A 115,343-nucleotide genomic window follows, 5' to 3' on the forward strand; every position below is an offset into this window, starting at 1 on the left:
TGTGCAGTCACTCGCCGCTGGCGAAACCCTGACCCGCAACATCACAGTGACCAGCGCCGATGGCACGGCAACGCACACCGTCACCATCACCATCGTTGGCACCAATGACAGCCCAGTTATCACCAACAATGCCACCCAGTTAGTGGGCACTGTAGTGGAAGCCGGTGATTTGGATGACGGTACCGATGTCGCTGGCACACCTACCGCCACCGGTCAGCTCTCGGCCACCGATGTCGACAACGGCGCCACCCAAACCTGGAGTGTACAAGGCACGCCAGATACGACATATGGCAGCTTCAGCGTTGATGCCACTGGTAAGTGGACCTACACCTTAGACAACACCAAGGCCGCCACCCAAGCCTTAGCGGAAGGTCAGAGCCAACAGCTCACCTTCACCGTGCGCGTCACCGATGACAAGGGCGCCTGGGTTGATCAACTGGTGACCATCACTATCGTCGGCACCAATGATGCGCCTATCATCAGTAATCAAGAGTTTGGTTACTTCGAGAATCAGATTGCAGGTGCTGTTGTAGCTAATGTGGTGGCATCGGATATCGATGGCACAGTGACAGGCTTTAGCTTCAAGTGGACAGATGGCAGCTACCATGCCGTTAGTGAAGATGGTTACTTCTCCATTGACAATACAGGCAAAGTCACAATGACTGCCTCTGGCGCTGCCGCAGCAGTCAACGATTTTGAACAGGCACCAAACTCAGGTGTCTATGTAGTGACAGCCACTGACAACAATGGGGCGAATTCTGATGCTAATATCACTCTGTTTGAAAAAGATCTGGACGACACTCCACCAGCCTCACCAACGGTCTGGATCGTCGATGATGGTATGCCAGGTGATGGTCTACTGACCGCCAGCGAGATCGCTAGCGGCGGCGCAGACGTGCAGATAAGTGTGAGTATTGATGGTGCAGAATTTGTTGCCGGCGGTTATGTCACGCTCACCATTAATGGTGGTGCAGCAATTGAACTGAGCTTTACCGACTTCACTGATAATGGCAGTGGTACCCTTACCTTTGGTAACTTTACCTACGCTAACGGCGTTATCAGCTGGAGCGAAGCCGCGCCTACTGCAGGTCAAAGCATCACTGTGACTGCAACGCAAACCGACACTGTAGGTAACACCTCTGCACAAGACTCCGATACTGCGACTGTATATCAACCTAACTCTTGCAACGTAACAGTTAATGAAAGCAGTCTGCGCGATAATATTCCTGACACCTTCTCTAATACTATTAGCTTTACTGCAGGTAATCAGAATATTACACAGTTCCGTTTTAACGCTTCCTCAATCTCTGCGGCAACTAACCTAGCTGCAGGAGTAAGTATCGTTTGGGCGCTAGCCGCGAATGGTGCGTTAGTAGGAACCATCGATGGTATTGAAGTAATTAAAGTCACTCTGAGTGGTACTTCTGTGACGTCAGGGTTAGCAGCGGGCACTACGGATGCAGTTACTGTCAATGTTGAGTTATTAGACAACATCAAGCAAGTTAATGGATTAAGTGGCGAAAATCTCAGTTCACTGATTAATGGAATCGTCATTGAGGCTGTAGGTGCCGATAATAGCGTATTGACAGGCAATGTAAGCATTACCATCAATGATGACGTGATTAATATTGCCCCAAGTGCTGGCTCTGGAGTCAATAGTGCTACGGCAGTCGATATTGTTGGCACTCTTAATATCCTAGGCGCAGATGGTAATGACCATACCGCTACGGATAACTACAGCGTGAGTCTGAGTGCAAACGTGACAGGTTGGAACGGCACAAGCACAACCTTCGCCGACTCAGGCATTACTGCGGGCGGACTCACTGTCTATTACTATGTCGACCCAGCTCATCCAAATGTCCTGATCGCCTATACCGATACTAGCGGCACAACTTCCGCCTATACCCATGGTGCTAATCAGACATTAATCTTTACCCTAACGACCAATGCAACTACTGGTCAATACATTTTCGATATGAATCAGGGTATTGATAAGCTCGCAACCATACAAATCGCTGGACTTGTAGGAGGAAAAGGAGGCATTGGTGAAGCGGTATATGTCACTTATGATCCTGTAACCCATGGTTATGGTGTTTACAACGACATTACTAAGATTCCCGCAGACGCAGACATTGCCTTCACCCTGACTGCACGTGACGGCAATAATAACGTTGCTCAAGTAAACGGCACTAATAATGGTTTCGGTGTTGCAAATCCATTTGTGAATGGTGATGAAGTATTAATTGTGGATTACTCAGAAAATGCAGCGACTGCAAGCTTTAGCTTTACAGGGGCCACACAAATCCACTATAAGGCCTATGATGATCAAGGTAACTTGCTGCATGAAGGTAATATTACTAATGGTCAGCTCATCCAAAATGTGGGTTCTATCGCATACATTGAGCTATCAGCCCTAAGCGGAACTAGCTTCCAGTTTACGGGCACTACAGCACAAACCATTGTGAGCTCAAGCCAAAGTCTCGATTTGAGCTTTGTTGTAACCGCTACTGATAGTGATGGGGATAAATCATCTGGTAATCTGAATGTACATTTAGACCCACCAAGTACAACACCGCTAGTGCCAGTAGCACTGACACCTAATACTTTTGCAACCTTGAATGAAGCAGATCTACAGGCAGGAGCACCAGATTCAAGTGTCCAAACACTGAGCTTTAAGTCTGGTAGCAACTCAATTGGCAGCTTCCAGTTTGGCGATATTAGTAATATCTCTGTAGTGGGCATCAACGCTCAAATTCATTGGGCAGTTAATGATCAAGGTCAGTTAATTGGTACTGTGTATGGGCGTGAGGCCATTCGTTTAACTCTAGATTGGGATCGCATCAACGCAGGTGAGCAAGGTGATGTCACCGTTACCGCTCAGTTGTTAACGAATCTGCCACACAGCGTCAACACCAACAGCCTAACTGTTAATGGTATTCAGGTTATTGCCGTCGACGGTGTCGGCAATACCGCACATTCCAATGTGACCGTGACTGTCGCAGATGATGTTAACCTTGCCCAGAACGACACGGCTCAGCTTGATGTGGTGGTTGATTCCTTCAACTTCTCAGGCATTGTTGCCAACTGGACTGGTGTTGCTGGCGGAACCTATGTCAACACATACGATGGTCCTGATAACGATAACGGTAACGATCAACTCCGCTGGGGTTCTACCAATGGTAGTCAGTCAGGTTATGGTTTTGCTGATAATGACGCTGCACTAAATGGCTCCTTATCTTTAAACCAAGACATAGTGCTGGGTAAATTTACGCACTATAACTATTCTATTGACTCTGGTACTTCAATCACTGCAGCGACAATGAAAGTGACATTTAACGTAACTGATGCTTACGGCGTAGTCACTCCAGTCACATTGACGCTTAACTTTAGTCATAATGAAACACCAAATAGCAATGATCCTGTTTCATCACGCGATATAGTTACTGTTGGGCAAACCAGTGTCACCTTTAACTACGAAGGTCAGATGTATACAATGCAGGTTGTTGGATTTAAAGACACTAATGGCAACATTGTTACCTCTATCTACACCAATGAGGGTGCTGCTACTAGCTATGAGTTAGTCGTACGTATGGTGGCTGGAAATGGCTACACTCTGCCTCACACTGATGGAAATGTGCTCACCAATGATGTGGCTGGTGCCGATGGCGTGCTGACAGTAATTGGCGTCGCCACAGGAGACCACACAAATACTGGCGTTTCTGGTCAAGTTGGCACAACGATAATAGGAACCTACGGTAATCTAGTCCTTAATGCTGATGGTACTTACCAATACCAATTAACGGCGAGTGCGAACACCATTCCTGCTACGGGAGCAATCGAAACCTTCACCTACACCACCCAAGATGGCGACGGTGATAAAGCAAGTGCCACCTTGAAGATTGATGTTAATCCGGTCAATGCCAATGGTATCAATATTGCTGACGCTAACTTGATTTCAACTCAAGGCTCTAACTTAAATGACACAATCATTGTCGAGCATGGAGAAAGAGCAAACTCTGCAGGACAAAAAGTACTCAACGTCTCATTTGGTGGAGGTCAAAGCGGCATAATTACGAATAGCTCAAGTAAAGAAGTCGTTGCATCTGGCGCTAACAACAAGAGCTATACCACTAGTAGTGCTCAAGTGGTTAGTGGCGGTGACGGTAATGATCATATCGAAACAGGTAAGGGCGATGACGTTATATACGCTGGCAAAACTGGTGCAATTGGTTATGGAACTGATGACCAACTTGAGTTATCAGTGAATGCTCTATCAACTCACCATATAATGACAGGCACATTAAGCGGTACAAATAGCATCGTTGATAGCGATGGCTTGTTATTAACCAATGATGTTGCATCTCAAAGAGCTGACGTTGTGAACGGCGGTAGTGGTAACGATAGAATTTATGGTCAATCCGGCTCTGACATTCTCTATGGTCATACAGGAAATGATTATATTGACGGCGGCAGCCATAACGATGCGCTTCGCGGCGGTGAAGGCAACGATACCTTAATTGGTGGCCTTGGTGATGATGTACTACGTGGAGATAGCGGCGCAGATACCTTCGTATGGCGCTATGCTGATGCAGACAAAGGTACTGACCATATTATGGACTTTAAGGTCGGTGAAGATAAGCTCGATCTAAGCGACTTACTCCAAGGTAAAACGGCGAATACGTTAGAAAGCTATCTAAACTTTAGCTTAAACAATGGTTCAACCGTGATCGATATCGATGCAAACAAGGATGGCACGTTCGATCAACATATTGTGCTTGATGGAGTTAACCTCTATAGCCAATTTGGTGCAACGGATAATGCGGGTATTATTAATGGATTGCTCGGAAGCAATGGTAATGGCCCACTCATTATTGATACAGCGCCACCAGTAACACCTGATGCACCTCAAGGAGTGACACCACTGACCGATCCACACAACAATATCATTCCTTAATAAAAAATCAGTTCGGATGGCCTATAGAAATATAGGCCATCATGACCGATACTTCTGATAAGTAAATAAAAAATCAAAGGATAGATAATTAGGTGCCTGTTACAGCGTCTGAAAAAGTTGAGCAGTGGACGATATCCGCATCACAGCGGGTAATTGTTGACCCACTGCTAGATTGTTTAGTGCTTCTGACTGAACATTTTGGTAATCCATGCTCAAGTGAATCACTTGCGGCAGGCTTGCCTTTGTCTGGAGCGGTATTAACACCCGACCTGCTTCCTCAAGCAGCATCTCGTGCAGGGTTAGCAGCAAAATTATCTCGTAAGGGTTTAAATGAGATCTCGCCGATACTGCTACCCTGTATTTTATTATTAAAAGACAAGAAAGCCTGTATTCTGCGGGAATTAGACCTCGAATCAGATAGAGCAATCATCCAACTGCCAGAAACGGGCGGTGAAGAAAAACTCACCATTGAGTCACTTGAAACTTTGTATGTCGGCTATTTGTTCTTAGTCAAACAAGAATATCGTGGCGACATGGGGTTTGATGTCTATTTGCACGATAATAAAACCCACTGGTTAGTCCAAACCTTAAAAGACTCCGCGCCCATTTATCGAGATGCGTTAATCGCCTCGGTGTTGGTCAACATATTTGCCTTAGTTTCTCCCCTGTTTATTATGAATGTGTACGACAAAGTCGTACCTAATTTAGCTTTTGACTCCCTTTGGGTATTAGCGATTGGCGCATCAATTGCCTATTTATTCGACCTTGTTATGCGGCAACTTAGAAGCTACCTAATTGATGTGGCAGGTAAAAAAGTTGATATCATTGTCTCGTCGAAGCTATTTGCCAAAGCAATTGGTATTCCATTGGAAAAACGTTCCCCAAGCATTGGTGGTATGGCAAAACAACTGGGAGAATTTGACAATATTCGGGAAATTTTAACTTCAGCAACGATAACAACACTTGTCGATCTTCCTTTCGCACTCTTTTTCCTTATCGTGATTTATATTGTTGCAGGTGATTTAGCCGTAATCCCTGTCGTGGGAGGCTTGATCATTATCGGCTTTACACTTTATACCCAACCTAAATTAAAAGCGGCGATTGAGGAAGGTAATAAGTTTTCCAGCTTAAAACATGGGCATTTGATAGAAAGTCTTTCGGCGTTAGAGTCAATAAAAGCCAACGGCGCAGAAGGTATTGTCCAAAAAAGTTGGCAACAAATGATCGGCCATAGCGCTAACTGGCAATTAAGATCCAAAAAACTGTCTAACTCAGTCTCAAATTTCGCTAACTTTATTGTGCAATTTTCCGTTGTCTGTGTGGTGATTTTAGGTGTTTATCGTGTGTCTGATAACGCTATATCTATGGGGGGGATCATCGCTGCGGTGATGTTATCGAGCAGAGCAATAGCGCCAATGGCACAACTTGCAGGACTGATGACGCGCGCCAACCACACAGCCAGTGCACTGCGTCAACTCAATGAGCTCATGGTGCAGGAAGATGAGTTTGAAAATAAAGGCCACTTGGTGAGTAAGCAGCGTTTAATCGGGAAAATTAATGCTGACCATGTTGGATTTAGTTATCCTGGCTCAGAAAAGCCAGTGCTTCACCCGCTCTCATTAACCATCAACCCAGGTGAAAGGGTTGCAATTATCGGTCGTAATGGCTCAGGTAAAAGTACCTTGGCCAAACTTCTCGTTGGACTGTTCCAACCCACAACCGGTAGCCTACGCTACGATGGGGTCGATTCGGCGCAAATTCATCCTAGCGATCTGCGCCGTAACTTTGGTTACTTACCGCAGGACGTCACCCTCTTCCACGGTACCATAAGAGATAACATTCTCTTTGGTACTCGCCAAGTGACAGAGCATCAACTTATCCGTGCAGTACAGCTTTCAGGTGTCAGTCAGTTCACCCATTTGGAGGCTGAAGGCCTAGATCAACAAGTTGGCGAAGGCGGTATGTCTCTTAGTCGTGGACAAAGACAAACCGTTGCCCTCGCACGGGCGACTCTTAATGACCCGCCAGTATTGTTAATGGATGAGCCTACAGCGAGTTTAGATGCGAGAGCAGAACAACAGTTTATTCGCTCAATGCAAAATGTCAGCAAGGATCGAACCTTGCTATTAATTACTCATAAAATGCATTTATTACAATTAGTTGACCGTATTATTGTGCTTGAAAGGGGACATGTTGTTGCCGATGGTCCTAAAGCTGAAGTGTTAGAAAAACTCAATTTTGGCCTTGTAAATGGAGGCTCCAGACAATGAGTAAAAATCTAACGGCAAATGATTTAGACATGGTTGATGATGTTTACGGTGCCATGATGACCGATGCCCCAAGTGGACATAGGCTCATCATATGGGCATTAGCTGCCATGGTTGTGTGTTTTCTACTTTGGGCAGGTTTTGCCAAACTGGATAAGGTGACTACCGGGACAGGTAAAGTGATCCCTTCTTCTCAAGTTCAAGTCATTCAAAGTCTTGACGGCGGTATCATGCAAGAACTCTTTGTGAGAGAGGGTGATATTGTCACTAAAGGTCAGCCACTGGTACGGATTGATGATACCCGCTTTCGCTCCGATTTTGCCCAGCAAGAGCAAGAGGTCTTTGGCTTAAAAACCAATGCCATCCGTATGCGCGCAGAATTAGATAGCATTCTTATCTCTGATATGACTTCTGACTGGCGTGAACAAGTTAAAATTACCAAAAAAGCTTTAGTATTTCCCGATAGTATTCATGAGGCAGAACCTGCCCTAGTGAAAAGACAACAGGAAGAATATAACGGTCGCTTAGATAATCTGAGCAACCAATTAGAAATTCTGGTTCGTCAGATACAACAAAGGCAACAAGAAATCGATGACCTTGCCTCAAAAACGACGACCTTAACAACCAGTATGCAGTTGATTTCTAGGGAGTTAGAGCTTACGAGGCCTCTGGCTAAAAAAGGGATTGTGCCCGAAGTTGAATTACTTAAACTCGAACGCGCAGTGAACGATGCTCAGGGGGAATTAAACTCATTGAGACTGCTTAGACCGAAACTGAAAGCTGCATTAGATGAAGCAATATTAAAGCGCCGTGAAGCGGTATTTGTTTACGCTGCAGATCTTCGTGCGCAGCTTAACGAAACACAAACCCGTTTATCCAGAATGAACGAAGCACAGGTGGGAGCCCAAGATAAGGTTAGCAAAGCGATTATTACCTCCCCTGTAAACGGCACCATTAAGACAGTGCATATCAACACCTTAGGAGGCGTGGTTCAACCTGGAGTTGATATAGTCGAAATCGTGCCATCTGAAGACCAGTTACTTATAGAAACCAAGATCTTACCTAAGGATATTGCGTTTTTACATACCGGCTTACCTGCAGTAGTTAAGGTGACTGCCTATGACTTTACCCGTTACGGTGGTCTTAAAGGTACAGTAGAGCATATTAGTGCCGATACATCACAGGACGAAGAAGGAAATAGCTTCTACCTTATAAAGGTAAGAACCGAAGAATCGAGTTTAATAAAAGACGATGGCACAGAGATGCCAATTATACCGGGGATGTTAACTAGCGTTGACGTTATCACCGGACAAAGATCCATTCTTGAGTACATTTTAAATCCAATTTTAAGGGCTAAGGACACAGCGCTCAGAGAGCGTTAAGCCTGTTATAAACCGGGAGGTTTGCAATGAAGACTTTAGTAAGACGACAATTTCAATGTTCAAAAATAGCGGTTCTGCTGTCAGCTATCTTGCTTCCACTATCGGCTCAAAGCCAAACGCTTGAGCAAGCGGTTGCGCACACGCTCGATACCAACCCAGATCTACGAGTGGCGTTTAACCGATTCAAAGCGAGAGAAGAGCAAGTAAATCAGGCAATTGCTGGTTATATGCCAACAGTCGATCTCACTGGTGGCTATGGCTACGAGCAGACGGATAGCGTATCAACGCGTCGACGCAAAAATGTCGGTGATGTTGATAGCAATGGCGTCGCGGAACTCAACCGTGGTGAGTTTGGTATTAGCCTAAAACAAATGCTTTTTGATGGTTTTTATACCAGCAGTGAAGTTGACCGTTATAGCTTTGAAGCCAGTGCAGACCAGTGGGCCTTACTTGCTGCGGCTGAAGATATGGCATTGGATGTCAGCAAAGTCTATCTCAACTACCTTCGTACTGATGAAGTGTTGAAGCTGGCTGAAAAAAATCTTAACAGCCATAAAGAAATTTATGATCAAATCAAGCAACGTACTGATTCAGGTCTAGGCTCAACAGCCGATCTATCACAAATATCAGGACGTCTTGCAAGGGCAAATGCGAATGTGATTTCTGCCCGAAATAATTTGCTCGATGCTAAAGCGCAATTTATCCGAGTCGTGTCTGCCGACCCAGTTGACTTAATTCAACCCGTTCCAGATGCCGATATGTTACCAAAGGATTTAAACAGTAGCTTAGCAGACGCAGATAAAAATCATCCTATCCTTAAATCTGCAGCAAACGATATTCGTGCTGCTGAAAATGAGCGTTCATCCGCCCAAGCCAACTATTATCCGCAAGTTTCGTTAGAGCTAAACGGTAGCTGGAACAATGATGTGGGTGGCGAAGATGGCGTAAGTGCATTAGCGAGCCAAAATGTAGGTGGTTATAGCAATGACATCGTCGCCATGGTGCGAGTAAGATATAACCTCTTCGCTGGCGGCAAAGACCTCGCTCGTGAAAAAGAATCAGCTTACAAGCTGGGTGAAGCCAAAGAAATCCGTCAACGCGCTCAAAGAGAAGTCGTTGAGGGCGTCAATCTAGCTTGGAACGCCTACGAAATGTTAGCACCTCAAAAGCAATACATTCGTGACCATGTCATTGCAGCCAAAGATACTCAGTCCGCTTATGCGCAGCAATTTAACCTTGGTCAACGCAGCTTACTCGACTTACTTGATACTGAGAATGAATTGTTCGAAGCACGTAAGGACTACTTACAAGCTGAATATGATGAAATCATTGCTAAATATCGCGTGCTTAACGCGACAGGCCGCTTACTCGACTCACTGAAAGTGACGCGTCCGGAAGCATGGCGCGGAGAGCGTAGCTACGAAGGAGGAGCCAACCAATGAAAACCACTATCCTATTCCTTAGCGTGGCGCTTTTAGCAGGTTGTTCCATGCGTGATACAGTCAATATTGAAGATATGACAACAACTCAAGCATACGATCTTTCCGATAAGGATAGTGATGGAGTAGTTGAAGCCCGTGAACGCTGCAACGATACTGTTAAAGGTGCAGGCACGGATAACTACGGCTGTGGTCAGATCAAATCAATTAATGAGCGTAAGGAAATCAATGTATTATTTCCCAATAACTCAGCATACATTGCACCTGAGTATTACCCGCAAATTGAAGAGATCGCAATATTCTTACGTCAATACCCCACAACGAAGGTGACCATTGAAGGACACACAAGTCGTACGGGTACAGATGAAAGAAACTCGGTATTATCACAGGAACGTGCTGATGCCGTTACCGCCGTTCTTGCCGAACGTTTTGGTATCGACAGAAGCCGACTCACCGCCATAGGATATGGCTCAAGTCGTCCAGTCGTTTTAGAACAGACACCTGAAGCAGAAATTCGTAATCGCCGAGTCGTCGCTGAAGTGACGGGTGATGACACCGCTACAGATATGAAGTGGACGATTTATTCCGTCGATGACACCAAATAAGGGCTAACAGAGTAGGTTATGAACGGCAGGCCAAAGGATATAAACGCATTTTTTCGCGCCTGCCGCTCAAGCCTAATTGCGTCCGCGTTGGGGATTAGTTGCCTGTATGCGGCACCTACCCAAACACTCGATGAAGCAAAAATCACCTCAACGCTAGAAAAACGCTATGGTGAGCGAGCAGGAATGCGAGCAAGAGCTTGGTTTAAAGTATTAGCAGAGGCAAACACGGTTGACGAAAAAGAAAAGCTATTGAAAGTTAATAACTTTTTTAACTTATTTCGCTTCGTTGATGATATAAAATTATGGGGAGAATCAAACTATTGGGCCACTCCAATGGAGTTTATTGGAGTCAATGGTGGAGATTGTGAGGATTTTTCAATCGCCAAGTATTTTACACTGCTTCAATTAGGTGTGCCCGAGGATAAAATGCGGATCACCATGGTTAAAGCAACCAGTGTTAATCAGTATCATATGGTATTAGCTTACTATGATACCCCTTCCTCCATCCCTTTAGTGCTTGATAATCTTGATCATGTCATCAAACCCGCAACTCAACGTAAAGATCTTATACCCGTATACAGCTTTAACGGTAAACAGTTATGGCTTAACAAAGAACAGGGACGAGGCGTTTTAGCTGGCTCGTCAACACGACTCGAAAAATGGAATGACCTAAACCATAGGTTAGGGGTTGATCGCTTAAGACAGCCCAAATTAAAACTGGAGTAGCACCCAAGATGACACTGTTTAGACAGATTTATTCGCTGCTTTTTAGCCTATTCTTGTTAGTAGTAGCAAGTCTTGGCTATGTGCAATTTACTGAGACTCAAAGCTTTTTGACCAAGCAAATGGAATCGGATCTAAACAATGCCAGTACCTCGCTTGGATTAATGCTAACTCCCGCGCTTGAGGCGGGTGATACTGCAGCCGCAGAAACCTTAGTCAACGTTATTTTTGAAGGCGGCTATTATAAAAATATTAAACTGACGTGGATGGTTGACGGTAAACAGCAAGAATGGGCTAACCCTATTAAAATTGATGATGTACCTCAATGGTTTATCAATTTGAACCTATTTAAAACCATCAAAAAAGAAAGCACGATTACCTCTGGATGGTTACAGCTAGCTCAGCTTGAAATCACTGCGCACCCAGGATTTGGTTACCATGAATTATGGCGCATCATGTCCAATACTATTATCGCCTTTTCGTTGCTGTTTTTAGTCGCTATTTTTACCGCAAGATTAGGATTAACTTGGATTTTAAAACCACTACACGCTTTATCTGATCATGCTAAAAAGATTGCGGCTCGCCAGTTTGGGCCAGATATGCCTTTGCCTAAAACCACTGAACTCAAAGATCTCGTTACCGCGTTCAATAGCATGTCAGCTCAACTCAAACAGCTCTTCCAATCACTCGATGAGGAGGTAGGTACTTTACGCAAAAAGAATCTCACAGACCCCGCCTCAGGACTGCCTAACCGCCAATATGTGGTGAGCCGTCTCAATGGCTGGTTAAGCGAACCGAGCAGCGGCGCCCTGTTCTTAGCTAAGTTAGACTGGCTCGAAGAAGTTCACAGTAAATATGGCTATCAGGTTCGCGATGAAACCATTCGCCTATTGGCCGAAAAACTAGTCCAGCAATTAAATGAGATCACCCCCTCTGTGGTTGCGCGTATTGCCGCATTTGAGTTTGCCTTCCTAGTGACCGATGTAGAACATGATCAAATTAGCAAATATTTGCAAACGCTGATCCGCACAATCAATCAAGAAATATCAAAAGCAGGTTGTAAGCCCAATGAGAATTTTGCGATTGGGGTGGCTGAACGGATTGGCCAAATGAAGGTCTCCGATATTCTTGCCCAAGCAGACAACGCTCTGCAAAAAGCGCTCAAAGAGAATAAAACCTTCCATTGGTTCGAGACAACTGAACAACAACTTTTCACCCGAGAACAATGGCGTGACAATCTTAGCCACGCCATTAGCAACAAAAAGTTCAAGTTCCGTTGGCAACCTATCCAATTTTGTAATGGCGATGGCGTGAGCCAAAGAGAGCTCTATTGCCAACTCGAGCTGGGTGATAAGCTCGCTCATGCTGGCCAGTTTATGCCTTACATAGAGCTGCTGTCACTCGGCTCATTACTCGATAAATGCCTCATTGAGACTGTCTACGAGCAAAAACTGCTTGAGCGTCATTACGAGCCTTTAGCGATAAACTTAACGCATCAAAGTATTAGTGATACACAGTTCCACGACTGGCTTAATCACTTCCTCCGCACGGCTCAACAGGTTGAACGGATTTGCTTTGAGATCCCTGAAGCGGGGGTTTATAGCGACTTAGAATCCTGTTCTCGCCTTTGCAATATTATTAGGGACAATGGTGCTAAATTTGGTATTGACCATTTTGGTAGACAATTTGGCTCCATGTCTTACCTCCAAGAGCTAAGACCGAGTTACGTTAAACTTGACCAATCTTTCTCTTACTATGACGAAGCATCACATAATAGCGAGCTCTGCCGTGCGATTATCAATGTAGCTAGAGGATTAGATATTCAGGTGATAGTGACAGGAATTCAAGAAAAGGCTCAGCTAGAGCGCTTCAATGAGCTAAAAACGGATGCCTATCAGGGCTTCATTGTCCCGCCAGAAAATATCGACTAAATCGAATACCATTGCATTAAGGCTCCTTCGGGAGCCTTAATTATTTGAGATGTTGCTAACGGCCTTGAATCCTCGCAGCACCATGTCATGCAATCACAACGAGCCAGCAAGATACGAATAGCAAAACAGTACCAAGAGACAAATACAAAAAAGCCTCAGTACTTCTTTCGAAATTCTGAGGCTTCAGTGTAATTGGTCGGTGATAGAGGATTCGAACCTCTGACCCTCTGGTCCCAAACCAGATGCGCTACCGGACTGCGCTAATCACCGTAACTGTTAACTATTTGCTTGAAAACTCAAACGCGCTAGTTATGCGAAGAATGTGGTCGGTGATAGAGGATTCGAACCTCTGACCCTCTGGTCCCAAACCAGATGCGCTACCGGACTGCGCTAATCACCGAAATTTACTTTAGCTAAAGAGAGTAAAACCCTCTGGTCCGCTCTTATCCAAAAATCTGGATGCGCTATCGGACTGCGCTAATCACCGAGATGTTAAATGAAATGGGGTGACTGATGGGGCTCGAACCCACGACAACCGGAATCACAATCCGGGACTCTACCAACTGAGCTACAATCACCACTGAATTTCACTTTACTGCTAACCTCAAGCTCACAACTCATTCGGAGAGATGGTGCGCCCAAAAGGATTCGAACCTTCGGCCTCACCCTCCGGAGGGGTGCGCTCTATCCAGCTGAGCTATGGGCGCTCGCCTTGGTTAGCGCCGCATATAGTATGGACAAATAGCCTTTGAGTCTATAGCTGTTTTGCACTTTTTTTACTGACTGCTCAAGTTTTGATACATTAGCATGCTTTTTCAGCGAAAACACAGTTAAAATATGACTTGGATGTTACGGTATTTCGTGCTAATTATAACGTTTGGCAACAATTAACGCAGAACTGATTAGTGAGTATCATGTTTAAGGATGAAGATGAAACTACCCAACCTCGAGCTCCTGAGCTTGAACGCTTAAAAAAAAGACTTAATCGCCTTAAATATTTGGCGCATAAGTACAAGCGGGCGGAAGTCGTTCAAAATGCGTTACTCGAATTATCCCATATTGCCACTCAGGTTCCTTCCCTCGAAGAATTCTATTTAGGGGTTCACCACCACCTAAAAAAGCTTATTTCTGCTGATAATTTTTTTATCGCTACTCTCGATATCAATACCAACACTATTTCGGTTCCCTTCTTTGCCGATGAAAAAGATGCCCATCCTGCCCAGCTTTATCCCGAGCAATCCCTATCAACGCTGTTGCAACAAGGATTAACTGGTTACGTTTTTCGCACAGGAAAAACCCTACTATGCGATGAATCCAAGGTTGAAGAGCTGGTCGAAGCGCAGGAGATCGTCAATTTAGGTTCTCCTTGTCACCTTTGGCTTGGAGTGCCCATCAAGCATGAAGGCATAGTCACTGCCGTACTGGTAGTACAAACCTATGATACCAATGTCAGTTACGGCGATATCGAGGTCGAGTTAATGACCTTTATTTGTCACCATATTACTGGCGTGATGGAAAGACTTAAGCATCAAGAACAGCTAGAGCAAGCAATACAACAACGGACTAAAGAGCTTAGCCAAGCCTATGACAAGCTCAAGCAAGAAGTGTATGAAAGACGCAGAGCCGAGCGGCTGCAAAAATCCTTATTTGAAATAGCAGAACTAGCAAGCTCTAGTTCAGATAATCCTGAATTTTATGCACAGCTACATAATGTGATTCGGCACCTTATTCCTGCCAATAACTGTTACATCGCACTGCTAAATGAACAAAGTACCCACTTAACCTTCCCGTTTTACGTTTCCCAATTAGGTAACCAACACCCTGGGACTCGGCCATTACAGGATGGGCTGACGGAGTATGTGCTCAAACACAAACGTCCACTACTGCTAGACCAGAATGATATTCATGGTTTGATTGCCTCAAAAGAAATTTACGCTAAGGCCCCCGCACTTAATCACACTCAAACAATGCATCAATGGATAGGTATCCCACTGTTTATCCATGATGTAGTACGAGGTGCGCTAACCATTTATAGCTTTAGCATGACCCAAAACTACCAAACGAAAGACTTGGAGTTACTCACCTTTGTGTCACAACATATCGGTGCTGCTATCGAGAAAAAACTCGCTGCAGAGTCATTACGCCGCAGTTATGAAGAACTAGAGGAAAAGGTTGCAGCTCGTACAACTGCACTCGCTGAGCTCAATAAGGACCTAGAGAAAGAGATCCGTCAGCGCCGTAATATGGAAGCTAAACTCGTACATGATGCCAAACACGATGCGCTCACAGGATTACCCAATCGTGCGATGTTTATGGAACGTCTCAATCAGGCTATCAAACATGTTCGCCGCCATAGCCTAGAACAGTTTGCCCTGCTGTTTATCGACCTCGACCGTTTTAAGCAGATTAACGATACTATGGGGCATTTGGAGGGCGATAGATTCTTAATTGAAACCGCCACTCGCTTACGCGGCTGTATCCGTAGCAACGATACCTTGGCAAGACTCGGTGGCGATGAGTTTGTTATCCTGCTCGATACCATCAATGGCATCAACGATGCTCGTGATGTGGCCGAACGAGTCATTCAAAAAATCTCACAATCCTACAAATTAGGTGCTGTTGAATTCCATTCAGGAGCCAGTATTGGGATCACCATTAGCGGTAATAAGCTGGATACTAGTGAGTCCATGCTGCGTAATGCCGACACCGCAATGTACCAAGCCAAGGCGAATGGCAAAGGTTGTTATGTCATTTTTGACGATAGCGCGTCACAGCAAAAAATCCAGGATATTGCCTTCGAGAATGATTTTAAACAGGCGCTGCAAGCAGAGGAGTTACAACTCAATCTTCTCCCAATAGTTGATTTACAGACTCTACAACCCCATGCTTTTGAGTGTCGATTAATTTGGGAGCATCCCGTATGGGGAAGTATTCCGCACGAAGTTTTAAGCCAATTAGCTGAGCAAGCTAACCTCATGGTTGAGTTGGATAAGTATGCAATTAACTTACTGAATAAGCATTATCACCAGCTCGTTGTGAGCCATGGAGATAACCTTGATTTACACCTTATGCTTTCCAGTCAACATCTTAAACACAAGCATGTACTTCGTGGTCTTAAAAATGCGCTCAAACAAACTCAGCTTCCTCTCCCGCAGCTATGGTTATTTTTTAATGAAAAAGCCTTAGTTCAAGAAACAGAGAACCACATAAGCGGCTTTGAATTATTAAATAAGCAGGGGGTTAACTTAGGGATTAGCCACTACGGAAGCGGCCACAGTGCGTTAAACAGTTTGTTATTCCTCCCTGTAAAAGGCTTAAAGCTTGATGCGAATATCACGAAACAACTGCAAGATGAACAACACATAAAGCTGATGTCTGCCTATCAAAAGGCGGCCTCAACCTTAAACTTACAAACCTTTGTTGACGGACTTCAGTACCCTGAGCAAATCAATATATTCAATGCACTAGGTTATCGCTTCGGCCAGGGTAGTGCCATAGCCCACCCTTTTACCTTAGTGGAAACCCTGCAACAGGTTTGCGCCTAAAACTGCAATTACATGATTAATTAAGACTTCTTAAACATATCTCTTAAATTCGAGATATGGCTGCGCCCGGTCTGCATGCGCTCTTGCTCTGTTTGCTGCGGTTTGCGGTTTTCCCAAATAAGATCATCCTGCGGTAACTCATGCAGAAAACGGCTCGGCTCGCAGCGCATGGTCTCACCAAACTGGCGACGCTCACGGCAAAGAGTAAACCACAGCTCGCGCTGGGCGCGCGTAATCCCCACATACGCCAGACGACGCTCTTCGTCGACGTTATCTTCATCTATGCTGGTCTGATGGGGCAGAATGCGCTCCTCAACCCCCACCATAAACACATAGGGAAATTCCAGCCCTTTAGACGCATGCAGCGTCATTAATTGCACCTGATCGCCGCCTTCATCTTCGCTGTTACGCTCCATCATATCTCTAAGCGTTAGGCGGTTAACCACCTCAGGCAAGGTCATAGGTTCATCTAATTCATCCCCAGAGAGCATTTCCGTCACCCAGCGATACAGCTCGGAGATATTTTTCATCCGCATCTCGGCGGCCTTAGCACTGGTACTGGTCTCGTATAAATAGTCTTCGTAATTAATCTTACGGATCAACTGTTTTACGGCTTCAACCGGTTCGCCTCGTTCGGCGTGCTCACCCGTATCGACAATAAAGCGACCAAATTGATACAAGGCCGACATGGCATTAGGCGGTAAATGATGATTCAGATCAGGATCAAAAATCGCCTCGAACATGGAGATATGTTTCTCGTTGGCAAAGTTACCCAAACGCTCCAAGGTGGATGGACCTATACCCCGTTTAGGTAAGTTAACCACCCGCAAAAAGGCGTTATCATCATCGGGATTTACCACCAATTTAAGGTAGCCCATGATGTCTTTAATCTCGGCTCTGGCAAAAAACGAAGTGCCGCCGCTTAGCTTGTAAGGGATACGGTTCGTCATCAACGCCCGCTCAAGTAGGCGAGACTGGTGGTTACCGCGATACAGAATTGCGTAATCACCAAATTGGGTACGGCCGACAAATTTGTGGCGAATGATTTCGGCGACCACGCGCTCGGCTTCTTGTTCCTCATTGGCAGCAAACAGCACCCGCATCGGCTCGCCGTAGGCTAATTCACTAAATAGCGACTTATCGTACACATGGGGATTGTTGGCGATAAGAATGTTCGCCGCCCGCAAAATGCGTTGGCTAGAACGATAATTTTGCTCAAGTTTAATCAACTTAAGCTTTGGGAAGTCTTTGCCCAACAGCACTAAGTTCTGCGGCTTAGCACCACGCCACGAATAGATGGACTGGTCATCGTCCCCCACCACGGTAAAACGCGCGCGCTCGCCCACCAGTAGCTTGACCATTTCATATTGGGAAGTGTTGGTATCCTGATATTCGTCCACCAGCAGGTATTGGATCTTGGTTTGCCAGCGTGTACGCACTTCCTCGTGATGCCTTAGCAATAAGGTCGGCAGCAGAATTAAGTCATCAAAATCCAAAGCGTTGTAGGCTTTCATATGCTGGGCATAACGCTGATACAACAGGGCAAACAACTGCTGCTGTTCATCCTTTGCCAGCTTGCGCGCCTGGTCGGGAATAATCAGCCCGCCCTTCCAATTGGAGATGCTGCTTGCCAAGGCTTTGAGTAAATCTTTATCTTCCTGTAATTCTTTTTGAGTCAGCTCTTTAAGGAGCGCAAGCGTATCTTGATCATCGAATAACGAGAACCCAGGCTTTAAACCCAACACTTTATGCTCACGTTTTACAATCTCAAGACCTAAGGTATGGAAGGTCGAAATCCATAAACCTCTAGCCTCTTTACGCCCCATAGACTGTGCGACCCGCTCCTTCATCTCGCGCGCCGCTTTGTTGGTAAACGTCACTGCGGCGATATTGCGGGCATTGTAGCCACACTTTTGCACTAGATAGGCAATCTTGTTGATAATTACCCGCGTTTTGCCACTGCCCGCGCCCGCTAATACTAAGCAAGGCCCAGAAACATAATGAACGGCATCATTTTGGGCAGGATTGAGTTTCATCGTCGCGCAATATCCAAACAAGTCTTCAGAAGGGGGATCGGATCATAGCAGAAGCGAAGGTTTTAAGGCCAACAAATCCCCAGATATCAATTGAGCAAACAATAGAAAATGACTCGTCTCTTCAAATGAACAAGCATTTGAATATGACATCCTAAAAACCAGTCAAATATGCTGCAATCATTGTGCAGGCAAGCTTATTACAAAATAACTTTCTTAAATCACACTTTTGCCATTTTTTGAGCTAATTTGTTGCTAAGGTTGATAATGCGCAGTAGAATTCCGCATGAATGAACGTTCATTCACAGATGCCGATATCGGAAAGCAGAATGGATAACAAACGTGACTTAATACTTCGCTCCGCCGAAAAAATCATTGCGACAGCAGGCTTACATAACCTTTCAATGCAAAAACTCGCAGTAGATGCAGGCGTTGCCGCAGGTACGATCTACCGCTACTTCAAAGATAAAGAAGATTTGATCATTGAACTGCGTAAAGACGTATTACAACAAATTGCCAGCAAGTTGCTTGAAAACATTAATGAAGGCAGCTTTGACGAAAAATTTCGCCGCCTATGGTTCAAGATTGTTGAACTGGGTCGTGAACAATCCCATGCAAATTTGAGTTTTGCTCAGTATTCCCACCTCCCAGGGGTAGATGCACCTGAGCACCAAGCATTTGAAAGAGAAATATTTCAACCGCTACACCAATTATTTGAGCAGGCAAAAAACCAAGGAATGATTCAAAAGCTTGATAATACCTTGTTGTTTTCTATCGCCTTTGAGCCAGCTATCGCTATAGGCAAACGCCTACGGCGAGGCCATTTGGAATGTACAGAAAATGAAATCCGGCGGGCATGTGAATTATGCCTAAAGGCCATTTCAATCAATCTTCAACTTTAACTCTAGGAATCTTTAGCACCATGAAAAAATGGACTCTAAGTATGCTAGCGATCGCTGTACTTGCCTTTGGCTCAGTGATCGGCTTTAACCTGATGGTAAAAAATAAAATCGCCGAGGCGATCGCCAATATGCCAGAGGCTGAGTTTCCTGTAACAGCCATGACATTAGATATGCAAAAGTGGCAACCCACAATTGATGCGATTGGCTTTGTTGAACCGCATCAAGGAGTAACCATCTCCAACGAATTAGCAGGACGCGTCACCAGCATTAATTTTGAAAACGGTAGCCGAGTGGAAAAAGGCCAACTGCTGGCCGAACTCGATGCCAAAGTGGAAAGAGCCAACCTTAAAAGCAAAATGGTACAACTGCCCGCCGCTGAGGCCGACTTCAAACGCCTTTCAAAACTCTATGCGCAAAAGTCCGTCTCTAAACAGGATTTAGACAATAGTGAATCTAAATACCTGGCCTTACAGGCGGATATTGAAAGTTTAAAAGCCACTATCGAGCGCCGTGAAATCAGTGCGCCTTTCAGTGGTTTAGTGGGTATTCGTAACATTAACTTAGGTGAATATCTTCAGCCTGGTACCGATATTGTGCGTCTCGAAGATATCAGCACAATGAAAATCCGCTTCACTATTCCGCAAACCCAATTACCTCGTATTGCCGTAGGTCAAAAAATCCATGTGTTTGTGGACTCTTATCCTGAGCAACCCTTCGAAGGTGAAATTGCCGCGATTGAACCCGCCGTGTTTTACCAAAGCGGTCTGATCCAAGTGCAAGCACGCATTCCTAACGATAACGCCAAACTGCGTAGCGGGATGTTTGCCCGAGTATCCATCCTATTGCCAGAACTGAACGATCAGTTTGTACTGCCACAAACCGCCATCAACTTTACCCTTTATGGTAACTCTATTTACCTCATCAAAGAGGTCGAAGAAAACGGTAAAAAGCTGGCTAGAGTCGAGCAAATCAACCTGACGGTATTAGAGCGTAACGGCAATAACGCGCTGGTGAGTGGAGCGTTAAAAGCGGGAGATCGTATTGTCACCTCAGGGCAAATTCGCCTCAGTAACAACAGTAAAGTGACAGTGGTTGAAGACCAAGCCCTGACCCACTCCGACACTATGCCAAAGCTGTAATAGGAGCAAGATAATGCGCTTTACAGATATCTTTATTAGGCGACCCGTACTCGCCGCCTCAATCAGCTTTCTCTTGCTGCTGTTAGGCTTTAATGCCCTCAATAGCATGCAAGTGCGTGAATATCCGAAGATGACGAATACCGTAGTCACGGTATCGACCAGTTATTACGGCGCGGATGCAAATCTAATCCAAGGTTTTATTACACAACCGTTAGAGCAAGCGCTAGCGCAGGCCGATAACGTTGACTTTATGACCTCAGAGAGCTTTCTCGGCACCTCGAAAATTTCGGTGTATATGAAGCTCAATACCGATCCGAATGGCGCCTTGGCCGATATTCTCGCCAAAGTAAACTCGGTGAGATCGCAATTGCCCAAAGAGGCTGAAGATCCCAGTGTTGAAATGTCCACTGGCTCGCAAACCTCTGTACTGTATATTTCATTTTTTAGTGACCAGATTAACTCAAGCCAGCTAACGGATTACCTTGAGCGTGTCGTCAAACCCCAGCTCTTTACCATTGACGGCGTTGCTAAGGTGAATTTATACGGTGGTATTAAATACGCCATGCGTATTTGGCTCGATCCGGCCAGAATGGGGGCGTTTAACCTCTCCTCCAGCGATGTAATGCAAGTATTGCAGGCGAACAACTACCAGTCAGCGGTGGGTCAAACCAACAGTGTTTACACCCTTTTTAACGGTACCGCAGACACCCAGGTTGCTACCATCGAAGAGTTAAAACGCTTAGTGATCGGCAGTAAAGATGGTTTAGTCGTCCGTCTCGGTGATATTGCCGATGTCAGCCTCGAAAAGAGCCATGATATCTACCGCGCCTTAGCCAATGGCAAAGAAGCCGTGGTCATCGGCCTTGATGTCACGCCAACGGCTAACCCGCTTACCGTCGCGGCAGATACCCGCGCCCTGTTACCTGAAATTGAGCGTAACTTACCGCCATCCATTGAATCGAGCATTCTGTACGACTCCTCACTCGCAATTGATGAATCGATTAAAGAAGTGGTTAAAACCATTGGAGAAGCCGCGATTATTGTTATCGTGGTGATCACTCTCTTCTTAGGTTCGCTTCGCGCCGTGGTGATCCCGATTGTGACCATTCCGCTCTCGCTGATTGGGGTTGCCATCATCATGCAGATGTTTGGTTTTACGCTCAATCTCATGACCCTACTGGCCATGGTGCTCGCCATTGGTTTGGTGGTTGACGATGCGATTGTGGTGGTTGAAAACGTCGACAGACATATTAAGCTGGGTGAGTCACCCTTTAGAGCCGCGATTATCGGTACCCGCGAAATCGCGGTGCCAGTGATCTCCATGACCATTACCCTCGCCGCGGTTTATGCGCCGATTGCCTTAATGGGCGGGATCACCGGCTCATTATTTAAGGAGTTTGCCCTTACACTCGCAGGTTCTGTGTTTATCTCGGGCATAGTGGCACTGACACTGTCACCCATGATGTGTGCCAAAATACTCAAACCCCATACCGCACCTAATCGGTTCGAAATGGGAGTCGAAAACTTCCTCACGGGCCTGACTCGCCGTTACAGCAACATGCTAGATGCGGTGATGTTACATCGCCCTGTCATCGTCGCCTTTGCGATTATCGTTTTCGCTTCACTGCCAGTACTGTTTAAGTTTATCCCATCAGAACTGGCGCCCAACGAAGATAAAGGCGTGGTAATGATGATGGGCACGGCACCTTCGACTGCCAACTTGGACTACATCCAAGCCAATATGGGCTTAGTCACTGATATGATTAAGGCACAGCCTGAATCAGCCGCGTCACTCGCCTTTGTCGGCGTACCAAGTTCCAGCCAAGCCTTCGGGATCGCGCCATTAGTGCCTTGGAGTGAACGGAATAAGAGCCAAAAACAAATGCAGGAGTTTTTTGCTAAAGAAGTAAAACACATTCCTGGAATGGCGATTACCACCTTCCAAATGCCAGAGCTGCCTGGGGCGTCGAGTGGTTTACCGATTCAGTTTGTGATTACTACATCAAACTCCTTCGCCAGCCTCTTTCAAATCGGTACAGGCGTACTGGAAAAGGTGCAAAAGAGTCCCTTGTTTGTGTACTCAGAAATCAACCTGAAATTTGATTCCGGCACCATGAAACTGCATATCAAGCGTGACTTAGCCGGGACCTACGGCGTGACCATGCAAGATATCGGGATCACACTCGCCACCATGATGAGTGATGGCTATGTGAATCGCATTAACTTGGATGGTCGCTCCTACGAAGTGATCCCACAGGTAGAGCGTAAACTGCGGGCGAACCCAGAATCGCTGGCTAATTACTATGTCAAAGCCGCCGATGGTAAATCCATTCCGCTATCCAGCTTGGTTGATATTGAAATGGTGGCCGAGCCTCGCTCACTGCCGCACTTTAACCAAATGAATGCCTTGACTGTGGGTGGTGTAGCCGCGCCAGGCGTAGCCATTGGTGATGCCATCAGCTTTTTGCAAAATATTGGCGATAATGAGTTACCTAAGGGTTATAGCTACGACTTCCTCGGTGAAGCGCGCCAGTTTGTCACTGAAGGATCGGCACTTTATGTCACTTTCTTGCTGGCAATTGCAATTATTTTCTTAGTACTCGCCAGCCAATTTGAAAGCCTTAAAGATCCCTTAGTCATCTTGGTATCTGTACCGCTGGCGATTAGCGGCGCCTTGATTGTACTCGGGTGGACCCATGTGTTTGGCTTAGCCAAAATTAATATCTACACCCAGGTAGGATTAATTACCTTAGTGGGTCTTATCACTAAACACGGGATCTTGATGTGCGAAGTGGCCAAAGAGGAACAACTCCACCGTGGGCTATCTAAACTTGAGGCGATTAAACTGGCGGCAACCATCCGCTTACGCCCAATTTTGATGACCACTGCAGCGATGATTGCGGGTCTATTGCCGCTATTATTTGCTTCCGGCGCTGGGGCGGTAGCACGCTTTAATATCGGTATTGTGATTGTCGCTGGTTTATCGATTGGGACCATTTTTACCCTGTTTGTATTACCGGTGATTTATACCTATCTTGCTGAAAAACATGAGCCTTTGCCCGTGTTTGACGAAGATACCGACGGGCTAGCCCACAACAGCTAACCGCATCCAAGTAAAACCCACGTCCCTTAAGACGTAGGTTTTGCAAGGCGGTTTTCTTTTGAAAGCCAACGTACTAGGTTACAATCCCCACATTCAGTAAAGAGGCGGACAAGAAGATGATCAATCCAAAGAAAATCGAAGAAATGGCGAAGCAACTGAGCGATAGCCTGCCCAGCGGTCTTAAGCAATTTGCCGGTGAATTTGAAGAGCGCAGCAAGCAAGTGCTGCAAAATCAATTGCTCAAGTTGGATATGGTGTCCCGTGAGGAGTTTGAAGTACAGCAGCATGTATTACTGAAAACCCGCGAGAAATTAGAAGCCCTGCAAGCACAAGTAAATGAGCTTGAGAAAAAGCTCAACGCCGCGGACTAACTTATAATGCCTGTTTGAAAGAGCACAGTTAGCGATAGCGCAGCTGTGCTTTTTTGTTTTAACACTTCAAGCATTAAGTCACTTAGGGAAATAATGCAACAACTCGCCAGCTACATCCTTGCTATTCAAGGCTATCCTAGCCCAGTTTCAGTGGTGAGCCACACCCAAGAGCAGCAAAGTTATCGAGACGATAATGCTGAAATATGTGAATCTTTGACCTTATATCACTTCGACAACGGGGTTGTGGTCAGTCTGTTAAGTGAGCAAGATAAACAAGCTGATGAGCCAAACGCGGTTTGTGAGGATTATTGGTTGAGTTATCGAGTCGTCACCGCCAATATCGCGATTTCGCCGCAGCAAAAGTCCTTTAGCAATCTCTGCCAACAAGGCTTTTGGCTTAAGATGCAGCAAGGGCTTAACGAGTAAGAATAGCCGTCGGCGCTAAGACCTAGCGCCAGAGTTCGAATCGTCAGGGAAGAAGACAATGGATATCGCAATCAGCACACACTATCAAGACTATCTGCTTTGGGGATTATTGCTCCTTGGCGGCCTGCCACTGCTCAGCTATCCCTTTGTAGTCCTCGCCAGCCTGATGGGACTTGCCAGCAGAACCACGATTAACGTGCACTGGTTTTACCGGCTGATGAATAAGAGTTTTCTGTGGGGAACCCTTGCCTATCCCTTAGTGTATATTCCCTGCTACTGGCTCGCGCGCGGTGAGAACGGTTCATTATCCTTAGCCTATGCCACCCTGCCGCTGCTCTTTTTAGCACTGCTGTACCTGTGCTTTCGCTGGATGGATGTACCATCTAAAAACAAATGCCCAGATAACGACAAAGATCCCGATTAGATCTTCTGCTGCCGTGCGTATAGTTGTTTGAATGCCTTATGGTTAGCCTTCACCAGCTTCCAGCGGCTGCAACCATTAAAGCGCGCATACTCAGCAACTGCCGCCTCAAATGCTGCACAGAAGTCATCATCCATGCCGCTAAATCCCTCTTCTAAGGTCAGCTGTTGTAATAACAGTAAACCGCTTTGCCGCTCGGCTTTAACATCCACTCGACCAACAAAGCAGTCACGCCACAAAATCGCGAGGGAGTAATAGCCATATTGGCGTTTTTCGGCGGGCACATAGACTTCAATTTGGTAATCAAAATCAAACCATTGCTTTAATCGCTGCCGCTGAATTAATAGATTATCGAAGGGATTGAGTAACCACACTCGGTTGGGCATTGCAGCGGTTAACTGCAACTCAGGGCGGTAAAAATACCATTGCCCTTCAGCCTTAAAGCTTGCCAACTCACCTTGGTAATGCATTGCGGCTAATTGTTCGGACACATGTGTTTTTATGCCCTTACGCAGATAAGCGATTTGTGCCGCTGAACCAAAGGCATGGGCATCGAGATAACGCTCAATCAAATGGCGAGCAAACTCGGTCTCACTCGGCGCTTGGGTATCGATATGACTTGGGAGCACGCGCTCAGTCAAATCATAGCATTTTTGAAATTTCTCCCGCCGCACCACCATTAACTCGCCGCGCATAAACAACTGCTCTAGCGCCTTTTTGGCGGGCTTCCAATCCCACCAGGCACCGTTTTTGCCTTCGGCATGTTCAAAGTCACTAGCTTTAAGTGGTCCTTCGGCGCGAATGCGGGCACGCACTTCCTGCATCGCGTTATCGTCTGGCTCAAACCAATGTTTGCCGCCATTTTGCAGCTGTTGTTTACGTTGCAAACTAAAACGGTAGTCGGCAATGGGTAAATATGCCGCCGCATGGGACCAATATTCAAAAATCTCGCCCTGTGCCAGCGCAGTATCTAACATCTGCGGTTGATACTGTGGTATCCGGCTATGCAACACATGGTGGTGCGCCCGCTCGACCACATTAATCGAATCGATTTGCACATACCCGAGACGGCTAATCAGCTCACAGACCGAAGTCTGCGGTTGTAATAAGCCCTGCTGTTGCATATTCAATTGCAACCACTCACGGGGTGAAAAAGGACTCGACATAAATTCTCCCAAAATGCTCAAAAACAATTGCGCCCAAAGATTGATGCCATGACTGACAGATGATCAAAAGGATAATCCTCTTACTTTTGTCGGATATTTCGTAAACTTAGCGTGAATTTGTCAGCTCGCGTACAACTTGAGTTAACATATGGCATTTCCTCGCTTAGGGCTATCGCTTACCTCGAGTCAAACAACTCCCTCTTACAAAGGTTAGCCCCTCATTAAGGATTGATGAATGAATATCTATTACCGCGAAGCCAAACTCTGCGGCCGTAAAACTGGCAATGGTACTAAACTGCCATTTTTAATGAATATGCTGTACTCACTCGGTGAAAAGAATGGCGAGTTGCAACCTTTCAGCATCGATGATATTAAGGCAGTCCTGTTTAACCAACATCAATCGATTGGCTGCTCTATCAAAGCGCCTTTACCCATAGTCTCTTGGCGCAGTGAAGCCATTTGGTACGAGCTATTCAAAGGTGAAGCGCCCGTGTATCTGCCCCAATGCATCACCTTTAGCAATGGCGCAATCGACTATGCAATTGTCGTGATAAACGATGAGTATGAGCTACGTATTTGGCCGGACTGCAATAATCGTGAGCGTGAAAAACACCAATGGTTTTCACACCATGCCGCCGTATACTCCGAAGAAATCGATGTCTTTAAGGAATGTCTTGAGGTGCTACTCAAACATATCCGCAAGGAAGATGACTTTGAGGCTAAACACCCGAAATTTGGCAAACAACGCACCAGTTCAAAATAGGTTTTAGCGCACTTAAAGGCGATTGCCATAATTTTGCCACTATTGATCAGCAACTTGCCCGCAACTTCCGTGGGCAAATCTGCTTTAATACCCGCCGTAATATCGAGTTAGCCCAACAGTATGCAATGGCGACTCGCGCGTATTTCATAGGGAATGAAATCCATGTTTAACATTATTTTCTGGGTGCTCACGTTACTGAGTTTGGCGCTGTTTGGCGGCGCTATCTATTTAGTGGCGCGCGCACTCCTTAAAAAACTCAATCGTGATCAAGGAACCGATATGTCAACACAAGAGTCGTGGGCAGCAACCACTGCAAAGGGAACGGCATTAAAAAACACCACCTTATTAAAAGCCATCACCATTGGCATACTGTCGATTGTGGCCTTGCTACCGCTCGGGATCATTATGGATATGACGTCCGATCGCGAAATGCTTTACAACAGTGTGGTCGATGAAATCGGCCGCTCATGGGGCGAGCAGCAAACCCTCTCGGGCCCAGCGTTGGTAATCCCCTACAGTTATTTTGTGATGCAGGAAGAAGTCAGTAACGACGGCAAAACCCGCCACGAAGTGAAGCGCACCTATCAAGATGAGCTGGTGATTCTGCCGAAAAAGCTCACTCTCGATTTAGACCTAAAACATGATTTCCGTACCCGTGGCATTTATCAATCGCTGGTGTATAACGCGGCGCTTACGGGGCAGGCTGACTTTCGCTTAAATCGTTATGACATTCCTAACCTTATCGCCTTTGATAACAAAAATGCCCGTTTAGTCTTTGGTGTGTCATCAAACCAAGCAATTGATAAAGTAGAAAAGATTGAGGTGACAGGCGATTCAGTCTTACTCTCTGGCTCGCTGATGTCGGGCACTGGCTTGACGACTGGCGGTCTAGAGAAAGGCTTTAACCAAGGGCTCCAAGTCGGCGAAGCAAGTGATTTTAGCGTGAACTTTGCCATGACACTGCGCGGCTCTCAGTCGATTAGTGCCCTGCCATTAGGCGAGCAAACCTTGTTGAATATCCATGCCGACTGGCCGCACCCGAGTTTTAAAGGCTTACTCCCAGCAGAGCGCGAAATCACTGCCAACGGATTTACCGCCAACTGGAATATCAGTCACTTAACTCGCAACTACCCGCAGGAGTTTATTAAGAGTAATCAGTCGACGCTTACCGAAGTCGTGGCCAATGCCATGTTATTTGAACCTGTAACCCATTACGGCAAGATTGAGCGCTCAGTTAAATACGGCCTGCTGTTTATCGTACTGACTTTTATCATGTTATTTATTTTTGAACTGGGACAAAAGACCAGCCTAAGCACTGTGCAATATATGCTAGTAGGCAGCGCGATGGCCCTGTTCTACCTGCTGTTACTGTCACTCTCGGAGCATCTTGCCTTCCTGCAAGCCTATCTGATCGCCGCCTGTATTCCTGTACTGTCGGTATCCGCCTATGTGGGCAGTGCCACAGCTAGCGTTAAACGTGGCGCGATAGTAGGCACTATGCTGGTGAGCTTGTATGCGGTGTTGTACTCAATACTGCAATTAGAAGATTACGCCCTACTGATGGGTACTGGCTTGTTATTAGTGGTTTTACTGATTTTGATGTTCGTAACCCGTCATCAACCCAAGGACACAGTGCAATAGCACCTACCGCTCCACCCTTGAAGACCCCCGACAGCGCACTTTTTGCTGTCGGGATTTTTTTATTGGCAAGACCACATGTGACATGTAGCCTATTGCGTTTACTCGGAGGCGAATATTTTGACTCATCCAGCCTATCTTTTACGTCGTTTGGTGCTTGTATGGTTACTGCTAGCAGCGATTCCAAGCCTACTGTTACTTACGCAAAATCAATTATTTCCGTTGCTCGATCTACAATCGCCCTTAGCCAGAGCCTTGTACTGGCTCACCACAACCGGCACAGCGCCCTATGGTGTTGCGACTGTTTTAGTCGTGTTGGCGCTTGCCTATTGTTATATGCCTAAAGCATTATTTATTAACTTGTTTTTAGCCATCAGCCTAAGCCAAGTATTAAGCCTAAGCACTAGCCATGCCCTTAAAAGTTTTTTTAAAGAGCCAAGGCCCAATCTGGTATACCTATCTGAGCAAGCACTCCCAGATGATGCACAGTTAACTCCGCAAACCTTCTATCAACTCGCAAAACCAGAACGCTCACAGGCCATTGCTGAGGCGCTGACCGAGCTGCAAACGAGAACCTCAGCGGTAAAACTGTCCCCAAAAATCCACCAACATTGGGAAGATGAAATCGGCTATTCCTTCCCGTCTGGACACACCATTTTTGCCGTAACCTTAGTGCTAACCGCCAGCTACTATCTGCTTTTAGCGGGTTTACCTCTATTCACCAGTGCGTTATTGGTTTGGGGATTATTGATGGGCCTAAGCCGTATGCTACTCGGCATGCACTGGCCGCAGGATGTGCTCTTTTCCACCCTACTGGCCGCTATCATCAGCAGCTTAAGCATATTTTTGGTCAGTAAAATGCGTCTATTCACGCAAAGGTTTGCGAAAACCTCTTCGCAATAACGCCTAGAGCGACAATTCGCCATCAGACCTTTATACCAATCGTATTAAATATCTGTTCATTCAGCGGGAGTTAAACGCGCTTTAGACAAGGCGAAGGCTTGAAGGCATAGTGGTGCTCTGTCGAAAGCCTTAAACGCAGTATAAAGCACGTTCAACCCCGCCCTTCGGGAGCCTCACAGGCATCCCACTCCGGTGTTGCATTGACTTAAAAGGGAATGACCATTTCTGCGTCAATGCGCCTTGGATTGAAATGCCTGTGAGGCTCTGAACTGATTAGATATTTAATGTGATTGGTATTACACAAGATTTTTGGCAAACAGCGCTAACACTGGCAAACTAGGGGTAGAGTCCGCTACCCCTAAATTTTCCATGACTGAAACTCACCCATATAAACTCGACCAACTCGATTTAACCATTTTGCGTTTACTGCAAACCCACGGCAGGTTATCGAATCTTGAACTGGCAACGAAAGTCGGCCTGTCGCCGTCCCCTTGCTCACGCCGCGTTAAAGCCCTAGAAGAAGCGGGTTATATTGCCGATTATGTCACGCGTCTGTCAGCGGATAAATTCAACCTACATTTGACTGCGTATATCCATGTAAGGATGGAAAAACACACGCCAGCAATCCTCAACCAATTTGAAGCCAATATACAGGGCTACGAAGAAGTCCAAGAATGCGCGCTGATCACCGGTTCTGAAGCCGACTATCAACTCAAAGTGTTAGTCCAAGATATGGCGCACTTTCGTACTTTTCTGTTAGATAAACTCACCACCAATGTGCATATCGCAGGTGTGCATTCCAGCTTCGTGTTGAAAAAGGTCAAGGAGCACACGGCCATCCCCTTAAGCCATATCACCATTGAACCCTAAGCGCAGTAAAAGTGACGGCCGCTGCGATAGCGTGAGACCAATGCAGCTATAGTTGCAGCGTCGCTACCCCAAGTAGCTCATCCTGCGAAAGGTATTTTTAGCGATAAGATCACAATTTATTAGGTTTTTACCATCGCAATTAATCGCTAAAGCGAGGCAGTCAGCCACCGCCACGAGCAACATAATCTCGAACCTCACCACAAATCAAAATTTAACACCAAAATTAAAGCAAAATACGAATAATAATTGCTGATTAACATCAATTTAACGCACTAAAATTGCGTTGAACTTCTTATTTATCCGCCTAAGATACGCCTTCTTTTTACGGGAGGCACCATGCAATCGGCCAATACAAATTCGACTAACCATTTCAGCTCACGCTTAGGTTTTATTATGGCGGCAGCCGGCAGTGCCGTTGGTGTCGGCAACATTTGGGGATTCCCCACCCAAGCGGCAACCCATGGCGGCGGTGCCTTTTTGCTGGTGTACCTAGTACTGATTTTTATCCTAGGCATTCCCATGCTGATGGCTGAACTTATGATTGGTCGCCACGGACAAACCAACCCCGCCGATGCCATGGGTAAACTCGGTTGCAACTCGCTCAGCCGCAATTTAGGCAAGACAATAGGATTAATTTCTATCGTAACAGCAGGGTTGATCTACACCTTCTACAGCATTCTTTCTGGCTGGTTTGTGAGCTACGCCATCGCCCCAATTGCCACGGCTATGGGCTCGCACGATACCGCCGCTTGGCTAGTGGATTTCTCGCTGTCGCGCAATCTGGTGTTCACGCTAATTTTTAGCGCGCTGGTATTTTTGGTATTGCTGCAGGGCGTACAAGAAGGTATCGAAAAATGGTCTAAACGCTTAATGCCGCTATTGTTGATCATGCTGATCGCGGGTGTGACCTATATCTTCACCCTCAATGGCGCGAGTGAAGGCATTACCGCACTATTAACGCCTAACGTTGCCAAGGCTATCGCGCCAGATACCTTGCTGAGCGCACTCGGACAGACCTTTTTCTCACTCACCATAGGCACTGGTGCCATGATGGTTTATGGCAGCTATTTGAGCCAAAAAGAGAATATTGCCAAATTAACCATCTGGGTTGCCTTTACCGATAGCGGCATCGCCTTTCTCGCCGCCTTTTTAATCATCCCAGCCATGTATGTGGCCCAGCATAATGGCGTGCAGATTTTTAGTGCAGAAGGCAAGTTGATCGATTCGGATGCATTGGTCTTTACTGTTTTACCCGCCTTATTCTCAACCCTAGGCGACACGGCCAACCTCATTATTAGCGTAGTGTTCTTTATGCTGCTGATCATCGCCGGCCTGACGTCAGCCATTTCCATCGCCGAGGTGCCAACGAGTTATGTGATGCAAAAATGTGGATTCAGCCGCCAACGTGCTACCTTGATCATCGGCCTATTGTTGACCTCATTATCCTTATTACTGGCGGTATTTTTTGAGACGCTATTTAGTTTCACTATCATGCTAACCACGCAAATGGCCCAACCGCTGGTAGCCCTCGGTATTGCGATTTACTTAGGTTGGATTTGGCGCCAAAGCCAGTTACTCAAGGCGATAAGTGGACAAGAGGATGTCGATGCCACGGGGTTTTTCTGGCGCATTTGGCCAAGATACGTGAAGTATGTTTGCCCAGTACTAATCATCGCGATCGCGATCAGGCAATTTGTGTAACCTCTTTCCAAACGCTAACAATCCATACTGAATTCGGGGATTGTTAGCTCCTCATCAAAAACTAAGCCCACCATTTTATTATGTTTAAATATATAATGCTAACCACCTTAAAAAATACATAAGGTATAGCACTTTATTTTTCTATAAGTATAATCCCTCACAATGGAGCAATTTAAATTGACTTCCTTTAAACGTTACAGATTAATTTTGTAATAGACTTTCTTATAAAATGGATTTTATTATGCTAGCGTGGCTCATCTTGACATTAATAACGATTGTTCCAGTAAAAATTGGAGCTGAGTTATTTGAAGCAGAAAATAAAAGTATTATACATTGTGGTTTAGCCGTTACGATTGGAACAATACTAGCATTCACAATAGTTATTGCTATCAAAGGGTTGCTTGGGCTAATCGTGACATATATTGCAATATCAGTAGTTTACAGCAAAATCTTTCAACTATCCTTTGGTAAAGGTTTAACTTTTACATTAGTAGTATTTGTAATTCAATTAGGAATAGTACAAGGTTTAACTGATTTTGGCCTCTACCTTATCTCTCCATCGACTGGCACCTCAACTTAACGAAAAATCAGCACTATAAAATATAATCTACAAACAATAGCCATCATAGTGAGTGACTTAATTACAGCTCGTCTCGCAACGACTGTATAGCCATATTAGTAAAATAGTCAAAGTAATGATAAGCGATTTTTCAATCAATAACGTTGAACTACTGAGGGAAGGCTGGATTGACGCGAAAGGGAATGTAAGCAGCCTTAAGAGATAAAGGCTGCTTTTGAAGGCGGACAGATTACTGCTCGATACCCACGATTAACCAAGGCGCGTTGGCTTGTGTAAGGTTACGCTCTAAATGCCAGATTTCCTTAATGTCTTCTTCGACACCTTCAACCGTATCACGGTAGCGGCCGCTAAACTTAACACTCACTTCCGCCAGATTAGCATTGTGTGTCGCGCGGACCAGTTCAGCATCTAAAAACATCACTTCTGTATGCTGTTCGCCAACGAGCTCACGGCGTTGGTTGCTGAGTTCATTAAAAAGCTCAATCGAAACATACTCTTGAATTTTGCTTAAATCGTTTTCGTTCCATGCTACTTGCAGGGTTTTGTAATGACTACGCGCGCCTTCTAAAAAGCTAGGTAAATCAAACCCCACAGGCAAATGGAAAGGCACTGTGCTCGCCGCTTGAGCAAAACCATTGCTGCCATTGTTTGCACTGCTAGCAAAACCGGTTTGTTCCACTTGCTGGCGTTGCAGATTCGGATTAGGTTGACCCGCACCTGCGTAGGCAGGTCTTGGCTGGGTACTGGCTTTTGAAGCCATCAGAGTACGGACAATTTTAAACAGCACGAATGCCAACAGCGCGATAATCAAAATATCCATAAATTGAATATTTTCAAAACCTTCGCCCATAAATAGCGCAGCCAATAAGCCACCCGCTAATAAACCGCCTAACATGCCGCCCATCATACCTTTCTTGCCCGCAGCAGGTGCTGGCGCAGCGGTAGGCGGGGTTGTAGGGGTATTGGTTGCCGCAGGCTGAGCCGGCGCCGTTTGATGACTTTTGCCAATAGACTTATTACTGCCGAATTTTTTTGCTTCTGCGACTGGACTAGCAGCCAAGCTAACCGCAAAAATCATCGCCAGCATAATAAATAACTTTTTCATTTATAAGATCTTTGTATGTATAACCAGAGGTGCAGGCATCATAGCGGGATGACATTATATGTCAACTATCAAAAGAGGGGCCTAGGCTTACAAACTTCGTTTGTTCTTCTAAATCAAAGTCGTGTGGACTTCCTCACTGCTTGTTCAACTTGACTCAACTAAGAATGCTTCTAACGATATGATTATTCGGCTATGAATGACGTGAGAATCGATTAAGCACTGTCATTCCAGTGACACGCAGCAAGCACATCCCTGTGTGCTCGACCGTGACATCCCTGTCACGAACGGTCACTTACATGCCAGTGCTTAATCCCGTTAACTTCCGTGTATCCTGATAGCCAGAACTCCGAAACCCGAAGCCAAGATCTAAGTACCATCTAAGTAGATATAGCTTTGGAAGAGTCATTAACACAGTCGCCATAGTGAAAAAAATGCATGTCCTATCTTTTAGAGTCATTCATATTTAAAAAGAGCACTAACACTCTATTTTTCTAAAATTTTCCAAGGGGTTCCTGCCAATAAAAATTTTACCTCATATTTCTTAAATACCTTTTATAGTCAGACTTACGTATAAGCTTTATCCAGGCAAAAAAAGAAACCATTCTAAATTTCAACGCAAGGTAAATTAGCTTTCTTGCAGAGTCTTTTTTCTCGTATCGTTTTTCTGTTATATCTAATGTTTCTTTTTCAAATTCTGCTATTTTTGATTTTATAGCCTCTCTCTTTTTTGAATTCATCGACATAGCTTTTTTATTATCGTTATCATTTGTTGGGCACGCCTCTCCCTCTTTGTTTATGTCAAGATATTTTTCCATCAACAATGCATATTCAGCTTCTTTTTCGACAGAATTGTTTTCATTTATAGAATTTAAAATAGACCTTGATTTCCTTGCTATTTCTATATAAGAGTTACCAACAAAGCGATGTTGAGCAGTTTGCTTTTCCAACCCCAAAAAACCAATTATTGCAGTTGAAATACCAACTAAGAGAGGGAGGATATGTCCAAGAAACTCTAAAAATAAAGATGATTTATTATTTTCCTGTGATAAGAACGCGCCTAAAAATTTTAAAAAAGTTTCCCCAATACCAGAAGCGATTATTGCAGAACCTATAACGGCAAATATCCCTAATCCAATTCTGAGCTTATTTTTTCTGTCGGCGGCTATAAAGTGCCTATCTTTTCCAATTTTGCAATCGATCTCTAGGTTTGCAATTTCTATTCGCTTTTTCTTATCCATTTTTGATTCCATGAATGCTAGTAAATTTTGTTATTTATTGTAAATCAATAGCATACCCTGTTTTCAATTTTCCTGTAACTTAGAATTACTGGCAGACACCCTTAATAAAAGATAGTGCATGCAAAACGCACTTGGTATTAATAGCCAACACCGAAGCTACAGAATTTCACCATCCCCTCGGAGTTGCCGCAGGGCATTTGCGGTCGTTGCGTGAGCGAGGCATGGATGCCGAGATAGCGTCAGTCGAATCAGGGACGAGCGTCTGACGTGATAGCATAAGGATGCTTAATGCCCAAGGGGCTTTCAACTCCGTTGGGGACGCCGGGCCATGTTTTATAGATAAGCCAAAAGGGGAATAGGCGCTTTTCCCCTTTTGGTCGACTCTTGATTAAAAATCAGGGGGTGAAGCCCCACGACTTTGATTAACCTCGGCCGTTAGACCGCAAGTATGTTTAATAAAGTACAACTTTAAAGCCGAGAATCCTCAAAAGCCCGCTGAACATTATTCTGGATGATTTCAGAATATATCAACTAAGTGCAACCAGCAGAAAAGTAAAAATCCCCGCATTACGGGGATTTATAAACTATCCAAGACAACTAAAACTCAGTTACAAACACTTTCCATCCGATTTATCATCGGAAGAAAGTGCTCGACTAATGCTGCGGCAATTTAAGCGAGCCGCCCATTGTTAAATTCTTGGCATACCCTAGTTGTAAATAACGGACTATCAGGTATAGCAAAGCCTTAACTGGATTAGGCACTGTCATGGAAGTGACCGTTGGCGGCATGGATGCCGCCGTCGAGCCTATAGGGACATATTCACGGCGAGTCACAGGAATGACTGTGCTTAATCTATATTTTCTGCATCAAAAACTTCGCTGACCTTATAAAAATCCCCGCATTACGGGGATTTATAAACTATCAAAGACAGCTAAAACTAACTAAGTTACAAACACTTTCCATCCGATGAGTCATCGGAAGAAAGTGCTCGGCTAATGCTGCCGAAGATAGCGGTTAACATCCCGATGCCCACATCCATCTGCCGGGCATTGCTATCATCACCGCTGGCCTCGCGTTGACTCTGATTACCTGCTGTACCTCGCACAAAATCACAACTGGCATTGCTCATATTGCTGGAAGCACAACCACTTAAGATCAGAATCAAACCGCCAATCAACAAACGTGAGCTAACTAAGCGCAAACTCACTCTGCGTAACATCCCTATACGCGAAACAGACATATTAGTTCAGCACCTCTTCTAGGGCGCGCAAACAGAGCGCGACATTCTCACGACGGGCACCAAAGCCCATTAAACCAATGCGCCACGCTTTACCTGCAAGTGCACCAAGGCCTGCACCGATTTCAAGGTTGTAATCCTTGAGTAGACGCGCACGCACCGCGGCATCGTCAACACCTTCGGGGATATAAATGGCATTAAGCTGCGGCAAGCGCGAATCTTCGGCGACGACAAACTTCAGGCCAAGTTTTTCAAGGCCTGCGCGCAGCACTAAATGCATGTCTTGATGACGCTTCCACGCATTTTCTAAACCTTCGGCCGCCAATAAACGCAGCGACTCGTGCAGGGCATAAAGCGCATTAACAGGCGCGGTGTGGTGATAACTGCGCTTACCGCCCGCGCTGGTCCAATAGGCCATCACCAGACTTTGATCGAGGAACCAACTTTGCACTGGCGTTTTACGGTTTTTAAGCTTTTCTACCGCAGCGGGTGAGAAAGACACGGGTGATAAACCCGGTACACAGGAAAGGCACTTTTGGCTGCCAGAATAAATGGCATCTATGCCCCATTCATCAACCCTTAACTCCACGCCACCAAGGGAAGTCACCGCATCGACAATCGATAAACAGCCGTATTGCTTCGCCAGCGCGCACAGGGTTTTAGCGTCACTTAACGCGCCTGTTGAGGTTTCGGCGTGCACAAAAGCAAGGAATTTAGCATCGGGGTTGGCCTTAAACGCCGCTTCAACGGCAGCAGGGTCGACCGGTGTGCCCCATTCGTTATCCACCAGCACGGCAATTGCACCAACGCGCTCGACGTTTTGGCGCATACGCTCACCAAACACGCCGTTGCGGCAGACAATCACCTTTTCGCCGGGTTCGACTAAGTTCACAAAACAGGTTTCCATGCCCGCACTGCCGGGTGCTGACACCGCCATCGTCATTTCATTTTTGGTTTGAAACGCATATTGGATCAGGCTTTTAAGCTCATCCATCATAGCGACAAACAATGGGTCGAGGTGGCCGACGGTCGGTCTTGCCTGCGCGGCTAACACTTCGGGATAAACATCCGATGGACCAGGGCCCATCAAAATGCGGCGAGGGGGATTAAAGGCAGAAAAATGCGGTGCAGGTAACATCATGTCTCCTTAATGCGTAGGGTCGAGGTCTGACTATTATTAGAGCATTCACTCTTGATTTGTTAAACCAAATTACCACAAAAAGGGGCGCCTGTGCGCCCCTCCTTTAGCCTAAGTTGTAACCTAACGCTAAGTGACTACACAGGCAGGTTGTTTTTCCCTTTTCCGGCATTCAAAAACAGCTGATAAGCAGGGCTTTGCGTCTCTTCTTGATAGACAAATCCCAGCTCAGTTAAAAACTGCTGAAACGGCAAGGCATCGCCCTCGGGCACTTCAAACCCCGCCAGCACTCGGCCAAAGGCTGCGCCGTGATTACGGTAATGGAATAAACTGATATTCCACTTGCTCTGCAAGGTGGTTAAAAACTTCAGCAGCGCACCGGGATGCTCGGGAAACTCGAAGCTAAATAGGCGCTCCTCTAATGGCTCTGGCGGATGACCACCGACCATATAACGCACATGCAATTTCGCGGTTTCATCACCGGATAAGTCCTGCACCTCAAAGCCATGGTCTTCTAAGGTATTGATAATTTGTTCTAGCTCACCCTGACCTTTGGTTAGGCGAATACCCGCAAACACCACCGCCATATCGCGGCTGCTAAAGCGATAATTAAATTCGGTCATCACCCGCTTTTCGAGCAGCTCACAAAAACGCAGGAAGCTCCCCGGACGCTCGGGCACTTTAACCGCCAGCACAGCCTCTTTTTGCTCACCCAGCTCGCAGCGCTCCGACACATACCGCAGGCTGTGGAAGTTCACATTCGCGCCACTTAAAATCGCCGCGACCTTCTCACCGCGACCACTTTCACCCGTAGCATTGGTGCTGACATATTTTTTAAGCCCAGCCAAGGATAAGGCGCCCGCAGGTTCGGCAATGGCGCGGGTATCCTCAAAAATATCTTTCACTGCTGCGCAGATTTCGTCGGACGTGACCGTCACCACGGCATCTACACACAGCTTGGCGACACGAAATGGCTCAGTGCCGATACGCTTAACCGCCACACCATCGGCAAATAAACCGACTTGCGCCAGCGTCACCGGCTCGCCCGCTTCCATCGCCGCCTTTAAGCAGGCCGCATCTTCAGGCTCAACGCCAACGATTTTAACCTGTGGCATCACAGCCTTGTAATAAGCAGCAATCCCAGCAATTAAACCGCCACCGCCCACGGGCACAAAAATCACTTCAAGGTCGCGCTGCTGTTGCAGCATTTCTTGGGCAATGGTGCCTTGACCAGCGATAACGGCTTCGTCATCGAAGGGGGCGATATACACTCGGCCTTCCTGCTGCGCCATTGCCATCGCAAAACCATTAGCTTGATCGAAAGCTTGGCCGTGCAATACCACATTGCCACCCAAGCGGCGCACCGCATCGACTTTAATATCCGGCGTGGTTTCGGGCATCACAATCACTGCATCCACACCACGACTGGCCGCCGACATGGCTACGCCTTGGGCATGGTTGCCCGCCGAGGCACACACCACGCCGCGTTGGCATTCAGCTTGGCTCAACTGAGCAATGCGGTTATAGGCGCCGCGCAGCTTGAAGGAATGCACTGGCTGCATATCCTCACGCTTTAAAAACACTTGGCAGCCCAAACGCGCCGAGAGTTTATTCAGGCTTGAGAGTGGCGTCACTTTCGCAACATCATAAACCGACGACAGCAAGATTTTTTGCAGGTAGCTTTGCGCAAGCTGACTCTTTTCTAAGGCATAAGTGCCCGACTGCGCCTTATCGGACTGAGCTTGAGAAGACTGGGCTTCAGCCTGCTCCGTTTGCGACGATGCGAGAGATAACATATCAGTCCTCCAACTTACTGCGATCGCGCACCGCGCCCTTATCGGCACTGGTGGCAAGCATGGCGTAGGCTTTAAGCGCCATCGACACATAACGCTGACGCGAAAGCGGTTTCCACGCCATTGGCCCACGGGCGAGCATGGTTTCACGGCGCGCAGCCAATTCGGCATCACTCACAGCGAGCTTGATACTGCGCTTAGGAATATCGATTTCAATGCGATCGCCGTTTTCAATCAAGGCAATCGTGCCACCCGCCGCCGCCTCAGGCGACACATGGCCGATGGATAAGCCGGATGTCCCACCAGAGAAACGTCCGTCGGTAATTAGCGCGCAAGCCTTGCCTAAGCCGCGGGATTTTAAGTAACTGGTGGGGTACAACATTTCTTGCATGCCTGGGCCGCCTTTTGGCCCTTCGTAACGAATCACCACCACATCACCCGCCACCACTTCGCCACCTAAGATGCCAGCGACTGCGTCATCTTGGCTTTCGTACACCCGAGCGCTGCCGATAAAGGTCAGGTTAGATTCATCCACACCGGCAGTTTTAACGATACAGCCATTGTCCGCCAGATTGCCCGATAACACGGCCAAACCGCCCTCTTGGCTGAAGGCAAATTCGCGGCTACGGATACAACCTTCACGCCTGTCATCGTCCAGCGATGACCAGCGGCAGTCTTGGCTAAAGGCTTTAGTGGTAGGAATGCCCGCAGGTCCCGCCATAAAGAATTGTTTTACTCTGTCATCTTGGGTTTGCATGACATCGTACTTGGCGAGCACCGACTTGAGATTGCCGCCCGCATCGGCAGCAACATGTGGCACATCGGTATGCAGTAGTCCGGCGCGGTCTAACTCGCCTAAGATGCCCATCACGCCACCGGCGCGGTGCACATCTTCCATATGGTATTTAGCGGTCGACGGCGCCACCTTGCACAGATGCGGCACTTGGCGCGACATACGGTCGATATCGTCCATAGTGAATGCCACGTCTGCCTCCTGCGCCGCAGCCAATAAGTGCAACACAGTATTGGACGAACCGCCCATGGCGATATCTAGCGCCATGGCGTTTTCAAAGGCTTTAAAGCTGGCGATGTTGCGCGGCAGTGCCGAGACATCATCTTGTTCGTAGTAACGTTTGGTCAGTGCCATCACGCGGCGACCCGCTTCTAAAAACAGTTCGCGGCGGTCGCTATGGGTCGCGAGCATGGAGCCGTTGCCCGGCAGCGACAGGCCTAGGGCTTCGGTTAAACAGTTCATCGAGTTGGCGGTAAACATGCCCGAACAGGAACCACATGTCGGGCAAGCACTACGCTCGATCTTGGCACTATCTTCATCGCTCACACTCGAGTCGGCCGCGGCCACCATGGCATCGACTAAATCGAGCTTAATAAGTTTGTCCGACAGTTTGGTTTTACCCGCTTCCATCGGCCCGCCCGAAACAAATACTACGGGGATATTGAGGCGCAGCGCCGCCATCAACATGCCGGGGGTGATTTTGTCGCAGTTAGAGATACAAACCAGCGCATCGGCACAGTGGGCATTGACCATATATTCCACACTATCGGCGATAAGCTCCCGCGAAGGCAGACTGTAGAGCATGCCACCGTGACCCATGGCGATACCATCGTCGACGGCGATGGTGTTGAATTCTTTGGCAATACCGCCCGCTTCTTCGATGGCGCCCGCCACCAGAGAACCCATATCTTTTAAGTGCACATGGCCGGGAACAAACTGAGTAAAGGAGTTGGCAATCGCAATAATCGGCTTACCAAAATCATTGTCTTTCACCCCTGTGGCGCGCCATAGCGCACGGGCACCCGCCATATTGCGGCCTTCGGTACTGGTTGCTGAACGTAACTTTGGCATTGACTCTATCCCTTATCTCAAATCGAAAATCGTGCCCTTAGGGCCTTGCTGCAGCGCTAATGCCCGCAGCCACTGGATGCTTATGCGTGTACTTTTTGTTGCTGCAAGTTTAGCGGTAACAAGACCTTGCATTGAGTGACATCAATCAATTTATTCAATTGATTGCTGAGCAGCTCAATGGCGCGCTCGCTATCTACTTCCATATCCAGTGACAGACTCGCATCGTCGTTCATCCGCATCTGCATTTGGGTGACCGTAAAACCACGATGGCGAGTCACGCGCAAAACACGCTCAAGCACTTCGGGGCGTTGTTGAACCGTTAATTCCAGAGAGTGGATCATGTTTGTTTCTCCATTTCGTCCATCATATCGCTGTTTGATGCGCCTGGGGGCACCAGTGGCCAAACGTTAAAAGCATCGTCAATTGCAACGTGTAACAAATACGGGCCCTTAGCCGCTAACATTTCGGTTAAGGCCTCCTCCACTTCATCGGAAGAGAAAATCGTGCGGCCAGGAATATCAAATGCTGAGGCCAATAACACAAAATCAGGATTGTCAGATAAATCGGTTTCGCTGTAGCGTTCTTCAAAAAATAGCTGTTGCCACTGCTTCACCATCCCCAGTTTTTGGTTGTCGATAAGTAGGATCTTCACCGGTAATTTGCGGCGCTTGATGGTGGTCAGCTCCTGCACGTTCATCATAAAAGAGCCATCGCCAGACACTGTGACCACAGTTGCATCGGGGCGAGCCACTTGGGCGCCGATAGCGGCGGGTAAACCAAAGCCCATAGTGCCTAAACCTGCGCTGGATAAATGATCTTCAGGGCGACGGAACCACATATGCTGGGCAACCCACATTTGATGCTGGCCCACATCGCAGCACACTACACTGTCTTCGGGCAGTTTATTGGCTAAACGGCGCAGCATAGCGGGGGCATAGATTAAGCTGCCGGGATGTTGATAATCCCATTGATGTTTACGGGCAAGATGTTCAACCTCTGCTTGCCAAGGAGTGATATCCAGCGACATAGCAAGGGCGGGGAAAATCTGGCGTAAATCCCCGGCGATAGCCACATCCGGCTGGCGTAATTTACCCAGCTCGGCGGCGTCGATATCTAAATGAATGACTTTGGCCTTGTTGGCAAAAGTCGCTAAACGGCCTGTTACTCGGTCATCAAAGCGCGCACCCGCAACCACTAATAAATCACAATCCTGCACCGCTAGGTTGGCCGCCTTACCGCCGTGCATACCTAACATGCCTAAATAACCGGGCGTACCATGGGCGATGCTGCCCAAACCTTTTAACGTGGCGACCGATGGCATACCCGTGGCTTTGATAAAATCCCGCAACTGATCGACCGCCCCCGCCATCCCCACACCGCCGCCCACGTACAGCATAGGTTGCTTTGCTTGCGCCAACAGCGCACGGGCAGCGTCGATATCACTCATCTCGGCTTGAGGTTCATTGGTCACGGCCAGTAACGGTGTACGGTATTCAAGGTGAGCGATTTGGATATCCTTGGGGATATCCACCAGCACTGGGCCAGGGCGACCCGATGCAGCGATTTCAAAAGCTTGGTACAAGGTTGGGATAAGATCGTTGACATCCGTCACCATAAAACTGTGCTTGGTACAGCTTAGCGACATCCCCAACACATCAATCTCTTGAAACGCATCTGTGCCAATCACAGCGGTTGAAACCTGACCTGTGATAGCGACAACAGGCACAGAATCGAGCAGCGCATCGGCAAGTGAAGTGATTAAGTTAGTGGCGCCAGGGCCAGAGGTGGCAAAGCATACGCCGGTTTTACCACTGGCTCTGGCGTAACCTACGGCGGCAAAGGCGGCGCCTTGTTCGTGGCGGCTTAAGAGATGTTCGACAGGGCTTCCATAGAGGGCATCGTAGATTGGCATAATGGCACCACCTGGGTAACCAAATACTGTGGTAACACCATGTGCTGCCAACACTTTTATAACCGCGTCTGCGCCTCTTATCATCTGCCCTGGTTCCATATTTTCTCTCGCTACCTTAATTCTGAATTGTCGAAAATCGACTCGTAATCTGTGCTGGTTCGAAATGTAAGTCCCAAAACCTGGGGCCTGAAAACGAAGAACCCCCCGGTCCTTTCGGAGCGGGGGGTTCTTTCGAAACTTTTAACCTTTTAGGTCTACCAGTTTGCCATGCGCCGCCCCCGCTGTGATTTAATAATCACGACGGTAATAATCACGAGAATGAGCTTGGCAGCTTGGTTAAACATCAATATGGATTCCTAATCGGTATTCTATATGAGTATCGCGTTAATTCTTGCGTCCCTGACTGAGACGGCTTACGGCAGGAGGCTTACCCCGCCGCGAGCTATTAGCTTTACCATAAAGCGACAGCCAAACACAATAAAAAATTTTCTAATGTCAAAAAAATTCAGCTTCCCTGCCGAGACAATGCAAAACAACAAAGTAAAACGTTAACAAAATCGCGTTAGTGGCGAAAAACGCCGACTAACCCATGTCAGTTTTGCCCGCTCGACAACCAACGAAGCAGGAATCAATTTGTCACGCCAAGCCCCACATCCTTAGGGGCTCGGCTTTTATCCATTAAGCTCCAACAATACTTTTCATATCAGTCATATAGCCACGAAGTTCGGCACCAATATATTCCACAGCTGTGTGGCGAATCGCATCGTTAATCGCGATTAATTGCAGATTATCAACACTATTAGAACTGTCCTTCAGACCCGCACCTAAATACTCTGGCGACATGGCATTCACATATTCACGCAGCAGTGGCACGGCGGCATGGTTGAACAGATAACAACCGTATTCTGCGGTATCGGAGATAACCACGTTCATCTCGTACAGACGTTTGCGGGCAATGGTGTTAGCGATCAGCGGTGTTTCATGCAGTGACTCATAGTAAGCCGACTCTTCAACAATCCCCGCAGACACCATAGTGTCGAACGCCAGTTCCACACCCGCTTTGATCATCGCGACCAAGAAAATACCCTTATCGAAATAAGTTTGTTCGTCGATATGCTCGCTCGAAACAGGCGCATTTTCGAAGCCCGTTTCGGCTGTTTCGGCGCGCCAACGCAGCAGGTTCGCATCATCGTTAGCCCAGTCTTGCATCATAGTGTGAGAGAACTCACCGCTGATGATGTCATCCATGTGCTTTTCAAATAATGGTTGCAGGATTTCTTTTAAATCTTCTGCAATTTCAAACGCTTTAATCTTGGCAGGGTTAGACAGTCTGTCCATCATGTTGGTGATACCGCCGTGCTTAAGCGCCTCGGTCACGGTTTCCCAACCTTGTTGGATTAACTTAGCGGCATAGCCAGGCTCAACACCATCGGCCACCATTTTTTCATAACCTAGGATGGCACCCGTCTGCAACATACCGCAGAGGATCGTTTGCTCACCCATCAGATCCGATTTTACTTCAGCGATAAAAGAGGATTGCAACACGCCAGCACGGTCACCGCCTGTGGCGCTCGCATAGGCTTTCGCGATGTCTAAACCATCGTCATTTGGGTCGTTTTCGGGATGCACTGCAATCAAGGTCGGCACACCAAAACCGCGTTTGTATTCTTCACGCACTTCGGTGCCTGGGCACTTAGGCGCAACCATGATCACTGTAATATCGGGGCGGATCTGCATGCCTTCTTCAACGATATTGAAACCATGGGAGTAAGATAGAGTCGCGCCTTGCTTCATCAGCGGCATCACTGCGCTCACTACATTGGAATGCTGCTTATCGGGTGTTAGGTTCAGCACTAAATCGGCGGTCGGGATTAGCTCTTCAAAGGTGCCGACTTTAAAGCCGTTGTCTGTGGCTTTTTGCCATGAGGCACGTTTTTGGGCAATGGCTTCAGGGCGCAGGGCGTAAGCGATATTCAGCCCAGAGTCACGCATATTCAGACCTTGGTTAAGGCCCTGAGCACCACAGCCTAAAATCACAATATTCCAATCTTTGATGTAATTGCAGCCATCACTAAACTCAGAGCGGTCCATAAAACGGCACTGACCAAGTTGTGCTAATTGTTGACGCAAATTCAGAGAGTTAAAATAGTTAGCCATCTGAGATACCACCTTTCAGTCGGGAATTGGGGACTCAACCAATATCAACCTATTGTTAACGATTGGTTGTGATTGAAATCACTATAACCTATGGCTATCGTTGCTTAAAATGATATATTCGAAACCTCATATTGCGTTTTTTGCAATGTCATTTTCAGTTTCAATACCCCAGATAAGCGGCCAATAGGACGAGGTTATGGACATACGCACCCTCAAATTGTACCTACACTTATGTGACAGTTTGCACTTTGCCAAGACGGCGGAGCAGATGCATGTCAGTCCCTCGACCTTAAGCCGCGCATTGCAGCGGCTCGAAGATGAAGTGAACGCAAAGCTGTTTGAGCGGGATAACCGCAGCGTGACCTTAACCCATGCGGGACGTGAGTTTAAATTGTTCGCCGAGCAGACATTGCACCATTGGCGCAATTTGCGGCACAGCATTGATCTTAAGCAGGACGTGCTACGTGGCACCTTAAATCTCTATTGCTCAGTCACCGCAGCCTATAGCCATTTGCCGCAATTATTGGAGCGTTTTCGCCAAGAGCATCCCTTTGTCGAAATTGCGCTTACCACGGGAGATGCGGCTAATGCACTGGCTGAGGTACAACAAAATCGTGCCGATATTGCCATTGCCGCGCTGCCGGATCCTTTTCCTGCCACACTGCATTTTGCCAAGATTGATGATGTGCCGCTTTCATTAATCGCTCCCACTATGCGCTGTGCGGTGCAGCAACAGATTAACCAAGCTCAGATAGACTGGTCACGAGTACCTTTTATCATTCCTGACCATGGACCAGGGCGGCGCCGAGCCGATAATTGGTTCAAACAGATGGGGATTAGTCCGAATATTTATGCCCAAGTGTCGGGACAGGAAGCTATAGCATCTATGGTGGCACTCGGCTGCGGCGTGAGCATTAGCCCTGAGGTGGTGATCAATAACAGTCCGGTACGGGATCGTATTCAGTTGTTACCTTCGCCAGTCAGTATTGCTCCCTTCGAACTAGGCTGTTGCTGTAAGGTCAAACGCTTGGACGATCCGATTGTCAATGCGTTTTTAGAGGCGATTTAAGCTTACAGGAGATAAAACGGGACTGAGTCCCGTTTTCCCTACTTTATTACGCTAGATTAGGTATCTGGCGACTGTAATTTATCATTAGCCTCAATACGCGTCACCAGCAATTGGTCGACCTTGTAGGCGTCAATATCCACCACTTCAAACTTATAACCGGCGTAATTAACAAAGTCGGTGCGCTTAGGAATTTTGCGCAGCATATACATCATAAACCCGGCAATGGTTTCGTAGTTTTGGCTGTGGGGAAACTCTTCAATACCGAAAGCACGCATGACGTCGGTAATCGGCGTCACCCCATCCACTAACCAAGAATTACCATCGCGGGCAATAATTTGCTCTTCGCTTTCGTGTAGCGACCAAGCGCCCATCACTGCACGTTGTAAATCGTTGGTGGTCACAATCCCAACCACAAGGGCGTATTCATTCATCACCACGGCGAAATCGGCGCGGCTATTTTTGAAGTATTCCATCGCCTCAGAAAGACTTAAAGTGTCAGGAATAATCAACGAAGTGTGGACAAGGCTGGTGTCTTTTAAGGTAATTTTTTCGCCGTTAATCACACGGATCAACAGCTCCTTTGCGTCAACAAAACCTTTGACCATATCCAATTGGCCATCGCAGACCAAAAACTTAGTATGGGGATCTTCAGCAATTTTACGCTTGATATCCTCCTCGCTATCTTGCAGCAAGAAATACACTAAGCTCTCTCGAGCTGTCATGGCAGAAGTGACTGAAACGGTCTGCATTTCAAACACATTTTCCATCATTTGTTGCTCGCCCTTGTCGAGCACCCCCGCTTCAGCACCAGCGTTCATTACCGCATAAATATCATCGGAGGTGATTTCATCATTTCGAGCCGTTGGAATTTGTAGCAGCTTAAAAATCGCGCTGGCCATACCATTAAAAAACCAAACTAATGGTCTTAACACGGTAATACAAAAACTCATCGGGCCAACAACGGCCAAAGCAACCTGCTCTGGCATCGCCATCGCGATACGCTTAGGCATTAAATCCGCGACCAAAATAAAAGCACTGGTAACAAGTACAAATGACATCACAAAGCTCACCTGACTCAGCCAAGGATCTGCCAACCAAGGTGAAAGGAATTGATAAAAATAGGGGCGAAATGCTGATTCACCCACAATACCACCCATGATGGCAACAGCATTCAAGCCTATTTGAACCACAGTAAAAAAGCTGCCGGGATACGACTGTAAATGCAGCACTTTTTCAGCTCTGGCATCGCCCTCATCGGCTAACTGACGTAAACGGATTTTCCGTGATGCGGCCAAAGCAATTTCCGACATGGAAAAGAAACAACTTGCACCAATTAAACACAATATAATCATCACGTTATCTAAGAGACTCATGTAACACCTTTTATTTCACACTTGACTTACTTGCACCAACCCGCGCAGTGATTTTCGCGTGCCAGTTAAATATTACCCAGATACAGGGTTGGAATGTCGCGATAAAGACCCAGTACAGCAAATAACCCTTTGCTACACTTTAATAATCGCCATTGAGCTTAAAGAGTATGATGCGTTCATTATATCCGCTAATCGCTTTACTATGCGTGATTCTGCTCTCGCCTGTTACCTATGGCGCCGATGAGCTTTCCCCATTTAGGTTACGCTTTTGTGTCGAAGAGACTGAATATCCACCATTTAATTACTTTGTTCGACAAGATGGTATTAAGACTTCCACGCTTAGCGGCTACGACATTGACCTGCTAGAGCGCACCTTTAAGCCCATTGGAATTGATTATGAAGTACTGGCTTTGCCTTGGCTCCGCTGTTTAAAAGACGTCCAAAATGGCAGCATAGATGCTGCGATGAGCGCATCGCTCAACCGACAAAGAGCGACTGATTATATCCCATCTATCGCTTATTATTACCTCACTCCAAGTTATTTTTATTTAAAAGCTGAATTGGACCCGCTGTTTCATATCGATGATATCAATCAATTAGCTCACTTTGGCAAGGTTTGCGGCATTAAAGGATTCAACTACGATAATTTTGGCTGGCGTAAAGAGACTCCGCTTAGCGAAATACATTCCCTAGGACATTTACCGGAAATGCTACTAAAACAAAGATGTAAGTTCTTTCTCGCCCGCAAAGAAATACTGGCGGGCACGCTAGCTTTGGCGCATGCTGCACAACTCCCTCAAGCACTAGCATCAAAGATCTCTCCTAATGCTCAGCAAGAAGCGTTTTACATGCTGATTTCTAAACATTCAGCCCATAAGGAGCTGATTGCTCATGAGTTTAATCGGCAGGTAAAAACGATGCAGGAGAGTCATCAACTCGAAACCCTCTATCAATTTCATATTCAAAAACTTACTCACGGGGACGATAAGGGCAGTAATTCGCTTTAGGGCCAATTTGTGGGTGGTTACGGCAGGTTTCAGGGCGTTGGTGATAAATAGTACAACGGCGAGTTTTACCATCTAGATATAGGCAATCATCATTCGCCATACGGGCAAGGGTAAAAATCGCCGTTTTATGGTTATAGTTGTCAATAATACGCGCTTTTTGGAGGCGCTTGGCAATCGCCTTAAGATCGCCTTCAGCTTCAAAGTCATCCACCAAACCCATGCGCACTAAGTCACTTACGGTCACTTCAACGGGCAAAGTACAACAGGTTGCATGGCAGGTATCACACAGGCCTTTGCGATATTTTTGCCAAGTTGATAAATCATCAATATTAAAAATCGATACCGAATTTACCGTATTTTTGCTCCGTTTTGACACACCAAAACCTTCAGATAAACAATAAAGGGCGGCAATTATAACAGGCCCCAAATAGAAATAAATCTCTGGTCACAGACGGAACCAAGGCTTGACTAATACAAGCTCAAGAATGAGCTAGCGCTGTTTGAGGCGACTCCATCACCACTGTATTGCGACCACGCTCTTTAGCGCGATAAAGGCAGATATCGGCACGGCGTAATACATTCGAAATGGTGAGTTCATTTAATGCATCCGGTGGTAAATACACTCCACCAATACTAAGAGTAATCTTACCGGTAGGTGCACCCAAGTGCGGAATATTCAATGCAGCGACTTGATTGCACAGTTGGGTAGCAATGGCTTCCAATTGGATAGGTGTGATTTTCGCTAAAACAACTGCAAACTCTTCGCCACCAATGCGCGCCAGCAGCGCATTGGGTGGTAAAATTTCACAGCCTTTTAAATCCTGAGCCACTCGCCTAAGTACAGCATCGCCTTCAATATGCCCGTAGTTGTCGTTGTAACTCTTAAAATAATCAATATCCAACATCAACACACCGACTGCTGTGTTGCCATGGAGTAATGTGTCGAGTGTTTGTGTAAAGGGGCGTCGATTGCTCAGCCCAGTTAATTCATCGGTTTCAGCCATGACTCTGAGTTGCGTATTCACCGTTACCAGTGCTTGCTGTAAGTTAAGCATCTGTCGCTCTTTTTCTTCACGCAGCAATAACTCGTTCAGCGCTGCGGAAAACTGAGTCAACATCACTTTTTTTTGTTTAGTCCAATTTAGTGGCCGAGAAACCATTGATAGCGATAATAGCCCGACAATTTCATCGGCATTTTTCATGGCAAATGCGGCAATAGAGCAAATACCAATACCTCGAAGTAACCCGTATTCTTCAGGCGATGTTTGCTTCAATGAGTCGACATTCTCGATAACTAATGTCGATTCCTGCTCAAATTTTTGTGCCAGCAAAGTAACAACATCCGCAGAAATGCTAATAATTTCAGATACATTAGGTTCACTAGACCAAACGCAACGGTAGTTTACCTGTCGTTGGTTAAACTCTATTAGGCTTACCCTTTCGACATCAAATAATCGCCCGATTTTACGGCAAACCTCAGTAAGGTTGTTGTCTAAGTTAAGGGTCTCCACTGTTAAAAATTGCAATGATATTTCAGCTAACAGTTGGCTAGCTTGGGACTGCCAATTGAGCGCTTGAGTCCGCTCATCAACTAAACGTGCTAACTGACTTTGCTGTTGCTGCAATGCACGCTTTTGGCGTTTATTAACCGCAAGATCGTTACGAATTCTTTGATACATAGCCTGAAGCGATTGAGCAACATGACCAATTTCATCAGGATTTCTCACCACACTATCGGGTACGGTTAACTTAGGTAATGCATTCAGATTTATCTGGTTAGCAAACCGCTCCAATTCCGATAAACGACTGGTCACCAATAAACGCACCAGCGTAAGGATAAGATAAATCATCAGTAAGGTTTTAAGCCCATTGCCTAAGACAATAATGATCAATTGTTGCCATAATTCGTAATAGAGTTTGTCCGTATCCAGCCCGACAGTCAGCATACCAATCTGTTGTTCCTGATACATAATTGGGTAACGAAACAGAGTTTGTCGGGAATCCTTAGCGTGAATCGCCTTGCCCAACTGCATGGCTACGCCATCGATACTCTCTAAATTGACACTCGACACCATCGGCATCATGCGCAAGCCTGAAAGCAAATCAGATAACAGACCATGGTCCACATCCCAAAGTGACTTAGCAATAGTGGGTAAGATCGATTCGGAATATTCACGAATATCGGCAGTTGTATTATCAATGCTTTCTTGATAATTCCACACTAACTGCACCAGCATGGTCAGGACAGCAAAAAATGAGCTCACCCCAATAATAGTGAGCGTCATTCTATGACTGATGGAATGATTACGATGCTTCATGAATACCTATTAATTACTGTTGTGATAACTTATCCACTATTTGTGTCTTAAAAATCCCAGCCCAATCCCTTGCAACTAACTTCTGATAAAAAGCTGAATCGGGATTAAGTACCCTAAAGAGTTCTATATCCTTATAGGAGGAATAACGTTGGGTCTCTTGGTATTGTTTGAGCTGAATTAACCCTAAAGCACCCGCTAAAAAATGCCCACCTCCAAGAGCACTCACTTTACGTTCTTGGCAGAGCGACAAAATCTCAGGGGAAGTATTAATCGAACTGACCAGTACATCACGTCCAGGTTCAAGGCCCTTTTCACGGAGTGCTTTTACCACTCCGATAGCCATTTTATCGTTCGCCGTCCAGATTAAGGTTAAATCCGGATAACGGCTGAGCAAGGTTAATGTTTGATCATAAGCAATATCTTCACGCCATTGACCATATACTGTTTGAGTAACAATAACATTGGGTTGCATAAAGAAATAATCATTAGCGCCTTGAGTTCTTAACACTGATGCGGGCGTAGATTTATCGCCCGAGATTAATAAAACCTTAGCCTTTTTATTTTCTAAACGACTTAGCAAATTTTTAGCGGTATCAGCACCAATAGCATAGTTATCTGGGATAATCGCTGGTAATAAATAAGTTTGCCAATGTGGATCTGCCAATAAGTGTTCTCGCTCGGCGACAGAAATATCATTTAAAATCAATTGAACATATATGGGATATTGATAAAGCATCTGCAACATTTTTATCGCAGACTGCTTCTCATTCACTAAAATAATATGAGTAGGAAGTGATGGCTGAGATTTTAATAACGTTTCTAATTGAGCAATCATTTTAAAGTGATTGCGATCTGAATGTATGATTTGCAAATTAATATCAAGCTTTGATGAAGCCACCTGCATTAATTTATCGACATCACCCCAAAAGCTATCCGTAACCGCGCCTGGATTAAAAAAAACCACATCCAATTTAGCCCACGCAGGCAAAGCAAAACACAGTATGCCTATCCATAAACAACGTAAACATAATAGATGCAAAGGCGAGTACTCCTCGACCGTGTTTCCCCGCATGTGATCCATCACAGAGGTCACTTTATTATTATCGATTCACAACCTTGTTACCGCATAATTACCAAAACAACTCAATGGCAACCAACACTTCGATTAAACCACAAAATAACAAAAAGTGTACTTTATAATAAAGAATATTAATTTTTGCTCCTGTTTTAAGCTCGAAATTATAGAATATTCATTTAATATTAATAAGATAACTCGACGCATAAGATAAGAGGCCATTTTTAATTCCAATATTGCTCATTCAGCCTCTTTACATAGCGCACTTAACCACAGTCAATCCCTCAAGATTGCCTTACGTTTATTCTCTGTTAGTATATGTATAAATTCACAGTGATTGAGTGCTAACGACTTGCAGCAATTGGATCTTGTTCCGATCACCGAACTCAAGGGCGTCGCCAAAAGAGTCGCGGAAAAACTCGCCAAACTCGGCATCACAACAGTACAAGATCTGCTGTTTCACTTGCCCCTGCGCTACGAAGACCGCACGCAAATCTATCCCATCGCCGCACTCATGCCCGGAAATTACGGCACCATTGAGGCCGAAATCCAGTCGACTCAAATCCTTCAAGGCCGTAAACGCATGCTCGTCTGCAATGTGCGTGACGATACTGGCAGCATGAGCCTGCGCTTTTTTAACTTTTCAATGGCGCAGCGCAATGCGATGCAAAATGGATTAATGATCCGTGCCTATGGCGAAATTCGTCGCGGAAGTCATCAAGCGGAAATCGTGCACCCCGAATATAAAATCGTCTATCCGGGTGAGGATATTCACCTAAGCGATACACTTACGCCGATTTATCCCACCACCGAGGGCTTAAAACAGGCGAGTTGGATTAAGCTCACCGAACAGGCGCTTGAATTATTAGAAGATGGCGGCTTGACCGAGTTATTACCCGCCCATTTGCAGCCAAACAACATGAGCCTAAAACAGGCGCTGCAAACCCTGCATCGCCCCCATGCGGGGATTTCACAATTTGATTTAGAACTTGGTCAACACCCCGCGCAGCAGCGACTGGTGCAGGAAGAATTACTCGCCCACAACCTGAGCATGCTGCGCCTTAGGCAACGCAGTAACCTCGACGCCGCCGTGACCATGCATGCCACAGGGCAATTACTAAACCCTTTTCTCGCCTCACTGCCCTTTAAACCCACAGGCGCGCAGCAACGTGTCGTTGCCGAAATAGGTAAAGATTTAGCACAACCGCACCCCATGATGCGCTTAGTGCAAGGGGATGTCGGCTCAGGCAAAACCTTAGTCGCCGCCCTCGCCGCCCTTCAAGCGATTGAAAACGGCTATCAAGTGGCTATGATGGCGCCCACCGAATTACTCGCCGAGCAGCATGCAGCTAACTTTGCCGCGTGGTTTGAACCTCTTGGATTAAAAGTCGGTTGGCTTGCGGGTAAGCTTAAAGGTAAAGCTCGGGCGCAATCCTTAGCGGATATTGAATCTGGCGCCGCACAAATGGTGATCGGCACCCACGCCATTTTTCAGCAGCAGGTTATCTTCCACAGGCTCGCCTTGATCATCATCGACGAGCAGCACCGATTTGGTGTCCACCAGCGGATGGGACTCAGGGAAAAAGGTATCAATCAAGGGTTTCATCCCCATCAGTTGATTATGACGGCAACCCCGATCCCACGGACGTTAGCCATGACAGCCTACGCCGATTTAGACACCTCGATTATCGATGAGTTACCCCCTGGGCGCACACCCGTCACCACAGTCGCCATACCCGATTCGCGCCGTAATGAAGTACTCGAGCGCGTCCGCAACAGCGTGATCACGGACAAGCGCCAAGCCTATTGGGTCTGTACCTTGATTGAAGAATCCGAAGTCCTCGAGTGCCAGGCCGCCGAAGATACTGCCGAAGAATTACGACTATCGCTGCCGGAGCTGACCATAGGTTTAGTACACGGCAGGATGAAAAGTGCTGAAAAGCAACAAATTATGACTGACTTTAAAGCGGGAACCATCAACTTATTGGTGGCAACCACAGTAATTGAGGTCGGCGTCGATGTCCCTAACTCTAGCCTGATGATAATCGAAAACCCCGAACGATTGGGACTTGCCCAGTTGCATCAACTGCGAGGACGAGTAGGGCGCGGTGCCGTAGCCAGTCATTGTGTGTTACTCTACAAGGCGCCACTGAGTCAAACCGCAAGTCAGCGGTTGAATGTCCTGCGGCAGAGTAATGATGGTTTTGTTATCGCACAGAAAGACTTAGAGATCCGTGGTCCCGGTGAAGTGTTAGGCACTAAACAGACTGGGCTAGCCGAACTTAAGATAGCTGATTTAGTTAGAGATCAAGCGCTTATACCACATATCCAAAAGCTTGCGAATCATGTGATGTCGCAAGCACCCGATGCGGTTGATGCCATTATTCATCGTTGGCTTGGGCATAGGCAACAATATGTTCAAGCGTAAACCTTAAGCTAACCCCTTCAAGGTAAAATAAATTCAACCTGTTCAGCTAACCGCTATGGACAAGCGCGTGTAAACTTGCAAAATGGACTTGCAACCTAAAAGGCGGCACTTGCACTTTAATGTTAGCTGCATGATATTCACCACATTACCTTGACACTGAAGCGAAGGATGTAAAATGCAAGTTAATCAAGATGATAGAATTACACCTCAAGAGACCTCGTCTAGCAGTAATCGCTTTGCATTGATTGCGATTGTGCTCGTCATCCTGCTCTCTGCGGCAGGTTATTACTACTATAGTAAAGATGACTCACCCAAACTCATTCCTAATGCACCGATAGTACTACCAGAGCCGCCATCGTCAGAACCGCTTACTCTGGAAACAAACCCTGAGCCTGAAACCACTCCAGTGGAAAACGTAACACCACAAACGACCTCGACAGAAACTGACTCAACCACCACCGTTGAGCCTCAAGCGCCCGTAGAAACGGTGCCAAACTTGCCTGAGAGTGATGCTTTTGTGCATCAAAAAGCACTGGCACTTATCAGTAATAATGTCGTAGGTTCATCCTTAGTCACACAAGATTTGATCCGTCAGTTTGTAGTCTTCGTGGATAATTTGGCGCAGGGCGAATTGACCCGCAAAGTCAGCCCAATTAAGGGCCCTGAAAAACTCTTTACCGTGGCGGAAATCACTAACAAAGTGTATTTAAATCCAGAGAGTTACCACAGATACGATGCCTACGCGACCGTCATTGCCAATATGGATGAGCAAAGCTTAATGCACACCTACAAGCAACTCACGCCGCTATTTGATGAAGCCTTCGCTGAACTGGGTTATAGCAACGCCAAATTCAATGACAGAATGCTACAAGCAATTAAGGTGATGCTCGCAGCGCCAATTATTGAAGAACCCATTGAGCTGAGTTCAATTAGCGTCAACTATCGCTTCGTTGATCCCAATTTGGAAGCCTTACCTAGTGCCCAAAAACTGCTTGTTCGTATGGGACCAGAGAACACTCGTAAAGTGAAAGCTGCACTGCGTAAAATGGAAAGCCAACTCGCACAATAGATTGATATTCAATCAATAGTGACATTATTAATAATAAACAGGCGCCTCAAGCGTCTGTTTATTATTGATATCAAAGCCTGTTCAACTGAGGTTAAGCCACTTAGTCTACACTCCCTGTCTTTATCCCGTTCTGAAAACTATGTTAGCCAACAGTGACAAAGCAAAATCTCATTGCATTTTATTAACCTTGCATATGCAAATGACTTCATTAAAACTAAGGACTTAGTGTAGAATGTGCCGTTCAATAAATGGGGGAATTGTGTTCGTTCATCCAACGAGCAAATAGCGATAAGCCAGTCAATTCATTAATGTTTTCGCTTAGTTAGGGATAACTAAGACAGCTTTAAATAGTGTCGAGGCAAAGTAGTGCAACTCAGATTCAGCATCCTCTCTTGGGGGGCGTGGGCTCCAAACTATCAGCAGCATGATGACTGGCAAACTTGGTGCAAGCACTCGGCTGAAACGACCAAAGAGGCTTCACCCACTGACAGCATATCTCCGGCGCTTCCCCAAGTGCCAGCCATGCAGCGCAGGCGCTTTAGTCGTTTAACAAAAATGATGTTGGATGTGAGTTTTCAATGCGATGCTCCGCCTAACTGCCGTTCGATATTTGCTTCTCGCCACGGCGAGCTGCACCGTACTATTGGTCTACTCGAAGATATTATTCAAAAACAACCGCTTTCGCCCTTAGGTTTTAGTCAGTCGGTGCACAACACTGGCAGCGGTATTTTTGGCATTTTACACAATAACACCGCTCCTTCGACCTCAATTGCCGCAGGCACTGAAACCCTTTCCCAAGCCATGGTGGAAGCTTTCGCCCAGCTACATCAATCAACAGAGCCGTTATTACTGATCTTTGGCGATGATCCTGTGCCACCGGTATACGATGAGTTTACCCAAGAGTATGAACTCCCCTTAGCCTTAGGTTTTACCCTCGCGCCCGCTTGTCATCGCTCGTCCGTAAAGCTCACCCTAAGCCAACTGACTCAAGCACAGCAACAAGTTACTCCTGCGCTGTCCTACGGCATGTTGATCCATGCTCTAGCGACCTCACAAAACATTGCTGGCTGTTTATCCCATTGGCACTGGAGCGTAGAACATGGCTAATCCCGCTCCACAGGGGGCACAGTTCAATGTCGCTTATACGCTGCCCGAAAAACGCCGCACGGGAATCAACTATATTCCCCGTTGGCTCGGTGGCGTCAGTTGCTATATTGCCTTTGGTTTAGGTGGACTGTTAAGTTCGCTCACCATATTGCCGTTACTGCGTTTTTGGCCCGGCACACCGGAGGCGAGGATTATCCGCGTGCAAAAAGCGGTGCACACTATGTTTAAAGGCTTTGTCGCTATGTTGACGTGGGCTGGGGTGATCAACGTGAGCACCCATAATGCCGAGCAGTTACATAGCGCCAAAGGGGTGATCGTCATCGCCAATCACCCGAGTCTCGTCGATGTGGTGGTGTTGATCAGCCTCATGCCCAATGCGGGTTGTATCGTTAAACAAGGCCTTTGGCGTAATCCGTTTTTACGTGGTGTGGTTTCCTGCGCAGGTTATATCCCGAATCGCGGCGCAGAGTTGATGCTCGAAGATTGCCGCGAAGTGCTCGCCAGAGGCACTAATTTAATTATCTTCCCTGAAGGTACGCGCACAGTATTTGGCTCAATAATTAATGAATTTGCCCGGGGCGCCGCCAATATTGCTATTCGTACCCAAGCCGATATTTTACCTGTGGTTTTGCGCACCAATGTACGAGGTTTGACAAAGGAACAGCCTTGGTATGAGATCCCAAGGCAAACCATGGGGATGGCCGTCGAAATCGGCAATCCAATTCCTCACCAAGCCTATCAAGCCCCTTTGGGTGAGCATGCGAAAATGGCCCGACAATTAACTCGGGACCTTGAACAATATTATCAACAACAACTCGAAAATAATTATGACTTTACACAACGAAATTAAACAGTTAATTATCGACTGCCTCGACCTAGAAGATGTCAGTATTGATGATATTGAAACCGATGCCCCCCTATTTGGTGACGGACTCGGACTCGATTCTATCGACGCCCTCGAGTTAGGTTTAGCCATCAAGAAAAAGTTTGATGTCAAAATCGAAGCCAACTCGGATAGCACTAAGGCGCATTTTTACAGTGTGGCCAGCCTTGCTAAATTTATCGAATCACAGCGCCCATAGGAGAGGAAAATGCAAAACCGTGAACAAATCCTCGCTATGCTGACCACGATTTTAGTGGATGAGTTTGAAATCGATGCCGATGCGATTACCCCCGACGCCAATCTTTACGAAGAGTTAGATCTGGACAGTATTGATGCCGTCGATCTGGTGATTAAGCTGCAACAACTGACAGGCAAAAAAATTCAACCCGATGAATTTAAATCAGTTCGTACCGTCAATGATGTGGTCAACGCCATTGAAGGCCTAGTAAAAGACTAATGCGCGTCCTGCTACAGGTGCTCACCGCACTCGCGCTGATCGCCTACCCAGTTGCCGTGTATTTGGGGCTAAACTATCTACCCACAGGCACAATCGCCCTAGTGCTTTGCCTGTTGTTAGTAGTGCGTTTAATGCTGCAAAAGCAAAGAGTTAAGACATTAGCCTTGCCTTTGCTTGTGGGGATCGCGCTCACTGCTGGCAGTTTTGCGGCAAAACGTAGTGACTGGCTGTTGTATTACCCGGTGGTGATTAATCTCACCATGTTAGCCCTGTTTAGCTACTCGCTATACCAAGGCCCAAGCATGATAGAGCGGCTCGCGCGGTTAAAAGAACCCGACTTGCCGGATGAAGCCATAGGCTACCTTAAAAAAGTCACCCTACTTTGGTGCGGCTTATTTATCCTTAATGGCTCAATGGCGGCCTATACCGCCGCATTTACCAGCTTAGCAACTTGGACCTTGTACAACGGTTTGATTGCATACTTACTCATGGGACTGCTCCTCGGTGGGGAATGGTTATATCGCAGCTTTTGGTTGAAGAAAACATGACACAGCTACTCAAAAACTGGTTAATCCAGGGGCCATTCGCCCAACAACTGATCAGCTTTAACCACCATGACATAGTCACAGGTACCTTGTTTACCAATCAGGTGACCCATTTTTATGAGCAGCTGCGCCAAGCGCCTGAGCGAAAATGGCTACTGGCGAGTGATACCAGCGATCTGTTTGCCGTTGGCCTATGTGCCGCACTCTTGGCGGGTAAAGAAATTATTTTGCCGCCCAACACCCAAACCGGCACCTTGAGCGAATTAACACACCAATTTGAAGGCATATTGTCCGACAAGCCATTGTGCGAGAGTCACGCCTTTATCCTATTGAATAAAGAGCTGAGTCTGCCCACAAAATCTTGGCCCAAGAGCGACACCTTTGGTGAACTGGTGCTGTTTACCTCGGGCAGCAGTGGCGAGCCTAAGGCCATTCGCAAGAGCTTAAGGCAGCTCGATGCCGAAGTGACTGTGCTCGAGCATACCTTCGCCGAACATTTGCCCCATTGCAGTGTGGTCTCAACCGTTTCCCATCAGCATATCTATGGCTTGCTGTTTAAAATCCTCTGGCCCTTAGCCGCCAGTCGCCCCTTTTTAAGCGAGCAAATTGAATACCCAGAGACCTTAAGCTACTACACCGCACTGTTGCCGAATTTGTGCCTCATCAGTAGCCCAGCGCAATTATCCCGTTTGCCTAAGGCGCTAGAGCATGAACGCCAATTACGTTCACCCAGCTTGGTCTTTAGCTCTGGCGGCCCCTTAAGTTTCACCGCCGCCCAGGGTGTCGCCCAATGTTACGGCCATTTACCTATCGAGATTTTCGGCAGCACCGAAACCGGCGGTATCGCCTATCGTCGCCAACACGAGGCTGACGAACCTTGGCAAGTGTTTGAACAAATTACCATAGACCAAGACGCTGACGATGGTGCCCTGCTGCTGAAGTCGCCCTATTTGGCTGACGATCAGTGGTTACGTTGTGAAGATAAAATCGAGCCGATGGCCAATGGCCAATTCAGGCTCAAGGGAAGACTCGATCGCATCGTTAAGATTGAAGAAAAACGTCTTTCACTGGCGCAAATGGAGACCTTGCTCTGTAGCCACGCCTATGTCGAGCAGGCCGCCTTGGTCGTATTACCCCAGTTTAAATCCCAGCTAGGGGCGGTGATCACCCTGTCACCATTGGGCCGTAGCGTGCATCAAGAGCAGGGAAAACTCAGTATCAACAATGCGTTAAAAGCGCATCTACTGACCCAGTTTGAACGAGTAACCTTACCGCGCCGTTGGCGTTACCCCGACACCCTACCGTTAAACACTCAGGGTAAGCGTGTCGCCGCCCAGCTAGTTGAGTTATTTGACCATGATTAAGTCGAGTTTACCGCCGATACTCACATCAGAGTTCGGCCCTGATAGCATCGAATTACGCCTGCTGGTCGCCGCCGATCTCGAATATTTTAACGGCCATTTCCCCGAGCAAGCCGTACTCCCCGGCGTGACCCAACTCGATTGGGCCGTGCGCTTAGGTTGCGAGCATTTTGGTTACAACGCTGCGGTCGCTAATTTAGAAGTACTAAAGTTTCAACAGCTTATTCTGCCAGGGCAGGAAGTGACCTTAATCATCAGTCACAATGCCGCCAAGGAAAAACTCACCTTTGCCTACAGCGATGGCGACCACCGCTATGCCTCAGGCCGTATCAGCTTTGCCAGCCAGCAAGGTGATGGAGCGGCGCAGTGAGCGACGGAATGAACGACATAATATTAGCCCCGCCAAGTGATTTAATGGGCCCAGTCCCAATCAAGCTGGCACTGGTGATCCCCAATTACAATCACAGCGCCGCTATCGCCCAGACCTTGGCCGAGCTCGCCACTCTTAATCTGCCCTGCTATTTGATAGACGATGGCAGCAACGATGAGACCCGCTATCTGCTGCAATCCTTGGCGGAGCAACACGACTGGGTGACGCTACTGCAACACCCCTATAACCGTGGTAAAGGCGCGGCTGTGATGACGGGGCTTCGCCGCGCCTATCGCGATGGCTTTACCCATGCGCTACAGATCGATGCCGATGGCCAGCATAATTTGAGCGATATCCCCGCCATGCTCGCCAAGGCGCAGGCCAAGCCGGATGCACTGATCTCGGGTAAGCCAGAGTACGATGAGTCCGTGCCCAAGGGGCGACTCTACGGCCGTTATCTCACCCACTTTTGGGTATGGGTCGAAACCTTAAGCTTTGATATTCAAGATTCTATGTGCGGATTTAGGGTATATCCCCTAGCTGCCACCGAACGTCTCTTCAGCCAACAAGCACTAACAGAGCGGATGGATTTCGATATCGAAATCCTAGTAAAACTCTACTGGCAAGGGGTAGAAATTCTGTTTCACCCCACAAAGGTCATTTATCCCGAAAATGGCGTCAGCCACTTTCAAGGTGTGGCCGACAATGTGCGTATCACTAAACTGCACACGCGGCTATTTTTCGGCATGTTAAAACGTCTGCCGCAGTTGCTGCGCCGTAAACAAGCGGCGAAATCGACGTCATCTGCTCATACTGCGACCCATTGGTCAGCCATGAAGGAGCGCGGCAGTTATTGGGGTATCAAACTGTTAGTCGAAAGCTACCGTTTTGGTGGCCATTGGCTATGCCGCGCCATTATGTATCCGGTAATTTGCTATTTCTTCCTGACCGGCAAAGTCAGCCGCGAAGCCTCGTTGGATTTCCTGCGACGCGTGCAGCGCCTCGAGCCGCAACATCCGCAATTGAATCGCCCCATTCGCTGGCGCGATAGCCTGAACCACTTTCTCGCCTTTGGTAATGCGGCGCTCGATAGAATCGATGCCTGGTGCAACCGTATTCAATTAAGCCAAGTGGATTTTCCCGACCGCCAGGTGCTAGCCGATCAGCTAGAAAGTGGCAAAGGTGCCGTGCTGCTGGTCTCCCACTTGGGTAATCTCGAACTGTGCCGCGCGATTTCAATCCACCAGCGCAAGGTCAAAGTGAATGTCATGGTGTTAACCAGCCATGCCGAAAACTTTAATAATGTCCTCAAGCAATTAAACCCCGATAGCACGCTGAATTTGATCCAAGTAACCGAGCTTAATCCCGCCACCTCTATGCTGCTACAGCAAAAGATTGAAGACGGTGAGCTAGTGGTGATTGCTGGCGATAGAACCTCATCCCACTCCCAAGGACGCGTGGTATATGCGCCATTTATGGGTGAAGAGGCAGCCTTCCCACAGGGGCCCTTTATTCTGGCCGGACTCTTAGATTGCCCTGTGTATCTGATGTTTTGCCTGCGCGAGCAAGGGCGTTATCGAGTGCATTTAGAACGCTTCGCCGAGACACTTAAAGGCCCACGAGCGGGCAGAATGGAACGACTCCAACAGGCCGTTTCTCGCTACAGCGAACGCCTCGAACACTATGCAAGGCGTCAGCCCTTGCAATGGTTTAACTTCTTTGATTTTTGGCGGGATGATAACCAGGTTAACCGCGCGACATCCGCCCACAAAACGACAGCAGCACTCCCAGAGCAGGAGCGCACTACAGACAGGACAGAGCATTTATGAGCCACGCAGTTACTCACACGACAACCGTTGAGTCGCCAATCGAATTTGGCCGTCAGTTACTCACATTAGAGCAAGTCGTTGCCGTGGCTAAGGGCGCCAAGGTCAAACTCTGTGATGATGCCGATTATCAAGAATATATCCAAAAAGGCGCCCGCTTTATCGATAGTTTGCTGCACGAAGAAGGTGTGGTCTATGGCGTCACCACCGGCTATGGCGACTCTTGCACAGTCAACGTGAGTCTCGACTTAGTCCACGAGTTGCCACTGCATTTATCCCGTTTTCATGGTTGTGGCCTCGGCGAAGTCTTAAGCGTAATGCAGGCGCGCGCCGTGATGGCTTGCCGTTTAAACTCCCTCGCGATTGGCAAATCAGGTGTCACCTATGAGTTATTAAAGCGCATCGAAACCTTGCTTAATCTCAATATCGTGCCAGTGATCCCAGAGGAAGGTTCAGTCGGTGCCAGTGGCGATTTAACGCCATTGTCTTACCTTGCCGCCGTGCTGGTTGGTGAGCGTGAGGTAATTTATAAAGGCGAGCGCCGAGCCACCAAAGAAGTTTACCGCGAGCTGAATATCACGCCCCATGTGCTACGCCCCAAGGAAGGCTTAGCCCTGATGAATGGCACGGCAGTGATGACGGCATTAGCCTGTTTAGCCTTTGATCGCGCACAATATTTAGCGCGTTTAGCCAGCCGCATTACCGCCATGGCGTCGTTAACCCTTAAAGGCAACTCCAACCATTTCGACGATATTTTGTTTGCCGCCAAACCCCATCCAGGGCAAAACCAAATCGCCACTTGGATACGGGAAGATTTGAACCACCATGTTCACCCGCGCAATTCCGACAGATTGCAAGACAGGTATTCCATCCGCTGCGCGCCGCACATTATTGGCGTATTGCAAGACGCGCTGCCCTTTATGCGCCAATTTATCGAGACCGAAGTCAACAGCGCCAACGACAACCCGATTGTCGATGCTGAAGGCGAGCATATTCTCCATGGCGGCCATTTTTACGGCGGGCATATCGCCTTTGCGATGGACTCCTTAAAAAATACTGTGGCCAATATCGCCGATCTGATCGATCGCCAAATGGCATTAGTGATGGACCCTAAGTTTAACAACGGTTTACCCGCTAACCTTTCGGGTTCGACTGGTACACGTCGCGCCATCAACCATGGCTTTAAGGCGGTGCAAATCGGCGTTTCAGCTTGGACGGCGGAAGCACTGAAACACACTATGCCCGCGAGCGTTTTCTCACGCTCAACCGAATGCCATAACCAAGATAAAGTCAGCATGGGCACTATCGCCGCCCGTGACTGTATGCGCGTGTTGCAACTGACAGAACAAGTTGCCGCCGCAGCGCTGCTCGCCATGACCCAAGGCATTGATCTTCGTATTAAACAAAACGAGTTAGACGAAGCCTCACTGACCCCTTCGCTGGCGACCACGCTCGCCCAAGTGCGCGCTGACTTTGAGCCATTAGTCGAAGACAGACCGCTCGAAGCCGTATTGCGCCAAACCGTGGCGAAAATCCAAGCGGGCGAATGGGAAGTATGCCGATGAAAGCCTTGCTTAGCATAGAAATGGACATGCAGATCCCCTTCCACGATGTGGATTCGATGGGGATCACTTGGCATGGTAATTACCTGCGTTATTTCGAAATTGCCCGCTGCAAATTGCTCGACGAGTTAGGCTACAACTACCGCCAAATGCGAGCCTCGAACTACGCTTGGCCGATTATTGATGTGCAGATCAAATACGTTAAGCCCAGCACCTTCGAGCAACATATTACCGTGCGTGCCGAGTTAGTTGAGTGGGAAAATCGCCTAAAAATCAATTATCAAATCCGTGATACAGCAACGGGTGAGCGCATTACTAAGGGCTATACCATTCAGGCGGCGGTGGATATGACGAGCCAAGAAATGTGCTTTGTGACGCCAGAGGTGTTTCGCAGCAAAATCGCACCGCTGCTAGCAAAGGTTGATAACGAATGAATGTCCTCCTCAAAACCTGGTCGCGAGCTAAGTGGGTGCAATGGTTCTGCCAAGGCGCACTGTTAAGCTGCATGCTGCTTGGCTCTGTGCAGGCGCAAGACCTTGCTAACCTTACAGAAGCGAGCCAATATCAGCCCCTGTTTAACCAAGGAGCCGATAACGCCGCATTAGTCGCCCTCAGCCAAAAGCTTAACCTTGGCGAGACAGTACGCGGCCACTTTGTGCAATCCCGCCAACTTAAAGTGTTAAAAAAGCCCCTCATTAGCCAAGGTCAGTTTGTGTTCGACAAGGACCAAGGGCTGATTTGGCAGCAGCTTACGCCCTTTGAGTCCTTGCTCATTTTAAAAGATAAGCAACTTATTCAGCGAGATAGCCAAGGACGAGTGCAAGTTAGCAGCGCCGATGCTTCGGCAAATGCAGCAGCCATGGGGGATTTATTACCAAGTCTGGTGAGTGCCATGCTGGGCGGTGATATTTCAGGATTAAGCAATCATTTTGAACTGCACTTCTTAGCTCAAAAAACGTTAACGAACGAATTAGCTAAGGAAAACTGGCAGCTAGGATTAACCCCTAAAGATCCGCTGATGAAAAAAGCCATCGCTAACATGGTGCTCGAAGGCAGCGATACTCTTCATGCCTTAGTGTTGCTCAGCGCCGCACCCAGCGTGAGTCCGCAGGATATCACCCGTATCGATTTTCGCGAGCTGCGCCAAGGTAAACTGAGCGAGGCCGAATTGGCCCAGTTCTCCATCGCGCTAACTCAAAAAGTTTCTCCACGGGAGACTGATCCTCAAGAGAGCAAGGCAAAATAATGGCGACCAAGATTGCCACGCGCATAGGTCACAGGCTGATGCACACATCAAGCAAATTACGCCTTGCGATTTGGCTGTGTCTGATGCTGGCGGCGAGCCTGTGGACGCTGCAACTGTGGCAAAATGGAGCTAAGGTTCAAAGCGATATTCTCGCCATGTTACCCCATCTGCAGCAGGATGCGCTCACAGCGCGCGCCCTCGAGCAAGTGGAGTCAACACTCGCCGATCAAGTGTATCTTGCCCTGATTGCCAAGGATGAAACGCAAGCAATTGCGGCGGCAACGCTCCTGATGGAGCAGCTTAAGACTCAAAATACCGCCTTTACCGATATTCGCAGTGCCAACATGCAAATGGGTGAAGCCCTAGGCCAATATTATTTTCCCCATCGATTTAAGCTATTAACCCCAGAGCAAGCCGATGCGTTAACCCATAATGGCCTCGATAGCTTAGTTGCCTCGGCCACACAACAGCTCTACAACGCCTTTAGTTACGCCAATAGCCAACTGCTCACTCAAGATCCTTTGCTGTTATTTCCCGCCAATTTGCTCGCCCTCGCGCCCAGCTCGAAACTGAGCGCCAAGCAAGGGATTTTACTTGCTCATCCCAACCAAGGTGTTGATACCAAACAAGGTGTTAATAGCAGTGAAGGCGTGGCCGCTATTGTGATGGCAAAGGGTAAAGACAGCGCCTTTAATCCTAATGCCCAACTCATTCAGCAAGCAGCGTTAACACAAGCACTTACTACAGTCACTGAGCAATATGCCGGCATACAAGTGTTACAGGCGGGCGCGCTATTTCATGCTATAGAAGCAACGAATACCGCTAAGAGTGAAATCTCTGTCCTCGGTCTCGCCTCTTTGCTCGGCGTAGTGTTATTGGTTTGGCTGGCGTTTCGCTCCGTGATGCCACTCTTGCTGGCGATGGTGACCATAGGCAGCGGCTTGCTGCTGGCGGTGACCTTTACCCTAAGCGTGTTCGGGGAGCTGCATTTACTTACTCTCGTCTTTGGCACTAGCCTGATTGGGATTGCTATCGACTACAGCTTCCACTTTTACTGCGAGCGGTTAAGCGATCATCAGCGTAGCGCGCAAGCGACCGTGACCTATATCTTCCCCACTGTGTCGCTAGCCTTTATCACCAGCGCCTTAGCCTATGTCGGTATCGGTTTAGCGCCGTTTCCCGGCATGCAGCAGGTGGCGATTTTCTGTGCCTCTGGCTTACTCGGCGCCTACCTGACGTTAGTGTTGGCTTACCCACTCTTAGCGGGCAGCAAGTTACCTTCGGGAGAACGTCCGTTAACCCTCGCACAGGCTTATCTTGCGAAACTCACCGGATTCTCAAACAAGCTGGTGTCGCCATGGGGATTGAGTCTATTCACCTTAGTGTTCGTAGGTGTTTGTCTGCTGGGTATCAGCCAACTTAAGGTGGATGATGATATTCGCCATTTACAACAAAGCCCTGCGAGCGTAACAGAGCCTGAAGATAAGCTCAGAAAACTCCTCAGTGGCGGTACCGATAACCAGTTTTTATTGGTGCGCGCGCCAAATGAAGAAGCCTTACTGCAACGGCTCGAAACCCTTAGCCCACAGCTCGATGCCGCCATAAAACAGCAGGAGCTGGGCAATTATGTCAGCCTCAGCCGTTACCTACCGAGCAAGCAAAAGCAAGATGCGGCGTATCAATTACAGGGCGAGATTTACCAGTCGCAATTAACCACAGTACTAAGCCACATTGGCCTTGATGACAGCCTAGCGCCAAGCCTTTCTGCCGTCTATCTTGACGCCAAGGATAGCTATATCACCCCGGCGGATTTTTTCGAACTGGGCTTTGGTAAACAGCTAGCACCACTTTGGCTTGCACCACTAGGGTTAGCGCCACTTGAACACTCAACGGAGCCAAGGGCCAGTGCAGATAATACACAGCGAGGAAGCGATAGCCATGGCGCCATAGTGTTGCTCGGTGGTATTGAAGATATTGCAGCTCTCAAAGCGCGCTTTGCCAAAGATCCACAGGTACAACTTATCGATAAAGTCGCGGATATCTCCACCGTGATGGGGCATTATCGCCTGCTCACCCTTAAATTATTGGGGCTAGCACTGGTTATCGCGCTCTTGCTATTTAGCCTAAGTTTTGGACTCAAAAAGGCCACTGTGGTTGTCGCCGTGCCAGCACTCGCCGCGGTACATACCTTAGCCATTTTAGGCTTAGTCGGCTCCCCCTTAAGCTTATTCCATGCGCTGGCGCTGATTTTAGTCTTCGGGATTGGGATAGATTACAGCTTGTTTTTTGCCGCCGCAGCGCAACATGGCAGGGCGGTGATGATGGCGGTGTTTATGTCCGCCTGCTCGACCCTATTGGCCTTTGGCTTACTCGCCTTTAGCCAAACCCAAGCTATTCATTACTTTGGATTAACCCTATCCCTCGGCATAGGCTTTACCTTTGTACTTTCGCCATTGATTTTGACCACTCGTCAGGTTTTAACCACCAACAAGGTCTCGATACCTACAAGGAATGTTATTTAAATGTCCACATCTACTGCGGCTAGCGCCACACCGTCTCACTCCCTTTGCGTCGATGTCGCCATTATCGGCGCGGGCCCTTCAGGCTCGATTGCCGCTAGCCTGCTACATAAGCAAGGCAAACGTGTCATCGTGCTCGAAAAACAACACTTTCCGCGCTTTTCGATTGGTGAGAGTTTGCTGCCCTGCTGTATGCAATTTATTGAAGAAGCGGGCATGTTAGAGGCGCTGAATGCCGCGGGATTCCAATATAAAAATGGCGCGGCCTTCCGCCGTAATGGGGTATATACCACCTTCGACTTTACCGACAAATTTACCCCAGGGCCGGGAACAACCTTCCAAGTACAACGGGGAAACTTCGATAAATTACTCGCCGATACTGCGGCAAGCTTTGGGGTGGAGATCCGTTACGGTGAAACCGTTGAGGCGATAGATTTAACTGCCGCGCCACGTTTAACTGTGCGTAACGAGCAGGGTGAACTTTATCAAGTCGAGGCCAAATATGTACTCGATGCCAGCGGTTTTGGCCGCGTATTACCACGGCTGCTCGACCTCGAAACGCCTTCCTCACTTCCTACCCGCAGCGCCATCTTCACCCATGTGGAAGATAACATCAGCGATCCCAACTTCGACCGGAATAAGATTTTAATTAGCGTCCACCCGCAGCATCAGGATATTTGGTACTGGTTAATACCCTTCAGCAACGGCCGCTGCTCACTTGGTGTGGTGGCTGAACCGCAATTACTCGCGCGCCTCGAAGGCGATTTAGAGCAGCAGTTAATGACCATAGTCAAGGAAGAGCCCGGCCTTAACGCACTACTTGCCAATGCCAAAGTCGCCCAACCCTGCGCGACGCTCAAGGGCTACTCCGCCAACGTGTCACGCCTCGCCACCGATAAATTTGCGTTGCTGGGCAATGCCGGCGAGTTCCTCGACCCGGTGTTTTCATCAGGCGTAACTATCGCCATGCAGTCGGCATCCATGGCTGCAAAATGCGTGACCAAACAACTTAATGGTGACACAGTGGATTGGCCTACCGAGTACTCAGCGCCGTTAATGCAAGGGGTGAACACCTTCCGCACCTATGTGCAAGCTTGGTACGATGGCCGCTTCCAAGATGTGATTTTTTATGAAAATCCGAATCCTAAAATCAAGCAAATGATTTGCTCGATTTTGGCGGGCTATGCTTGGGATGCGCAAAATCCCTTTGTTAAAGAATCCGAGCGACGTCTAAACATGGTGGTCGAGCTATGTCGGCAGGATGCTGAACTCATAACAGGCAAACCCGTAATCAGCGAACTCACAATCAACGAATTAGCCGAGGTGTAATTCGATGCGCTTAAGCCTTAACGCCAAAGGTCGCCCTAACGCCAAAGGTCGCACAAAAGCGATAGTGACAGTTGCCCTAATGCTCTCAAGCCTCGGCTTGATGGGCTGCAGTGAGCTGCTCTATCGGCAAACCTGCGTCGGATTCACAAAAGATATGCGTTATTGCTTAGCGCCACTGCCACAGCATTTTGGCCCTGCAATGGATAAACCACTCACTAAGCCAACAACTCAGCCAGCCGCAAACCCAGCTGGCACAGACTCTGCGAACCAGAGTCAAAGTCAGCAAGGCGACAGCAAAGCAAAGGTATCCTCCCAATCTTTTAGTCAGAAGGTGAGCATAAAAGTGGGCGATAACACCCATGAGCTGCTCACCCAGCTTGAACTTGAAGGGGAACGCATGACGCTGGTTGGGCTCGCTCCGCTAGGGCAAGCGTTGTTTACCTTGGTTTACGATGGGAATACACTCAGCAGTGAGCAGAGTCAGCTACTCGGGAATGAGTTTAAAGCCGAATATCTGATGGCGATGATGCAACTTATCTATTGGCCAGAACAGAGTATTCGCAGTCATTTAGAAGGTGGAAGTTTAGTGACAGGGCTATGTGACGCCATCCCCTGCCGCCAGTTTTATAGCCAAGACACGCTTATCAGTTACAACGATAACCAAACCCAAGTAATACAAATTCGTTATCAGCACCAAACCGACGATACCCTTTGGCAGGCACATATTAATTTAACCATGCCGCAGGCAAAGTTTGAGTTAGAGATACAACCCATTTAAGCGTCACGTTATAGGCAGCCAATCAAAGATAAAACTTTAAAACTAATCATATTAGCCACTTATATTTACCACCCAGATTCGGTAATAGGTATAGCAAGCAGCAATGAATAACAGAGTCGCCATTACACAGATTGGATTGTGTACCCCGTTAGGGCAAACGCCCGAGCAGGTGTTAGCCCGCTTGATTGCAGGCGATACCAGCGCCATGCAAATTAGCGATACCCTATTATTTGGGCAGTCAACACTGGTTGCGCCCGTCACTGAGCCATTACCAGCGATACCTGCCGTACTGGCGCAATTCGATTGTCGCAATAATCAGTTACTCTTGGCTGCCGCACTGCAAATTCGCGATGCCGTAGAGCAAGCCAAAAGTGACTTTGGCGCCGACCGCATCGGCGTAGTCTTAGGCACCAGCACCTCGGGGATTTCGAAGGGCGAAGCCGCCTTGGCCTATCGCAATCAACACAGCCACTTCCCCGCCGATTACCATTACTTCCAGCAGGAACTCGGCAGCACCAGCGATTTTTTACGCCAGTTATTTGCGCTCCATGGCCCTTGCTACACCATTTCGACCGCCTGCTCCTCTAGCGCCAAAGTGTTTGCCAGCGCCAAACGCCTACTTGAGGCCAAGCTGTGCGATATGGTGATTGTCGGCGGTATCGACAGCCTGTGCCAACTCACAGTCAACGGGTTTCACGCCTTAGAATCGGTTTCCAAGGGGCATTGCAATCCCTTCAGCGCCAATCGCGATGGCATCAATATCGGTGAAGGCGCCGCGCTATTTACCCTGACCTTAGCGACAGACAACACAGCAAATGAAGCCTGCGTATTGCTCGCAGGTATTGGCGAGTCGAGCGATGCGCACCATATGTCGGCGCCACATCCTGAAGGCGCAGGGGCGATTGCCGCCATGCAGGCCGCGCTTGCTGATGCACAAATATCTGCGCAAGATATTGATTATATAAACTTACATGGCACAGCAACGCCTAAAAATGATGCAATGGAAAGCCGCGCCCTACTCTCGGTATTTGGCGACACGCCGCCCCCTGCAAGCTCAACCAAACCGCTGGTCGGCCATACCTTAGGCGCTGCGGGCGCGATTGAAGCCGCATTTTGTTACCTTTTGCTATCACAGCATAATCACAGCTTTGCCCTGCCGCCCCATAGGTTTGATGGGCAGCAAGATCCGCAGGACCCCAGCATTGCGCTAGTCGCGCCCATGCAGTGCGCCGAGCATGGCAAGCTTAACTATGTGATGAGCAACTCCTTCGCCTTTGGCGGCAGCAATGCCAGCCTGATTTTTTGCCGTAAAGGGGCTTAAGATTGATGTCCAGTTCTATCGATACCGCAATTTCAGCCGCCGAGCCGATTTGGCTGCAACACTTAGCCGAGCAGAATATTGCCGATTTTATTCCGCATCGTGCGCCAATGATCTTGATTGATAAGATTATTAGCCATCAGCCGGATGCGCTTGAAACCGAAGTGCTGATCACTCCGCAAAGCGCTTATTTTGACGAGCAACGTCAGGCCGTCCCCAATTATGTGGGCATCGAATATATGGCGCAGAGCATTGCCGCTTTAGCGGGCGTTGAGGCTAAACTGCGTCACGATAAAATCCGCGTGGGATTTTTATTGGGATCGCGTAAATTAGCCTTACACACGGCGCAATACGAACTCAATCGCTGCTATCGGACACGGGTTAAACGCCTCTATCAGGAAGAGTCGGGACTGGCGGTATTCGATTGCCAGATTTATCTATTGCCCGAGGCGCAAGCGCAGCAAACACCACTGTTAGTGGCCGAGGCCAATGTGAATGTGTTCCAACCCCAGGACACCCAAGCGTATATCGCCTCAAGCCAACAGGCTTAATGCCATGAGGCATGCTTGGCAGCAACAAGTCTTATCACAAAAGGATTTAGCCCTTTGATGCACAAACAACTCATCGAGCATCACGGGTGGAGAAATAAAGATGAATAACAGAGTATTAGTCACAGGTTCGAGCCGTGGTATTGGCAAAGCCATCGCCCTTAAACTGGCTGCGGCAGGTTATGATATCGCGCTGCATTATCACAGCAATCAGGCCGCAGCCGATGCCAGCGCCGCAGAACTTCGCGCCCTTGGTGTTAACGTCAGCCTCTTAAAGTTTGATGTTGCCGACCGCGTTGCCGTCAAAGCCGCCCTTGAGGCCGATATCGAGGCTAATGGCGCCTACTATGGCGTGATACTCAATGCGGGCATCAACCGTGACAATGCTTTTCCGGCGATGAGTGAAGCCGAATGGGATAGCGTAATCCACACTAATCTCGATGGTTTTTATAATGTGATTCATCCCTGCGTTATGCCTATGGTACAAGCACGCAAGGGCGGACGAATTATCACCTTGGCTTCAGTTTCCGGTATCGCGGGTAACCGTGGTCAGGTCAATTACAGCGCCTCTAAAGCCGGATTGATTGGCGCGACTAAGGCGCTGTCCTTAGAGCTGGCCAAACGTAAGATCACCGTAAACTGTATCGCCCCAGGCTTAATCGAAACCGATATGGTGGCGGATATTCCTAAGGATATGGTCGAGCAGTTAGTGCCGATGCGCCGCATGGGCAAACCCAATGAAATCGCCGCCTTAGCAGCCTTTTTAATGTCGGACGATGCCGCCTATATCACGCGCCAAGTGATTTCGGTGAATGGAGGCATGATCTAAATGACTGAGCCGACAAACCCGACCCGCTTGGGTAGACGAGTTGTTGTCACTGGTATCGGTGGCATTACCGCCTTAGGTCACGACTGGCCGAGTATCGCAAACCGCCTTAAGGCACAAAAAAACTGTGTAGTAACGATGGCGGATTGGGACAAATATGACGGGCTAAACACTCGCCTTGCCGCCCCCGTGACCGATTTTGAAGTGCCAAGCCATTATTCGCGCAAAAAAATCCGCTCCATGGGACGCGTCTCGATTATGGCGACTCGTGCCAGCGAACTTGCACTTATCGATGCGGAACTCTTGGACGATCCTATCGTCACTTCGGGAGAGATGGGCATTGCCTATGGATCTTCCACGGGCAGTACCGATCCCATTACCGCCTTTGGCGATATGCTGAAAACTGGCGATATGTCGGGCGTTACCGCCACCAGTTATATCCGCATGATGGCCCACACCACAGCGGTAAACGTGGGGGTTTTCTTTGGCCTTAAAGGGCGCATTCACACCACCAGCAGCGCCTGCACCTCAGGCAGCCAAGGCATAGGCTACGCCTATGAAGCGATTAAATATGGCCAGCAAACCTTAATGCTCGCGGGCGGCGGTGAAGAACTCTGCCCCACCGAAGCAGTGGTATTTGATACGCTGTTTGCAACCAGTACCAAAAACACGACGCCAGAATTATCGCCTCGCCCTTTTGATGCCCAGCGCGATGGTTTAGTAATTGGCGAAGGCGCTTGTACGCTAGTGCTTGAAGAGTTAGAACACGCCAAAGCGCGCGGCGCGAAAATTTACGCCGAGATCGTCGGTTTTGGCACTAACTCCGATGGTCAGCATGTGACTCAGCCCAATAGCGAAACCATGGAGATCGCCATTCGTTTAGCCCTTAAGGATGCAGCGCTCACGCCCGATGCGATTGGCTATGTCAATGCCCACGGCACCGCCACCGACCGCGGTGATATTGCCGAAAGCCATGCGACCCACGCGGTATTCGGTGCGGATATGCCGATTTCATCCCTTAAAAGCTACACGGGCCATACCTTAGGCGCCTGCGGCGCGTTAGAGGCTTGGGTCAGCATTGAGATGATGAATGCGGGTTGGTTTGCCCCGACGCTCAATCTCGACAATATCGACTCAGAATGTGCCACGCTCGATTACATTCGTGGCGAACCACGTGCACTCGACACCGACTATGTGATGAGTAATAACTTCGCCTTTGGTGGTATCAACACCTCACTGATTTTTAAACGCTGGAAAACGACATAAGGACATATCAATGAAACCATTAGTTGCAAGCATTTTACTCGGTATCAGTTTACTGGCCTCACCCACATGGGCGCAGGATTATACGGTTGAAACCTATCAAGAAATTTTTAAAGGCGACAATCAATTTAAGCAAAAACAAGCTATCGAAGCCCTGACGCTTGCCGGATTATCCGATCCCGCCATTTACGATGTGTTAGAGGCCAAACTTATCGCATCGCTGCCACAAGCCACCGAGAAAAATGCTATCGACTACAGTGCATGGTTAGTCAAAGGTTTAGCTTATTCAGGGAACGATAAATACAGCGGCACCATCAACAATATTATCAATGGCGACTACCATAAGAAGCTGAAAAAATACGCCACCCAAGCACTTGAAAATCTTGACCAATACAAGAAATGGAACGCAATTTTAGCGGATAAGAGCCAATATGTGGCCGAACAAAGTGCTAAAAACAATGCTTTTGCCAATGCTTTTAAAAGCGATGATTTAGAACTAATGCGCCTCGCCGCCAAACGCATGATGGATGATCAAAATTACGATGACTTTTTGCTAGAGCGCCTGAGCGTTGAGCTTAAAAATCCACGCCTTATGCGCAACGACAAGTTAGCCATCGACACCTACGCCAATATGGCCAAGGCCCTCGCCGCATCGGGTAATACCCAATACCGTGAAGTAATTGAAAACATTGCCAACAATAACCCAAACAAAAAGCTGAAAAGCTACGCCGAGAGCTATTTGAAGAAGTACTACTAATCCACTTTAGATGAGCAAAAGCGTTAACAACAAGCCGAGAATCATCTCGGCTTGTTGATCTCATTGTGTAAGCAGATCATGGTACTGACTCGACGACACGGTGAATATAAAACTAGGATTTCAAAGCTTATAAACGAGAGCCATGGATGGTGAACTGACCGTTAAACACGGATGTTGTTCCCGAGGATGCAGGGGCGGTCGCCTCGCCAATCACCATCCAATTCTGCCCGTCCTATTTTGCCAATGATGCAACTATTTCTGTGCAGTTATTGATTTAACTAAAGGGTCTGAATTAAATGATATCCTATACTCATTTCCCCCTTTAGCATTGTTTGTAACCATTAAATAGTTTACATAACCAGACTTATTCATTGGACTATTATTACTAACGCTAAACTCATTGTAGAAATGAGTAAAATCATCTGGCTCTGAAAATATAAAATATCCAAAACAAATTTTATTATCACATGACACACGGTACTCATTTAGAATAGAACTATATTTTGACTTATTTAAAAACTCACTAATACTGTTCTCAAAAACTATTGTTTCAAACGACTTGTCTGGCATTGTCGAGAAAGCATCTATAATTTCGTAAAAGTTAGCTGAAGCCAAAATTGAATTTAGCTTAGTACTATCAACAACATTGTCATCACTAACTATCCCTGTATCATAACCTCCATTAAGCTCCATTTTATGCTCAGTCAAAGAGTGCAAGGAACTATCACTTGCTCGTGGCTCTTTTATATTTGTTGACACATCAAAATTAACATTAGCAGAGTTAGAATCATCGACCAAAACGATATGGCTATCTTTCATAAAGGATGTATCGTTAACACTAGCTTCATTATTATTTTCAAAAAAAATACAATGTAATAAAAATTAAAACGAGTAGAACAAATAAAAAGAAAACGCTCTTCCTTAACATAACAATCCCTGTAGTTTTAGTAAAAATTAAAACGCTTAATATAAGACAATAACATAATATGTTTTTGCCTTGCCTTCAAACAAAAGTAAGCACAGGCTTTCTTGCTCGCCTCTCGATAAAACAAAGGGATGAAGCATCATCCTTTAAGCAAAACTCTTGGCCTACCCTTTGCTTAGTTACCGCAGCGTTTTAACCCTAAAAACAACCAAGCACGTTAACGCTATGATGGATAAGTGACAACACAGGGAATTTTAATCTTGAGAGCAACAATGAAAATAATACTAGATGATCTAAAAGGGCCTGAAATTGCAGCACTTTTAACGGAGCACCTTGAAGATATGCGGGCAACCTCGCCACCAGAAAGTGTGCACGCATTAGACTTGGATGGCCTGCGCCAACCCAATATTCGCTTTTGGACACTGTGGGATGGCCGTAATCTGGCGGGCTGCGGTGCACTAAAATGGTTAGATGCTGAACATGCAGAGATCAAATCGATGCGAACCGCAGCAACTTACAAACAACAAGGCGTGGCATCCCAGATTCTGCAGCACTTGATCAATGACGCCAAAGCCGCTGGCGTGCAACGCCTCAGTTTAGAAACCGGCTCGATGGCCTTTTTCCTGCCCGCACGTTCTCTCTACGCTAAGTTTGGCTTCGAGCTGTGTGGCCCCTTTGCTGATTACACGCTCGACCCCAATAGCCTGTTTATGACCAAAAAGCTCTAGGCCTCTTCACACATCAATCCACTAAGGTAGCAAACCTCAGTCTAGACCTAGCCACAGCTAAGCTTTTGCCTGTTTAGTTGTAGTTAAGGCGCGATGCTTGTGCCAGTAATGCATTAAAAATCCGAGTAATAATCCCCAGAAGGCACTGCCAATCCCCAATACACTCACACCCGATGCGGTGACGAGAAACGTAATCACCGCCACCTCTCGCTCGTCGTTATCCGCGAGCGCTGCGGTCAGACTGTTACCTATGGTGCCAAGCAGGGCTAATCCTGCAATCGCGAGCACCAATTCCTTCGGAAATGCAGCGAAGAGCCCCACCACAGTTGCGCCGAGTAGGCCTGTTATCAAATAAAAGACTCCGCCCCACACCGCCGCCCAATAACGAGTTGCGGGGTTAGGGTCCGCCTCTTTACCCATGCAAATGGCCGCCGTAATGGCCGAGAGATTAAAAGCAAAGCCGCCAAAGGGGGCAAACAATACGCCCATCAGCCCCGTCACGGTAATTAATGGCGAGATAGGCGGGCGATAACCATGGCCGTGGAGCGCAGCCACCCCAGGCATATTTTGTGAGGCCATAGTCACCACAAATAAGGGCAGCGCCACGCCCACTACGCTGGTGACAGAAAACGCAGGCGCTATCCATACAGGGGCGGCGAATTGCAGCTCAAGCTTATCGAGTTGCAGTAGATCCAATTGATAACTCATCCCTATTCCCGCTACGAGGGTGAGTAACATAATGTAGCGCGGTGCCCAGGGCTTAAGCACAACAAACACTAATAACATCAATAGGATTAAACTCAGTTGAGTCTGCATGGCTTGAAACAGCCCTAAACCAAACTGCAGTAAAACCCCTGCTAACATGGCCGAAGCGACTGACTGTGGCATGATACGAATAAGCTTATCCATCCAGCCTGCCAAGCCGCAGAGGGTGATCAACAAAGAGCTAATCAGGAAGGCACCGACGGCTTCGTGGATACTCAATCCCGCCAGGCTGGTGACCATCAACGCCGCCCCGGGGGTCGACCATGCCGTCAGCACCGGATTTTTATAGTAGAGAGACAGGCCAATACTGGTGAGCCCCATGCCGACACCCAAAGCCCACAGCCATGAACTCATTTGTGCCGATGTCGCACCCACGGCATCCGCCGCCTGCAGGATAATCACCGCAGAACTACTGTAGCCCACCAGCACGGCAATAAAGCCCGCCGATATTTTTGATAGTCCCAAAGCCTCGCGCCACATCATCCCTACTCCTAATCCTACCTTTGCCTCGAGCATAGCACCATTGCCTGTGCGCTATAACGCACAAGATGGACAAGATAGCACCTGTGCGTTATAACGTACAAATAATTTTTTAAGCATCAGACCACAATGCAGACCATCAACAGCTATCTTGCCGCGACCCTAAAACAAATGCGCAGCCAAAAGGGTTGGAGTTTAGATAAAGCGGCACTCGAGACAGGCGTAAGCAAGGCCATGATAGGCCAGATTGAGCGCGGCGAATCTAGCCCCACCATTGCCACCCTGTGGAAAATCGCTAGCGGTTTTAATACCTCACTCTCAACTTTTCTAGAGCCGACACCCGAGAGCCAAGGCGCGGTCTTTCGTAACGCCGATGCATTACGCCAAAAGCCTGCAACCGACGGCATGTTAGTGGCATCGCTATTTCCCTTTGAGCCACGCTTTGGTTTTGAGATGTTTGAACTCACCCTATTACCGCACTATGAGCGTCTCTCCGAGCCCCATGAGGCGGGCGTGACCGAGCATGTGATCGTGCTCAGCGGCACCATGGAGGTATTAGTCGATGGCCAGTGGCAGCCATTACAGCAGGGTGAAGCCGTGCGCTTTGCCGCCGATAAACCCCACGGTTACCGCAATTTAAGCGATCAACCCGTGGTGTTTCATGATCTTATCCATTACCACAGGGAAACGCCTGCCACCGAGTAACGCCGACAAGCCAAGCACCCAACAGATTGCCGCTTGCGCTCACCAATTCATTAGAATAAACTTATTGAAAATTTTCTAATCATAGAGGCAAAGCTATGTTTCAATCTTTACTGGCTAAATTATCTGGTAGCAGCAACGGTGAAAAATGTTGGCAATTGATTGATCAAGGTGCGCGCGTTATCGATGTGCGCTCACCGGAGGAGTTTGCCTCAGGTCATTTGCCTCAGGCCATCAACGTGCCGCTGCCAACACTCGACCAATGGTTGCATCAGGTTGACAATAAACAGCATCCGTTTGTGCTTTACTGCGGCGCAGGTATCCGTGCCCAAAAGGGTTGCGATATTTTAAGGGCCAATGGTTTTGAATGTGTGATCAACGGTGGTTCGCTAGAAGATTTAGTCTGCTGCCAGCCAAGCTAAAACCTAAGCAAAGCAACCATGCGTGAGGAGGTGCAGATGACAACAAAGTGCCCGCGCCCAACTAGCGGCGAACAACCGCCGCAGCCCAAAGTGGTTCGCGAAACCCGCTACAGCGTGAGCCGTAACCGTGGCCAAGCAAGCACTAAGGTGCGCTATATCGAAACCAGCGCTATCTCCCTTGGCTGCAAACTATGCGAATAATTGTGTTCTGCGCAAACAAAAATGCCAGCATTTACGCTGGCATTTTTTATTATCTTTACGATTAAACCGCTAACTTATCGATACTGGCTTTAGCTTCGCTGATACCTTTTTGGTTGGCTTCTGGGCCCATGTTCAGCGCTTCAGCATATACCACTTCCACATCAGTGATACCGATAAAGCCGAGGAAGGTTTTTAAGAAAGGCACAATGTGATCGGTTGGGCCATCTTTATGGGCGCCACCACGGGTGGTGATCAACACGGCGCGTTTGCCTTCTACTAAGCCTTTAGGACCGTTTTCGGTATAAGTGAAAGTCACACCAGCACGGGCCACAAAATCAATCCAGTTTTTCAGTTGGGTTGGAATGTTGAAGTTGTACATCGGCGCGGTGATCACGATAGTGTCGTTCGCTTTTAACTCTTCAACTAAGGCGTTCGACAGGTCGAGCATCTCTTGCTGACGCGCAGTTAACTCAGCGCCGCCACGTAGGCCAGAGGCGATTTCGCCATCAACCATTGGCAACACATCTTTACCCGCTAAATCGCGAACTGTGATGGTCGCGCCTTGGTCTTCCCATTTACCGATCAGGTGGTCAACTAACAAGGCAGATTGTGAATAACCGCCAAGAATACTGGATTTTAACACTAGGACTTTAGACATAATCTGCTCCGAAAATTGAAATTCTTGAGAGTCTTTCAGCTTGCTCTCGACTCTATGGGCTTAGTTTATTAGCCCATAAAAAAGAAAAAAAGCGGATAAAATTTGAGATTACTTTCTAAAAAATAGAATGGTTGAATTAAGGGCTAGCAAAGCTAGCCCTTCATTTATGGAGATGCATCACTCGAACTATTGAGCAAAATAATAGTTGTATTCACTGATTAGCTGGGAAAGCTCAGGCGAGTTTTGAATATCAACCATAAACTTATCAGTCGTGGTCATCGCCCATGCCAAACTCTCTTTATCTAGGCTATACATTCCCTCATTGGAGTACATGTTGTGAGCCTTGGTAAAATTTTCACGGTAACTGACGCTGGCAATCACCTCATTGTGAACCCTAAACTCATAGGTCAGCACCAAATCATTATTGGTCACCATAGGTAACAGCCCTAGGGAGCCACCCGCTAAAATCGCCGAGGTTAGCCCAGCGGCTTCTCCCCCTGCAGTAGGTTCCATTTTATAGGTCACAATCAGTTTTAATGGATTGCCGATATTCTCTTTATCCATTTTTTCAAATAATGGGATGTCCTTGAGTTTGTTATAAAAGTCAGTTGAATCAATGGTACTAATAAAAAATACTGGTGGAAGTACCGTGGTTTGTGCTTTAACAAACGGGCTAATGAGCAACAAAGCCAGCATCAAAATACGAAGCATAAATAGCATTGGAAACATCCTTATTGATAGCAATTTAGTTGAACAACAGCACCAAGTGCCGCCGCATTTGCCGTTCGAATATCGCCCTTCATATTGGGTTCAACCGACTGATAACTAATGCGGTGCTTATCTAAAAAGCGGGCAGCATATTTTGCATCGAGGGCAAAGTTAACATTCTGCGGCAATGCACCCGATTCACGTAGACTCGTCACATTTAAAGTACTGACGGTAATACCTAATAGCTCCCCACCGTCAGAGACAACTGGGCCACCACTTGAGCCGGGCTGGATCGGTGCCGAAAACTGGAATTGCCCCACCGCCCCCTTTAATGCCTCGCGTGAGCTGATATTTCCGCGCGTTAAATTGGGAGAGGCCGCCAATAATCCCTGCAAGGGATAGCCAACATTGGTAATCGCCTCGCCCAAGAAAATCTCTGTACCTTTACGCAATGGTAAGTATTGCTCCACTGGCGTCCCCGTACTCACGACCGCTAAATCCAATAAGGTCGAGCTAGCCTCTACGGCCGCATCAAAGGATTTACCGCCAACATTCACCTGTGTCACCATGCAATTTTTGAGTACATGGGCCGCAGTGACAATTTGCCCCTGAGGATTAATATAAAAACCTGTTCCTGTACTGACTGGCTTTTGCATATTTGCCAGCAAATTCGCCGAGACATCCTTCATTGCATACTGCGCTGGGTAGGAACTGGCCGAAGGCGTCAACGTGTTTAGCACATCGACAATCACTAATTGAGTCGCACGCAATGCGGCGTTATAAAGGCCTAAACCATCCCCTAAATAACCAATATCTGCCTTAAAGGATTTTTGCCCTTCGCGAATGGGCTTATCGGAGCCATTAAATACCCGATAGCTCATGATCATTTCTGCTTTACCCGACTCAAATTTCCACTCAGGATCGATATCGATCAGCAATCCATACTGACTCGCTTGCGTGCGGTCTAATAACTTAGCATTTGAAAAATAAGCACCAAAACCATCCTTCACGCCATCACTGAGTGATTTTCCTGGATCGACCCAAATATTCCATTTCTCTAAATAAAAACGGTTATTTAACTGCGAATGGGGCAAATAATAAGCAACACTCACATCCACAGGGAGCGTAATAGCTTTATTTAGCACCACACCCTTTGGTAATTTATTGGCATTTAACTTGGTATTGGCGCAACCACTGAGATGAAAACAAAATAGAGCAATAAGCACACAGGAGAGAAATCGCATCGGTTATCCTTAATATCAATGCAAATAGCGCCATACAGCATAAACGTGATAACCGTACGGACCATGGCGTATGCAACTTAAGTTGCATTAAGCCAAAGATTCTATTGCAAGTTAAAGGCAACATCAACGATGAAAATTTACAAAAATCAAATAGTCGCAACTATTTTTTAACGCTTGGAAGACTAATATATAGGCCAGAAAACTCCGCGCAGAGCAGATCTTCACAGTAAAGTTTTACCACAAGTCGAACTTTGGCTTTTCGCCCCGCAGATAAGCCCGCTAAACTGGCATCCTGCCATACCACGCGTGCAATAGGTTGATTGCGAATGGGCGCTAAGTAACGGATATGGGCATCTGCTAACACTATGTCGCCATCCACATTGAGGAGTTGCTGTTGCAGCCATACCATGCCCCAACCTGTGAGGGTCATAAGGGTATAAATGCTGCCCGCAAACATGGTGTGATGCAGATTAATATTCGGCGCGAGTGGCGCACTCACGCTCAATTCACCATCAGAAAATGACAGCGGCGCTATCTGCATAAACTCACTCACAGGTATCGTGCGGTGCCAGGTCTGGCGTAATTGGTTTAATAATTCGTCCATGTGCATGTCCTTACTGCCGTTGGCACACTGTCCTGTAGGTTAAACCTGTAAATGGAAGGTCACTGGGCCATCGTTGACCAGTTCAACCTTCATATCAGCAGCAAATTGCCCTGTTTCGGTGGTCACGCCCTTGGCGCGGCAAAAGGCGACAAACTCTTCATACAGGCCAAGCGCTTGTTCTGGTGTGCCCGCACCCGAAAAGCTCGGCCTTAGCCCACGCTCAGTATCAGCGGCCAAGGTAAATTGGGATACCACTAAAAGCGAGCCTCCCGCTTGAGTCAAATTGAGGTTCATTTTGCCGTTTTCGTCAGAAAACACTCGATAACTCATCACTTTAGTAGCTAGCTTTTCCATCTTCTCGCGGTTATCTTCCCGCTCAACCCCAAGTAAAACTAACAAGCCCTTATCAATTGCACCTATGGTTTGATTATCTACAACCACACTGGCGCGGCTGACTCTTTGAATTAAAGCGATCACAACTTTTCCTTTAAATTAAGACTTTACAACAGGCATCAAAGGAATTGGGCGCAGATACTGCTCAATTCCCTCCGGCAAGGACTTAGCGATTTCTGCCAAGCCGCCATCGGTCCACAGCATAAAACGGCGAAGCTCCTCGATTTCGACCTTATCGGCAAAGGTCACAGTGCCTTGGATTTGGATCACTGCGCCCTGCTCACGCAGCACGAATTTAGCAAAATTGAGCTTGGCATTCAGCTCACCAATCACCGCAGGCAGTTCGGGGCTGGCCTGCAACTGTGGATGCACCGCATAAAAACGGTTCATCAGAATACGGTCAATCCCCGCAGCATTTATACTGGGTTCGAGCATAAAATCATTATTGCCAAATTGCACCGCAACCTTATCCGCCCCGACTTTAGTGGCTAAATAGTTGGCATTGATGAAAGCCTGATACAAAGCATCAGCAGCAACCTCATTGGTCATTCCAGCCAATTGCACCACTTTAGGCGCCACAGGGGCGCGAGCCTCAGTCGACTCGACAGCTAAAGATGACGATTGAGGTTCTGGGGTTGAGGATGAGGTGGCCGCGCAGGCCGTTAATCCTAAAATGGCGGCAATAATCATAGCTAATTTCATGCAAACTCCTGTCGCTTTATCCAAGACCACATGGCTTGAATTTCGAGTGTGACGGCAAGTGAGAGTATTTCACTATTCAGCGAATGCCCGCCATCAACAATAGTGTGGATTTGTATCCTGGGGTTATCGATTTTTGCCCCAAATGCGGCTAATAAGCGTGCCGGACAGACGGCATCCTGCGTGCCTTGTAATAGCAGGGTACGCGCAGAGACTTGAGATGTCACCCGTTGTAATACACTGAACATATTGAAGTAATCATTTTGCGCATAGTGCAGCTCAATTTGAGCTAAGGCGAATAGCGGCGGCGCAAGCCGCTTAGGTAGGCCTGTTGGTACGCCCGCTAGGGTTAATTCCCATTGGATCCAACGGCGGGCAGATTCGTGGCGAGTTGCTTCATCTTGGGCGTTAAATCCTAGCTGATAATGCGTAAATAAATCCGCCAATCCAATAGAAGACGCGGCAAATTCACGGTAAGCCTGTGGATATAACTGCGCTGCGCCCGAGGGCGCATAGAGCCATTCAATCCCTTCTTTTGATGGAAGAAACAGCGCCCATAATACTTGAGCTATTACCCGCTGCGGAAATAACCCACTGTAAATTAAGGCTAAGGTGGCGCCAAATGAGCCACCCGCTAAGCACCAACGCGCTATGCCTAAGTGAATGCGAATCGCCTCAATATCGCTGATGAGTCCATTTAAATGATTGTGTTCCAACTCGCCAGCAGGCAGCGATTGCCCCGCACCTCGTTGATCTAGCAGTAAAATCCAATAGTGCTCTAGGTTAAATAAACTGAGCTCACTCACACTAGTGCCTGCGCCAGGACCACCATGCAGATAAAGCAGCGGGATACCCTGCGGATTACCATATTGAGCAAGGTGCAACTGCTGCCCATTGCCCATCATCAGCCAATCACGGCGGATAAAAGGGGCAAGCGGATGGGCATCAGTGATCATAGGCTGGATAAGGCTCGCTGAATGTCTTGGTGAATGATAACTTAGCTACGGCTTATCCAGTGTAGTCGATGAAGGCGCGTTTGCAGCGAGTTCACCAGTCACCTCAAGCACTTGGCTTGCTTGGGCAGATGTGGTTTCGGGCTCCGCGGCGGGTATATCCTGCACCGCTAAAGGCTGACCCTCGAGGTTAGTTTCATTGATATCGCTGCTGGACTCATAGTCCAAATACTCGGGCATAGCCGCGGTAATTTCGGCGCCCAGCAACACGATCATCCAAGATAAATAGACCCAAACAAACAGGATTGGAATGGTCGCCAACGCGCCGTAAATAGCTTCGTAGCTCGGGAATTTAGTCACATAAAAGGCAAAGCCTTTTTTCCCCAACTCGAATAGCAGCGCCGCCACCACAGCGCCCAACAGCGCGTGCCAAAACTTCACCTTTTGATTCGGCACCACCATATACAAGAGTAAAAATGCTGCCACCGAAAATAACAGTGGCAAACGCTCGATAAACAGCGGCATCACGCCAGATAAAGCATCACCCTCAAACAGTTTTAGCGACACGACGTAGGAGGTCGCCACTAAGCTCGCGCCCACCAGCACAGGGCCTAAGGTAATCACCATCCAATACATGGAAAAGGCCACAACCACAGAACGTTTTTCCTTAGTGCGCCAAATATTATTCAGTGACTTATCAATGGCGGAGATCAGCATAATCGCCACCACCACTAAGGCCGCAATCCCTACCGCTGTGCCTTTAGAGGCATTCCCCACAAATTCATTGATATAGACTTGTACCGTATCGCCCGCTGCGGGTAAAAAATTCTCGTAAACGAAGGCTTCAATTTGGCCGCGGATCCCCTTAAACACAGGAAACGCCGACAGCATAGACATAGTCACCGCCACCATAGGAACGAGCGATAATAGGGTGACATAGGCCAAGTGGCCCGCACGAATATTGATTTGATCTTCTACTAGGCGCTGGCGTAAATGAAGCAGGAAGTGCCAAATCCCAAGGAGTAAGACTCGAATTTGTGCCAGATCTATCTTCTTAGTCACGGGTTTCTCTTGATTCTGTTGGTATAGACTCGTTATCTTCGTACAATAAACACTTAATTTACAAGTCTAAGGAGTGAATTGATGTCACAACAAGGATCCACTGGCAATGTTATCGCCGCAATCGCTAGTCTGTTTTTCCCCGGCCTAGGCCAACTGCTACAAGGGCGAATTTTGGCTGCATTGCTATTCTTCGTAGTCACTGTAGTCGGCTACGCCCTTTGGTGGTTAATTGTGCCCGCGGTAATTGGTGCTATCTTTCACCTCTGGAGCATTATCGATGCGGCGCGTTTTAAAGCCGACTAACTTCATCTGACTCAGTGACGGAATACCCAATGAAAAGATTGATCACCTCTAGTCTGATAGCGGCAACGCTATTGCTGACCGGCTGCCAGAGTGCCTATTACGGTGCCATGGAAAAAGTGGGCTACCACAAGCGCGACATTATGGTCGACAGAGTGAAAGCCGCGAAAGAATCCCAAGAGGATGCGCAAAAAGAGTTCAGCTCAGCACTCGAGGAGATGCAAGCCCTACTCAACCACAATGGTGGCAACCTCGAAAAAGCCTATAACAAGGCTAAAGATGAATACGAGTCAGCCCAAAGTGCCGCCGATGATGTAAGTAATCGCATCAACAAAGTCGAAGATGTTGCCGAGGCGCTATTCGATGAGTGGCAAACGGAAATTGGTGAGATCAGCAAAGCGAGCCTACGCCGCAACAGTGAAACTAAGCTCAAGGAAACCCGCCGTTCCTACGAGCAGTTGATTAAAACCATGCGCCGCGCCGAATCTAAAATGCCGCCCATTCTCACCGCCATGAAAGACAATATGCTGTATTTAAAGCATAACTTAAATGCTCAGGCGATAGGCGCGATTAAAGGTGAATTTGCCAGCTTACAAACAGATATCTCAGGCTTAATCAAAGAGATGAATAAATCTATCAATGAGTCTACTCGATTTATCGAGGCCCTTGAGAACTCAAAAGGGTAAGGCATTTAGCTTGCTCAAACTGGCTGTTAATTCCGTCAAACCAATCTGAATTAACAGCTTAGCACTGATGCTCTAACCCTCTAAACACCTCGGCAAGCTGCGATGGCGGTTTGCTGTTGATTTTATCCTCCCTGCATTCCCAGTTTCGTTTGTGCAAGGCTAAGATTTTTAGCTTTGTGAGCGATGGCGCGCTTTAGTGTGATGATTCAATCAATATTGGATCTAACGCACAAATTCACTTTAGGCTCATAAACTTATCTACAAAAGATTGCTCAGATTGAATACGTGTATTCTATTTGCAGTATTAACATGACCTTTATTGAATCCCTTACCCTAATGTTGGCCCTAATGTATATCGCCTCCCTAAGCTATTGGAGCGGTAAAAAATGGGGAGCAGTAACCACCTTACTCCTGAGTGTTGGCGCCGTGGCGATTAGCCTCTACTGGCCCTTGGCGCTCGCCCTAATCATTGCCTTGCCCCTTGCACTTATTGCCCATAAGTTTGCTCCGGTGGAGTATAAGGCCGAGATAAAAATCAACGCCCTGCGTGAAGGTTGCCAACACCTGCTCGCACTCTCACTGTTTTTAGTCGCCATCCAATACTGCATTAATGCTATCCAACTCAAACAAGGGGTCACGCCTTGGTTAATGCGCCCTGATGTTGTCGATGCCTTTTTGCCCATCGCCGGTGGGATTGAGCTAAAAGCTATTTTGACGCTCAACCTGTGGGACCAAACCCATCCCGCCGCCGCAGTGATGCTCGCCGCAGTGCTACTCACTGGCCTACTCTGTAAACGCGCCTTTTGTGGCTGGGCCTGCCCCTTAGGATTAGCGGGGGAATATCTCTACGCCTTGCGCAAACGTTTTATCAAAGCAGAACTCGCGCCACCCGCATGGCTAGACTGGCCGCTTAGAATGCTTAAGTATCTATTACTGCTGGCGCTTTTTTACATCGTCATAGGCATGCCAAGCGAGTCGATCCCCTATTATCTGCAAGGCAATTACCACAAAATTGCCGATCTTAAGATGGCGCTGTTTTTTGTTACTCCAGGGCTTGTCACCTTGGCCTGCTTTGGTTTAATTCTCATCTTAGCAGCATGGCGTCGCCAAGGTTTTTGCCGTTATTTATGTCCCTATGGTGCCATGCTCGGACTATTAAGTTTTGCCAGCCCACTTAAAATCCGCCGCGATACTCAGCATTGCCTGATCGAAGCCAAGGGCATGAAGTGCGACAAATGTACCCGCGCCTGCCCAGCCAACATCATAGTGCATACCAAAACCACGGTTCGCAGCGACGAATGCCAAGCCTGTATGCGCTGTGTGGCGGCCTGCCCTAAATCGGCGGCACTCGGTTTTGGCCTTAAATCGGGTCACAGAGTTAGCCATAAAGGATTGTTAGTCTTGTTATTATTGGCGCTCTTCCTCCTGCCACTCGGCGCTTATTTAGCGGGATTCTGGCATAGCCAAACACCGGACGCTATCCGCATGGAACTTATCCAAGTGATTGACCGAGTGGGTCATTAACTCTCTGATTTGTTGATAAGAGACATAAAAAAGGTGCAGTCTAAGCTGCACCTTTTATGGTCACGATAAGCTTGAGTGCCAGTGACTAAGCCAAATCGAACCTGTCGGCATTCATTACCTTAGTCCAAGCGGCCACAAAGTCATGCACAAACTTCTCTTTGGCATCATCCTGCGCATACACCTCGGCATAGGAGCGCAAAATCGAGTTAGAGCCAAACACCAGATCGACACGGGTAGCGGTCCACTTCACTGCGCCAGTTTTACGCTCGACTATCTCATACAAATTAGTACCCGCAGGCTTCCAGTGGTAGGCCATATCGGTAAGATTCAGAAAGAAATCATTAGTTAACACACCCACTTTGTCGGTAAACACGCCGTGGCGTGTACCGCCATAGTTAGTGCCCAACACCCGCATTCCCCCAACCAACACTGTCATCTCATGGGCGGTTAACCCCATAAGTTGAGTGCGATCGAGCATCATCTCCTCGGGCTGAACTATATAATCCTTTTTCTGCCAGTTACGATACGCATCGTGCAAAGGCTCAAGTACGGCAAAGGATTCCACATCGGTCATTTCCTGCGTGGCATCACCACGGCCAGGCATGAAAGGTACTGTGATATTGACTCCCGCAGCGTGGGCGGCCTTTTCAATCGCTGCAGCGCCACCGAGGACAATCAAGTCGGCAATACTGACCTTTTTGCTTAAGCTTGCCTGCAACGCGCTCAACACCTGCAATACTTTTTGCAAACGCTCGGGTTCGTTGGCCTGCCAATCTTTTTGTGGCGCTAAACGGATCCGTGCGCCATTGGCGCCACCGCGGAAATCCGAGCCTCGGAAGGTGCGCGCGCTGTCCCACGCGGTTGCGACCAATTCGGAAACACTGAGTCCGGAGGCTAATAATTTCGCCTTCAGGTCGACAATCTCACTGGCATCCAAACGATAATCAACGGTTGGGATGGGGTCTTGCCAAAGCAAATCCTCATTCGGCACTTCTGGCCCTAAATAACGGCTCTTAGGCCCCAGATCGCGGTGAGTTAACTTAAACCAAGCACGGGCAAATACCTCGGAGAAATAGGCGGGGTCTTGATAAAACTTCTCGGAGATTTTGCGATACTCGGGGTCCATTTTCATCGCCATATCCGCATCGGTCATGATGGGGTTAAACTTGCGATTCGGATCGCCTACAGAGACGACTTTATCTTCCTCTTTAATATTAATGGGTTCCCACTGTGAGGCGCCTGCGGGGCTTTTTTTCAATTCCCAATCGTAATTTAACAGTAGGTGAAAATAACCGTTATCCCATTGAGTGGGATGAGTCGTCCAAGCGCCTTCGAGACCACTAGTCACGGTATTCGCGCCAGTGCCTGGGCCTTTTTTGTTGAGCCAGCCTAACCCTTGCGCCTCAAGATCTTCGCCCTCGGGTTCAGGGCCAAGATCCTGTGCCTTACCATTGCCATGGCATTTGCCCACCGTATGACCACCGGCGGTTAAGGCCACGGTTTCTTCATCATTCATCGCCATCCGTGCAAAAGTGACACGCACGTCTTGAGCGGTGCGCAGTGGATCGGGTTTACCATCAACCCCTTCAGGATTCACATAAATCAGCCCCATCATTACGGCGGCTAAGGGATTTTCAAGGTCACGCGCGCCCGAATAACGGCTGTTAGGATTATCACTTGGCGCGAGCCATTGTTTTTCAGAGCCCCAATAAATGTCCTTCTCTGGGTGCCAAATATCCTCTCGACCGCCGGCAAATCCAAAGGTTTTTAAGCCCATAGACTCGTAGGCCACATTACCCGCGAGGATCATCAAATCTGCCCATGAGAGTTTGTTGCCGTATTTTTTCTTAATCGGCCAGAGTAAACGGCGGGCTTTATCAAGGTTGGCGTTATCGGGCCAGCTATTGAGTGGGGCAAAGCGTTGATTACCCGTCCCCGCACCGCCACGGCCATCGGCAATGCGATAGGTTCCCGCAGAGTGCCATGCCATGCGAATCATCAAGCCGCCATAATGCCCCCAATCGGCTGGCCACCAATCTTGGCTATCGGTCATAAGGGAATGTAAGTCCTGCTTCACGGCAGCGAGATCAAGGGTCTTAAAGGCTTCACGGTAATTAAAGTTGGGATCCATGGGATCCGTCTTCTTATCATGCTGATGCAAAATATCGAGATTAAGTGCCTTAGGCCACCAATCCATATTGTTGCTGGCAACGGCTGAATTTGCCCCATGCATCACGGGGCATTTACCTTGAGAGTGTTGAGTCTTGTCCATGGAATATTCCTTTACTGATGGCTAACGAAGGGAATGACCCTACAAGGCGTCATTAGGCTAATCTGGTTTGGACGTCTTCTAAAACGTTTATCGTTTGCATTAATCCCTTCTGCACGGTTCCAAAATGACGATTAATGCACCATTCGGTCTATATACTAAACAAGCAAAATGACAACATTTCAAACTTCTGCCACTAAAGCTAGGTAACTGTAACAAGAACAGCAAACCCTAGCTCAAAAAGCGGGCACAGATCACACTATTGGTGGTTTTTACATCACTATCTTGATTTTAATCAGAACGGAAGATGGTTTTATCACTAATACTCATCTCAAATAAGAACAATAAAACGCTTATATTCTTACTTGAGGTGAATCTATGCGACAGAGACGCTTGCAACTTATGCAGTCACTTTTTGATGAATATATTGAGATGTACGCTGCACGGGATGACAAACTCACAGCCCGCTTTAGCGATACTTTTAGCGGTTATGCAGGTAGCAGCGATATTCTTGTCACCAGTAAAGATGAATGGGTAAAAATAACCCGTCAGGACTTCGCCCAAGTCCCCGAACGGATCCATATTGAAGTGTTAGATCTTTCACTACAGGATCTTGCCGAAGATATTATTGTTATTACAGCGTTTTTCCATATACACCTCCCTATTCCAGACTCGATACTCAGCCAAGAAACCGCAAGGTTAGTGCTGATTTTTCGCCAAGAAAGCAACGATTGGAAAATCGTCCATAGTGGAATATCCATTCCCTATGGTTTAGCAAAACAAGGCGAAATTTACCCGATGACGAGTTTAGAAGAACGCAATCGAGAGCTAGAGTCCATTATACAAGCGCGAACCTATGAACTTGCCGAAGCGAACAACAGACTCGAAAAACTCAGCAATACCGATGGGTTAACCAATATTGGCAACCGTAGATTGTTTGATCAAATGCTGCAAAAGGAATGGAGTCGTGGGCAACGCAACAACACGCCACTCTCGCTTATCATGCTCGATATTGACCACTTTAAATTATTTAATGATTTTTATGGCCATCTCGCAGGAGATGACTGTCTAAAGATGCTGGCGAACAGCTTATCTCAATCAGGTCGTCGGGCAGGTGAATTGGTTGCACGCTATGGCGGCGAAGAATTTGTTATTTTACTCCCCAATACGGATCACCAAAGCGCACTCGACACCGCCAAGCATGTACATCAACTTATCCAATCGCTTGCTATACCCCATATTAAAACAGACATAGGAATTGTCACGGTCAGCGTGGGGGTCGCGTGTTTACTCCCCTCAGATAAACATAATGCCTTAGAATTAGTCCACCAAGCAGATACTGCCCTTTACTTGGCGAAGTCCGCAGGTCGTAACTGCATACGCTCAGTACATGAACCTGAAATATAGCCATTAAAAAGCCCCGCTAAGTTGCCTTAGCAGGGCTTTATTCACTGTATGGCAGTCACTTTACGTGCCCACCACAACCACCATTAGCCGCGGCTAGCGCGCTTACGGTCGTTTTCAGTTAAGTGTTTCTTACGAACACGGATGCTCTTAGGTGTTACTTCAACTAATTCGTCATCATCAATAAACTCAAGCGCTTGCTCAAGAGTTAAGGTGATTGGCGTAGTCAGTACTTGAGCTTCGTCAGTACCAGAAGCACGCATGTTAGTTAGCTGCTTACCTTTCAAGCAGTTTACGGTCAGATCGTTAGAGCGAGCGTGAATACCCACTACTTGACCTTCATAAACTTCAGCCGCATGGCCGATAAAGAGACGACCACGGTCCTGTAAACCAAACAGTGCGAAGGTCAATGCTTTACCAGTCGCGTTAGAGATCAATACGCCGTTAGCGCGTTGACCAATGTCGCCACCTTTATGTGGACCGTAGTGATCGAATGAGTGGTAAATCAAACCAGTACCTGACGTTGCTGTTAAGAACTCAGTTTGGAAACCGATTAAGCCACGGCTTGGGATAACAAAGTCAACGCGCACGCGACCTTTACCGTCAAGCTGCATGTCTTTCATTTCAGCTTTACGGATACCCAGCTTCTCAATCACTGTCCCTTGATGTTCTTCTTCAACGTCAACGGTCAGGGTTTCAAAGGGTTCACACAGTTCACCATCGATGGTTTTTAAGATAACCTCTGGGCGAGAAACTGCTAATTCGTAACCTTCACGACGCATGTTTTCGATCAGGATAGATAAGTGTAATTCACCACGGCCAGATACCGCGAAACGGTCTGGGCTGTCGGTTTCTTCAACACGCAGTGCCACGTTGTGCACTAATTCCTGTTGCAGACGCTCAAGAATGTTACGTGAAGTCACGTACTTACCTTCTTTACCCGCAAAAGGTGAAGTGTTAACTTGGAAAGTCATAGTCAGCGTTGGCTCGTCAACAGATAAAGGCGGCATCGCCTCTACATTGCCAGCAGCGCACACTGTGTCCGAAATTTTAAGCTCACCCAAACCGGTGATCGCCACGATATCGCCCGCGTTTGCTACATCAACTTCGGTACGCTCTAAGCCCATGTAACCTAATACTTGGCCCATTTTACCGTTGCGTACTTTACCGTCGGCACCGATCACGCTCACCTGTTGGTTAGTCTTGATGCTACCACGGTTAATGCGACCCACACCGATAACACCCACGTAAGAGTTGTAATCGAGCTGAGAAATTTGCATCTGGAATGGACCATCCGCATCAGCATCAGGTGATGACACTTTTTCAACGATAGTCTGGAACAGTGGCGTCATATCTTCGCTGACAACATCTGGATCTAAGGTTGCAAAACCGTTTAATGCAGAAGCATAAACGATTGGAAAATCTAATTGTTCGTCAGTTGCACCTAAGTTATCGAACAGGTCGAATACTTGGTCGATAACCCAATCAGGGCGAGCACCTGGACGGTCAATCTTGTTGATAACAACGATTGGCTTTAAGCCTTGGGCAAACGCTTTTTTGGTTACGAAGCGAGTTTGTGGCATTGGACCATCAACGGCATCAACCAGCAACAATACTGAGTCAACCATAGACAGAACACGCTCAACCTCACCACCGAAGTCGGCGTGGCCAGGGGTATCAACGATGTTGATACGATAATCGTTCCACTTGATGGCAGTATTCTTTGCCAGAATCGTGATTCCACGCTCCTTCTCAAGATCGTTGGAGTCCATCACCCGCTCAGTAGCTTCTCCCCGGGTTGCAAGGGTTCCTGATTGCGACAGCAACTTGTCTACCAGGGTCGTTTTGCCATGGTCAACGTGTGCAATAATGGCGATGTTACGTAAATTCTCTAGCACGGATAAACCTCTTACCATCAAACAAAATTAGGGATATTACAATATTCGTTACAGCAATCTACGTTGAGTCGCCATAAAAAAGCGTGACATTCTACTCCAGAGCGGCCATATCGCACAGGATTATTTTTGAACACTTATAAAACTATTTTTTAGGGCCTATGCTAACGAATCAGTTATGGCGATAAGACAAATAACCCAAATGCACCGTTTCAGCGCAGGCAATTTGCCATATTATTTCGACGTCAGTACGACTAACCAGCTGAAATAACTATTCTTCACCGGAATGGCGTAGCAGACTATGCGCTTAAGGCCGCCATAAGTATAGCGAATAACCCCAATTCGGCAGACCCGTTTTTTCGTCCAAACACATCAGTATGCCAAACCGCTACCTAAGTATTTTCTCGATAGCCTCAATAAATGGTTTTAGACGCAGTTTCAATAAACTCTATTCCCACCTAAGAACAACAAGACTAATTAATTGATTTTTAATGATAATCAATGAAAAAAAGCCAGAATCATTATCAGAAAAACAGCTTAGCATCTCACTGTTTTGTGACATTATGGCGAGCACTGAAAACAGTGACCTTACGCGGTTATCTAGACTTATTTATATGCTAAATTCATTCTGTTTTGCTGAGCCTAATGGATAGTAACAGGCTAACAGCGAGTATGCTGCTCAGCTTGAATATGGATATGAATTAACCAAGCAAGCCGATGCTCATCGTCACTGCACTAAAATGGGGGGCGAATGGCGCGCACCAAAATGGATGAATGCACCAAAATGCCACATAAAAACGCACCAATAAAGTGCAATACAGAGTTAAAGATAGTGCAATAAAACACATATTTATTAATTATCAACAAGTTAAATTGTTGGCATAGATATCGCTTTATAGCTAGTAAGTTTTGCTCAAGCACTACTTGAGTTAAAAGATTATAGAAGGGACATCCCTTTACCCTACCGGAGACTTGAGAATGTCAGTTGAATCAGTTTTAAAGCAACTTGAAGAATTAGAAGTTAAGTTTGTTGATTTACGTTTTACCGACACCAAAGGTAAAGAGCAGCACGTATCTATCCCAGCTCATCAGGTAGACGCTGACTTCTTCGAAGACGGTAAAATGTTTGACGGCTCGTCAATCGCTGGCTGGAAAGGCATTAACGAATCAGACATGGTACTGATGCCAGACCCAACTACGTTCGTACTGGATCCATTCACCGAAGAAACCACTGCACTGATCCGCTGTGACATTCTCGAGCCAGGCACTATGACTGGTTATGACCGCGACCCACGTTCTATCGCGAAAAAAGCGGAAGAATACTTACGCTCTACCGGTATCGCTGACACTGTATTAGTTGGACCAGAACCAGAATTCTTCCTGTTCGACGATGTTCGTTTCGGTACTGATATGTCTGGTTGTTTCGTGAAAATCGACGCTAAAGAAGCGGCATGGAACTCTGGCACTAGCTACGAAGGTGGCAACACTGGTCACCGTCCATTCGTGAAAGGCGGTTACTTCCCAGTTGCGCCTGTTGACTCATCACAAGACTTACGTAGCGCTATGTGTTTAGTGCTCGAAGAAATGGGTCAAGTAGTTGAAGCTCACCACCACGAAGTGGCGACTGCGGGTCAAAACGAAATCGCAACTCGCTTCAACACCCTGACTAAGAAAGCGGACGAAATCCAAATTCTGAAATACGTAGTACACAACATGGCTCACGCCTACGGTAAGACGGCGACTTTCATGCCTAAGCCAATCGTTGGTGACAACGGTAGCGGTATGCACGTTCACCAATCTCTGGCGAAAGATGGCGTAAACCTGTTCGCAGGCGACAAATACGCTGGTTTAAGTGAAACTGCACTGTACTACATCGGTGGTATCATCAAGCACGCTCGCGCACTGAACGCTTTCACTAACCCAAGCACTAACTCTTACAAGCGTTTAGTACCACACTTCGAAGCGCCAGTGATGTTAGCTTACTCAGCACGTAACCGCAGCGCTTCAATCCGTATTCCAGTGGTACCAAGCCCTAAAGGTCGTCGTATCGAAACTCGCTTCCCAGATCCACATGCAAACCCATACTTAGGTTTCGCAGCACTGCTGATGGCGGGTATCGACGGTATCCAAAACAAGATCCATCCAGGCGAAGCGATGGATAAAGACTTGTACGATCTGCCAGCGGAAGAAGCGGCTGAAATCCCACAAGTAGCGACTTCATTAGAAAACGCCCTTGAAAACCTGCAAGCTGACCACGAATTCTTAACTCGCGGCGGTGTATTTAGCGAAGATTTCATCCAATCTTACATTGCACTGAAATCTGCAGAAGCTGAGCGTGTAAGCCGTACAACTCACCCATTAGAGTTTGAAATGTACTACAGCCTGTAATGGCTAGATGCATGCAATTACTCACTGTATAAATGCATGCATAAAGTATCAAAGCCCCAACAGTTTTGCTGATGGGGCTTTTTGTTTCTTGAAGGTATACGCTACTTTCATGCTGATTCAATGACCAACACTTTTCTCTAAATGGCGACATAGCCAACCACTTATTTATCATCAAAAGAAAGCATACCAGCAGACACCACTGCAATAACAACAATAGGGACAGATGTCGTTTAAGACTGAGCTAAACGCGGTATAAAACTAACTTATAGGCAGAGGCGTTAACTACAGCGACACTAAAGTTGGGAGTCTCTTTACTGTTGTCTCATTACTGCTGCTGAATAATTGACACATATATTCATGTGGTTAGAATGCCGACTTGCTAAAACTGAATATATCGGTGTCGAACAAAACCAGTTCGGGTTCCATAAGACTAACGCCCAAAGTTAATCAAGCGAGTCGCTCATACCGAAACAATGCGGTTTTTCACATATAAACAATGGAGTGGTTATGCGTTGGTTGACTTGGTTGGTCGTGTGCTGGTCTCTCACGGGATGTGCAACAATAACATCGAGGATGGGAGAAAATTCAACTTGGGGGCATTCTTTCTCCAGTGTTCAAACGGCTGTTGATAATGGCGAGGAGTGTGCGATAGTTTCTGCGTTATCCGCCCCGCCACTGCTGCTGTTTACTATCCCTCTGACACTGGTCGATATGGGTAGCTCGCTGATCGTCGATACCGTGATGCTGCCAGTCGATTTGGCTATCACGCCCAGTAATCCCAAGCTCCGAACCCCGCGTTCTATGTTCTGCCACTACAGCTACAGCATTTAAGCATATTCGCCCCCATAAATGACCTCAGCCTCAGGGCATGGGTTAACGACATCGGCATTAGGGGGCGCCTTGGTGCCCCAGAGCCATGCTCCCTGTTCAAGGCTATTACGCCATGTCGGCTGAGTAAGCCAAATTCAATCCGTTAACGATGGGCTTTTATTACCTCCAGTAACCTTAGGATATCGGCCTCATCGTTATAAATATGTGGCGATACGCGTATCCCTAAACTGCGGGCATCGACACTGATATTCGCCTCAGCCAATGCCGCCATGATCGGCGCTTGCCGCTCGCCAAATTGCAAAATCAGCGTACCGCTACGCTTATCGATTGCCCTAGGCGAGACGAGCTCATTGTCCAATGCCTGTACCACTGGAGCCATCAGTTGCAAGTTATGCTCACGCATCGCCAGTGAGCCAATATTGGCAAAATATTGAATACTATGGGCGGCAATAGCGTAGGGGACGATAGAAGGCGTGCCGCCCCAAAACCGCAACGCTGTTGGATGATAGCGAAAATCATGAATATCAAACTCGAAGGGATTTTCATGGCTAAACCAACCCACATCCTGTGGCTGACATTCGGGCAAAATAGCCGGATTGACCCACAGATACGCAGCGCCGGGGCCGGAGCATAACCATTTCACACTCGAACCAATCATAAAATCTGGCTGTAGCTTGGCTAAATCCAGCGGCAAAATCCCAGCCGATTGCGCCACATCCACTATGCTCAAGCAGCCACGCTCACGGGCAAGGGGGATAATCTGCGCGAGGGGGGCCTGTTGTCCCGTGTTAGAATAGGCATGGCTGACAAAGACTAAATCGACATCGTCGCTGATATGTGCGTCCCACACATTGGGGTCGGTAACATCTAAGCCCTTGGGAATAAAGCGCAGTTCACAACTTGCGGGCAATGCCTTTTTAAGGGCGAATCCCATGCTAGGAAAATCAATCTCGCTCATGAGCACCACGGCGCCATCGCGATTTAATCTATCCAGTGACATCACCAACTTGGTCAATGCGCTCGATAGATTCACCTGCGGGCAAAATTCCTGCGGCTGACCATTAAAAAGGCTTGCCAGCGCCGCGGTAAAGTTATCAATGACACCTAACCATTGACCCCAAGGCTCGCGGCCAGACTCCTGCCAAGGTGCAAAAAACGCCTGCTTAAACGCCTGCTCGGTCGATTTGAGTGGCCGCCCCACGGAATGGTTAAGCAGATATCCAGGGCCTGCGAGGCAAAAATCCTGTTTTACATTTAGCAGCATGGCCTTACCTCAAACTGTCTTTGAGTTTTTTCAAATCATAATAACGGGTGCGAATATCGTCACGTAATACGGCCGCGCGTCTATCCCTTAAACGCTCAAGGGAGGCGAGCAGTACATGCAATGGTGGGCCGCTGGCGGTCACTTTGGCTAAATGTTGTTGTTCCATGCTGACCGAAGGTTCTGCAATGTATTTAGTCACTAATTCATTGTGATGCTGGATGGCGGTTTGCCCATGCAATTCACAGACTTCGATAAACAGCTTGAGGTTTTCTTGATACCAATCTTGATGGCGATACCCCATTGAATGGATAAAATCATCCATTAAATTCGGGCGGCGCATGCATTCCCGCAGGATTTGCTGATCCTCCGGCATCATGTATAAAAACTTATCCACCAGCATTTGCGAATAAGATGCTTCGTTGGCAAAACATAAACCTAGGGTTAAATCGATAACGTTAATCCCGGCAAAGTCGCCCGCATTGGCGCCACGATACACCACAGAACCAACCCGATAGGGTTTGTAATATGGGCGGACACAGTAGAAGAAACGGTCCGTATCTAAACGATTGAATAACTGCGTATTCGAATCAATCACATCCTGCAATGCCTGCTTAGCGACGCGCAGTAAATCGTGACTAATTGGATGAGAAATCCCCAAAGGCTGGATTTTTAATAGCGCATCAGCGGCACGTTTATAGGCCAAAATGCCTTTAGTGTTGTAATCCACAAACAGTTTTTCATCGGGCAGATCGGTAAAGCGTTTGTAGATACCATTATGGGCGCGGTTATGGGTGGTTAAATGGGCGGTAGCAAAGCGCGGCGTGACTCCAATTGAGGCGCCGATATGCATCGCCAGCGCTGACGCTTCAAGAAGTGGCGAGGTGGTCTCACGTGTTGGCTCAGTAATTTCATGGCGGCGGCAGGCGGCCATATACAGGCCAACATTGCCTAGCAAATCAAAAGCACTATCAAAGCCTTCGTCGGTATTGCCCTCATCGAGCAAAGCCTTAATCAGCCCTCGCCCTTCGCTTTCCAAAGTGTGCTTAAGCTCAGTGCCAATCCCCTGCACATTGGCACGGTCGGTCTGCTGGTCATAAAGCTGTTCGAGCTGCGAGTTGAGTTCTACAAAGCGGCTGCGGATCCACTCATCGAAGGCTTCGGTATTATAGGTGGCAGGTTTCACTTGGACATCCTTGGCGATTGTTATGGTTATTTTTACCGGAGCAAGTACTAGGGCATGTTTCACTTGGCTACAGGCGTCATTAGCGCTTCCGAGTTAACAAGGATGCAACTTCTGGCGACACGTTTCTAGCGCTAGCTCAAATTTATGAAAAATCTAATGCCACTTTTTATTTACACCTTGCGCCAGCGCAAGTTATCAAAGTCAATCGCCTCGCAAAATAACGCCAAATACAGCTAGTTCTAATACAAATAGCGCGGCAGGTTCCGCAGGGGTAAATCAAAATGATTTTAATGGAATTTATTGTCGTACTCGGCTGCTTGCTACTGGGCACCCGCTATGGTGGTATGGGGCTCGGGTTGATAAGTGGTATAGGTTTATTTTTACTGACGTTTGTCTTTGGTCTCGCCCCCGGACAGCCACCAGTGCAAGTGATGTTAACCATTCTTGCGGTTATCGGTTGTGCCGCCGTGTTGCAAACCGCAGGCGGCTTAGATGTGATGATGCAGTTTGCCGAACGTTTACTGCGCCGCCATCCACAGTACATCACCATTCTGGCACCGTTAACTACATGGACGCTCACCTTTTTGTGCGGTACAGGCCATGTGGTTTACACCATGTTCCCGATTATCTCTGACATTGCTCTGAAGAAAAACATTCGCCCAGAACGCCCAATGGCGGTGGCCTCGGTCGCCTCGCAAATGGCGATCTGCGCCTCCCCTGTATCAGTCGCAGTGGTCTCTATGGTATCGATTTTGGCGGCGCAGCACGGCGTCGGCCATGCCTACAGCATGCTGGACATTTTAATGGTGTCGGTGCCCGCCTCTCTTTGCGGTGTGTTAGTGGCGGCACTGTGGAGCCTACGTCGCGGCAAAGATTTAGATAAGGACGAAGAGTTTCAAGAACGAATTCAAGATCCTGTGCAAAGAGCCTTTATCTACGACAAGGGCGAAACGCTGCTGAATCAAACCTTCCCCAAAGAAGCGTATTGGGCAACAGGGATCTTCTTTGCCGCTATCGCCGCAGTGGTGTTACTTGGCTCCTTTAGCGAGCTGCGTCCAGTGTTTGAAGAGAAAGGCAAGCTCGCACCACTGTCGATGAACCTAGTGATCCAAATGATGATGTTGATTGCAGGCGCTTTTATTTTGATGAGCTGCAAAGTCAAGCCAGCTGAAATTGCCAATGGTCCAGTTTTTAAAGCGGGTATGGTGGCGATATTCTCGGTATTTGGCGTGGCGTGGATGAGCGATACTTACTTTATCAGCCATATGGATGTACTGAAGGAAAACCTCTCCCACGTGGTGCAAAACCAGCCTTGGACCTATGCCCTAGTGCTGTTTTTAATCTCCAAACTGGTCAATAGCCAAGCGGCCGCGCTCACGGCGATTGCACCGATGGGATTAGCTTTAGGTGTCGATCCTAAGCTATTAATTGCTTTTTTACCCGCCAGTTATGGCTACTTTGTGCTGCCCACTTATCCAAGCGATTTGGCCTGTATCGGTTTCGATCGCTCAGGTACCACTAAAATTGGTAAGTTCATCATTAACCACAGCTTTATTATCCCAGGACTGATTGGTGTTAGTACCGCATCAACCGTGGGTTATCTGTTGGCAACTGCGCTACTGTAAAGTTAGTTTGCGTTAATAAGCACGTATAATCAGGCCGATAGCACATTAACGCTATCGGCCTGACGAATTAAAGATGTGCAAGCGCTCAGTACGAAAGTATTAAGCTCCCGCCACATTCCCTTATCAGCTAGACGTCTTTAGCAACAGCAGCATACAATCCCGCCTTATATCATGCTGAATCAATTTATCTTTTGAGAATGTCGTACTAAAGATGATTAAAGGTTTTCGCTTATGGATGCTGATTGTGGGTCTGGGGCTTAGCGTCAGTTGTCTCGGCTATCAGTTGTTTACACGCTATCACTTCAACACTGATCACCAAGTGGGTGACGTTATCGACTCCCTCAATGGAATCGAGATTTACTATAACGGTGGCGTCAACACTAATGAGGGACGCAACCTCTCCCTCGACGGCTATAACCTCGGCATAAAATATCAGTGCGTAGAATTTGTTAAGCGCTACTTTTACCAACGATATCAACACAAAATGCCTGACAGTTTTGGGCACGCCAGAGACTTCTTCGATAATCTGCTCACTGATGGCAGTTGGAACGAAAAACGTGCACTGCGCCAATTTACCAATGGCAGCCAAAGCAAACCTATGGCAGATGATTTGCTGGTCTTTGCCCCATGGATGTTTAATCCCTATGGCCATGTCGCCATTATCGCGGCCGTCACGGACAACAGTATCGAAATCGCCCAGCAAAACCCCGGCCCATTTGCCCCATCAAGGGAATATTTTCAATTAGAACAACGGGCTGGACTCTGGTATATAAACGCACCACGCGCCAAAGGATGGTTACGCTGGGAGGCAATAAGCCCTAAGGTGATAACAGAAACAGGCGGCTTTATCGACCCTGCGATGGCCATTAAGGAATAAGCTATGGGGATTTTTAACTGGGTAAAACGGCTATTAGCCATAAAAGCGACAACCCGCTCGCAGGCAACGGATCTTCAAGCACTCTTTGGTGGCGAGGTAACTGCGAGTCTCACTTTACCTCGCCACCAAGCTTATCCCTTAGTCACGCCAATAACTCAGACTGAATTATCCGCCTATCAACTCCATTGCTTGTTGAATGATCAAGATAAACAACGACTCGACACTTTACTTTGCCAAGCAGGATTCGAGCATGTAGGTTCTGACATGCCATTTAATGGTGTACTGCATCACACCAGCCTACAGACAACAGTATTTTTACAACAATATGCTGATTTTGCGGGGTTCTGCGTACTGCTCATCACCAATGATATCAATCTATTGCAACAGCTTATTACCTTTAAGGCCGCGCCGCCTGCTCCTTGGGAAAGTTTTCCCGATGTTGATCCTGATACACTTGGGAGTTTGCAAGGGAACCTTGAGTTTTGGTGCGATGCGTTTTGGCGCCCCTATTGGTTATCACTTGGTGAAACCGAGCGCCTGCAATATCCGACAAACTGGTTTGAATTCAGTGAGTTTCACTAAAAGATTTATGTAAGAGATAACAATGAAACTGAAATATATCGCATTCATTCTCGCACTCTTTTTCCTTGCCGGATGCCTAGTGCCTGAGCAGCCTATCATCCCCGTAAAAGGTGCCACGAATAAGGATTGGAATAGCCAAACCTTTTGGTATGAGCCTTGGGGAAGTTCGGGCACACACAAGGGTATTGATATATTTGCGGCCACGAGTACCCCGGTTATCGCACCAACGCCCATGCTACTGCTGTACAAAGGTGACTTTTTTAAAGGCGGAAAAGTCGTTGTTGGACTCGGCCCTAAATGGCAAATTCATTATTTTGCGCACCTAGGCAACATTGAAGCATCGACAGGCTTATTCGCGACAGGTGGAGAAACGCTAGGCACAGTCGGTACGACTGGCAATGCTCAAGGTAAACCACCCCATTTGCACTATTCCATTTTAAGCCTGTTCCCAAGACCTTGGCGAATAGACACTTCAACCCAAGGATATAAAAAGGCTTTTTATCTCAATCCCATTGAGTATTTAGAGGCTAAGTAAGCTTTATTGAGGATTTAACTGTTAGAGATTAACGGCTCACTCAACGGGCACTTCTAGCTCATTTTCTGCCGCGAGAGCCTGTGCAACTCGTTCGGCCTTAGCGATATATTTAGGTTTATTACTGGTGTGAAGCTTGGCATTAGCTTTTTTCGCCTTCTGCTTAAGCGTTTGATTAATTTTCTTTTTGCGGTTCATAAGGGTTGTATTTAGGCACAATTAAAGCCGCTATTATAGTCATCCTAAGCCACAGCAACAAATCAGTAGGATGAAGATAAACCCTCAATCTTAATACACCTATAATTGCTATCCGAGTCACAAGTTGCAAAAAACGCCACATTTTAGCTTGTTTGATTTACAGATCGACTAGACAACCTTGAATGACTTCCTTATCATCCGCAGTTAATAAAAATCACTATCATTTGCAATGTTGTTTAACGGAAGAGTCTGATGCCAAGGAATTCGGTGTAGCAAATTCACACGCCCTTAGCAGGAAGTTATATGACGTTCAAAACCTCGTTTGTTGCTCTCGCTGTCTTTGCAGCACTCACTCAATCCGCTATTGCACAAGAAAAATCCGACACGGAAATAAATAAGAACAAAGAAATAGAAAGAATTACCGTGACCGCGAGCCGTATGGACAAATCCCCAAGCTCGATTCCTAATACAGTGACCATTATCGACCGCGTGCAACTCGAAGAACAGTTCCGCACCACCAAAGATCTGTCGACCATTATCGGCAACTTAGCGCCAAGCTTTTCACCAAGCCGCCAAAAGATGAGTAATACAGGTGAAACCCTGCGTGGTCGTGCACCATTAATTATGATCGATGGCGTGCCGCAATCGAACCCGCTGCGCAGCGGTGGTCGCTCAGGACAAACTATCGATCCTGCAATGATTGAACGCATTGAAATTATTCACGGCGCCAATGCGATGCACGGCCTAGGCGCACAGGGCGGTATTATCAACTACATCACCAAAAAGCCCACGGGCGATAACCAGCACGTCGCCAGTTTTGATGTCACAGTCCCTGACTCACTCAAGTCTAACGGTGTCAGTTTTGGTGCCAGCTATGCGTTTTCAGGCGAGTCAGAATTGATCGATATGCTAGGCTCGGTCAGCTATCGCAATAACGGGGTTTACTACGATGCCAATCACGATGTGATTGGGGTAGATACCACGCAAGGCGAGTCTATGGATAGCCAGAGTAAGGACTTCTTCATCAAATTAGGCCACAACTTTACCGAGTCGCGCTTAGAGCTGATGGTTAACCATTACAACATGGATAACAATGGCGACTGGATGGCCGTAGCAGGAAATAAACCCAATGGTATTCCAACCGGTGCAGTGGAACAAAAACAGCCCTGGGAAGCGGCTAATAACCAAGTCACCACCACTAGTTTGACCTATAGCCACGAAAACATTGCAGGCCAACAGCTCAACATGCAGTTGTTTAATCAAGACTTTAAAGCGGTGTACGGCGGTGGTTGCTTCGATAGCTTCTACGATCCTTCCTTTGAAGGCAGCGATCAAGTGGTTCAATGCGGCGTAAATAGCAAAGGCGAACACTTATACTACGAGCAATCACGCAACTCTTCGGTTAAATGGGGCCTAAAAACTTCGTTAATCGCGAAAAACATTGCAGATACTGGCATCGATGCGGCCTATGGTATCGACTTGTTCCGCGATACGACTGAACAGGACTTAGTGAAAACTGGGTTCTCTTGGGTACCTGAAAGCACCTATGATAACTTCGCGCCGTATCTACAGTTAGACTATGATTTAATTAAAGACTTAACCGTATCAACCGGTGTGCGTTACGAGCACGCTACCCTCAATGTTGATGACTACAAAACCCTCTATGGCGCTGGCAATAAGCAAATCGCGGGGGGCGAAGCCACCTTTGATGAAACCTTATTCAATGTCGGTTTATCCTATAAAATCACGCCGGATATCCGCGTCTACACTAGCTACAACCAAGGTTTTGGCATGCCAGACATTGGCCGTATTCTGCGTGATGGAAACAGTTTCCCCGGCGCCAATCCAAGCATTAGTGACTCTTTAGCCTTAACTCCAATCGTGACGGATAACGTTGAATTGGGTGCCGATTATCAAGGTAGTTTCTTAAGTGCTAAGATTGCTTACTACCGTTCTGCTACCGATTTTGGTGCCCGTTTAGCCTTAAACAGCGACGGTTTCTATGATGTAAAACGTGAAAAAAGCGTCATTGATGGGATCGAAGCGAATGTTACCGCTTATCTAACAAGCAATGATGACTTGGGCATGAACATCGCACTGCAACGGGGCGAATACGATGTAAACGGTGATAATAAGGTCGATACCGATCTCGATGGCGCCAATATTTCCCCGAATCGTATCAACTTATTCTGGACCCACAGCTTCGATAATGAAATGTCGACACGTGTTCAAGCAAATTACTTTATGGACCGTGATTTTGAAAATGCCAAAGGTGCTAAATATGCCGAGTTTGATGGTTACACCACTGTCGACGCGTCATTTTCAATGCCGCTCTACACGGGTACCTTAAGCATCGGTGTACAAAACCTGTTTAATAAGGATTATTTCAACTACTACTCACAAACCATGGGTACAAATGATCGTTATTTCAAAGGTATGGGTCGTACTGCCACTATAGGTTATACCGTGGCGTTTTAATTAACGAACAGGTGAAATCGATAATCAGCGCAACTTAGGTTGCGCTTTTTATTGGCTCATTGAAACACGCTACACCTTAGTGACAACGGTAGAGCGGGAACCCGAAAAATAAACACAGCACTATGATAATTAACAGATCTTTGCCTACGCCCGCGTTTAAAAATACCACAACGGGAGGCAATAGAATCGCAATAATGACTCATAGTCATTTGTTTATATCGACAGCAGGCCATCCTTAAACCGTAATAAATGACGAGTAAGCAGTTTTTAACTTCGTCGTTAGCCCACCGGTTTGAAACCATTGCATTATCAACCTGTGGCTTGGGCGTTGTGGCACAGGTCTTTACTTAACATTCAGCCAATTTAAACAAAAATGCCAAAAGCCATCTATAGTTAAAGGAAAATTGAACGCCGCCATGGAATTTGATCCCCAAGCCCTTCTACTGATTAAATTTATCTGTCTACTGACAGGTACAGCCGCTATTGCATGGGGATTAATCGCCAAACCATTGAACATTGCCAAATTAGCCAGCATACGCTTTTCCCTTGCGAATATCTGTGTATTTATCGGCATCATTCTCAACACTCTAAGAACCGAATCAAATAGTTACCTCTACTGGTTTTGCGCAGATATTGTTATCTTACTCGGATTTATCATGCTGCGTTGGGGTACACAATATCTGTTCCGCTTACAGCACAGCACTAAGTTCGATCTGACTATGCTCGCAATCACCGCAGCACTCATGTTGATGGTTCCCCCAAATGTCCAATCTCAGCCGATACTCGCCATGCTTTTCTCAGCCAATGCAGCACTATCTTTTGTGATGCTCAGTCGAGATAACTATTACGCTATCCGCAGAGAGACTGGCAATAAGATAGCGATTGCCATGATCACCCCCTTAATCGCGATGGCTATCATCTTCATGATTCGGTTTTTCATCGCCCTGTTATCGCCGAGTGAAACGCCAATATTTATTGCCATGCACACGATTGAAGCCATTCCTGTGCTGTGGTTTTATGTGTTCTTAGCCTTACTTATCAATATCCTGATGATAGGTAATGCGATGACTCGTCTGGTGAGTAAAATCAGAATGTTGGCTGAAAAAGACCAGCTCACAGGGCTGTGGAATCGACGCGCAATGCAAAAAAGACTCTCCACAACCCACCAACGCTGGCAGAAAAATGCAGAGCCTTATAGCGTGATCTTGCTCGATCTCGACCATTTCAAACACATAAATGATCACTATGGTCATGATGTTGGTGACCTCGCCCTGCTGACGGCGGCAAGATTATTTAACTCGGTATTACGGGAACACGATGTCCTGTGTCGTCATGGTGGGGAAGAGTTTTTGGTTTTACTGCCAGCCACAAGCGCACCATCCGCAAGAGCCGTTGCGGATAAATTACATCGGGTACTGAGGGAAAATCCGATTAACTGGCAGGATAAAAAAGTCCAACTTTGCGCAAGCGTGGGTTACGCCACGATTTATCAAGGATGTCAGCCAGACAAACTATTGATTGAAGCCGATCATGCCATGTATCAAGCAAAGTCTGAGGGGCGCGACCGGATCTGCCAAGCATTCCCCTCCCAATAAACACCTATCGATCAGGCCAATCTAAAGTCTCTGGTGCTTGCCAAAATGTCAGCGCCTCACTGACAGTCTCAGTTAAAAAGAGCTCACCCTGCTCAGGCATATCAAGATACGCATAATTCTGCCAACTGCCATCCTCATGTTGATAACGAAAATGCAGGCAATAGGCGTGCAAATAACAGCGGTCGGCGACATCGGAGCCATAGAGGGCATCGCCTAAAATCGGTACCCCAAGGCTAGCAAGCGCTACCCGTAACTGATGGGTTTTACCCGAATGGGGTTTGAGCAAATACAGCCTTAGCCCATCGCCAACACTGACGGAAAAGAATTGGGTAATCGCTGGATTTTCTTTGGTACGCAGTAACTTAAACATACTGCGGCGGGATTTAGCCATATCGCCAATCACCCAGCCTTGCTTCTTTTTAGGCTTACCTTTAGCGAGGGCGAGATAGTATTTCTGTACTCGATGGGCGCTAAACAGCTCAGTCAACTGCCGCGCCGCCGCCGGATGTTTGGCTAACAGTAACAGCCCTGAGGTCGGGGTATCGAGCCGATGCACGGCAAAGAGCTTAATCCCCAAATCATGCTCCAGCTGCGCAACGACACCCGCGGTGCCATCTTGGCTGTGAAAGTGCACATTCGGCGATTTAGAAATAACAAGAAAATCAGCCTCATTGGCTATGATTCGGTACATGGGGTTCCTAACACTGTCACGCGGATATTGGCCTAAAACTGGATAGTAACCACAAGGCCAGGATGATTATCCGAAAGAGTAATTTGCGCATTGTGCCGCGATAGAATGGCTTTGACCATAGATAATCCTAAACCTGTACCCTGCAAATGGCGGCTGGGGTCGAGCCGCACTAGACGCTCAAATACTCTTTCCTTGCTGTCATCGGGGATCCCAGGACCGTTATCGCAAATCTTAATTTGGGCACTGGATTGAATAATATCGATACGTGCGCCTTGGCCTGAATATTTCATCGCATTGTCGACCAAGTTATATAAGGCTTGGAACAACAGATACTTGTCACCATAAATTTTATGGTCAGATAGCAGCGACAGGCTCAAGGTTTGCTCATTCGACTCCGCAACTGCATCGGCCATTTCCAGCAAATCGGTACATAGCTGCGCCAAACTCAGCTCCTGCAAATCTAAGGTTTGCTGCCCTTCCTCAATGCGTGTCAGCGAGAGCATGGCATCGAAGGTCGCAAGGCAGTGGTCAAGCTCTTCGGTCAAAATCGCACAGCCCTCACTGATTTCATCGGGAGATTTGGCCGCCAACTCCTCAAGACCAATGCGAATATGGGATAAAGGCGTGCGCAAATCGTGGGCGATATTGTCAGTCACACCACGCACCGCCATCAGGTTATTCTCAAGAATATCCAGCACGTTGTTAAATTGCAGCGCCAACATATCAAACTCGTCCTGACGCCAACTGAGCGGCAGACGCGTATCATAATGCCCACGCTCAATTTGCTCACTTAAACGGTTGTACTGCACTAAACGGCGTAAAATTGCTTTAGAAAACAGATAGCCCAGCGCTAAGGTTAACACTATGGTCAACATCACGGCCGTGGCCGCTGCGCTGATAAATTTATCGATGAGTGTGGCTAAGTTGTCGGTACGGGTGGCGATAAGTACGGGGCCATAGCGGGTCATCACTAGACCGCCAGTAAGGATATGCAACTTATCAGGGCCGCCAGTCAAAATCGGGAAATCCCGCGTTTGCGGCAGCATGGGCATACCTTCGGGCATAAAGCTTAAGGCGCCAACCATATCATAGCTATTGCGCCAAGCGATAAGCGCCGTCTGCGGATCGGCAGCACGAATTTGCGCCGCAAAACTGCGACGGTCGACAGTAAGAGCAAGCTGCTGATAGCGTTGGGTTTCGGACTCAAGATACTGAGTCACTTGGTACTGCTGTTCGATAATAAGTTGCCGATAAAGGGCAAACAGCAAAGCGCCTATGATCACAGTCACTAAAGTCGAGAAGATAATAGTGATGCGCCAGGCGCTGCTTTGGTAAGGCTTAATGCCTTTGGCGTAAGCGATAACCCGCTCCCCTTACGGTTTCAATCAATTCACCGTGGCCTAACTCTTCAAACTTGCGACGTAACTTGGCGATATGCACGTCGATCACATTGGTACGGGGATCAAAATGATAATCCCACACAGCTTCAAATAATAGCGTCCGACTAATAACCTGATTAGCGTGTTCCATCAGATACTTAAGCAGTTGGAATTCTTTGGGTTGCAGCATTAAATCGTGGCCATCTAAGGTCACGTTGCGTGTTAGCAGCTCCATTTTTAAGCCGCCGACCACCAGATCTGTGGTAATAGGTACGGATTGGCCCCGTTGCATCAACTTTTCGGCACGTACAAGCAGCTCCGAAAAGGCAAAGGGCTTAGTCATATAATCATCGCCACCCGCACGCAGACCTTTTACCCTTTCATCCACATGGGCCAGCGCTGACAGGATAAGCACTGGAGTTTGGTTGCCAGTTGCTCTAAGAGCGGCCAGCAGTTTCAACCCATCGAGTTGGGGCAACATGCGGTCGAGAATCAAGAGGTCGTACTGACCACTCGTGGCTTGCAGTAGACCTTGATGACCATCGCTGGCGGTCTCAATATTATGTCCCTGCTCAAGAAATCCTTTAACGATGTAGTCGATCGTTGTCGCATCATCTTCAACTAAAAGTATTTTCATCTGTATGCTGCGCTCCCCTGTCTTCACTTAGCGGTAATACTCAGCGTGCTAATCCCACTTAAGTAAAGGTAACTGTCGTAAATTTTCAATATCGAATGCCAATTTATACTTGCCTGTATCGTCCAGCAACTTTAACTCTAAGTAACTGATACCTAAGTCATGGTCTAATTTAGCATCGGTCAGAAAGGCCTTATGATCCTGAGTCGCCATTGCAATAATGCCGGAGAAGGTTTGATGCTTAGTGTTGATAAGGCGTGCGGCTTCCACCTCGCCGACATCATCGGCTGTGACTTTACCCGCTTTTTGTTTCAATAACTTACCATCTCGCGCCCGATATTCGAAACGGGTAATTGCATTCGCCAGCGGATTAATCAACTCAAACTGGTAGACCAACTCGCCTTCCTGCATTTCCATTTCAAACTCGGCAATCACGCCAGGAAACTCCTTCTCAATTTGCTGCATCACGCTTAACGGCGGCTGATACTCACCGCTCGAAAGCATCGAATACATGCTCTGGGCTGCGGTGGCAATCCCAGATACCAACATGAATCCTAGCAACCATAGTCTCATGGTTCCTCCATAAAAATCGGCTAAGTTTGTATCTTATGAGACAATCAGTTAGATGTCGATGGCGTACCAAAATCCCATCGCTTTTATCCCTGTTTGCCCATGATGGCGCCTAGTTCATCACTCATGTGAATTGCTCAATCCACTTGATTCAAACTCAGCAAACACTGACGAATGCATTCAGTTTACCTAATAGCGACTGAAACACCGATGGAAACAAGATTAAGCTTTGATCATCTGGGGATTTTGAAGCATGACATTTACCGTAAAACGCCATCATTTAGCCATTTAAAATCACACTAATTGAATTTCAGCTGGTATTTTAGCGCATCTGTGTCGTCAAAAAGTACGATTGGCAATTCAATCCCATTGTTCTAGAGTCAACTAAACGGCTATTTAAATCGGAGTGCATATGAAACCAATTACACGCTGGATTAGCTTAAGTTTGCTACTGCTTGCAGCATTAAGCGCCTACGCCTATGGCAGCGCCACAAGCGCCGTGACGTTTATCATCTTAGGTATGCTGTTGGAAGGAACATTTTGGATGGGATTACTAGGTAAAAAACGTCATTAACCTACTCTAAAATATGAATTTGCTCAGATTTGAGCGCAACCGTGGTTTGCATCCCCTTAGTTAGGCCAAGCTTCTGTGCGAGATGAAGTGACACTTCCGTATTAAGCTGTAGTTTAGTCCCGGTAGCATAACAGACGACCCGCACCGACTCGCCCATCACAAGTAAAGAGTCGATAGTCACATCTAACTTATTAAAACTACGGCATAAACGTCCATTTGAAATGGCGTTAAATCGAATACCCTGATTGGGGATGACCCAGCGAACTTTACTGCCAACACTGCGGTCTTTGCCAAAATCACTGGCGATCAGCTGCTCACCAAATTTGAGCCAGGTGATGTCTTTAGTGCGATCTTGAAACACCACTTCGCCATCGAAAATATTCCTTAAGCCCATCTGCCGCGCAACGGCCTCGTTACGTGGCCGCGATAACACCTCAAACGGCGCACCCTGCTGTAACATCTGGCCTTGGCTAATCAAGATCATCGAATCGGCCAGCAGCAGTGCTTCGTTTAAATCGTGGGTCACCATAATCACTGGGCAAAGCAGTTGCTCTTTGAGTCGAGCAAGTTCGAGATACAAACGCTCACGAGTTTCTCTGTCCACCGCTGAAAATGGCTCATCGAGCAGTAGCACTGAAGGTTCACGGGCAAGGGCGCGAGCAAGCGCAACCCGCTGGCGTTGACCACCGGAGAGGTGCATAGGCAGTCTATCGGGCAAACCATGTAAATTAACCCGTTCTAACCAATCCTTCGCCCTAGCAACTCGCTCCGACTTGGGAATATGGTCAAGCCCTGCAACCACGTTCTCGAGCGCGGTAAGATTGGGAAATAAGCCAAAATGCTGTGGCATATAGCCAATATGGCGCTGCTGCGGCGTTAGCGCGGTGCGGCTTTTATTGTCGAACCATGGCGTTTCACCAAACACAATACTGCCCGTGTCGGGATGATTCAGCCCAGCGATCATCCGCAGTAACGTCGTCTTACCGCCACCTGAAGGCCCAACGACCGCTAACACCTCACCCGCCTTACAGCTAAATTCGGCACTCAGTTTTATATGCTTATGGTTTTGGATCTGGCAATGCAGATCAGCGATGATTTGCGTCACCCTGACCTCCTAAACGCCGTGACAAACTGGTAGTTAGAGCCAATGCGGTAATCGCAAATAACAGCAATACCAGAGACATAGTACCTGCTGCGCCAAAATCGAAGGCCTGCACGCTGTCATAAATGGAGATCGATATCGTCTTGGTTTCGCCAGCGATATTCCCGCCCATCATCAACACGACCCCAAACTCACCGAGTACATGGGAGAAACACAGCACTATGGCGGTCAACACCCCCGGCCAGACCATAGGCAATTCAATTTTAAGTAGAATTTTAAGTTTGCTCATGCCGCAACAAGCCGCAGCATCGCGCACATCATGGGGAACCGCTTCAAAGGCGCGCTGTATCGGTTGCAACGCAAACGGAATATTCACCAGCACGGATGCCAGCACTAACCCCGAGAAATGAAACACTAACTGCTGCCCGGTTAGGCGCTCTAACCATTGCCCTAACCAGCTTTGGCTGCCAAGCCCCACCAACAAGTAATAACCAATCACAGTTGGCGGTAAGACTAGGGGCACCATGATGAGCGCCTCAACCCAGGACTTACCCACAAACTGACGATAGGCCAAGGCGCGCCCAGCCAGGATCGCCAGCGGGATCAACACCAATACTGTGATGCTACTGAGTTTGACCGATAACCAAAGCGCCTGCCAATCCATGTCTGGCCTTACTGAGCGGGTAGACCAAATCCGTATTGCAGGAATACGACTCTGGCGGCATCAGATTGAAGATATTGATAAAAACGCTCCGCAGTTACCCCCGCTTTAGGCGTTAACACCATACGCTGATAAAGTGGGCCGTGAAGATCTTCGGGTAAAGCAATTGCTTGCCCTAAGGCCTTAAACTGGGGCGCTAAGGCTAGGGATAACGGAATAATACCGCCTTGGGTGGAGCCACTCACGGCAAATTGCGCCGCTTGGGAGGCATTTTCACCTAGGATTAGCTTGGTTTGTAGACCATCCCACAAGCCTAATTTTTGCAACAGTTCACGGGCGCGTTCGCCATAGGGCGCATGTTCAGGGTTGGCAATCGCAAAGCGCTCCAACTTACCCGCGGCGAGTAGGGCTTTTACGCCGTTAAGTTCAGTATCCAAGGTTAAAGGGGACTTGTTTGGGGCGACTAAGGCTAGGCGACCCACTGCGTATTGCACGCCTTCATCGCGGGTAAAGCCCGCTTTTTGCAGCTCATGGATATAACGCTCATCGGCGCTGAGCAACATTTCAAATGGCGCACCATGTTGAATTTGCGCGACAAAATTCCCCGACGAGCCGTAGGATACCCGCACCTTAAGTCCGGTTTCAGCGCTGAAGTTTTTAACAATATCATCGAGGGCAAACTTGATATTGGCAGCGGCCGCAATCGCAGGCACAGTTTCGGCGCGGCTAACTGCAGGCATCAAGGCAACACTGAACGACAATGCTAGAGAAAATACTAGACTCCAGATTTTGCCTAACCCTGTCACACCGTGCATAAACTCACCTCTCAGTCTCGCCTGCTGCTAGCTCAGTCTTACGTTAGTCTTTGTGTTGCCAAACTTGCGCCGCTTGCTCGTCGGCATCCTTGGCCTCGACCCAATTCTTGCCCTTGTCCCCAGCTTCTAATTTCCAGAAAGGGGCTTTGGTCTTCAAAAAGTCGATTAAGAATTCGCAGGCCGCAAAGGCAGCCTTGCGATGAGCACTGGTGACACCAATAAACACAATTTGCTCACCCAGCGCCATAGTGCCAACACGGTGGATAACCGTGACTTTATTGAGCGGCCAACGCTCGCGCGCCTCGGCAACGATTTGCTCAAGAACACGCTCCGTCATACCAGGGTAGTGCTCTAAGGTCAGCTCCCTCACCACTGAGCCATCGTTAAAGTCGCGCACCTTGCCAACAAAAGTCACAACGGCGCCATCACTATTATCTTGGGCTAATTGGTGGTACTCATCAGCCACATTAAAATCGACGGTTTGCACCCGTACATTCGGCAGTAAACGCATATCAACCTCCGGTCACAGGTGGGAAGAAGGCGACTTCATCACCATCACTCACTTGGGTATCCCACTGACTGATGGTTTGATTTACCGCCACCAGTAATTTATCCGAGGCTAACACTTTGGCCCATTTATCATCTTTAGCCGCTAAAGTTGCCCGTAATCCTTCCGCAGTTTGTGTCTGCTCGCTCGCTTCAACACTCAGTTGTGCCGTACCTAAAAGCTCACGAACTTGGGCAAAAAACAACACGTTAATCATATTCTTATCTCGCTTTACGTTATTCAGCTTTAAAGTGTCCCGACTTGCCGCCGCGTTTTTCGAGCAGGCGCACCTGCGAAATCACCATGTCTTTCTGCACGGCTTTGCACATATCGTAAATCGTCAGCGCTGCAACAGAGGCCGCTGTGAGCGCCTCCATTTCGACACCGGTTTTGCCGGATAATTTACACAGGCTGGTAATGCGCACACGATTGTGCTCAGGCTGAGCCTCAAGTTCGACTTCGACCTTGGTTAGCATTAATGGATGGCATAACGGAATTAAATCAGAAGTCTTTTTCGCCGCTTGGATCCCTGCGATACGGGCGGTGGCAAATACATCGCCCTTATGGTGGCTGCCGCTCATGATCATCTCAAGGGTCGTGCTCGCCATCTCGATAAAGGCTTCGGCACGGGCCTCACGCTCGGTCACGGCTTTCTCGGTCACATCGACCATGTGGGCATTGCCGTCGGCATTAATATGGGTAAATACATTGCTCATTGAAGCGATCCTTTAAACTGCTGCTAAATTCAAGCATATGGGAAATTGAGCGCAATCGCGAAACCTAACTAAATGAAAGATAACGCGATAAGCAGACTAAAACCTAAGTTAGATTAACCGCCAATCGAGGCCAAATGCTGAGTTACGCCAGTAATGCCCTGATGCAGATAATGGGTTTCTTTCTTCTGTGCCAGTTGACCGTGTAACCGCTCGATTAATTCCGCTTGCTGACTCGGGTGTTGCAGTAGATCACGCAAATCAATACCGGACTCGGTAAACAGGCACAAGTGCAACTTACCTTTGGCCGAGACCCGCAAGCGATTACAGCTCGCGCAGAAATTCGTGGCGTAGGGCATGATCAAGCCGATACGGCCCTTAAAGTCACTGTGGCTGAAGTTTTGCGCAGGGCCATCGTCGGCACGGGGTGTATCCAATTGCCAGCCGTTGGCAAGCAACTGAGCTTTAATATCGGCCCCCGCTAAGTGGTGGGCTTGGAAATACTCGCGGCCAAGGCCGGTTTCCATTAACTCAATAAAACGCAGATCGATGGGCGTGTGCTTAATCCAATTCAAAAAGCGCGGTAAATCTTTATCGTTCATGCCTTTGAGCAATACCGCATTGACTTTTACGCGCTCAAAGCCTGCTGATAATGCAGCATCGATACCACGCATCACCTCGTCGAACTTATTCTCGCCGGTGATCTGGTAAAACATCTTGGGATCTAAGCTATCCACCGACACATTGATGCGGCGCAGACCAGCATCGAACCACTCTTGGGCATGCTTCTCGAGCCTATACCCATTAGTGGTAGTGGCTACAGTATGAATACGCGGATTATCGGCGACCACTCGAATGATATCGGTAAAATCTTTACGCAGGGTGGGTTCGCCGCCAGTAATACGGATTTTTTGAGTGCCAACGAGGCTAAATGCGGACACCAAGTTTTCTATCTCACTGAGAGATAAAAACTGTTGCTTGCCATTGGGATGATAACCATCGGGGAGGCAATAGCTGCATTTGAAGTTACAAACGTCAGTGACTGACATCCGTAAGTAATGAAATTTACGACCAAAATTGTCTTGTAATTGAGACATGATCACCTTTCCAAGTGTGGGAGGCGAGTGCATTTCTTTACTCA

At 47.5% G+C, this 115,343-nt stretch carries 102 protein-coding genes, 4 tRNA genes and 1 riboswitch (1 of these 107 running past the window's edge); of the genes, 60 read left to right on the plus strand and 46 right to left on the minus strand.

The annotated features are described in order from the left end of the window. The 7 genes from HG547_RS14670 to HG547_RS14700 all read left to right on the plus strand — a co-directional run. Positions 1 to 4,954 (plus strand): VCBS domain-containing protein (locus HG547_RS14670; protein ID WP_169548227.1); only part of this gene is annotated, 4,954 nt, incomplete at its 5' end. Between the two features lie 92 nt (positions 4,955 to 5,046). After that, positions 5,047 to 7,224 carry a type I secretion system permease/ATPase gene (locus HG547_RS14675; RefSeq protein ID WP_047535309.1) on the plus strand — a complete coding sequence of 726 codons (2,178 nt, stop codon included), beginning with the start codon at positions 5,047 to 5,049 and terminating at the stop codon, positions 7,222 to 7,224. Next, positions 7,221 to 8,603: an HlyD family type I secretion periplasmic adaptor subunit gene (locus HG547_RS14680; protein WP_169548228.1), complete on the plus strand. Its 1,383-nt coding sequence runs from the start codon at positions 7,221 to 7,223 to the stop codon at positions 8,601 to 8,603. Before HG547_RS14675 ends, HG547_RS14680 begins: the two co-directional genes overlap by 4 nt. Before the next feature lie 26 nt (positions 8,604 to 8,629). Beyond that, the gene (gene aggA, locus HG547_RS14685; protein ID WP_169548229.1) at positions 8,630 to 10,045 is read left to right on the plus strand and encodes a type I protein secretion system protein AggA; all 1,416 of its coding nucleotides are present in this window, start codon (positions 8,630 to 8,632) and stop codon (positions 10,043 to 10,045) included. Further along, entirely contained in the window at positions 10,042 to 10,647 is a 606-nt protein-coding gene (locus HG547_RS14690) for an OmpA family protein (protein WP_037427723.1), read from the plus strand. Before aggA ends, HG547_RS14690 begins: the two co-directional genes overlap by 4 nt. Before the next feature lie 18 nt (positions 10,648 to 10,665). Beyond that, the gene (locus HG547_RS14695) at positions 10,666 to 11,373 is read left to right on the plus strand and encodes a transglutaminase-like cysteine peptidase (RefSeq protein WP_037423398.1); all 708 of its coding nucleotides are present in this window, start codon (positions 10,666 to 10,668) and stop codon (positions 11,371 to 11,373) included. 8 nt (positions 11,374 to 11,381) lie between these two features. Continuing rightward, the gene (locus tag HG547_RS14700; protein WP_169548230.1) at positions 11,382 to 13,301 is read left to right on the plus strand and encodes an EAL domain-containing protein; all 1,920 of its coding nucleotides are present in this window, start codon (positions 11,382 to 11,384) and stop codon (positions 13,299 to 13,301) included. Between the two features lie 193 nt (positions 13,302 to 13,494). Here HG547_RS14700 and HG547_RS14705 read toward each other — a convergent pair. The 4 genes from HG547_RS14705 to HG547_RS14720 form a co-directional block, all read right to left on the minus strand. Further along, a tRNA-Pro gene (locus tag HG547_RS14705) sits at positions 13,495 to 13,571 on the minus strand. Between the two features lie 53 nt (positions 13,572 to 13,624). Further along, positions 13,625 to 13,701 (minus strand) — tRNA-Pro (locus tag HG547_RS14710). Positions 13,702 to 13,803: 102 nt separating this feature from the next. Further along, a tRNA-His gene (locus HG547_RS14715) sits at positions 13,804 to 13,879 on the minus strand. Between the two features lie 52 nt (positions 13,880 to 13,931). Then, positions 13,932 to 14,008: transfer RNA gene (locus tag HG547_RS14720), tRNA-Arg, on the minus strand. 207 nt (positions 14,009 to 14,215) lie between these two features. On the opposite strand from HG547_RS14720, the gene HG547_RS14725 reads away from it, so the two are divergent. Next, positions 14,216 to 16,846 carry a diguanylate cyclase gene (locus tag HG547_RS14725; protein ID WP_169548231.1) on the plus strand — a complete coding sequence of 877 codons (2,631 nt, stop codon included), beginning with the start codon at positions 14,216 to 14,218 and terminating at the stop codon, positions 16,844 to 16,846. Between the two features lie 20 nt (positions 16,847 to 16,866). On the opposite strand, the gene rep is transcribed toward HG547_RS14725, so the two are convergent. Further along, complete coding sequence (gene rep / locus HG547_RS14730; RefSeq protein WP_169548232.1) at positions 16,867 to 18,882, minus strand: DNA helicase Rep; 2,016 nt, start codon at positions 18,880 to 18,882, stop codon at positions 16,867 to 16,869. A gap of 326 nt (positions 18,883 to 19,208) precedes the next feature. On the opposite strand from rep, the gene HG547_RS14735 reads away from it, so the two are divergent. From HG547_RS14735 to HG547_RS14760, 6 genes are all read left to right on the plus strand, one after another. Further along, positions 19,209 to 19,781 carry a TetR/AcrR family transcriptional regulator gene (locus HG547_RS14735; RefSeq protein WP_037423387.1) on the plus strand — a complete coding sequence of 191 codons (573 nt, stop codon included), beginning with the start codon at positions 19,209 to 19,211 and terminating at the stop codon, positions 19,779 to 19,781. Between the two features lie 20 nt (positions 19,782 to 19,801). Next, complete coding sequence (locus tag HG547_RS14740) at positions 19,802 to 20,920, plus strand: efflux RND transporter periplasmic adaptor subunit (RefSeq protein WP_037423385.1); 1,119 nt, start codon at positions 19,802 to 19,804, stop codon at positions 20,918 to 20,920. Positions 20,921 to 20,933: 13 nt separating this feature from the next. Then, positions 20,934 to 24,023, plus strand: coding sequence for a multidrug efflux RND transporter permease subunit (locus HG547_RS14745; RefSeq protein WP_169548233.1), 3,090 nt, complete (start codon positions 20,934 to 20,936; stop codon positions 24,021 to 24,023). A gap of 116 nt (positions 24,024 to 24,139) precedes the next feature. Beyond that, positions 24,140 to 24,394, plus strand: coding sequence for an accessory factor UbiK family protein (locus HG547_RS14750; RefSeq protein WP_023266071.1), 255 nt, complete (start codon positions 24,140 to 24,142; stop codon positions 24,392 to 24,394). A gap of 93 nt (positions 24,395 to 24,487) precedes the next feature. Then, positions 24,488 to 24,820: a hypothetical protein gene (locus tag HG547_RS14755; RefSeq protein WP_169548234.1), complete on the plus strand. Its 333-nt coding sequence runs from the start codon at positions 24,488 to 24,490 to the stop codon at positions 24,818 to 24,820. Between the two features lie 58 nt (positions 24,821 to 24,878). After that, positions 24,879 to 25,244, plus strand: a complete 366-nt coding sequence (locus tag HG547_RS14760) for a hypothetical protein (RefSeq protein ID WP_023266073.1) — start codon at positions 24,879 to 24,881, stop codon at positions 25,242 to 25,244. Here the strand turns inward: HG547_RS14760 and HG547_RS14765 are convergent. Then, positions 25,241 to 26,407: a crosslink repair DNA glycosylase YcaQ family protein gene (locus HG547_RS14765; RefSeq protein ID WP_169548235.1), complete on the minus strand. Its 1,167-nt coding sequence runs from the start codon at positions 26,405 to 26,407 to the stop codon at positions 25,241 to 25,243. The two genes, HG547_RS14760 and HG547_RS14765, sit on opposite strands and share 4 nt — an antisense overlap. Before the next feature lie 235 nt (positions 26,408 to 26,642). Between HG547_RS14765 and HG547_RS14770 the strand changes: the two genes are divergently transcribed. From HG547_RS14770 to HG547_RS14795, 6 genes are all read left to right on the plus strand, one after another. After that, positions 26,643 to 27,170 (plus strand): hypothetical protein, encoded by a 528-nt coding sequence (locus HG547_RS14770; protein ID WP_069454096.1) that lies wholly within the window; start codon positions 26,643 to 26,645, stop codon positions 27,168 to 27,170. A gap of 162 nt (positions 27,171 to 27,332) precedes the next feature. Next, entirely contained in the window at positions 27,333 to 28,811 is a 1,479-nt protein-coding gene (gene creD / locus HG547_RS14775; protein ID WP_169548236.1) for a cell envelope integrity protein CreD, read from the plus strand. Between the two features lie 117 nt (positions 28,812 to 28,928). Further along, the gene (locus HG547_RS14780) at positions 28,929 to 29,711 is read left to right on the plus strand and encodes a phosphatase PAP2 family protein (RefSeq protein WP_047535285.1); all 783 of its coding nucleotides are present in this window, start codon (positions 28,929 to 28,931) and stop codon (positions 29,709 to 29,711) included. Between the two features lie 369 nt (positions 29,712 to 30,080). Further along, positions 30,081 to 30,581 carry an Lrp/AsnC family transcriptional regulator gene (locus HG547_RS14785; protein ID WP_169548237.1) on the plus strand — a complete coding sequence of 167 codons (501 nt, stop codon included), beginning with the start codon at positions 30,081 to 30,083 and terminating at the stop codon, positions 30,579 to 30,581. Positions 30,582 to 30,917: 336 nt separating this feature from the next. Then, positions 30,918 to 32,282 carry a sodium-dependent transporter gene (locus HG547_RS14790; protein ID WP_169548238.1) on the plus strand — a complete coding sequence of 455 codons (1,365 nt, stop codon included), beginning with the start codon at positions 30,918 to 30,920 and terminating at the stop codon, positions 32,280 to 32,282. A gap of 241 nt (positions 32,283 to 32,523) precedes the next feature. Next, positions 32,524 to 32,862: a hypothetical protein gene (locus HG547_RS14795; RefSeq protein WP_169548239.1), complete on the plus strand. Its 339-nt coding sequence runs from the start codon at positions 32,524 to 32,526 to the stop codon at positions 32,860 to 32,862. A 229-nt stretch (positions 32,863 to 33,091) separates the two neighbouring features. On the opposite strand, the gene HG547_RS14800 is transcribed toward HG547_RS14795, so the two are convergent. The 9 genes from HG547_RS14800 to ilvC form a co-directional block, all read right to left on the minus strand. Continuing rightward, positions 33,092 to 33,967 (minus strand): Tim44-like domain-containing protein, encoded by an 876-nt coding sequence (locus HG547_RS14800; RefSeq protein ID WP_144345192.1) that lies wholly within the window; start codon positions 33,965 to 33,967, stop codon positions 33,092 to 33,094. Positions 33,968 to 34,494: 527 nt separating this feature from the next. Next, positions 34,495 to 35,205, minus strand: a complete 711-nt coding sequence (locus HG547_RS14805; RefSeq protein ID WP_099457333.1) for an SLATT domain-containing protein — start codon at positions 35,203 to 35,205, stop codon at positions 34,495 to 34,497. A gap of 947 nt (positions 35,206 to 36,152) precedes the next feature. Then, entirely contained in the window at positions 36,153 to 36,446 is a 294-nt protein-coding gene (locus HG547_RS14810; RefSeq protein WP_169548240.1) for a hypothetical protein, read from the minus strand. Position 36,447: 1 nt separating this feature from the next. Then, on the minus strand, positions 36,448 to 37,581 hold the full coding sequence (locus HG547_RS14815) for an alanine--glyoxylate aminotransferase family protein (RefSeq protein ID WP_169548322.1): 1,134 nt from the start codon (positions 37,579 to 37,581) through the stop codon (positions 36,448 to 36,450). Positions 37,582 to 37,718: 137 nt separating this feature from the next. Continuing rightward, a complete protein-coding gene (gene ilvA / locus HG547_RS14820) occupies positions 37,719 to 39,377 on the minus strand; it encodes a threonine ammonia-lyase, biosynthetic (protein WP_169548241.1) in 1,659 nt (552 codons plus the stop codon). Position 39,378: 1 nt separating this feature from the next. Continuing rightward, on the minus strand, positions 39,379 to 41,238 hold the full coding sequence (ilvD, locus tag HG547_RS14825) for a dihydroxy-acid dehydratase (RefSeq protein WP_169548242.1): 1,860 nt from the start codon (positions 41,236 to 41,238) through the stop codon (positions 39,379 to 39,381). 80 nt (positions 41,239 to 41,318) lie between these two features. Beyond that, positions 41,319 to 41,579, minus strand: a complete 261-nt coding sequence (gene ilvM, locus HG547_RS14830) for an acetolactate synthase 2 small subunit (protein WP_037423344.1) — start codon at positions 41,577 to 41,579, stop codon at positions 41,319 to 41,321. Continuing rightward, on the minus strand, positions 41,576 to 43,249 hold the full coding sequence (gene ilvG / locus HG547_RS14835) for an acetolactate synthase 2 catalytic subunit (RefSeq protein ID WP_169548243.1): 1,674 nt from the start codon (positions 43,247 to 43,249) through the stop codon (positions 41,576 to 41,578). The genes ilvM and ilvG overlap by 4 nt, the downstream gene beginning before the upstream one ends. A 579-nt stretch (positions 43,250 to 43,828) precedes the next feature. Then, entirely contained in the window at positions 43,829 to 45,307 is a 1,479-nt protein-coding gene (gene ilvC / locus HG547_RS14840; RefSeq protein ID WP_169548244.1) for a ketol-acid reductoisomerase, read from the minus strand. Between the two features lie 196 nt (positions 45,308 to 45,503). Here ilvC and ilvY point away from each other — a divergent pair, with 196 nt between their 5' ends. Then, entirely contained in the window at positions 45,504 to 46,376 is an 873-nt protein-coding gene (gene ilvY, locus HG547_RS14845; RefSeq protein WP_169548245.1) for an HTH-type transcriptional activator IlvY, read from the plus strand. 56 nt (positions 46,377 to 46,432) lie between these two features. On the opposite strand, the gene HG547_RS14850 is transcribed toward ilvY, so the two are convergent. Next, positions 46,433 to 47,749 (minus strand): hemolysin family protein, encoded by a 1,317-nt coding sequence (locus HG547_RS14850; RefSeq protein WP_037423329.1) that lies wholly within the window; start codon positions 47,747 to 47,749, stop codon positions 46,433 to 46,435. A gap of 167 nt (positions 47,750 to 47,916) precedes the next feature. Between HG547_RS14850 and HG547_RS14855 the strand changes: the two genes are divergently transcribed. Next, a complete protein-coding gene (locus HG547_RS14855) occupies positions 47,917 to 48,756 on the plus strand; it encodes a transporter substrate-binding domain-containing protein (RefSeq protein ID WP_169548246.1) in 840 nt (279 codons plus the stop codon). Here HG547_RS14855 and HG547_RS14860 read toward each other — a convergent pair. The 3 genes from HG547_RS14860 to HG547_RS14870 form a co-directional block, all read right to left on the minus strand. After that, positions 48,719 to 49,132, minus strand: a complete 414-nt coding sequence (locus tag HG547_RS14860) for a YkgJ family cysteine cluster protein (protein WP_037423422.1) — start codon at positions 49,130 to 49,132, stop codon at positions 48,719 to 48,721. The two genes, HG547_RS14855 and HG547_RS14860, sit on opposite strands and share 38 nt — an antisense overlap. A gap of 103 nt (positions 49,133 to 49,235) precedes the next feature. Continuing rightward, positions 49,236 to 51,074, minus strand: a complete 1,839-nt coding sequence (locus HG547_RS14865; protein ID WP_248278753.1) for a GGDEF domain-containing protein — start codon at positions 51,072 to 51,074, stop codon at positions 49,236 to 49,238. A 13-nt stretch (positions 51,075 to 51,087) separates the two neighbouring features. Next, positions 51,088 to 52,146 carry an ABC transporter substrate-binding protein gene (locus HG547_RS14870; protein ID WP_169548324.1) on the minus strand — a complete coding sequence of 353 codons (1,059 nt, stop codon included), beginning with the start codon at positions 52,144 to 52,146 and terminating at the stop codon, positions 51,088 to 51,090. Between the two features lie 355 nt (positions 52,147 to 52,501). Between HG547_RS14870 and recG the strand changes: the two genes are divergently transcribed. The 21 genes from recG (at position 52,502) to HG547_RS14975 (ending at position 74,341) form a co-directional block, all read left to right on the plus strand. Next, positions 52,502 to 54,577 (plus strand): ATP-dependent DNA helicase RecG, encoded by a 2,076-nt coding sequence (recG, locus tag HG547_RS14875; protein WP_169548247.1) that lies wholly within the window; start codon positions 52,502 to 52,504, stop codon positions 54,575 to 54,577. 175 nt (positions 54,578 to 54,752) lie between these two features. Next, positions 54,753 to 55,646 (plus strand): DUF3014 domain-containing protein, encoded by an 894-nt coding sequence (locus tag HG547_RS14880; RefSeq protein ID WP_169548248.1) that lies wholly within the window; start codon positions 54,753 to 54,755, stop codon positions 55,644 to 55,646. A 366-nt stretch (positions 55,647 to 56,012) separates the two neighbouring features. Beyond that, positions 56,013 to 56,753, plus strand: a complete 741-nt coding sequence (locus tag HG547_RS14885; protein ID WP_169548249.1) for a beta-ketoacyl synthase chain length factor — start codon at positions 56,013 to 56,015, stop codon at positions 56,751 to 56,753. Next, the gene (locus HG547_RS14890; protein ID WP_037427684.1) at positions 56,746 to 57,603 is read left to right on the plus strand and encodes a lysophospholipid acyltransferase family protein; all 858 of its coding nucleotides are present in this window, start codon (positions 56,746 to 56,748) and stop codon (positions 57,601 to 57,603) included. The genes HG547_RS14885 and HG547_RS14890 overlap by 8 nt, the downstream gene beginning before the upstream one ends. Continuing rightward, a complete protein-coding gene (locus HG547_RS14895; RefSeq protein WP_011074022.1) occupies positions 57,581 to 57,835 on the plus strand; it encodes a phosphopantetheine-binding protein in 255 nt (84 codons plus the stop codon). The genes HG547_RS14890 and HG547_RS14895 overlap by 23 nt, the downstream gene beginning before the upstream one ends. 9 nt (positions 57,836 to 57,844) lie before the next feature. After that, on the plus strand, positions 57,845 to 58,093 hold the full coding sequence (locus tag HG547_RS14900) for an acyl carrier protein (RefSeq protein ID WP_011074023.1): 249 nt from the start codon (positions 57,845 to 57,847) through the stop codon (positions 58,091 to 58,093). Next, complete coding sequence (locus HG547_RS14905) at positions 58,093 to 58,641, plus strand: hypothetical protein (RefSeq protein ID WP_169548250.1); 549 nt, start codon at positions 58,093 to 58,095, stop codon at positions 58,639 to 58,641. The genes HG547_RS14900 and HG547_RS14905 overlap by 1 nt, the downstream gene beginning before the upstream one ends. Next, positions 58,638 to 60,002 carry an AMP-binding protein gene (locus HG547_RS14910; protein WP_169548251.1) on the plus strand — a complete coding sequence of 455 codons (1,365 nt, stop codon included), beginning with the start codon at positions 58,638 to 58,640 and terminating at the stop codon, positions 60,000 to 60,002. The genes HG547_RS14905 and HG547_RS14910 overlap by 4 nt, the downstream gene beginning before the upstream one ends. After that, positions 59,995 to 60,369 carry a thioester dehydrase gene (locus HG547_RS14915; RefSeq protein ID WP_169548252.1) on the plus strand — a complete coding sequence of 125 codons (375 nt, stop codon included), beginning with the start codon at positions 59,995 to 59,997 and terminating at the stop codon, positions 60,367 to 60,369. The genes HG547_RS14910 and HG547_RS14915 overlap by 8 nt, the downstream gene beginning before the upstream one ends. Before the next feature lie 20 nt (positions 60,370 to 60,389). Further along, positions 60,390 to 62,198: a glycosyltransferase family 2 protein gene (locus HG547_RS14920; RefSeq protein ID WP_169548325.1), complete on the plus strand. Its 1,809-nt coding sequence runs from the start codon at positions 60,390 to 60,392 to the stop codon at positions 62,196 to 62,198. Then, positions 62,195 to 63,760 (plus strand): aromatic amino acid ammonia-lyase, encoded by a 1,566-nt coding sequence (locus tag HG547_RS14925; protein WP_169548253.1) that lies wholly within the window; start codon positions 62,195 to 62,197, stop codon positions 63,758 to 63,760. Before HG547_RS14920 ends, HG547_RS14925 begins: the two co-directional genes overlap by 4 nt. Next, positions 63,757 to 64,191 (plus strand): acyl-CoA thioesterase, encoded by a 435-nt coding sequence (locus HG547_RS14930; protein WP_169548254.1) that lies wholly within the window; start codon positions 63,757 to 63,759, stop codon positions 64,189 to 64,191. The genes HG547_RS14925 and HG547_RS14930 overlap by 4 nt, the downstream gene beginning before the upstream one ends. A 71-nt stretch (positions 64,192 to 64,262) precedes the next feature. Next, positions 64,263 to 65,003 (plus strand): outer membrane lipoprotein carrier protein LolA, encoded by a 741-nt coding sequence (locus HG547_RS14935; RefSeq protein WP_348981365.1) that lies wholly within the window; start codon positions 64,263 to 64,265, stop codon positions 65,001 to 65,003. Further along, positions 65,003 to 67,525, plus strand: coding sequence for an MMPL family transporter (locus HG547_RS14940; protein WP_169548256.1), 2,523 nt, complete (start codon positions 65,003 to 65,005; stop codon positions 67,523 to 67,525). The genes HG547_RS14935 and HG547_RS14940 overlap by 1 nt, the downstream gene beginning before the upstream one ends. Then, on the plus strand, positions 67,526 to 68,851 hold the full coding sequence (locus tag HG547_RS14945; protein ID WP_169548257.1) for an NAD(P)/FAD-dependent oxidoreductase: 1,326 nt from the start codon (positions 67,526 to 67,528) through the stop codon (positions 68,849 to 68,851). It abuts the gene before it with no gap. 4 nt (positions 68,852 to 68,855) lie between these two features. Continuing rightward, positions 68,856 to 69,629 (plus strand): DUF3261 domain-containing protein, encoded by a 774-nt coding sequence (locus tag HG547_RS14950; protein ID WP_211164670.1) that lies wholly within the window; start codon positions 68,856 to 68,858, stop codon positions 69,627 to 69,629. Positions 69,630 to 69,732: 103 nt separating this feature from the next. Further along, a complete protein-coding gene (locus tag HG547_RS14955; protein ID WP_169548258.1) occupies positions 69,733 to 70,950 on the plus strand; it encodes a beta-ketoacyl-[acyl-carrier-protein] synthase family protein in 1,218 nt (405 codons plus the stop codon). A 5-nt stretch (positions 70,951 to 70,955) separates the two neighbouring features. Beyond that, complete coding sequence (locus HG547_RS14960) at positions 70,956 to 71,498, plus strand: hotdog family protein (protein ID WP_169548259.1); 543 nt, start codon at positions 70,956 to 70,958, stop codon at positions 71,496 to 71,498. 100 nt (positions 71,499 to 71,598) lie between these two features. Next, complete coding sequence (locus HG547_RS14965) at positions 71,599 to 72,324, plus strand: 3-ketoacyl-ACP reductase FabG2 (RefSeq protein ID WP_037424987.1); 726 nt, start codon at positions 71,599 to 71,601, stop codon at positions 72,322 to 72,324. After that, positions 72,325 to 73,587, plus strand: coding sequence for a beta-ketoacyl-ACP synthase (locus HG547_RS14970; RefSeq protein WP_169548260.1), 1,263 nt, complete (start codon positions 72,325 to 72,327; stop codon positions 73,585 to 73,587). Between the two features lie 10 nt (positions 73,588 to 73,597). Further along, positions 73,598 to 74,341 (plus strand): hypothetical protein, encoded by a 744-nt coding sequence (locus tag HG547_RS14975; protein ID WP_169548261.1) that lies wholly within the window; start codon positions 73,598 to 73,600, stop codon positions 74,339 to 74,341. Positions 74,342 to 74,593: 252 nt separating this feature from the next. On the opposite strand, the gene HG547_RS14980 is transcribed toward HG547_RS14975, so the two are convergent. Beyond that, positions 74,594 to 75,160: a hypothetical protein gene (locus HG547_RS14980; protein ID WP_169548262.1), complete on the minus strand. Its 567-nt coding sequence runs from the start codon at positions 75,158 to 75,160 to the stop codon at positions 74,594 to 74,596. A 378-nt stretch (positions 75,161 to 75,538) separates the two neighbouring features. Between HG547_RS14980 and HG547_RS14985 the strand changes: the two genes are divergently transcribed. After that, on the plus strand, positions 75,539 to 75,994 hold the full coding sequence (locus HG547_RS14985; RefSeq protein ID WP_169548263.1) for a GNAT family N-acetyltransferase: 456 nt from the start codon (positions 75,539 to 75,541) through the stop codon (positions 75,992 to 75,994). 57 nt (positions 75,995 to 76,051) lie between these two features. Here the strand turns inward: HG547_RS14985 and HG547_RS14990 are convergent, their stop codons facing one another. Continuing rightward, positions 76,052 to 77,239, minus strand: coding sequence for a benzoate/H(+) symporter BenE family transporter (locus HG547_RS14990; protein ID WP_169548327.1), 1,188 nt, complete (start codon positions 77,237 to 77,239; stop codon positions 76,052 to 76,054). A 129-nt stretch (positions 77,240 to 77,368) separates the two neighbouring features. Here HG547_RS14990 and HG547_RS14995 point away from each other — a divergent pair, with 129 nt between their 5' ends. The 3 genes from HG547_RS14995 (at position 77,369) to HG547_RS15005 (ending at position 78,564) form a co-directional block, all read left to right on the plus strand. Then, complete coding sequence (locus HG547_RS14995) at positions 77,369 to 77,944, plus strand: XRE family transcriptional regulator (RefSeq protein ID WP_169548264.1); 576 nt, start codon at positions 77,369 to 77,371, stop codon at positions 77,942 to 77,944. Positions 77,945 to 78,039: 95 nt separating this feature from the next. Next, on the plus strand, positions 78,040 to 78,363 hold the full coding sequence (locus tag HG547_RS15000) for a rhodanese-like domain-containing protein (RefSeq protein WP_169548265.1): 324 nt from the start codon (positions 78,040 to 78,042) through the stop codon (positions 78,361 to 78,363). A gap of 36 nt (positions 78,364 to 78,399) precedes the next feature. After that, positions 78,400 to 78,564 carry a hypothetical protein gene (locus HG547_RS15005; protein WP_218678225.1) on the plus strand — a complete coding sequence of 55 codons (165 nt, stop codon included), beginning with the start codon at positions 78,400 to 78,402 and terminating at the stop codon, positions 78,562 to 78,564. A 61-nt stretch (positions 78,565 to 78,625) separates the two neighbouring features. On the opposite strand, the gene azoR is transcribed toward HG547_RS15005, so the two are convergent. From azoR to HG547_RS15045, 8 genes are all read right to left on the minus strand, one after another. Continuing rightward, positions 78,626 to 79,222, minus strand: a complete 597-nt coding sequence (gene azoR, locus HG547_RS15010; protein ID WP_037423238.1) for an FMN-dependent NADH-azoreductase — start codon at positions 79,220 to 79,222, stop codon at positions 78,626 to 78,628. Positions 79,223 to 79,408: 186 nt separating this feature from the next. Next, positions 79,409 to 79,942, minus strand: a complete 534-nt coding sequence (locus HG547_RS15015; protein ID WP_169548266.1) for a hypothetical protein — start codon at positions 79,940 to 79,942, stop codon at positions 79,409 to 79,411. 11 nt (positions 79,943 to 79,953) lie between these two features. Next, positions 79,954 to 81,174, minus strand: a complete 1,221-nt coding sequence (locus tag HG547_RS15020) for a serine protease (RefSeq protein ID WP_037423230.1) — start codon at positions 81,172 to 81,174, stop codon at positions 79,954 to 79,956. Between the two features lie 160 nt (positions 81,175 to 81,334). Next, positions 81,335 to 81,778 (minus strand): thioesterase domain-containing protein, encoded by a 444-nt coding sequence (locus HG547_RS15025; protein ID WP_169548267.1) that lies wholly within the window; start codon positions 81,776 to 81,778, stop codon positions 81,335 to 81,337. A gap of 39 nt (positions 81,779 to 81,817) precedes the next feature. Further along, positions 81,818 to 82,255 (minus strand): D-aminoacyl-tRNA deacylase, encoded by a 438-nt coding sequence (dtd, locus tag HG547_RS15030; protein ID WP_037423224.1) that lies wholly within the window; start codon positions 82,253 to 82,255, stop codon positions 81,818 to 81,820. Between the two features lie 15 nt (positions 82,256 to 82,270). Then, positions 82,271 to 82,873 (minus strand): hypothetical protein, encoded by a 603-nt coding sequence (locus tag HG547_RS15035; RefSeq protein ID WP_144376057.1) that lies wholly within the window; start codon positions 82,871 to 82,873, stop codon positions 82,271 to 82,273. Beyond that, positions 82,870 to 83,826 (minus strand): alpha/beta fold hydrolase, encoded by a 957-nt coding sequence (locus HG547_RS15040; protein ID WP_211164671.1) that lies wholly within the window; start codon positions 83,824 to 83,826, stop codon positions 82,870 to 82,872. The genes HG547_RS15035 and HG547_RS15040 overlap by 4 nt, the downstream gene beginning before the upstream one ends. 45 nt (positions 83,827 to 83,871) lie before the next feature. Then, on the minus strand, positions 83,872 to 84,885 hold the full coding sequence (locus HG547_RS15045) for a virulence factor BrkB family protein (protein WP_169548268.1): 1,014 nt from the start codon (positions 84,883 to 84,885) through the stop codon (positions 83,872 to 83,874). An 81-nt stretch (positions 84,886 to 84,966) separates the two neighbouring features. Between HG547_RS15045 and HG547_RS15050 the strand changes: the two genes are divergently transcribed. From HG547_RS15050 to HG547_RS15060, 3 genes are all read left to right on the plus strand, one after another. Then, complete coding sequence (locus HG547_RS15050) at positions 84,967 to 85,188, plus strand: hypothetical protein (protein WP_037423215.1); 222 nt, start codon at positions 84,967 to 84,969, stop codon at positions 85,186 to 85,188. A 29-nt stretch (positions 85,189 to 85,217) separates the two neighbouring features. Then, positions 85,218 to 85,871: a DUF2959 domain-containing protein gene (locus HG547_RS15055; protein ID WP_037423213.1), complete on the plus strand. Its 654-nt coding sequence runs from the start codon at positions 85,218 to 85,220 to the stop codon at positions 85,869 to 85,871. Between the two features lie 309 nt (positions 85,872 to 86,180). Further along, on the plus strand, positions 86,181 to 87,395 hold the full coding sequence (locus tag HG547_RS15060) for a 4Fe-4S binding protein (protein ID WP_169548269.1): 1,215 nt from the start codon (positions 86,181 to 86,183) through the stop codon (positions 87,393 to 87,395). An 85-nt stretch (positions 87,396 to 87,480) separates the two neighbouring features. On the opposite strand, the gene katG is transcribed toward HG547_RS15060, so the two are convergent. Continuing rightward, positions 87,481 to 89,667, minus strand: a complete 2,187-nt coding sequence (gene katG / locus HG547_RS15065; protein WP_169548270.1) for a catalase/peroxidase HPI — start codon at positions 89,665 to 89,667, stop codon at positions 87,481 to 87,483. 375 nt (positions 89,668 to 90,042) lie between these two features. Here katG and HG547_RS15070 point away from each other — a divergent pair, with 375 nt between their 5' ends. Then, complete coding sequence (locus tag HG547_RS15070; protein WP_037423204.1) at positions 90,043 to 91,071, plus strand: diguanylate cyclase; 1,029 nt, start codon at positions 90,043 to 90,045, stop codon at positions 91,069 to 91,071. A gap of 83 nt (positions 91,072 to 91,154) precedes the next feature. On the opposite strand, the gene typA is transcribed toward HG547_RS15070, so the two are convergent. Continuing rightward, positions 91,155 to 92,966 (minus strand): translational GTPase TypA, encoded by a 1,812-nt coding sequence (typA, locus tag HG547_RS15075; protein WP_011074056.1) that lies wholly within the window; start codon positions 92,964 to 92,966, stop codon positions 91,155 to 91,157. Between the two features lie 975 nt (positions 92,967 to 93,941). Between typA and glnA the strand changes: the two genes are divergently transcribed. Then, positions 93,942 to 95,351, plus strand: a complete 1,410-nt coding sequence (glnA, locus tag HG547_RS15080; protein WP_037425030.1) for a glutamate--ammonia ligase — start codon at positions 93,942 to 93,944, stop codon at positions 95,349 to 95,351. A 507-nt stretch (positions 95,352 to 95,858) separates the two neighbouring features. Beyond that, the gene (locus HG547_RS15085) at positions 95,859 to 96,182 is read left to right on the plus strand and encodes a YceK/YidQ family lipoprotein (protein WP_099457306.1); all 324 of its coding nucleotides are present in this window, start codon (positions 95,859 to 95,861) and stop codon (positions 96,180 to 96,182) included. A gap of 142 nt (positions 96,183 to 96,324) precedes the next feature. On the opposite strand, the gene HG547_RS15090 is transcribed toward HG547_RS15085, so the two are convergent. Together HG547_RS15090 and HG547_RS15095 are read right to left on the minus strand one after the other, a co-directional pair. Next, entirely contained in the window at positions 96,325 to 97,446 is a 1,122-nt protein-coding gene (locus tag HG547_RS15090; RefSeq protein ID WP_169548271.1) for an aminotransferase class V-fold PLP-dependent enzyme, read from the minus strand. A gap of 4 nt (positions 97,447 to 97,450) precedes the next feature. Further along, positions 97,451 to 98,629: a monodechloroaminopyrrolnitrin synthase PrnB family protein gene (locus HG547_RS15095; RefSeq protein WP_144376051.1), complete on the minus strand. Its 1,179-nt coding sequence runs from the start codon at positions 98,627 to 98,629 to the stop codon at positions 97,451 to 97,453. Positions 98,630 to 98,910: 281 nt separating this feature from the next. Between HG547_RS15095 and HG547_RS15100 the strand changes: the two genes are divergently transcribed. The 4 genes from HG547_RS15100 to HG547_RS15115 all read left to right on the plus strand — a co-directional run bounded on the left by HG547_RS15100 (position 98,911) and on the right by HG547_RS15115 (position 102,248). Continuing rightward, positions 98,911 to 100,254: an anaerobic C4-dicarboxylate transporter gene (locus tag HG547_RS15100; RefSeq protein WP_037423187.1), complete on the plus strand. Its 1,344-nt coding sequence runs from the start codon at positions 98,911 to 98,913 to the stop codon at positions 100,252 to 100,254. Positions 100,255 to 100,465: 211 nt separating this feature from the next. Continuing rightward, entirely contained in the window at positions 100,466 to 101,131 is a 666-nt protein-coding gene (locus HG547_RS15105; RefSeq protein ID WP_169548272.1) for a CHAP domain-containing protein, read from the plus strand. 3 nt (positions 101,132 to 101,134) lie between these two features. Further along, complete coding sequence (locus tag HG547_RS15110; RefSeq protein ID WP_169548273.1) at positions 101,135 to 101,713, plus strand: hypothetical protein; 579 nt, start codon at positions 101,135 to 101,137, stop codon at positions 101,711 to 101,713. Between the two features lie 22 nt (positions 101,714 to 101,735). Further along, positions 101,736 to 102,248 carry a M23 family metallopeptidase gene (locus HG547_RS15115; protein WP_169548274.1) on the plus strand — a complete coding sequence of 171 codons (513 nt, stop codon included), beginning with the start codon at positions 101,736 to 101,738 and terminating at the stop codon, positions 102,246 to 102,248. 36 nt (positions 102,249 to 102,284) lie between these two features. Here HG547_RS15115 and HG547_RS15120 read toward each other — a convergent pair whose 3' ends face one another. Beyond that, entirely contained in the window at positions 102,285 to 102,443 is a 159-nt protein-coding gene (locus HG547_RS15120) for a DUF2986 domain-containing protein (protein WP_037425046.1), read from the minus strand. Positions 102,444 to 102,746: 303 nt separating this feature from the next. Between HG547_RS15120 and HG547_RS15125 the strand changes: the two genes are divergently transcribed. Beyond that, the gene (locus HG547_RS15125) at positions 102,747 to 104,921 is read left to right on the plus strand and encodes a TonB-dependent receptor (protein WP_169548275.1); all 2,175 of its coding nucleotides are present in this window, start codon (positions 102,747 to 102,749) and stop codon (positions 104,919 to 104,921) included. Between the two features lie 76 nt (positions 104,922 to 104,997). Here the strand turns inward: HG547_RS15125 and HG547_RS15130 are convergent, their stop codons facing one another. Further along, positions 104,998 to 105,117: a YqaE/Pmp3 family membrane protein gene (locus HG547_RS15130; protein WP_342194794.1), complete on the minus strand. Its 120-nt coding sequence runs from the start codon at positions 105,115 to 105,117 to the stop codon at positions 104,998 to 105,000. Positions 105,118 to 105,337: 220 nt separating this feature from the next. On the opposite strand from HG547_RS15130, the gene HG547_RS15135 reads away from it, so the two are divergent. Further along, positions 105,338 to 106,516, plus strand: a complete 1,179-nt coding sequence (locus HG547_RS15135; protein WP_144345231.1) for a GGDEF domain-containing protein — start codon at positions 105,338 to 105,340, stop codon at positions 106,514 to 106,516. A 4-nt stretch (positions 106,517 to 106,520) separates the two neighbouring features. Here the strand turns inward: HG547_RS15135 and HG547_RS15140 are convergent, their stop codons facing one another. From HG547_RS15140 to HG547_RS15155, 4 genes are read right to left on the minus strand one after another with little or no spacing between them, the layout of a single operon-like run. Further along, the gene (locus tag HG547_RS15140) at positions 106,521 to 107,207 is read right to left on the minus strand and encodes a TIGR01621 family pseudouridine synthase (RefSeq protein ID WP_169548276.1); all 687 of its coding nucleotides are present in this window, start codon (positions 107,205 to 107,207) and stop codon (positions 106,521 to 106,523) included. Positions 107,208 to 107,239: 32 nt separating this feature from the next. Then, the gene (locus tag HG547_RS15145; protein ID WP_088586528.1) at positions 107,240 to 108,496 is read right to left on the minus strand and encodes a HAMP domain-containing histidine kinase; all 1,257 of its coding nucleotides are present in this window, start codon (positions 108,494 to 108,496) and stop codon (positions 107,240 to 107,242) included. A 49-nt stretch (positions 108,497 to 108,545) separates the two neighbouring features. Further along, positions 108,546 to 109,223, minus strand: a complete 678-nt coding sequence (locus HG547_RS15150; RefSeq protein ID WP_011621087.1) for a response regulator transcription factor — start codon at positions 109,221 to 109,223, stop codon at positions 108,546 to 108,548. A 48-nt stretch (positions 109,224 to 109,271) separates the two neighbouring features. After that, on the minus strand, positions 109,272 to 109,793 hold the full coding sequence (locus tag HG547_RS15155; RefSeq protein ID WP_037423157.1) for a hypothetical protein: 522 nt from the start codon (positions 109,791 to 109,793) through the stop codon (positions 109,272 to 109,274). 409 nt (positions 109,794 to 110,202) lie between these two features. Here HG547_RS15155 and HG547_RS15160 point away from each other — a divergent pair, with 409 nt between their 5' ends. Continuing rightward, the gene (locus HG547_RS15160) at positions 110,203 to 110,364 is read left to right on the plus strand and encodes a hypothetical protein (protein ID WP_088586527.1); all 162 of its coding nucleotides are present in this window, start codon (positions 110,203 to 110,205) and stop codon (positions 110,362 to 110,364) included. 1 nt (position 110,365) lies between these two features. On the opposite strand, the gene HG547_RS15165 is transcribed toward HG547_RS15160, so the two are convergent. The 7 genes from HG547_RS15165 to moaA form a co-directional block, all read right to left on the minus strand. Continuing rightward, a complete protein-coding gene (locus HG547_RS15165; RefSeq protein ID WP_088586526.1) occupies positions 110,366 to 111,469 on the minus strand; it encodes an ABC transporter ATP-binding protein in 1,104 nt (367 codons plus the stop codon). Continuing rightward, positions 111,450 to 112,130: a molybdate ABC transporter permease subunit gene (modB, locus tag HG547_RS15170; protein WP_088586525.1), complete on the minus strand. Its 681-nt coding sequence runs from the start codon at positions 112,128 to 112,130 to the stop codon at positions 111,450 to 111,452. Before modB ends, HG547_RS15165 begins: the two co-directional genes overlap by 20 nt. Before the next feature lie 8 nt (positions 112,131 to 112,138). Beyond that, positions 112,139 to 112,942, minus strand: a complete 804-nt coding sequence (modA, locus tag HG547_RS15175) for a molybdate ABC transporter substrate-binding protein (RefSeq protein ID WP_169548277.1) — start codon at positions 112,940 to 112,942, stop codon at positions 112,139 to 112,141. Between the two features lie 43 nt (positions 112,943 to 112,985). Further along, entirely contained in the window at positions 112,986 to 113,453 is a 468-nt protein-coding gene (moaE, locus tag HG547_RS15180) for a molybdopterin synthase catalytic subunit MoaE (protein WP_169548278.1), read from the minus strand. A gap of 1 nt (position 113,454) precedes the next feature. Then, a complete protein-coding gene (gene moaD, locus HG547_RS15185; RefSeq protein ID WP_037423143.1) occupies positions 113,455 to 113,706 on the minus strand; it encodes a molybdopterin synthase sulfur carrier subunit in 252 nt (83 codons plus the stop codon). A gap of 19 nt (positions 113,707 to 113,725) precedes the next feature. Continuing rightward, positions 113,726 to 114,205, minus strand: coding sequence for a cyclic pyranopterin monophosphate synthase MoaC (moaC, locus tag HG547_RS15190; RefSeq protein WP_011074083.1), 480 nt, complete (start codon positions 114,203 to 114,205; stop codon positions 113,726 to 113,728). Between the two features lie 113 nt (positions 114,206 to 114,318). Then, the gene (gene moaA / locus HG547_RS15195; RefSeq protein WP_037425068.1) at positions 114,319 to 115,299 is read right to left on the minus strand and encodes a GTP 3',8-cyclase MoaA; all 981 of its coding nucleotides are present in this window, start codon (positions 115,297 to 115,299) and stop codon (positions 114,319 to 114,321) included. Further along, a riboswitch (molybdenum cofactor riboswitch) is annotated at positions 115,287 to 115,343 on the minus strand; it runs 77 nt beyond the window's last position. (Overlaps the previous gene by 13 nt.)

The organism is Shewanella sp. DNRA4 (genome assembly GCF_012843185.1).
Classification (GTDB): Bacteria; Pseudomonadota; Gammaproteobacteria; order Enterobacterales; family Shewanellaceae; genus Shewanella; species Shewanella xiamenensis.

What these genes read in the sequence shown, in the direction of transcription:
- HG547_RS14680 (WP_169548228.1), top strand. Translation starts at nt 7,221, where the DNA reads ATGAGTAAAAATCTAACGGCAAATGATTTAGACATGGTTGATGATGTT.
- aggA (WP_169548229.1), top strand. Translation starts at nt 8,630, where the DNA reads ATGAAGACTTTAGTAAGACGACAATTTCAATGTTCAAAAATAGCGGTT.
- HG547_RS14690 (WP_037427723.1), top strand. Translation starts at nt 10,042, where the DNA reads ATGAAAACCACTATCCTATTCCTTAGCGTGGCGCTTTTAGCAGGTTGT.
- HG547_RS14695 (WP_037423398.1), top strand. Translation starts at nt 10,666, where the DNA reads ATGAACGGCAGGCCAAAGGATATAAACGCATTTTTTCGCGCCTGCCGC.
- HG547_RS14700 (WP_169548230.1), top strand. Translation starts at nt 11,382, where the DNA reads ATGACACTGTTTAGACAGATTTATTCGCTGCTTTTTAGCCTATTCTTG.
- HG547_RS14725 (WP_169548231.1), top strand. Translation starts at nt 14,216, where the DNA reads ATGTTTAAGGATGAAGATGAAACTACCCAACCTCGAGCTCCTGAGCTT.
- rep (WP_169548232.1), bottom strand. Translation starts at nt 18,882, where the DNA reads ATGAAACTCAATCCTGCCCAAAATGATGCCGTTCATTATGTTTCTGGG.
- HG547_RS14735 (WP_037423387.1), top strand. Translation starts at nt 19,209, where the DNA reads ATGGATAACAAACGTGACTTAATACTTCGCTCCGCCGAAAAAATCATT.
- HG547_RS14740 (WP_037423385.1), top strand. Translation starts at nt 19,802, where the DNA reads ATGAAAAAATGGACTCTAAGTATGCTAGCGATCGCTGTACTTGCCTTT.
- HG547_RS14745 (WP_169548233.1), top strand. Translation starts at nt 20,934, where the DNA reads ATGCGCTTTACAGATATCTTTATTAGGCGACCCGTACTCGCCGCCTCA.
- HG547_RS14750 (WP_023266071.1), top strand. Translation starts at nt 24,140, where the DNA reads ATGATCAATCCAAAGAAAATCGAAGAAATGGCGAAGCAACTGAGCGAT.
- HG547_RS14755 (WP_169548234.1), top strand. Translation starts at nt 24,488, where the DNA reads ATGCAACAACTCGCCAGCTACATCCTTGCTATTCAAGGCTATCCTAGC.
- HG547_RS14760 (WP_023266073.1), top strand. Translation starts at nt 24,879, where the DNA reads ATGGATATCGCAATCAGCACACACTATCAAGACTATCTGCTTTGGGGA.
- HG547_RS14765 (WP_169548235.1), bottom strand. Translation starts at nt 26,407, where the DNA reads ATGTCGAGTCCTTTTTCACCCCGTGAGTGGTTGCAATTGAATATGCAA.
- HG547_RS14770 (WP_069454096.1), top strand. Translation starts at nt 26,643, where the DNA reads ATGAATATCTATTACCGCGAAGCCAAACTCTGCGGCCGTAAAACTGGC.
- creD (WP_169548236.1), top strand. Translation starts at nt 27,333, where the DNA reads ATGTTTAACATTATTTTCTGGGTGCTCACGTTACTGAGTTTGGCGCTG.
- HG547_RS14785 (WP_169548237.1), top strand. Translation starts at nt 30,081, where the DNA reads ATGACTGAAACTCACCCATATAAACTCGACCAACTCGATTTAACCATT.
- HG547_RS14790 (WP_169548238.1), top strand. Translation starts at nt 30,918, where the DNA reads ATGCAATCGGCCAATACAAATTCGACTAACCATTTCAGCTCACGCTTA.
- HG547_RS14795 (WP_169548239.1), top strand. Translation starts at nt 32,524, where the DNA reads ATGCTAGCGTGGCTCATCTTGACATTAATAACGATTGTTCCAGTAAAA.
- HG547_RS14800 (WP_144345192.1), bottom strand. Translation starts at nt 33,967, where the DNA reads ATGAAAAAGTTATTTATTATGCTGGCGATGATTTTTGCGGTTAGCTTG.
- HG547_RS14805 (WP_099457333.1), bottom strand. Translation starts at nt 35,205, where the DNA reads ATGGATAAGAAAAAGCGAATAGAAATTGCAAACCTAGAGATCGATTGC.
- HG547_RS14810 (WP_169548240.1), bottom strand. Translation starts at nt 36,446, where the DNA reads ATGTCTGTTTCGCGTATAGGGATGTTACGCAGAGTGAGTTTGCGCTTA.
- HG547_RS14815 (WP_169548322.1), bottom strand. Translation starts at nt 37,581, where the DNA reads ATGTTACCTGCACCGCATTTTTCTGCCTTTAATCCCCCTCGCCGCATT.
- ilvA (WP_169548241.1), bottom strand. Translation starts at nt 39,377, where the DNA reads ATGTTATCTCTCGCATCGTCGCAAACGGAGCAGGCTGAAGCCCAGTCT.
- ilvD (WP_169548242.1), bottom strand. Translation starts at nt 41,238, where the DNA reads ATGCCAAAGTTACGTTCAGCAACCAGTACCGAAGGCCGCAATATGGCG.
- ilvM (WP_037423344.1), bottom strand. Translation starts at nt 41,579, where the DNA reads ATGATCCACTCTCTGGAATTAACGGTTCAACAACGCCCCGAAGTGCTT.
- ilvG (WP_169548243.1), bottom strand. Translation starts at nt 43,249, where the DNA reads ATGGAACCAGGGCAGATGATAAGAGGCGCAGACGCGGTTATAAAAGTG.
- ilvC (WP_169548244.1), bottom strand. Translation starts at nt 45,307, where the DNA reads ATGGCTAACTATTTTAACTCTCTGAATTTGCGTCAACAATTAGCACAA.
- ilvY (WP_169548245.1), top strand. Translation starts at nt 45,504, where the DNA reads ATGGACATACGCACCCTCAAATTGTACCTACACTTATGTGACAGTTTG.
- HG547_RS14850 (WP_037423329.1), bottom strand. Translation starts at nt 47,749, where the DNA reads ATGAGTCTCTTAGATAACGTGATGATTATATTGTGTTTAATTGGTGCA.
- HG547_RS14855 (WP_169548246.1), top strand. Translation starts at nt 47,917, where the DNA reads ATGATGCGTTCATTATATCCGCTAATCGCTTTACTATGCGTGATTCTG.
- HG547_RS14865 (WP_248278753.1), bottom strand. Translation starts at nt 51,074, where the DNA reads ATGAAGCATCGTAATCATTCCATCAGTCATAGAATGACGCTCACTATT.
- HG547_RS14870 (WP_169548324.1), bottom strand. Translation starts at nt 52,146, where the DNA reads ATGCGGGGAAACACGGTCGAGGAGTACTCGCCTTTGCATCTATTATGT.
- HG547_RS14880 (WP_169548248.1), top strand. Translation starts at nt 54,753, where the DNA reads ATGCAAGTTAATCAAGATGATAGAATTACACCTCAAGAGACCTCGTCT.
- HG547_RS14890 (WP_037427684.1), top strand. Translation starts at nt 56,746, where the DNA reads ATGGCTAATCCCGCTCCACAGGGGGCACAGTTCAATGTCGCTTATACG.
- HG547_RS14895 (WP_011074022.1), top strand. Translation starts at nt 57,581, where the DNA reads ATGACTTTACACAACGAAATTAAACAGTTAATTATCGACTGCCTCGAC.
- HG547_RS14900 (WP_011074023.1), top strand. Translation starts at nt 57,845, where the DNA reads ATGCAAAACCGTGAACAAATCCTCGCTATGCTGACCACGATTTTAGTG.
- HG547_RS14905 (WP_169548250.1), top strand. Translation starts at nt 58,093, where the DNA reads ATGCGCGTCCTGCTACAGGTGCTCACCGCACTCGCGCTGATCGCCTAC.
- HG547_RS14910 (WP_169548251.1), top strand. Translation starts at nt 58,638, where the DNA reads ATGACACAGCTACTCAAAAACTGGTTAATCCAGGGGCCATTCGCCCAA.
- HG547_RS14915 (WP_169548252.1), top strand. Translation starts at nt 59,995, where the DNA reads ATGATTAAGTCGAGTTTACCGCCGATACTCACATCAGAGTTCGGCCCT.
- HG547_RS14925 (WP_169548253.1), top strand. Translation starts at nt 62,195, where the DNA reads ATGAGCCACGCAGTTACTCACACGACAACCGTTGAGTCGCCAATCGAA.
- HG547_RS14930 (WP_169548254.1), top strand. Translation starts at nt 63,757, where the DNA reads ATGAAAGCCTTGCTTAGCATAGAAATGGACATGCAGATCCCCTTCCAC.
- HG547_RS14935 (WP_348981365.1), top strand. Translation starts at nt 64,263, where the DNA reads ATGCTGCTTGGCTCTGTGCAGGCGCAAGACCTTGCTAACCTTACAGAA.
- HG547_RS14940 (WP_169548256.1), top strand. Translation starts at nt 65,003, where the DNA reads ATGGCGACCAAGATTGCCACGCGCATAGGTCACAGGCTGATGCACACA.
- HG547_RS14945 (WP_169548257.1), top strand. Translation starts at nt 67,526, where the DNA reads ATGTCCACATCTACTGCGGCTAGCGCCACACCGTCTCACTCCCTTTGC.
- HG547_RS14950 (WP_211164670.1), top strand. Translation starts at nt 68,856, where the DNA reads ATGCGCTTAAGCCTTAACGCCAAAGGTCGCCCTAACGCCAAAGGTCGC.
- HG547_RS14955 (WP_169548258.1), top strand. Translation starts at nt 69,733, where the DNA reads ATGAATAACAGAGTCGCCATTACACAGATTGGATTGTGTACCCCGTTA.
- HG547_RS14960 (WP_169548259.1), top strand. Translation starts at nt 70,956, where the DNA reads ATGTCCAGTTCTATCGATACCGCAATTTCAGCCGCCGAGCCGATTTGG.
- HG547_RS14965 (WP_037424987.1), top strand. Translation starts at nt 71,599, where the DNA reads ATGAATAACAGAGTATTAGTCACAGGTTCGAGCCGTGGTATTGGCAAA.
- HG547_RS14970 (WP_169548260.1), top strand. Translation starts at nt 72,325, where the DNA reads ATGACTGAGCCGACAAACCCGACCCGCTTGGGTAGACGAGTTGTTGTC.
- HG547_RS14975 (WP_169548261.1), top strand. Translation starts at nt 73,598, where the DNA reads ATGAAACCATTAGTTGCAAGCATTTTACTCGGTATCAGTTTACTGGCC.
- HG547_RS14980 (WP_169548262.1), bottom strand. Translation starts at nt 75,160, where the DNA reads ATGAAAGATAGCCATATCGTTTTGGTCGATGATTCTAACTCTGCTAAT.
- HG547_RS14985 (WP_169548263.1), top strand. Translation starts at nt 75,539, where the DNA reads ATGAAAATAATACTAGATGATCTAAAAGGGCCTGAAATTGCAGCACTT.
- HG547_RS14990 (WP_169548327.1), bottom strand. Translation starts at nt 77,239, where the DNA reads ATGTGGCGCGAGGCTTTGGGACTATCAAAAATATCGGCGGGCTTTATT.
- HG547_RS14995 (WP_169548264.1), top strand. Translation starts at nt 77,369, where the DNA reads ATGCAGACCATCAACAGCTATCTTGCCGCGACCCTAAAACAAATGCGC.
- HG547_RS15000 (WP_169548265.1), top strand. Translation starts at nt 78,040, where the DNA reads ATGTTTCAATCTTTACTGGCTAAATTATCTGGTAGCAGCAACGGTGAA.
- HG547_RS15005 (WP_218678225.1), top strand. Translation starts at nt 78,400, where the DNA reads ATGACAACAAAGTGCCCGCGCCCAACTAGCGGCGAACAACCGCCGCAG.
- azoR (WP_037423238.1), bottom strand. Translation starts at nt 79,222, where the DNA reads ATGTCTAAAGTCCTAGTGTTAAAATCCAGTATTCTTGGCGGTTATTCA.
- HG547_RS15015 (WP_169548266.1), bottom strand. Translation starts at nt 79,942, where the DNA reads ATGCTATTTATGCTTCGTATTTTGATGCTGGCTTTGTTGCTCATTAGC.
- HG547_RS15020 (WP_037423230.1), bottom strand. Translation starts at nt 81,174, where the DNA reads ATGCGATTTCTCTCCTGTGTGCTTATTGCTCTATTTTGTTTTCATCTC.
- HG547_RS15025 (WP_169548267.1), bottom strand. Translation starts at nt 81,778, where the DNA reads ATGGACGAATTATTAAACCAATTACGCCAGACCTGGCACCGCACGATA.
- HG547_RS15035 (WP_144376057.1), bottom strand. Translation starts at nt 82,873, where the DNA reads ATGAAATTAGCTATGATTATTGCCGCCATTTTAGGATTAACGGCCTGC.
- HG547_RS15040 (WP_211164671.1), bottom strand. Translation starts at nt 83,826, where the DNA reads ATGATCACTGATGCCCATCCGCTTGCCCCTTTTATCCGCCGTGATTGG.
- HG547_RS15050 (WP_037423215.1), top strand. Translation starts at nt 84,967, where the DNA reads ATGTCACAACAAGGATCCACTGGCAATGTTATCGCCGCAATCGCTAGT.
- HG547_RS15055 (WP_037423213.1), top strand. Translation starts at nt 85,218, where the DNA reads ATGAAAAGATTGATCACCTCTAGTCTGATAGCGGCAACGCTATTGCTG.
- HG547_RS15060 (WP_169548269.1), top strand. Translation starts at nt 86,181, where the DNA reads ATGACCTTTATTGAATCCCTTACCCTAATGTTGGCCCTAATGTATATC.
- katG (WP_169548270.1), bottom strand. Translation starts at nt 89,667, where the DNA reads ATGGACAAGACTCAACACTCTCAAGGTAAATGCCCCGTGATGCATGGG.
- HG547_RS15070 (WP_037423204.1), top strand. Translation starts at nt 90,043, where the DNA reads ATGCGACAGAGACGCTTGCAACTTATGCAGTCACTTTTTGATGAATAT.
- glnA (WP_037425030.1), top strand. Translation starts at nt 93,942, where the DNA reads ATGTCAGTTGAATCAGTTTTAAAGCAACTTGAAGAATTAGAAGTTAAG.
- HG547_RS15085 (WP_099457306.1), top strand. Translation starts at nt 95,859, where the DNA reads ATGCGTTGGTTGACTTGGTTGGTCGTGTGCTGGTCTCTCACGGGATGT.
- HG547_RS15090 (WP_169548271.1), bottom strand. Translation starts at nt 97,446, where the DNA reads ATGCTGCTAAATGTAAAACAGGATTTTTGCCTCGCAGGCCCTGGATAT.
- HG547_RS15100 (WP_037423187.1), top strand. Translation starts at nt 98,911, where the DNA reads ATGATTTTAATGGAATTTATTGTCGTACTCGGCTGCTTGCTACTGGGC.
- HG547_RS15105 (WP_169548272.1), top strand. Translation starts at nt 100,466, where the DNA reads ATGATTAAAGGTTTTCGCTTATGGATGCTGATTGTGGGTCTGGGGCTT.
- HG547_RS15110 (WP_169548273.1), top strand. Translation starts at nt 101,135, where the DNA reads ATGGGGATTTTTAACTGGGTAAAACGGCTATTAGCCATAAAAGCGACA.
- HG547_RS15115 (WP_169548274.1), top strand. Translation starts at nt 101,736, where the DNA reads ATGAAACTGAAATATATCGCATTCATTCTCGCACTCTTTTTCCTTGCC.
- HG547_RS15120 (WP_037425046.1), bottom strand. Translation starts at nt 102,443, where the DNA reads ATGAACCGCAAAAAGAAAATTAATCAAACGCTTAAGCAGAAGGCGAAA.
- HG547_RS15125 (WP_169548275.1), top strand. Translation starts at nt 102,747, where the DNA reads ATGACGTTCAAAACCTCGTTTGTTGCTCTCGCTGTCTTTGCAGCACTC.
- HG547_RS15135 (WP_144345231.1), top strand. Translation starts at nt 105,338, where the DNA reads ATGGAATTTGATCCCCAAGCCCTTCTACTGATTAAATTTATCTGTCTA.
- HG547_RS15140 (WP_169548276.1), bottom strand. Translation starts at nt 107,207, where the DNA reads ATGTACCGAATCATAGCCAATGAGGCTGATTTTCTTGTTATTTCTAAA.
- HG547_RS15150 (WP_011621087.1), bottom strand. Translation starts at nt 109,223, where the DNA reads ATGAAAATACTTTTAGTTGAAGATGATGCGACAACGATCGACTACATC.
- HG547_RS15155 (WP_037423157.1), bottom strand. Translation starts at nt 109,793, where the DNA reads ATGAGACTATGGTTGCTAGGATTCATGTTGGTATCTGGGATTGCCACC.
- HG547_RS15160 (WP_088586527.1), top strand. Translation starts at nt 110,203, where the DNA reads ATGAAACCAATTACACGCTGGATTAGCTTAAGTTTGCTACTGCTTGCA.
- modB (WP_088586525.1), bottom strand. Translation starts at nt 112,130, where the DNA reads ATGGATTGGCAGGCGCTTTGGTTATCGGTCAAACTCAGTAGCATCACA.
- modA (WP_169548277.1), bottom strand. Translation starts at nt 112,942, where the DNA reads ATGCACGGTGTGACAGGGTTAGGCAAAATCTGGAGTCTAGTATTTTCT.
- moaE (WP_169548278.1), bottom strand. Translation starts at nt 113,453, where the DNA reads ATGCGTTTACTGCCGAATGTACGGGTGCAAACCGTCGATTTTAATGTG.
- moaD (WP_037423143.1), bottom strand. Translation starts at nt 113,706, where the DNA reads ATGATTAACGTGTTGTTTTTTGCCCAAGTTCGTGAGCTTTTAGGTACG.
- moaC (WP_011074083.1), bottom strand. Translation starts at nt 114,205, where the DNA reads ATGAGCAATGTATTTACCCATATTAATGCCGACGGCAATGCCCACATG.
- moaA (WP_037425068.1), bottom strand. Translation starts at nt 115,299, where the DNA reads ATGTCTCAATTACAAGACAATTTTGGTCGTAAATTTCATTACTTACGG.